This window comes from Anaerolineae bacterium, from assembly GCA_013178165.1.
Classification (GTDB): Bacteria; Chloroflexota; Anaerolineae; order Aggregatilineales; family Ch27; genus Ch27.
Window position 1 is genome coordinate 115,344 of the sequence record JABLXG010000004.1, and the last position, 115,343, is coordinate 230,686.

Genomic DNA, 115,343 nt, shown 5'->3' on the forward strand with positions numbered 1-115,343 from the left:
TGGCGTCGAGCCGGAGCCGTTCGGCTCGCACCTGCACGTCTCTGTGCTGTATGTCCATGCAGACTACGCCGGGCAAGGGGTGGAACAGGCATTGCTGACTCACCTGATCGCGTTGGGTAAGGAGCGCAGCTGTGCACGGGTATGCCTGCCCGGCGCGGATGCCAGGGCGTTCTATGACGGTGAGGACTGGCGACGGTTGGTCCGCCGCCAGCGGGTCAGCTGGCCGGCGCGGAGCGGGCAGGTGTTCTACCAGGCCACGCCCCATCCTGACGACGACCCGGCTCAAATTCGCGGCTGGGCCATGCCGCTGGGCCGCGAGCAGAGCGCCCACTATGAATGGGTGACCCACTGGCCAACGCTCTGGATGGCGGTGCCGGAGTTGCGCGAGCAACGCGTCGAACGCTTCAAATTCCAGGTGGCGGGCGGGACATTCTTTGTGATGTACATCCAGTCGCGCTATGACCCGCGCTGGGCCACACTTTACGTCTGGTCAGGCACACCGTTGATCGGGCCAATGATGACCGCCATCAACGACAAGGCGCACAAGCTGGGCTTCCGCCGCCTGGAATCGATCGTGATCGGGGAGCCGTACGGTTTCCTTGGCCCGGAGGTGGAGCGCCTGGACGAGCCGCGCGACGTATTCAGCATCGAACTGTGAGCCTGCCGCGCTTCCGGTGGTTATGAGGTCGTCTGGATTCCCGGATAGGGCCGGGCCTCGTTTGTAGCGATGGCGTCCGGCGCTGTCTGGGTCATCGGCAGGACGTTATTCTGGGCCATCAGCCATAGCAGCGGCTCCAGCACACGGGCTGGTTGCAGGCTGCTGTAGTCGCCGGGGCGGATGATCCGCCCGGTGGACGAGCAGCTGAAGAAGCGCACCGCGTTGAACTGAGCGCGCAGGTTGCGCACAAAATTGCCTTCCCCATAAGAAAGCAGAAAATGCTCGACCAGGCCATTGATGGCGTCCGTTTCGCTGTGGACAAGCGCCGATTCGGCCAGCAGGCGGCGGGCAGCCGCCCCGCCAATACGCTCATCCAGGTCGAAGGCGTCCGCTTTGGTCAGCACAACGGCGATCGGGTGGGGAAAGCGTACGCCGCGCCGCAGGCTGTAGTGCACTTCCAGTGTCTCGATCATGCGTTCATAGATGCCTGAAAGCGGTTCCTGCGGGTTAACGGCCAGCGTTTCGCCTTCGGCCCGTAGCCGCGGTGCGTATTCTGCATAGACAGCGGGGACGGCGAACGGATCGACGATCAGGATCAGGCCGTTGACATAGCGGTAGTAGACCTGCTGCTGGGCGCTGTCCTGGCTGGTATAGTACTCCCCCGCGCCATCGTAGAGGTAGAGCAGGGTGGGGACGGGATGCCAGCGGCGCTTGATCTGCAGGTTAAAGGCGCGGGTGTTGCTATCCTGCTCGATCGGGGTCTTGCGCAGTTGCTGACCGCGCCGTAGCAGGCGCACGCTGGCTTCGTAATCGCGGCGGTGCTGGACGTCCGGCATGGTGATGGTCAGGTTATGGGCGGGGGCATAACGCTCGATTAGCTCGCGCACGGTGGCGACCAGGTAGTGCGTCTTGCCCGCTGACGGCCCACCGACGATCGGGATGTGCAGGTTGGTGGCGCGGCCAATGGCCTCGTTGAGGACGCTGTCACAGACCGGGCAGCGCTGCACCAGCCGGCGGCGGCCCAGCAGGTCCAGGGTGGGCAGGCGCTCGCCACAGTCGCAGGTGTGGTAGAAGACGCCGTAGACGCTCGGCCACAGGCGGGTGTGGCGGCGATCGCAGGCCGGGCAAATCACCACCGGGATGCGCATCTGGGCATGGCAGTTCGGGCAGCGGAAGTAGATGCGGTATAGCGCACCCTGCAGGCCGTTGAACGCGCCCAGGAGCAGCATCACCAGGCTGCTGACCAGCGCCCCCGCCACCAGGATCAGCGTCCCGGCGGCTGCCAGCAGCGCCCCGGTTGCCGCCGCCGTGCCGAAGTGCAGACCCGCGCCGATCCATTGTCCCGCCGCCGAACCGTACAGCCACACGCTGAAGATGTAGTCCCACAGGTTGACTTTTGACTCCCGCGCCAGCGCGGCGTAGGCACGGCTCTTGGCTGCCCAGGCATGGGCGCTCATCCTCACGGCGCGTCGCAAGCGACGCAGGACACGCCCGATCACGAACCACCCGCCCTCGGCCACGAGCATCAGACGGGCGGGCTGCGGCTCATAGAAGCGGTGAATCAGGGCCGGGCGTGGCTCCCGGCGCGGGCTGGCGGCGGCGTGCCAGGCGCTCAGTGTCAGGCGATAGACTCCCCATAGGCCTGCCAGCAAACCGGCTCCAGCCGCCAGCCCTGCCCAGACCAGCAGGGTCAGGCCGGTGATGAGCAGGTAAGCTGCCGCCAGAGGCGTCCCGACGATGATCGCGACGATCGGAGCGACGATGTAGAAGAGGATTTCGTCCAGGGCGGGTGCGTTCTGGCGCTTCACTGAGTCGCTCCTGCCTACCGCTCAAACAGCCCTTTGAGGAAGCCGCGCGAGCGACCCGCCTCAGGGAAGTGGCGTTCCACCAGCGGATACCAGGTCAGGTCGCGCAGCGCATCCTCCAGCTCGCGGGCGACGCGGGGATAGGCTTTGTCCGCTTTGAGGACGGCGATCCGTTCCGGCAGGGTCAGGAAGAACGCCGGCAGCAGCAGCGGATACGTAGCATGCAGGCGCTGGCTGTGCGCAAACCAGAAGTCCAGCGCCCGCAGGACGGCAGGCAGTTCCCCGGCCTCCAGCAATCGCCGTCGCAGTTCCGCCCAGTAAAGTTCCCAGAAGATGGCGCGATGTTCTTCAACGTAAAGTGCAGCGATGAGCAGGCCGTGATCGGCGGTTGAGCCACCCGCAGCAAAGAGTCTCCGCAACAGTCGCCCTGCCTCGGCGCGGTAGGTGGCCTCGTCCGCCGCGCTCAGGCGGCGGTTGAGCAGCGGCACAGTGTTCTCGTGCAGTTCACCGGCGGACAGCAGGACGACTCCTTCCAGCGCCGCGCGCGCCGCTGGCGTCAGAGGCGCGTCCTCGCGGCTCAGCAGCCGACGGTACAGCGCCAGCGCGGCTTTATCCGGTTCAGCGGCCTCAATGACCGGCAGGGCGGCTTCGACCAGGCGAGCCTGCCAGGCAATGTCCAGCGCGGCAGTGACTTCCGGACGAGCCAGCAGCGTGGCGGACAAGGCGGCGCGGTCGATCTCCGCCTGCTCCCAGCAGAAACGCAGGGCTTCCCCGGCCATGGCTTCGCGGTGCATGGGATGAAGGTGAGCCAGCCAGTCGCCGAGGATGGCGCCCAGATCGCTGGGGCTGACCAGGCGCTTGAACAGGTCGCGCTTGAGTTCGTAGGTGATGATGGTCGGATCGATGGCGCTGTACACCTCGCGGACAGCGGCGCGATCAGCCAGCGCCGCCCCTTCCACCCAGGCGTAATATACCCAGGCCAGGATCGGGCTGGTCGGGTAGCGCTGGTGGAAGTCGGTGACCAGGCGGGTGACATAGCCGATCGTCTTTTGCGTGCGCAGCATTGCCTTGAGCAGACGGTCGACTTCAGCCGGGATCAGCAGCGGATCGGGTGTTGCCTGGCGGTGGGCGGCGACCAGTGTCCGGGCGAAGACCGGGGCCAGCAGCCCCAGCGTCGCCTCGTCAAAGGTCAACAGCGGGCCGCAGCATTCCCAGAAGGCCAGCAGCCGGGCGGGGTCTTCGCCTACGCGCTCTACCAGCGGCCCCAGCAGATCAGGCCCGCGCATGGCTGCCTGCAGCGCTTCCAGCGGGTAGAGCGCGCTGAGCAGCCCGGCCAGCGGGCGAACCGGCGCGGCTGCTGGCCGATCCAGCAGGCGGGCCAGTACCTCACACGCCCGACGGCTGGTGCTGGCAAAGCCCGGATCGTCCTGGCGCAGACGCTCCAGCGCCAGCTGGAAGTCAGGCAGCAGTTCGGGCCGACCGCTTTCCGCCAGTTCTCCGGCCAGGATATCCCAGGCGGTGCGCAGGTCGCCTGCATCGGCAGGATCAAGGCGCGGCAGGGCGGCGACCTCGCGGATGATCGTACCGGCGATCGCCGCGACTTCTTCTGAGGGGAGCAGCGGGCTGTCCGGCAATCCCAGCTGGTAGAAGCGGGTCAGCAGGTCGAGTCGGGCCGGATCGGGGGAGGTGCTGGCCGGGTCGCGGCGCCTGAGGAGCACGAAGAAGTCCAGCACCGCGTTCTCGTAGCGATCTGGCGTCAGGTGGTCGCATACGAAGCGGGCAAACGCCGACTCCGGCGCGGCGCTGATCCGGCCTTCCGCCGTGTGGAGGACGAAGTAGGAGCGATACTCATCGGCGGTGAAGCGAAAGGTTGAGTCAGGTGTGGTGCCGGTGACCAGAAAAGGGACGCTGTACGGGTCGTGATGGTACGTAGCGAAGGTGAGCCAAGGCCGGTGCTGATAGGGCAGGGCCATCGTCAGCAGCGCGATCCAGGCCGCGACGCTGTCCGCATCGTCAACAATGATGATCCGGCGACCGGAACGCGGGTGATCGAGCACAGCGCACAGCAGGCGGTAAAGCCATTCGCGGCGCTGGCCGGTCAGGAAGGCCCACAGCCCGTCATAGTTGAAGGCTACCGGTGCCGCAGCGGCCAGGGAGCTTAGCTCCGGCAGGCGGCTCTTTCCGCCATTATCGCGTTGCACCCAGAAAGGACTGCGCCAGTAGAAAATGGGCGGCAGCGGATCGTTGAAAGCTTCCGGCGGCCCGACTAGACTGTGGGCGAAGAAGTTGCCGGGCCGCCCGAACTCATCCGGGCCGTTGGACTGGGCGCAGATCAGCAGCGCTTCGTCGCGGGCGGGGGTGTAGTAGCGCAGGCTGATCGGGTGCGTTTCCGGCGCCTGGGGGTCGGCGCTGGCCGGTGGGCGGTAAGCGATTAGGCGTTGCAGGGCTTGCTCCGCCCGGCGGGAGATGCCCGGCGTGACGGCCCTGACCTGAAAGCCGGTCTTGCCGGTTTCGGCGTTGCGGCAGGAGGTGTAGTACTGTTGACGGATGGTCATGGCAAAGCTCCTGCGTCTGAAGGACAGGCGACCCGCCGGATGGTCATGTCCGGCCCCGGATCAGGCCGAACTGGTAGAAGATCCACAAGATCGGGTCTTCCACCCGGACCGGGGCAAGGCCCTCCACTTTTTGCTGGCCGGGCATTCCGCGGGGCGGGCGGCCAAAGGATGATACGCCAAAATAGCGGGCGTTGGCGAAGTTCATTTGCACCAGAGTATTGAAGTGCGGCCCCATCCAGGCTTGCAAATAGGCCGAAATCTCGGCGTGGATCGACCGAACATCGGCCAGGTTCAATGTGCCGAAGTGCTCCCCGGTATGGAACAGCCCGGAGCCAGGATCGAGCAGGGGATAGAGCATGTCGATCTTGGAGAGGGTGAAGGCAACCGGCTTGGCGATGCGGTCGCGGCTGCGCAGCCCGAACTCTTGCTCGTATAGCTCGCGCAGCCGTCCGACGATGTACTCCGGTTCGGCGCCGGGATCGCTGGGCGGCAGGTCAGCAGCGGGCAGGCGGTGACGCACTGCCGGGATTTGCAACGGGTCCAGCAGGAAGATCAGGGCGTCAGCGTAAAGGATGTAACGCGCCTCGACGCTCATGGCATCCAGCGATTGCATGTCCTCGCCCGCTGTGTCAAAGAGCACCAGGTTGGCGGATCGCCCTCTGGCGAAGGTAATGCGGAAGACCAGCGGCGTCCGGGTGGCGGGGTCCACTCCGGCGGTGCGGGTGGGCGGGATCACCTGTCCCTGGCGGAACAGGGGGGTGTAGAAGTCGCGTTCGTAACGTTCGCGGGTGCGGTCGCCCAGGGCACGCACGGCGGCATCAAAGTGCGCACCGATGGTGTTCTCCAGGCGGTTGACGAGCAGGGCGATGTAGTTGCTCTTGCCCGTGCCGCGCCCGCCCAGCACGGCGATCATACGTTCTTCGGTTAGCCCGGCGTCATAGAGCAGTTCGTAGTGGCAGGTCGGACAGACGCGGCGGTGTGTGTCCACGCCGCAATCCGGACAGACGGCGCTGATCGGCGGGCGCAGCAGGTGCAGCCAGCCACCGCGCGGCGGCTCCGCCGGGAAGACCCTGCCCATAACCTCCGGGGTGACCAGGCCCTGATAGTCGGCGTAAACGGCGTCTTCAGCGCGACCGGGGCAGCGCGGATTGGCGCAGCGGAAGAGCGCCCCGCCGGGGGTGAAGCGGGTGAAGCAGAAGGGGCAGGTGATCGGGTGGCTACGCGCCATACATCAAAAGACCTTCAAATCGGCCTGATCAGGCCGGCGGATGCGCACATGACCGCCATGGTGCTCATACTGGTGGTCATCGGTCAGGAACAGGGCGGCATAACTATTCAGCTGTTCCACTGCTGCGTCAAGCGGGATACTGACGGTGGTGGTTGGTTCATCCAGGCGGCGGGCGGGCAGGTAGAGGATCGGCTCGCCGTCGGCGCGGCCTGTGGGCGGTGAGACCGGCTTGCGGACGAGCACCAGCTCCGGCAGTTCGCCCGCACCCTCTGCTCGCAGGATCAGATGCAGCCCGCCCCGGCCAAGCACCCGGCGCTGGCGGCGGATGGCGTAGGTGAGCGTGATCCGGCTGCCCAGGCTGATCCGGGCGCGACAGGTTGGCTCCGTCCCCGGTGCGATCAGACGCTGGCCATCCTGTACCAGAGCGGCGTAGACAACGATGAAATAATCCGTGCGGGTCGGGCGAGGGATCAGGAAGCGGCCTTCGCGGTCATATTCGGCGCGGGTCAGCTCGATACGGGCCGCCTGTGGATCGTCAGCGGTCGGGTAGTCATCGTGCCGGTAGACGACAAGCGTATGGTGGCAATTGGAGGGCCATTCCCAGGTGAGGGCCAGCGCGTCGCCGAGGTACTGGACGCGCAGATCGCGGATATCGTCCAGGGTGGTGTAACTCTGCGTGGGGCCGGGGTAGGCCATCTCCCCGAATAGCACGACCGGCGTCAGGTAGATCAGACCAGTGCCGGTAAGGGTGAGCGTCACCTGATGGTGGGGAGCGGGGATGATCTGCCCGTAATTGGCCAGGATCGCCTGCGGGATGGCCAGACCGGGGCGCAGGTGCGGCGGGACATCGCTGCGCAGCAATGCGGCCTCGCCCTTGCTTACCGGCGGCCAGGAGACGTGCAATTCACGCTCGCGGCCACTGCGCCGGGCGCTGATCGTCATTCCGGTGATGATCTCCGGTGGTGGTTGTGGGGTGGCGCTGATGCGAGCGCCGGCGCTGCACGCCTGGCGACCATCGCCTGCGTCGAAAAGGGCGAAGACGGTATAGTGGTAGACCTGTCCGTTGCGCAGACCGCTATCGGCGGCATCCGACAGGCCAAAGACACGCACCTGGACGCCATCTTCCGGCGTGGCGGGCGGGCTGGCTTCCCCGCGCCGGACGATCACGGTGGCGGCGTTGGGCGGCGGCTGCCAGCGCAGCCGCACCAGGCCATCATCTACCTGGGCGGCCAGCGCCTCCACGTCGGCGGTCAGCAACACCGGCTCCGGGGTGCGCGCGCCTTCCGCGGAGCGGACGCCCTCGCGGTCGCTGTAGACAGCGTAGAAGACGGGCAGGCCGATGGGCAGGCTGTCATCGTCGAAAGCGGTGCCGCTCAGGCTGGCCAGCATCTCGCCGTCGGTCGGGGCGATGGGTGGTGCGCCAATCCGGCGCACGACCACATAGCGCACACCACGCGCCGGACTGGGCGCCCATTGCAGGTGAGCCATGCGCTGGCCGGGCCGGACAGTCAGTGGGCCGGGTGGGGCGGGAGGGGTGCGGGCCAGCGCCTCCTGTGCGGGGCGGCAGTCGCGGCATTCCCACAGGATCGCCTGATACAGCTCAACGGCATCTTCGCCCTTCTGCTCGGCCTGGCGAGCGCGGCTCAGACTGGCCTCAGCGCGGGCAATGGCCATGTCAATCCGGGTACGCGCCTCGTCCAGCGGCAGGTCAGGGCGCGCGGCGGCGATGTGGCGCAGCAGTTCCCGCGCAGCATAGAAGCGCCGGGAGTCAATGTGTTGCGCCAGGCGGTTGAGGACATCGGCCTCGGCCTGCTGTTCCGCCCGGACACGAGCGAGGAGGTCCTCCAGCGCGGCGGTAAGGGGGTCGCGCAGTGGGCGCGGCGGGGCAGATGTCCACTGGCGGCGGGCATCCAACAGGACGGTTTCCGCCCCGGCGTAGTCCCGTGCGCTGAAACGGGCGTCCGCCTCGGCCAGCAATGCCTGCACATTGGCCAGATTGCCGATGGGGAAGCCGCAGGCGGTGCAGGCCCGGTACTCGGTGGGCATGGTCTGCCCGCAGCCGGGGCAGGGAAGCGTCAACGGCGTGCCACAGGCCGGGCAGTTGGCTGCAGTGGGGTCGGCCAGTGTCCCGCAGCGCGGGCAGCGCAGGCGGGTTTCGATCGGGGCAGGGTCGGCGATGACCAGGGCGACCTGTAACTCCTGCGCCCGGCGACGGATGTAGTGTTCGGCGCGGCGCAGGTCAAGGCCCTGGGCGCGAGCGCGCTCCAGCAGCCGGGCGAATTGGGCGGCGTGGATGGTGCGGCTACCCTGGGTGATGCGGGCCATGTCGTCGCCCAGCCGGGCGTAGGCCAGATCGTCCAGCGCGTTGTCGTAGCGACGGCGCGAATCGTCGTCATTGAAGATCGTCATGGCCTGGCCGGCCAGATCAGAGCGGGCGGTCACCAGCGCCGTCTTGGTGGCCTGCTTCTGATTTTCGGCGTAAAGCCGGGCGGCGCGCTCGTGAAGGTCGGCGGTGCGGCTGGCGCGGACCATGCCCAGGAAGTCGTACAGATCGGTGCTACCGACGATCTTAAGGTTGGCGGCGATGGCCTGCATGGTGCTGGGGTCGAGCGAGTCGCGCGGCTCGGGGGGCGCGTCATCGGCCCTGATCTCCAGTCCCAGCGCGTCGATGGCGGCCCGTACCACCGCCTGAGTGAGCGCAGGGCCGTAGTCGCGCAGCAGGGCGTCTACTTCGGCGCGGGTGAGGAAGCCTTTAGCAGCGCGCAGGTCAAGCTCTTCGCGGAAGAGGTTCCCGATCTGCTCTGCCTGCGCTGCGCGCAGGGTGCGGGCCGCCGCCCGTTCGGCCTCGCGGCGGACGGGATCGCTGAGCACCGCCTCGATGTCACCGGCCATGTCCAGGTAGCTCTTGTAGCGCAGGGCATGCTTGGGATGGTTACGCCCGCGCGTCCATTCCGCTTTTTTCTGGTCCAGCCGGGCGGCGAAGGCAGCATCCGACCAGGCCGCATCAGGGTCGAGTTCCAGCAGGAGAAAGTAATTGGGACGCTCAGGTGGGGTGGTGGCCATGGACTTCCGGACTTACACTACGCCTGTTAGCCAGAGTATAAACATCCCGCCTTCCCTGCGCTATAGAAGCATGAGTAAAACAAGGACCAGGAAGGGGCGCGCCATGCTGCGCCCAGGATGGGCGGCCTCAGGCTCTGACTTGCAGAATCGGCGCGGGGCTGTAAGCTAGGCGTAGCGCAGTCCGGATGGCTGGATGGAGGGACGGGGTGGAGGAAGAACAGCACACGGATTACACCGGAGAGCCGGCGGCAGGGCCGGACGAGCTGGCAAGCGGCCCGGTGGATGATGTCCTGGCCCGGCTGGACGGCTTACAGGAAGACCTCCGCCAGGGTCTGATCGCGCTCGGCCAGCGGCTGACGCGCCTGGAAAAACACTTTGAGACCAAGATTCTCTACGATCAGGCCAAAGATCAGACGATCGACGCGCTGCACCGCGAGTTGCAGGATTACCGGGACGGGCTGCAATTCCAGCATCTGCGCCCGCTGGTCGCCGACGTGCTGACCATCTATGACGATCTATCCGCCGTTCTCGAACGGTTCGCGGCGCAGGCTCCGGAGGCGGCGTCGGAAGCCGTTGCTGGATTGCTTGAGCAGTTGTTTGCCCTGCGTGATGACCTGGGCGGGGCGCTGGAGAAGCACGGCTTCGAGCTGTACGAGCATCCCGGTGAGGTGGTTGATCGTGCGTTTCAGCGCGTCCAGGCGACCATCCCGACAGACGACCCGGCGCAGGATCGCATGGTCGCCCGCCGGTTGCGGCGCGGCCTGCGCTATGGCGAGCGTGTCATCCGCCCGGAGATCATCGAGGTGTATCGTTACGAATCGGGCCGCTGAGGCCGGGTGTACAGGCGCGCGGCGATAGGCGGCCCTGATAGCGGAGCGGAAACGAGGGGAAATGAGCGAGAAACACACGCCGATCTTCGGCATTGACCTGGGCACGACCTATTCCTGTATTGCCTATGTGGACGAGTACAACCGGCCAACCGTGGTGCCCAACAGCGCCGGCGACCGCACCACGCCATCGGTCGTTCAGTTTGACGGTGATGAGCGGATCGTGGGCAAAGAGGCCAAGAACGCCAGCCTGCTATACCCCGACACGACTGTCGAACTGATCAAGCGGGAGATGGGCAGCAAGGACTACACGTTCTACTATCAGGGCGAGAAGTACACGCCGGAGGAGATTTCCTCATACATCATCCGCAAGCTGGTGCAGGACGCGGCGCAGTACACGGGCTACGACATCCGCGATGTGGTGATCACCTGTCCGGCCTACTTTGGCATTCCAGAACGAGAGGCGACCGCCCGCGCCGGGCAGATCGCCGGGCTGAACGTGCGCAGCATCATCAATGAGCCGACGGCGGCGGCCATCGCCTATGGCGTGCACGAACAGGCTGATCAGGTCGTGCTGGTTTACGATCTGGGCGGCGGCACATTCGACATCACCATGATCGAGATCAAGGGCGGCAACATCACCGTGATCTGCACCGATGGCGACCATTTTCTGGGCGGGCGCAACTGGGACGAGTTGATCGTGACCTACCTGGCCGAACAATGGCAGCGGGAGACCGGCTCCAGCGAGGACCCGCTTGATTCGCCGGAAACGCTGCAGGACCTCTACCTGCGAGCGGAGCAGGCCAAGTACACCCTCACCCAGCGCGACCGGACGGATGTCAGCGTGGCCCATGCCGGCCAGCGGGCGCGCATCACCCTGACGCGGGAGAAGTTCGACGAACTGACCGAGCCGCTGCTCAGCCGTACGGTGGCGCTGACCCGCCAGGCGCTGGCGGAGGCCGCCCGGCGTGGCTATACCGCCTTTGACCAGCTCCTGCTGGTTGGTGGTTCCTCGCGGATGCCACAGGTCAGCCGGCGACTGGCGGCGGAATTCGGCATCGAGCCAAAGCTCTTTGAGCCGGACGAGGCCGTGGCCAAGGGCGCAGCGATCTTCGGCCAGAAGCTACTGCTCGACCAGGAGATCCGTATCCGTGTGGCGGAGGCGACCGGCGTCGCCCCGGAGGAGGTCGATGTCCAGGCGGCGGCCCCGCCGGTCGTCGAGGCCGTGCAGGAGGAGATCGCCCGCGATTACGGCCTGCAAATCGGCTCGGTCAAAAAGCAGGCCGAAACGCAGATCGTCAACGTCACCAGCCGCAGTTTCGGCGTGGTGGCCTGGTCGACCCAGTTGCAGGCGGAAGTGGTTAGTAATCTGATCCGGCGCAACGACCCGTTGCCCGCTTCCGCCACGCAGCGCTTCGGCACCCGCGAACTGGGTCAGGCCACCGCCCTGATCCAGATCGTGGACAACCTTTCCACCAGCAGCCAGTACGAGCCGCCGCCGGCCAGCCGCCTGATCGCCGAAGCCGAGTTGCGCCTGCCGCCGGGCCTACCAGCCGGGTCGCCGGTGGAGATTACTTTTGACCTCAACGAGCAGGGTCGCCTGCACGCTCACGCCCGCGAATTGACCCATGGTCAGGCGGTCGAGGTGGAGATCGAGACCGAACTGGGCGCGACCGAGGAGGAGATCGCGGCGGCGGAGCGCCGGGCCAGGTCCATCGTCATCAGCTAGCGGACACTCTGATCACCTGGCAGAGGGCGTCCGGCAGGGCGCCCTTTATGATCGGCTGCCGGGCGGGTACAATCGCTCGCGGAGGGGAGAGGCTTATGGCGAAAGTGGTTGGCATTGACCTGGGGACGACATTTTCGGCGGTGGCGGCCATCGGCCCGGACGGGCGGCCGTTTGTGATTCCCAACGACGTCGGCGAGTTACTCACGCCGTCGGTGGTCGATCTGGGGGCTAACCCGCCACTGGTGGGCCGGGAAGCCAAACAGCGCCAGGAATTGGGCGATCCGGGCGTTTACGCTTTCTTCAAGCGGGATATGGGCGACCCTAACGCCCTCTATATCGCTGGAGGACGGCAGTACACACCTGTTGATCTCTCCGCGTTGGTGCTTGCCTACCTGAAGCGCTGTGCGGAGCGCTACCTGGGCGAGGCAGTGCGTGATGCAGTGGTCACCGTCCCGGCTTACTTCAACAATATGCAACGCCAGGCGACCATCGACGCTGGTCGGCAGGCTGGGTTGAATGTCCTGCGCATTATCTCCGAGCCGACCGCTGCTGCCCTGGCCTATGGCATCCGCCCCACGGCGGAAACTTCGACCGTGCTGGTCTATGACCTGGGCGGGGGGACGTTCGATATCTCGCTGGTGGAGATCGGGCCGGAAGCGCTACGGGTGATCGCCACAGCAGGCGATCATTATCTGGGTGGCAAGGACTGGGACGACCGTATCCTGCGCTATCTCTCCAGCCGCTTCGAGCAGCAATTCGGCGTGGAGCTGATCGGCGATGACTTCAACGAGTTGCTGGTCAAAGCGGAGCAGGTCAAGATCGCCCTGTCGACGCGGGCCGCCGTGCGGGTGACCGTGCATGGCTCCGGGCGTAGCGGCACATATGAGATCACCCGCGAGCAATTCGAAGGGCTAACCCACGACCTGCTGGCCCGCACCGAGCAGCTAGTCGAGCAGGTGCTGGATGACGCCGGGATGACCTGGGAGGCCATGGCTGGCGTGTTGCTGGTAGGCGGCTCGACGCGGATGCCAATGGTGCGCGACTATGTGACGCGCATGGCCGGGCGTCCGCCGATGGCCGGCGTTGACCCCGATCAGGCAGTGGCTCTGGGCGCAGCTATCCAGGCAGCCATGGATCTGGAGGAGCGCCAGGGCGCTACGCCGACGCTATTGCTGGCCGGGCGCAAGGCGACAGTGGATGTGATTAGCAACAGTCTGGGCATGATCGCCGAGAGCGCCGACCGCAGCTGTTACATCAACAGCATCATCATCCACAAGAATCAGCCGATCCCCTGCCAGCAGACGCGCCCGTACCGTCTGCGCGTCGGGAGGGCGGGAAAGGGCCGGCTGGAAGTGTACATGACCCAGGGCGAGGTCACCGATCCACAAGGCTGCGCTTACCTGGGTAAGTATGTCTTCTCCGGTTTCCCACGCCTGGCTTCTGATCACGCTGTGATCGACGTGACCTATGCTTACGATCGCAATGGTGTGGTGCAGGTCTCAGCGGTGGAGCGCAGCACCGGCCAGCCGCTGACGCTGGTCGTCGAGCCGCTGCCGCCCGATGTGCCCGCCCGCTTCCTGCGCCCGCCGGAGGATATGGTTGCGCCGGAGCACCTGACGCTGTACATGGCCTTTGATCTCTCCGGGAGTATGCTGGGGCGTCCGCTGCGTGAGGCCAAGAAAGCCGCCTACGGCTTCCTCAGCCAGATCGATCTGGCGTCGGCCTCGATCGGGTTGATCGAGTTCTCTGAGACGGTGCGGGTGAGCGTCCAGGCCAGCCAGAACGCTGCTGTGATCAGCAAGGGCATCGAGCGCATGAGTATCGGACGTACCGGCTGGAGTAATTTCGCCCACCCCTTTGATACGATCTATAACCTGCTGGCGGAGGTCGACGGCAACCGCGCCGCGCTGGTGCTGGCGGACGGCGTGTGGATGCGGCAGGGGCAGGCGATCAAAGCGGCGCAACGTTGCCACGCGGCAGGCATCACGATCATCGCCGTGGGCTTTGGCGAGGCGGATCGGGAATTTCTGCGGGCCGTGTCTTCCAGCGACGCGCTGAGCTTCTTCACCGATCTGACCACCCTGACGCATACGTTCAGCACCATCGCCCAGGAGATCACCGAACGTGGCGGGCTGATCGATCCGGAGAGCATGCGGCTGCGCCGCGATCGATTGAATCTGGTCGATTGAGAGCGGGTGGGATCAGGGCCGGGCGACGGCCAGGACGGCTGTGGCAGCAGCAGTTTCGGGCGTTTGCTCCCGGCGGAGGACAGCTTCCAGGGCATCCTGCAGAGCGCTGGCGACGCTGCTGCTGACTTCCTCCGGCAGGATTGGCGTCGGGGCGCTGAGCAGGCGATCGACCAGGTCTACGTAATCATCGTCGCTCCACAGGCGCAGGGCAGCGCGCTGAGAGGGCAGGCGTCCCAGCGCCTGGCTGAGCGCGCCCTGCTGATCGGGTTGCATGATCCAGGTCAGGAATTCCTGCGCCGCGGCCTGGCGGTCGGAATCCGGTGTGGCGAGCGCCCACAACCAGCCGTGCAGGGTGGTCTGGGTGGGGCTTTCCGCGCTGACCAGTGACGCGGCGACCGCCTCCGGTACGTTTGCCCGCTGGGCGAGATAGGTCGTCGAATCGATGCCGATCAGAGCCAGCCCGCCACTTTGAAAGCGGCCCCAGTAGTTGCTGGCCTGCAGAGCGTCCAGGATATCCGGCGGCAGCAGGCCGTCGTCCAGAGCGGCGCGGTACTGGGTCAGCAGGCGGCGGAGCGGTTCTTCGTCCAGCACCGGGCGGCCCTGATCGTCGGCCAGGCGACCGCCTTCGGCAACGTACTGGATCAGCAGGGTATCACTGACATTGGTCTGGCGTCCGATGACCAGGGCAAAAGGCCGCCGGGCGCCCACCAGGTCGGCCAGATCATCCGGCGCAGTGGGATAGGCGGCAGGCCGGTATACGACATGCTGCGCTTCCAGCAGGAAAGGCAGACCGAAAAGCGTGCCGGAAACCGTGCCCAGATCGCGCGCTGCGGGGTACAGGCCGTCGATCAGCGTGGCGGGCAGGTGCCCCTCCAGAGGAAAGATCAACCCGGTCTGGGCGGCGGTGACCATCTCCTCGCGGGGCAGGAGCACCAGGTCGGGCAGGGCCAGGGGGGCTACACTGCTGGCGTTGCGCAGCGTGGACATGATCCCGCCGACGCCTTCCAGGCGTTTGACGCGCAGTAGCAGCGAGCGATTGTAGCTGGCCCGGAATGCATCAAGCTGGCTGAGCAGTGCTTCTTCCGCCGGGGAACCGGCAGCCGGGTAGAGCGTCACCGGCCACCACAGCACGATCTCCGGGCGGGTCAGGGCAGGAGCGGGCGTACTTGCTGGCGTCGCCGGGATCGGCGTTGCGGTCGGTGTGGGGGCGGTTTGCCCAGCCGCCAGTTGCGCGCCTGGCTGAGGCGTCTGCGGCGCTGCGGCAAAAGCGGTGATCCCGGCCAGGATCACCAGCGCCAGCAGGATGCGGGTCATCATGGACATCAGGGTATATTCTCCTCCTGTGTCGGGCAATTATACTGGCTGGCGCCGGGCTGTCCAGGCAATGTGGTTGCGCCCAGCCTGTAAAACACACTGCCACGGGCGGCCCCGTGGCAGTGTCTTCTCTGGCGGAGAGGGTGGGATTCGAACCCACGGTGGCCATAAAGGCCACACCTGTTTTCGAGACAGGCCCGATCGGCCACTCCGGCACCTCTCCAGGTCTTGTTATGGGGGGCGTTTTCAGCGCCCGTTTTTGCCCTGCGCCCGCAACGAACGGAAGAATTCGCGGATGAGTTCGGCGGCTTCTTCCGCCAGCGGGCCTTCCAGCACGGTCACCGCGACCCGATGGTTGAGCAGGGGGTGGGCCAGCACGTCCAGGATACTGCCCGCCGCGCCGGCCTTCGGGTCAGGTGTGGCGTAGACCAGCCGGGGCAAGCGGGCCAGCACCATCGCCCCGGCGCACATAGTGCACGGTTCCAGCGTGCAGTACAGCGTCACGCCGTCCAGCCGCCAGCGCCCGGTGTGCGCCGCCGCCTGCCGGATGGCGATCATCTCGGCGTGGGCGGTGGGGTCCTGGTCGGCTTCGCGGCGGTTGCGCCCGATTCCGATTACCTGCCCCTCCAGCACCGCTACCGCGCCGATGGGCACGTCCGCGTGGGCCAGCGCCTGGCGCGCCTCATCAAGAGCCAGGCGCATCCATTGGGCGTCAGCACGGGCGGTCTCATCCATAGCGGGCGTCATTATAGCACAGCGTTTGCCGCGCTGATAGGGTTTCCAGCTGGGCGATTGACCCGCGCGGACGGACAACGTTACCATTAACCATAACCAGAGGGAAGAAAAGGGCAAACTTGATGAGAGCCACAGGCAGGGCATGGTGGGAAAATCTGCTGCTGGCGCTGATCCTGCTACTGGGGGCGGGGTTGCGTGTGAGCGGTCTGGCGCCGATGAGCGATATGCTCCACTACGACGAAGCCTACAACGGCCTGGACGCCCTGAGCCTGCTGGCCAGGCCTCGCCTGCAGGTCTTCTTTCCCGGTAACTATGGGCGGGAAGGCCTGTGGATTTATGCGCTAACACCCGGCCTGGCGATTTTCGGGTCAACGCCGTTTGCCCTGCGCTTGACGGCGATCTTCACTGGTATTCTGTGTGTGGCGGCAGTGGGCGCGTTGGCGCGCCGCTTGCTGGGACGGGCTGCCGTTCTGTGGACGGCAGGAGCGCTGGCCGGGCTGTACTGGCATGTCCATGCCAGTCATCTGGCTCTGCGAGCATCCCTGTATCTCCTGGTGGGGGCACTGGCATTGACTCTGTTGCTGCGAGCAGCTCATCTGGATCGTCGTCGCGCCTGGCTACTGGCTGGGGTTGCGCTGGGCCTACTGGTTTACACGTATTTTGCGGCCTGGCTCTGGCTGGCCTGTTGCGTTCTGACGGCCCTGATCTGGGCGAGTCGGCATCCGGCGCAGCGGGCCGGGCTGGTCGCAGCAGGAGGTGCTGCCGGGCTGGTTGCTTTGCCGCTGGGTCTGACCATTCTGCGTCAGCCGGGAGCTTTTATTCACCGCGCGGGTGATGTAGCCCAGCTTGATCTGGCCGGGATCGCCGCCAATGCTCTGGCCTGGTTACGCGCCTGGCTGGCCCAGGGCGATACCAATGCCCTGTTCAACCTGCCGGGCCGCCCTATTCTGGATACGGCGGGCCTGGCGCTGACGTTAATCGGGCTGGGCGCGCTGCTGATCCCCCCGGCGCGGAGGCCGGTCGGGTTATGGCTCTTCGCTCTTGTGGCAGCCTCCATCGCACCGTCGCTCTTCAGCCTCTATGCACCGCACTTCTTACGGGCGCTGGGGACGGTGATCCCACTGGCGCTGGTTATGGGCGCGGGCGGGGCGGCCTTAGCCTGCTGGAGTAGAGCGGGCCGAATGATCAGGCTGCTACCGGTAGGTCTGCTCGTGGTGATGGCGACGCGGACGGCGGCGGATTTTCAAACCTGGCTGGCTCGACCGGAGACATTCATCTTCATGGAGCAGCCAATCGCCCGTAGTGCGGCGGTTATCGCAGCGGCAGCAGCTCCGGAGATGCCAGTATATTTCTCGCCGCTGGCGGACGATCATCCGGTATTGCGCTTCCGGGCGGCGCAGCTGTTGGATCCGCGCCCGGTCAGCGGCTTTAACAGCCATGCCTGCCTGGTGTTGGCCGATGTGCCAGCCGTCTATGCGTCCCTGACATTATATGAGCCAGAATTCGCTGCCCGGCTGGGGCGCTGGATGCAGGTTGAGCCTCTGGCGGTCGACGCTGGGGCGGAGCCGCCACGCTATACTGTCTTCCAGGTCACGCCGGAAGGTGATCCACTGCCGGACGGCGCGCCGATCTTTGGCGGCGCGGTTGTGCTGGCCTCCGTCGGGCCATTGCCAAGCCACATGTTGCCAGGCGAGACGCTGCCGGTGTCGCTGGCTCTGCGCGCTTTGCGGCCGTTGGAGGAGCCGTATCGCGTTTTTGTACATCTGTACGGCGATCCCACGCCTTATGAGGGTGGGCGGCTGTGGGCACAGCAGGACACGCTGCCCTGCGGCAAGGCTTACCCGCCCATGCGCTGGCGCGTGGGCGAGACCATCATCCAGTCCTTTACCCTGGACATCCCGGCGGATACCCCGCCCGGCGTATACACGGTGGCCGTCGGGGTATACGGTGGGCCAGAGGATGCCCGCCTGCCACTTGATGACAGGAGCGGGAACTGGGCCACAGTGGGGACGCTGCATGTTGGCAGCGGGGATAAACCGTCGCTCAGTCCTGTTCCAGGATGACTCTGGCCAGGGCGAGCGAGCCGATCGTGATCAGAATCGGGAGCAGTACTGGCAATACCGATTCGATCACCAGCCGCTCCGGCCAGGTCAGTATCGCCAGGCGCGGCAGGTTGATCATGACGAAATAGGCCACACCAAGCAGAATCGTCCAGGTAATGGCGGACACACGCAGACCGGCCACCGCCCCGGCCAGGACGCCCAGTGCGCCCATCATCAGCGGTTCGACAAAGACCCGCAGCAGAGAGGCGATCAGACCAGCGATGATCAGGGCGCGGGAGGGCAACAGAAATTTCTCCGGCGGGTAGAGGCTGGCCTGCTGGATGGTGATGACCGGCAGGCTCAGCACCGCCGTGATCAGGATGACCACCTCCATATTGATGGCCTGCGTCCACAGGCTGGCAGCGATCTTGCTGAGCAGGATCGAGCGCAGCGTCAGAGGGGTTGTCCGCAGGGTATCCAATCCGCGGCCCTCCAGCTCGTCCATCATGGCGTTAGCCGCTGAGCGCCCGATGCCAAACAGGGCGACTGCGTAGGAGTACAGGGCAACGGGTAGGGCGATGATCGCCACTAGCGCCAGCAACGCCATCAGTTCCAGGATGGCGGGAATCAGCAGGGAGAGCAGGACCAGGACGATCTGCCACAGCAGCAGCCGCCCCAGGATATCCAGTTGGGGCAGCGGCGCAGCCAGGAAGCCGCCCAGGTGCCGCCGTACGATCGGGTTGGAACGCCGCGCCCAGCGGGGCAGGTTGCGGTCCAGTTCCCAGAACCCTTCGTCGGTTGTGCTGCGCCTGAAGATGAAGGGCCGGATATCGGCCTCACCATTGCGATCGCGGTCGCCTGTCATCCGCCGCCCCTCCCGGCGATGGCTGCTGCGGGTTATTCCAGGCCGGGCAGCTCCTCCGGCGCGGCGTCAGTATCGCGCATTCGGGCGTGGATGGCCATCTCGTTGATCTCGGCCTCGCTGAAACCCACACTGAGCAGGATATTGCGCAGGGTGGGTTCGGTCACGGTGTCGCGGGTGCGGATCACGTGGATGTAATGAGCGCGCAGGCAGGCCCGCCAGTCTTCGTAAAAGATGCTCTTGTTGCCCATCGATAGTTAGACCTCAAACACCTGCTGCGGGGCAGGGATGTCGATCCGGTCGAAGCCGACTTTCTGGCGCAGCGCGGCGGCCAGGGCTTCCGAGGCTTCTGGTTCGCCGTGAACCAGAAATGTGCGCGCCGGGCGGCGCTGCATGGCGCGCGCCCAGTCCAGCAGCTCTTGATGATCGGCATGGCCGCTGAAACCCTCCAGCACCTCGACGCGCGCCCGGAGATGGTGCGGTTCCCCAAAGATATTCACGATCGGCTGGCGCTCCATAATCCGGCGGCCCAGCGTATCCGGCGCCTGCCAGCCGACGATCAGGATAGTGGTACGCGGGTCTTCAATGCGGTTGTGCAGGTGGTGCAGCACGCGCCCGGCTTCCATCATACCGCTGGCGCTGATGATGATCATCGGCTCGTCAAGATCGTTGAGGCGCTTGGACTCATCGACCGACCGGGTGTACTGGAGCAGATTGAAGCCGAAGGGGTTTCCGTCATCATCGCGCTGCAGGAATTCGCGGGTTTCGCGGTCATAGACTTCGGGGTGCAGGCGGTAAACTTCCGTGACATTGGTCGCGAGCGGGCTGTCAACGTAGATGGGCATGCGGGGCAATTCACCATTGGTATATAGCTGGTGCAGCAGGTAGACGATCTGCTGTGTGCGGCCAACGGCGAAGGCCGGGATGATGATCACGCCGCGTCGCTCCCAGGTCTCGAGCACAATGCGCTTGAAGGCGGCTTCAGTGTCGCCGGCAGCCTCATGCCGGCGGCCACCATAGGTGCTTTCCATGATCAGGATATCGGCGCCGGAGGTGATCGGCACCGGATCGCGAATGATCGGGATGCCGGGTCGTCCGATGTCGCCACTGAAGACCAGCCGCAGCTTTCGCCCGTTGCCGTGCTCTTCGATGTCCAGGATAACACTGGCGCTGCCCAGCATGTGCCCGGCATCGACCAGTGTCATCGTCACGCCGGGAGCGACAGCATAGGCCCGGTTGTAGGCGCAGCCGGTGAAGTGCCCCATTGCCTCGGCCACATCATCCGGCGTGTATAGCGGTTCAAAGGGGTTCTTGCCCTGGCGCAGCCGCTTACGATTAACATACTCGACATCGCGCTCCTGGATGGTGGCGCTATCCATCAGCATGGCGGCGCACAGGTCGCGGGTGGCGGCGGTGCACAGGATCTGCCCGTCAAAACCGCGTCGGGCCAGCGTGGGGATGTTGCCTGAATGGTCGATGTGAGCGTGGGAGAGGATGATTGTGTCGATTGTGCGGGCGTCATAGGGTGTCTGGCGGTTATGTTCAAAGGCTTCCTTGCGCTTACCCTGGAATAGACCGCAGTCCAGCAGGATGCGGTGGCCATTGACTTCAAGTAGATGCTGCGAGCCGGTGACCGTCCCCGCTGCGCCGTGGAATGTGATTCGCATGGCTTTCCCCCTTAATTTAGCGTTTTGACAGGGCCGGGTGTTGAGCGGCTCCCGACGTTATGACCGGCCGTTGCCCTGGCCAACACGCGCCAGCACCTGCAGGATTTCCTCCCCGTATACCTGCGACTTAAACGCCCCCAGTTCCGGAATCTGGGCCATCTCCGCCACCGTGCGCGGAGCCAGGCGGGCCAGCGCCCATAGCGCATCCCGCGAGATGATGACATCCGATTCGACGCCGCGCTGCTGAGCGCGCGCCTTGCGCCAGTCGTGCAGTGCCTCAAAGCGGGCTACCACCATATCGGATGGGCGAGGCGGGGCAGGCGGGCGGCGGGGCGGCTCTTTCTTCTGGCTGCGCCGGATGGTAGCCAGGATGACCGGACCATAGCGCCGCACCTGGCCATCGGTCATGCCGGAGACGCCGTGCAGGTCCTGAAGACGCTGGGCGTCGCTCTGGGCCAGCTCCAGCAGAGTTTTGTCGCTCATGATCTTGAACGGCGGACAATCACGCTGGCGGGCGGTTTCCTCCCGCCACAGGTACAATTCGCGCAGGGCGGCGATCTGACGGGGCGGCAGGGTAAAGGCGCCGTTGAGCCGCCAGTAGCCTTCCGGATCAAACTCGCTCTGGGCGGGCGGGATATCACACAGTCTGGCGAAGCTCTCGCTGGCTTCTTCCCACCGGCCTTCCTGAACGAGGCGCGCCTGCCAGTAATCATGTAATTGCGGCAGAAAGTGGGTGTCCAGCTGGGCGTACTGCAGCATCTCTGGTGTTAGCGGGCGTTCACCCCAGTTGGCGCGCTGGTATTTCTTGTTGGCCTGGATGCCAAAGTGCTCTTCCAGCATGCTGGCCAGGCCCAGGCGCTTGACCCCGCAAATACGCGCCGCCAGCATCGTGTCAAACAGCCGGGCGAAGCTGAAGCCAAAGTCGCGCTTGAGGCACATGATGTCGTATTCGGCGGCATGAAAGACGATCTCGATCGCCGGGTCGGCCAGCAGGCGGCCCAGTGCATCCAGGTTTTCGATGCGCAACGGGTCAATGATGAAATCGGCCTGGCGCGTGGAGACCTGGATCAGGCAGACCTGCTCGTGATAGGCGTGCAGGCTGTTGGATTCGGTGTCTATGGCCAGGAGCGATTCGCCCGCCCAGCGGTCAACATGGGCGACCAGGCTGGCCGTGCTGGTGATCATTGTAGCCGGAGGGAGTTGGTTCATAACCACTTCTTGCGTTTGAAAAAGGTCAACATCGCCACCATGATCAACCCCATCAGGAGGATGATTTCGATGAAGGCGTACGGATTTTCGTCGTGAGGCAGGTCAACGTTCATCCCATACACGCTGCTGATCAGGGTCAGCGGCAGCATGATCACAGAGATGACCGTCAGAATGCGGATGACTTCGTTGATGCGATGGCTGGCCAGCGTGTCAGCGCTGTTGGCCAGGACGGCAATCACCTCGTCGTGGTCGGCCAGCAGGTCGGAGGCCTTTTGCAGATGGTCGACAATGTCGCCAAAATAGACATCCAGCTCTTCGTGGATAAAAGCGCGGTCGACCTTTTCCAGGTTGGCGACGATGGCGATCTGCGGGCGGATGATACGGCGCAGGGCGATGATGTCGCGCCGTAGCAGGGTGATATCCTCGATCACCTGGCGGAGATTTTCCGTGAAAAGATTCTCCTCTACCGCGCGGATGTTGGCGTCAACCTTGTAGAGGATGGGCAGGATATAGTCCACCAGCGAGTCGATCACGGCGTAGAACAGACGGCTGGCGCCCCTGCCCATCAGTTTCTGGCGCAGGCTGGGGTCGTTCTGGCACTGGGCAAAGAGCGTATTTAGCGGTTTGAGCACGCCTTCATGGACGGTGACCAGGAAGCCTTCCCCGATGAACAGGTCGACTTCCGCTGCCCGGCTGACACGGTGAGCAGGGTCCCAGACCGGGAACTGCATCACAACAAACAGGTAATCGTCATATTCGTCGATCTTGGGACGCTCAATCCGGCTGAGCAGGTCTTCCAGGTCGAGGGGGTGGAAATTGGGATGCTGGGCGCGCAGGAGTTTGATGTCCTGTTCGTTGACAGCAGTGATGTTTGTCCAGGTGACCCGGCCGTGAGTGAGCGTGCTGGTTGCCATGCCGCCAATTATGGCGCGCCGCAAGGGGGGCGGCAAGTAGCAGGGATTAGCGGACGGGTTTGCGGCGCGGAACAGGCAGGTCGTGTATACTCCCTGTTTAACGACTATCCCTATCCGCTTTGCGCTGATTCGGCAGTGTGTTATAATTCACAATTTAGACCAATAGGCGCGCGATCGCATTTGTGGAGGCCACTTTGACGATGACCACTGAGACCGTGGAAAAGCCGGCTGCCCGTGCCGCACGGGCGCAGAAAGTGGAAGAAGCGGTCGACAGCAGCGGGATCAACCGCCGCGAGTTTTTGTTCTATATCTGGGGCGCGTCCATGGTGATGCTGATGGGCGGCTCCGCCGGTATGTTGCTCTGGTACCTGCTGCCACGCTTCCGCGCCGGTGAGTTTGGGGGTGATTTTCTTGTGCCGGGGGCGCAAATGCCGCCCCTGGGCAGCGCGCCGCAGGATAATCCCCAGGGGCGCTTCTGGTTCACCCACACTGAGAATGGCATCGCGGCGCTCTATAAAGTCTGCACCCACCTGGGTTGTCTGTTCAAATGGGTGGGGACGAACGACCGGTTTGAGTGCCCGTGCCATGGCTCCAAGTTTGAGGCCAGCGGCCTCTATATCGAGGGTCCCGCCCCGCGCAGCCTGGATCGCTTTGAGATCACCGTGGTGATGCAGGATGGCTCCACGGTGGAAAGTGATGCCAACGGCCTGGTTAAGCTGGAAAACCCGGCCCAGGTGCGGGAGTTCATTGTGCATACGGGACGCCGCATTCAGGGGCTGCCAGCCGGGCAGGAGTATGCCTAGACGGGCGGCGCTGTTTACCAGGCAGGATGTTCGCGCTTAGCTGGTTTTTATGAGGAGCGCTACTTATGTCTGTTTTGCCGTTTCCCTCGTTTCTGGATGACATCAAAGAAAAAGGCGCGCGCACAGCAGTTTCTGATTTAATTGATGAAACCGTCACGCGGGTGACCGCCGGCCTGAATGTCCGCGACATCCGCGAATTGCTGCGTGGGGAGCCGCCCAGCCGCCGCCCCAACCCGCGCCTGACCCCTCACGCCGATGCCTTCTGGATGCACATGCGGCCCAGCTACTACCATGCTGCGGTGACCGGTGTGTATCCCACTTTGCGGCTGGGCTGGCTGACCACCTATTTCTTTGCGGTGGAGATCATCACCGGCATGTTCCTGATGGTCTTCTACACACCCTCGCCGCTCTCCGCCTACGACAACATGCTCAACCTGTTGAGCAACGTGCCGTTTGGCCAGTTCATGCGGGATTTGCACCGCCTGGGCGCGGAAGGCATGGTCATGCTGGTGATGCTGCACATGCTGCGTACGTACATCACCGGCAGCTATAAGCGACCGCGCCAGTTCACCTGGGCGACCGGCGTGATCCTGCTGCTGACGACGCTGATCCTGAGCTTTTCCGGCTACCTGCTGCCCTGGGATCAACTGGCTTTCTGGGCGGTGACAATTGGCACCAGCATGGCCGAGGCGGCGCCGCCAGAGATCGTGGGCAAGAACGTCAACCTGCTGTTGCGCGGCGCGCCGGATATTGGTGCGGGTGGCTTGCTGCGTTTCTATCTGCTGCATGTTTTTGCTCTGCCGCTGGCAACAATCATCTTCCTGGGGGTGCACTACTACAAGGTTGTCCTGCACGGCCACAGCCTGCCACCGGGCGAGGACGAGATCGGGACGGACACCGCCAAGCGTGTACCGCTGGAGCGGCGGGTGTACTTCCTGCCGGATATTCTCTCTAACGAATTGATGTGGGTCGGAGCGGCTACCTTCATCCTGGTTGTACTGGTTGTGTGGTTCTACCATGCGCCGCTGGAGAGCCACGCCGATCCGCAGGTGACGCCGTTGCACACCACCGCGCCCTGGTACTTCCTGTGGCTACAGGGGCTGCTCAAACTGGGCGACAAGGTGTTCTTTGGCCTGGTGATCCCCACGCTGTTGTTCCTTTTCCTGCTGGTGATGCCATACATTGACGTTGGCAAGAGCCGCCGCTACGCGCACCGGCGGCTGGGGCTGTCCCTTTCCATGCTGGCGGTGGCCGGGTTCGTGATCCTGAGCTGGATGGGGTCCCCGGAATACGGGGTTGAGACTTCCGGTGACCAGGAGATCGCCCAGATACTGGCGCCGATGGAAGGCGTTGGCCCGTTGCGTTCGGTTCCCTTCGACGAACTGATCCCCGGTACGTATCACACTTTGGCGCTGGATGATGCCGCGGCGGCGGCCAGCCTGACGACCCGGTTTGAGGCTGAGGGCCGCAACATGGAGATGTTCACCATCTCTGCCGTGCCGGAAGACGCCCCCCATCTGCTGAGCGTGTTGGAATCGTTTGACAGGATGTTTGATACGCTGGGCCGCGACCTGCCCAACGCCTGGGGGGTGCTCTACATACAGGACTGGCAGACAGATTTGAAGCGTATCGAAATCTATATCGAGTGGGATACGCCACTGCTTACGCAGAACGGCGAAATTGCGCGGGACGCCCAGGGCAATATCCTGCTTGAGCTTGACGAGAACGGCAACCCGATCCGCGCCAGCTCCGGCAAGGCGATCTACGTGCATGCCCGGTCGAATTACTTTGGCGGTGGTCACTGAAGGGGTAGGCACCCACTATGAAAATTGAGACACGAATTGTCCTGGGAACGGCGTTCTTTTTGGGCCTGCTCCTGATCGTGGGCTGGGTTGCCCTGAACGAGGAAGGTCGCATGGCAGAGTTTACCGTCCAGTACGAGGCGCGCTCGCTGGAACGTGGTGCGACGATCTACGAGTCAAACTGCTCTGCCTGCCACGGGGCTTTTGGACAGGGCAGCGGTCGCGCCCCGGCCCTCAATAACCCGCGCCTGTTCAACGGTGAGCGCCTGCAGGAGATGAAGTGGGCCGGCGGCCTGTACGCCTATGTAGAAAATGCCATCTCTGCCGGTCGGCCTGCCAGCGTGGCCTACTGGCCGGAAGCGATGCCAACCTGGGGCCAGCAGTATGGCGGCCCGCTGCGCACTGACCAGATCCGCGATGTCACCCGCTTTGTGCTGAACTGGGAATCTTCGGCGCTGGATGAGCAGAATCCCCCTGAAGTCTTGCAGGACTTCATCCTGCCCGGCATCCGTGAGGAAGGCGACCTGCAGATCATGGCCTCTGGGCAGCCGGTAGGAACTGACCTGGCCGCGCTGGAATTGCCGGTCGGCGATCCGGTTCGTGGGGAGAGACTCTACAACTCCAACGAACTGGGTTGTTCCAGCTGTCACATGGGTGGCGTGATTGCACCGTCGACCGAAGGCACGGTGACCCGCGCTGAACAGCGGATTGCCACCGTGGCGGCGCTGGCGAACTATACGGTTGAGCAATACCTGATCGAGAGCATCCTGGTGCCGAACGCTTATCTGGTGCCCAATGAGGGTAGCAAGGTCTATGCGACTGGCGGCATCAGCATCATGCAGCAGAACTATAGCGATCGGATTGATGCTCAGGACCTGGCTGATCTGGTGGCCTATTTGCTGACGCAGGGCTGAGGCCAGGGGCCGATCGACAGATGGGATGATGAGGCGCTCCCTTTGCTGGCTGGCGGCTGGTGAAGGGGGTGCCTTTTCCTGCCGGGCAGGAGGCTGCAGGGTGGTAATTTCGTCTCAAAACAGGCAAAATAGCCGGCTACCGCCCGGTGCAGCGCCCGGCAGGGGTGATCGCTCCGGTCACCGGCCAGGTAGCTCTGGCTGGGGGACAAAGGCTACGTCTGGCAAGGGCGTATGTCCCTTGGTGTACCTTGCTGCTGAGATATCTGGGATAGCACAAGGAAGGTGACTATGGCGAAACGTGCGCTGATCACGGTGCTTGTGGCGCTGGTAGTGCTGGGCGGGACGGTAGTGCTGGCTCATGGCGACGGCGACCCGGCGCACGGGGCGGCCCTCTATGCGGAGAATTGCCTGGCCTGTCACGGTCCCGACGGCCAGGGCCGGGGAACGCATGAGGCCTTCAGCGCTGCCATTCAATATGACTCTGACTTCGAAACGGTGGTGGCTCGTGGTGTGGCTGGCAGCCGGTACATGTTTGCCTGGGGACAGGAGTACGGTGGCCCGCTGAGCGCCGAAGACATCCTTGATCTGCGCGCCTATGTCCAGACATGGCAGGAGGGCGCGCCAGAACCGCTGCCTGAGCCGGGAGAGTCCGCCGATCCGGGGGCGGCGCTGTATGCCGCCAACTGCGCTGCCTGTCATGGGCCGCAGGGGCAGGGGCGTTCGCTGACGGGGTTCCCGGCAATCGGCCAGTACGCAGATGTGTTGACAATTGCCCGGCGCGGTAAGTCCAGCTCAGCGATGCCGCCGTTTGCCGAAGCCTATGGCGGCCCGCTTTCCGAGGCCGACCTGAGCGCGATTGCCGCTTACAGCCGGACATGGGAACGGCCCGCGCCGATGATCGTGGCGGCGGAGAACAGCCCGCAGGGCGCCGGGATGCTGATCCTGTTGATCGGCCTGGGATCGATCGGTATCGTGGGGCTGTGGGCGCTGACGGCCAGGCCTAACGACTGAGGGGTAAGTCAGACGCAATAGCATCTTTCACCTTTTTCTCACCTGATTCTCACCCAAGCGGGGTATCTTTGTCCTGAGGCATTCGCTCGAGTTGAAAAGGGGCATCGCAACGTGGCGCAGACGACAACATCCTGGGAGAAGACCGGCGGCACGACCGCAGCTGTTCAGACCGGCCGCAATGGGCGCTTTCTGATCGGGGGCGTGCTTATCCTGGTGGCCATCGCGTTCCTGATCGGCTATGGTACGTTGAACAATGCCCAGTACTTCATCACGGTGGACGAATTGCTGACCCGCCCCGAACTGGTCGGGAAGACGGTGCGCGTCTCCGGGGCTGTGATCGGCGACACGATCAGCTACGAAGCCAGCACGCTGACCATCCGCTTCACGATTGTGCATATACCCGCGCAGACGGATAACTTGGCTCTGACGCTGCATGAGGCAGTCAATAACCCGGCGGCCAGCCGGTTGAATGTAGTTGTGGAAAACGAGCCGATGCCGGACCTGCTGCAGAATGAAGCGCAGGCGATTCTGACCGGTCGGCTGGGCGAGGACGGCGTCTTCTACGCCGATGAGTTGCTGCTCAAATGCCCGACCCGCTATGAAGAAGCCCTGCCGGAACAGGTTCAGGAAGCCAGCGCCAACTAACGCCAGCCCTGCCATAACTGATCTTGTTTGGCGGGCCGGGTTTACCCGGCGAAGGAGGCAGCAGGCGAAGGTTCGTTCGGTAGCGTCTGCTGTCTGCTTCTGTGGCCCGTGCAGGCGAATCGGCGCCTGCAGACCAGCGTCCCAGCCCGTCATTGTTGCATGGTCATGAGGAGTCGGTATGCTTGCTGAACTGGGGATCATCACTACTGCCGTTGCGCTGTTGCTGGCCTGGTACGCGGTGTTGGCCAGCGTCTGGGGGGCACAATCGGGTAGCGAGCGCTGGGTCTACAGCGCCCGCAATGCGGCCCTGCTGACCTGGCCGCTGCTGACCACCGCCTGCGCCGCCATGATCATCAGCCAGGTCAACGGCGACTTTCACATTGAATATGTGTGGGCCACCACTGAGCGTTCCTCCGACCTCTTCTTTAAGCTGACGGCACTGTGGGGTGGGCAGGCCGGATCATTGCTGTTCTGGTCATGGGTACTCAGCACCTTTTCTGGGGCGGCGCTCCTGTGGAACTGGCGCAGTGAACGGCGGCTGATGCCCTATGTGATCGCTTTCACGATGGGCACGCTGGGCTTTTTCCTGATCCTGAACGTGATTATCGAAAATCCCTTCACCCGTCTGTGGCAGTATCCTAACGGCCAGGTGGAAACGGCGCTCTTCCAGCCGGCGGGAGCGATGCCGGCCATCCCGCGCGATGGGCGCGGCCTTAACCCGTTATTGCGTCACCCCGGCATGGTCTTTCACCCGCCGACGTTGTATCTGGGCTACGTGGGCATGGTGATCCCGTGGGCGTTTGCCATGGCTGCGCTGGCTTCTGGCGAACTGAGCACCCACTGGATCCGGGCGACGCGACGGTGGATCTTGGTTGCCTGGCTGTTTCTGAGCCTGGGGCTGATCCTGGGTGGACGCTGGGCGTACGACGTGCTAGGCTGGGGCGGCTACTGGGGCTGGGACCCGGTGGAAAACGCGGCCCTGCTGCCCTGGCTGACCGGCACGGCCTTCCTCCATAGCGTGATGATCCAGGAGAAGCGGGGGATGCTCAAGGTCTGGAACATGGCCCTGATCATCCTGACCTTCCTGCTGGTCATCCTGGGGACATTCAGCACGCGCAGCGGCATTGTGAGTAGCGTGCACAGCTTCGCCCAATCCCCGATCGGCCCGCCGATGTTCGCTTTCCTGGCGATCAGCGCGCTGCTGAGCATCGGCCTGTGGCTGTATCGCTGGCAGCGCGGCGAACTGGCCGCCGAGCATCATCTGGAGAGCTGGCTGAGTCGCGAGTCGCTGTTCATCCTCAACAACCTGCTCTTTGTGGCGATCACGGTGGCGGTCTTCTGGGGCAGCTACGCCCCGATCTTCACCGAGCTGTTCACTGGCGAGAAGATCACGCTAGGGCCACCTTACTTCAACAGCGTGACCGCGCCGCTGTTCGCTGCGCTATATGTGCTGATGGGGATCGCGCCGCTTTCTGCCTGGGGCCGGACTTCCACCAAGCGCCTGGGCAGCGCCATGTTGATCCCGCTGCTGCTGACCGCTGCGCTGGTTATCCTGCTGGTTGTCTTTGGGATGCGCAACTGGATGGCGATCCTGGCTTATGCGCTGGTAGGCTTTGCCGGGTTTGTGACCCTGTATGAGATCTGGCGCGGGGTGAAGGCGCGCGCCCAGCGCGAATCCTGGCTGGTGGCGGCCTACAGGCTGTTTGGCCGCAACCGTCGCCGTTACGGCGGGTATGTCATCCACCTGGGCGTGGTGGTGATCGGTCTGGGGGTGATCGGCAGCACGATCTTCCAGCAGGAAACGCAGCGCACCCTGGCCGAAGGCGAGGCGTTGACGCTGGGCCGTTACACGATGGTCTACGACCAGTTGACGCGGGCTGTTGCCGCGGATGGGCGGGTGATGACCATTGCCGAAGTCGAAGTCTACGATGGCAACCAGCTGGTTGCCACGCTGCGCCCCCGCCAGGATTTCTTCCCGAACACCGAAGGCATGAACACGATGACCATCGCCGGTTCCTACAGCACGCTGGAGAGCGACTTCTACGTGCTGCTGGTGGCCTGGGAGGAAATCAGCCAGGCCGGGGCAACGTTCAAGGTATACCTCAACCCACTGGTTAACCTGGTCTGGTGGGGTGGGATCATCCTGATTGTGGGGATTATGGTTGCGGCCTGGCCGGAACCGGATCGGCTGCGTGCTGTGCGGGAGATGAGCACGGTGGGGTCAGGGACGACCTCGTTGCGGGTTTAGCTACTGGCAGGTGGCTCTCAGGGGTGAGGGATACAAGTGAGATGGGCAGACGTATGACAACAGGTCGGGTAGTGTCCCATGTGATCCTGACGATGATGGCCGTCCTGCTGCTGGGCGCGCCGCTGCTGGTCTACGCGCAGGGCGGCGGGCAGGACGCTACGCCCGTGCGGGAAGTGACCGCGGATGAGGTCAACCGCGTCAGCCGCAAGCTGTACTGCCCGGTGTGCGAGAACATCCCGCTGGATGTCTGCGGCACGGCAGCCTGCGCTCGCTGGCGCGCCCAGGTGCGCACCCTGCTGGAGCAGGGCAAAACCGAGGACGAGGTGATCAGCTACTTTGTGGAGCAATTCGGCCAGCGCGTGGTCGGCACGCCACAGGACCCCATACTCAATTTTCTGTCCTGGGCGGTGCCGCTGGCCTCGGTGGTTATCGGCGTGGTGGTGGCGGGATACGCGCTGGTGCGCTGGCGTCGCTTGAGCGCACCGACGCATTCAGCAGCCGCAGACGACGCCGCAGACCTGGGTATTGATGACGATTATCGGAAGCGTCTGGAACGCGAATTGAGGAACCTGGAATGAGCGATGTGAGCGCCCCTGATGGCAACCTGTCGATTCCCTCCGAACCGGCGGCCCGTCCACGGCGGTTGTCGCCCTTTGCCGTGGTCATCCTGCTGCTGGTGGTCGCGCTGCTGGGGGTGCTGGGGCTGCGCCTGATTGACGCCAACAAGACCCAGCCCAATCATGGCCCCGCGCCCGACTTCACCCTCCAGATCTTCGATGAGCTGGGTGGCGGAGAGCTGCGGTTGAGCGAACAGCGGGGCAAGGTGGTCGTTGTCAACTTCTGGGCCAGCTGGTGCGGCCCCTGCCGGGTAGAAGCGCCGGATCTACAGGCGGTGTGGGAAGCCTACCGCGACCGCGGGGATGTCCTGATCGTAGGCGTGGATTACGTGGACAACACCGCCGATGCCCTGGCCTACATCGAAGAATTCGGGATCACCTATCCCAATGGCCCTGACCTGGGCACCAAAATCTCCACGGCTTACCGCATCCAGGGCGTGCCGGAGACCTTCGTGATCGGCAAGGATGGCAACATCTTTCAGTTCATTTTTGCGGGCGTGACCGCCCGTGACCTGTCTAATATCATCGACCGCGCCCTGGCTCAGTGAGCCAGATTGACCGCGCCGGTCTACGCAAGCGGAATGACGGACGGACGCATGGAATCGGAATCCTTGATCCTGGGCATCATCATTGTGGCGCTGTGCCTGCTGGTTGTGCTCTGGCCCTTTCTGAGCGCCCGGCGCGAATCCGTGGTGCGGAATGGGCACCTGAACGGCGAAATGGAGCGCCTGATCGCCCAGCGCGATGCGATCTACGCTACCATCCGTGACCTGGACTTTGACTACCAGACGGGCAAGCTGACGGACGAAGACTACCGCACCCAGCGGGAAGCCTGGGTAGCGCGCGGGATAGACGTGCTCAAGGCGCTGGATACCCTGCAACAGGTTGCTGAAGCTGCTCCAGCAGCGAATGACGCTACCGCCGGGCCGGTGCTGGAAGTTGACCTGCTGGATTATGATGCGCAGATTGAGTCCGCCGTGGCTGCCCGGCGGCGCTCTAGCTGATAAGAACCCTCTTATGATCAAGACCAGAGTGTGGACTGTCCTCAGCATTATGCTGGCGGTTATGCTGGCGGGGTGTGGCCTGGCCAGCGAGCCGGAGATCGTGCAGGAAATCCCGTTGCCAACCCCGGCGCCGACTATCGTCAGCCCAGAAACGCCGCCTGACCTGGCGGCGGGTGCCGCTTTCTATGCTGCACACTGTGCTGTGTGTCATGGCGCTGGTGGGCGGGGCGATGGCCAAATGGTGCGCGATGGGCGGCTGCAGACCCCACCGCCCAGTTTTGCCGACCTGGCAACCAGCGGCGGTCAGACGCCACTGGATTACATGACCGTGATCACTGACGGCAATATGCTGGCCGGGATGCCGCCGTTCTCCAGCTACAACGTCCAGGATCGCTGGAATGTGGCAGCTTATGTCTTTTCCGGCTGGATGACAGCTGAGCAGATCGCGCAGGGCGGGGTGGTTTACGAGGCGAATTGTGCCTCCTGCCATGGCGACGGCACGGGCAACGGCCCACAAGCGCCGGAGATCATGCCCGATCTGACCGCGCCGGATTACTGGGCGGCGGTCAGCAATGAGACGCTCCTGCAGGCTATCAGCGCCGGGATCAGCCCGGAGATGCCCGGCTTTGCCGATACCCTCAGCGAGGCCGAGATTCTGGCCGTCACCGCCTATGTGCGCGCGCTGGCAGTCAGGGGGACGCCGGGTTTCCCCGCCGGCGGGGAAACCGTGATGGCCGAAGCACAGGCAACCGCAACCGCGACCCTGGCGGCGGCCAATGGGGAGGGCGCAGGCGGCGCTGGCGAAGTGGCGGAGGCAGCCAGCGGCGCGGAGCCGGAGCAGATCAGCCTGACCGGGATGGTGATCAACCGGTCAGCGGGCGGGACCGTACCGATCGGAGCGCCGATCACGTTGCACATGTTCGATCCGCCCGACTTTGCCGAGACGATCCTTGAAGGTGAGATTGGCCCGGATGGCACTTATCGCTTTGAGAATGTGCCGCACGTGGCCGACCGGGTCTACCTGCTCTCGCTGCAATATCAGGATGTCTTCTTCAGTAGCACTATCTACCAGCTGGAAGACGCCAGCAGTGCCGCTATCGAGACCACCGTTGAGATCTTCGAGACGACCAATGATCCGGCGGCGTTGCGCTTTACGTCCGGGGTGATGCGCGTCACCTTCTCGCAGTTTGGCATGGAAGTGGCCGAGGTGCTCAGCATCACTAACGACTCGGATCGGCTCTTCCTGACGGACGAAACTATTAGCGACAACCAGCGGGTTGCGCTGCGTATTCCTTTGCCGCCCGGCGCTGGCGGAGTAGGCTTTGAGCCGGGGATGCAGGGCACGCGCTTCCTGATGAACGAGGATGAAACGGTCATCCTGGATACACAGCCGGTGCGGCCCGGACGGGACGACATCTTCTTCAGCTACTTCATCCCCTATGAAGACGGCGCGATCATCGAGCAGGAGGTGGCTTACCCCTTTAGCGGGCCGTTCCACCTGCTGATCGAGGCCGGGCAGGTGACGGTAAGCGGGACGGGCTTCGAGGGCAGCAGCCAGCCGGTTGACATGGGTGGGCGCACCTTCGACGCCTACGTGGCCCGGCTGGAGGTCCCGGCGGGCGGCGCGATCAGCTTCACCCTCTCCGGGCGGCCACAGGCGGCCAGCGCCGGGAGCACTGCTCAGGCAGGTAGCGGGCTGTCTCCGCTGGTTATCGGCCTGATCGTGGCCGGTGTGCTGCTGATCGGCGTGGGTGGGTTCCTGTTCCTGCTGCGGCAGGGCGTCCGCGATACGCGACAGGCTGCTATCGACGATCTGCTGGAGCAGATCGCTGCCCTGGATGACCGCCATGACCGGGGCGAGATCGCCGACAGCGAATACCAGCAGGTGCGCACACGGTTGAAGGCGCGGCTGGCTCGCCTGATGCGCGAGCAGGAAGCAGGGCCGGGCGAAGGCGGGGCGGCATGATTGAAGTGCGCGGGTTGGTCAAAGCGTTCGGTCTGTTGCCGGTGTTGCGCGGTCTGAACCTATCGGTGGAGCGCGGGGCGTTTGTGGCTCTGCTGGGGCCGAATGGTTCCGGCAAGACGACGCTGATGCGCATCCTGGCTGCGCTGAGCAAGCCGACCGCCGGGACGGTGACGATCGGCGGCTGGCGATTGCCGGAGGAAGCAGCGGCGGTGCGCGCCCAGCTTGGCGTGGTGGCCCACCAGCCGCTGCTCTATGACGGCCTGACAGCGCGGGAAAACCTGGAATTCTATGCCGGGCTATATAGCCTGCCGCGGGAGGATCGCGCTGGCCGGGTGAACGAAGTGCTGGCGCGGGTTGGGCTGTCGGCCCGCGCTGATGATCTGGTGCGCACCTTCTCGCGTGGGATGCAGCAGCGGCTGGCCATCGCCCGCGCTATCCTGCATCGCCCGCACGTCCTGCTCTTTGACGAGCCATATACCGGCCTGGATCAGGACGCGGCGGCCATGCTGGATGCACTGCTGGGTGATATCGCCCGCGACGGCCATACCATCGTGATGACCTCGCATGATCTGTTCCGGGCGCGGGCGCTGAGCACCCATGTGGCAATCCTCAGCCGAGGCCAGATCGGCTATTATGAGCGTTCGGCAGCGATTCAGCCGCAGGAACTGCCGTCACTGTACGCGGAAGTGACCGGAGCGGCTTCGGTGAGATGACGATGACGGAAACAGTGCAGTCGACCTCTCAGCAGACCGCTGCACCGCGCGCGCTGAAGACGCCTTTCTGGCGGGCGATGATCGCCCTGGCGGCCAAAGACCTGCGCATCGAGGTGCGCGGGCGCGAACTGATCAACGCCATGCTGCTGTTTGCGACGCTGTCGGTGCTGATCTTCAGTTTCGCCCTGGAGCTTGACCGCACCGCGCGGGAGACTTCCATCGCCGGGGTACTGTGGGTGACGGTGGTTTTCGCCGGGATGCTGGGGCTGGGGCGTAGCCTGGCGGCGGAAAAGGATCGCGGCAATCTGGATGCATTGCTGCTGGCCCCGGTAGACCGGGCGGCGCTCTTCTTCGGCAAGATGCTCAGCAATCTGCTGTTTATGCTGGTGGTGGCGTTGTTGCTGGTCGTGCTGAGCACGGTGCTCTTCAACATCTCGCTGTTCAAGCCCTGGCTGGGGCTGATCATTGTGCTGGGGACGGTCGGCTTTGCGACGGTGGGCACGCTGCTTTCCAGCATGGCGGTGCACACCCGCGCGCGGGAAACCATGCTGCCGATCCTGTTACTGCCGGTCAGCCTGCCGATCATTCTCAGCGCTGTGCGGGCCAGCACGGCGATCCTGACCGGTGCGCCGCAGGAAGACTGGATCGCCTGGCCGCAACTGCTCTTTGCCGCCGATCTGATCCTGCTGGCGCTCGCCTATGTGCTGTTTGACTTTGTGGTGGAAGAATAATGAGTGGCGGACTGAAAGGAACCATCCATGACCCCCGTTGACTCACCTGCTCGACCGAGCCGCCTGTTGACCGGGATGACCATCCTGGCTGTGTTGATGTTCGTTACGGCCACACTGATGGCGCTTTTCTACGCGCCGACCGATCAGCAGGGCCATGTCCAGCGCATTTTCTATATGCACCTGGGCGCTTTCATGGGCGGCGCGCTGGCCTTTCTGATCGGCGCGGTGGCCAGCGCCCTGTACCTGGCCCGCCGCCAGAAGCGCTGGGACACCCTGGCGCTTTCCGCCATCGAGATCGGGCTGGTGCTCAGCGGTTTCAACATCGTCAGCGGCGCGGTATGGGCACGGCCGATCTGGAATACCTGGTGGACCTGGGACCCGCGCCTGACCTCCGCAGCGGTGATGTGGCTGACTTATGCGGCCTATATGATGTTGCGCAACGGCATCGAAGACCCGGATCGTCGCGCCCGCTTTGGTGGTGTGTACGGAATCGTGGCCTTTACCAGCGTGATCTTCACTACGGTGATCACCCGCGTCCGGCCCGATACCATCCATCCGGTGGTGGTTGGCCCCAGCCCGCAGAACGCGCAGGGCAGCTTTGAGATCAATAGTAGCGCAATGACAGTCACGCTGGTCTTTAACATCCTCACCTACATTGTTCTGGCGCTCACGTTGATCTGGCATCGTGTCCGGCTGGAGGAACTGGCGGATCGTGTCCAGCAGCTCAAGGTGCGGATGTTCAGCCGCTAGCAGACCTGACTACGAATGGGAAGGATAATCGCTCATGGCTCTTCAACAGGCAGGCATCCCGGACAATGTGGCGTATCTGGTGCTGGGGGTGATCATCCTGGCGCTGTTCCTGGGCGGATGGCTGGCCAGTTTTCTGTGGCGGCTGCGCAATCTGCGCCGGGAGATGGCGCTTTTACAGCGGCTTGAAGCGGAGGATATTGCTGCGCCAGGCCAGCTGAGCACTGCTGAGACTCCGTCTCGCCACGCCCGCCCTACCTGATCCCGGCGTGCCGGACACGGCATATGGCGGCGATCTTCGCGCCCGTGGAGCGTTTGCCTTCCTCCGCGGGCGCAGTGATTCCCTGCCTTTGTTCCATCTGTTCAATTATTACTCCCGGCCTATTGGTTTCTGCTTGGGGGAGCAGGTAAGATAGGCATAAGCATCAAACAGGCGTATGCAGCTGGAAGGAGCCTGATCATGCGCAGGTGGGTGATGGCTGTCCTGGCTGTGGGGTTGCTGGCGTCTCCGGTAGCGGCTCAGTACCCTGTTGCCGGGGAGGCGCAGGTGCGCGTTGGCCACTTTTCGCCCGGCATGGGGGATATTGACCTCTATATCGATCGGGCGCTTAGTGAAGCGCATGGCCTGAGTTTCGCCACAGTGACCCCCTGGTTTACGCTGCCGGCGGGGAGCTATCGCCTGAATATCACCCTGGCGGGCGCGCCGCTCCAGGAGAGCCTGCTGGATGTACGCCTGGCATTGTTGCCTGGCCAGCGCGTCACGCTGGCCGTCATCGGCGAGCGGGTGCGCGGCACGGCAACCCTCTACCCGCTGGTGGAGGATTACTCCCCGATCCCGACCGGGCAGGCGCGGGTGGCCTTCTTCCATGCTATTCCTGACCTGGGGTCGGTCGCCGTGCAGTACCCCGATGGTACACCGCTGTTCGAAGGGCTGACCTATCCTGACGCCCGCGCCGGCGGCGATGCCGCTGGCGGATACCTCACCCGCGATCTGGTGGCCGGCTGGCGACAGTTTCAGGTCATCCCTGCGGATAGCCCCGGCATGCTGCTGGTGCAGACGCCGGAGATGATGCTGGAGGAGGGGACGAACACGCTGATCGTGCTGGCCGGTTTGCGGGCCGGGGCGATCACCGTGGCGGTGACCACAGTTCCGGGCACGGAGGTGGTGACGGTCAATGAGCAGGTGATCAGCGTAGGCGGCGGCACGGCTCATCTCCGCCTGGCTCACCTTGCTACCGGTGCGGGACTGCTGACGCTCTCCGTCGCAGGCGAGGCTGCCGGGCAGGAAGCGACGCTTGACTTCGGCGGCTTCACGGATTGGGTCGAAGTCCCCGCCGCGTTCTATACCACCAGGGCGGTGGCTGCCGCCGATGGCGCAACCGTGCTGTTTCAACTACCGGAGGTGCCGCTGGTGACCGGCAGCTGGGTAACGCTGGCCGCGATCGGGTTGCCTGAGGTAGGCGGAGGGCTGCTCTATCCGATCGTGGAGGATCACCGCCCGATTAATCCCGGTGAAGCGCGGCTGACCTTCTTCCACGCAATGGTTGATCTGGGGCCGGTCGATGTGCGGCTGGAGGAAGGCACGATGCTGTTTGTGGCCCTGGAGTACCCCGGCATCGACGGCAATGCGCTGCAGAGCGTCGACCTGGTGGCTGGCCCGCGGCGGCTGGAAGTCCTGCCGTATGGTGATAGCGAGACGGTGCTGTTCAGCCTGCCGGAACTGACCCTGCTCCCCGGTAGCAACAACCTGGTCGTTCTGACTGGCCTGCAGGCGGCTCCGGCTACCTTCCTGCTAACGACAGCGCCCGGCCAGTAGACTCTGACGGATTGCTTCCCTGTGGTTGGCGCGGCTGGCCCGGCCTGTTATACTGCGGGGCATGATACGCCTGTTTTTCCTTGCTCTGCTGCCTGTAATCCTGCTGGGATTGACCGCCTGTGGCGGTGCGCCGCCGGTCAGCGAGGCTGTGCTGGTTGCTGAGTCGCCGACGGTCACCCCCGGTGGGATGATCCTCATGGTTTTGCCCACACCTACGCCAGTTACGCCGACGCCGCCGCCCGGCCCGGCTCCGCAGGCCGCGCCCGGTTACGTGCTGACTGTCGTGGCGGGGAGCCAGACGGCCATCTGCCCCCGGCCCGGCAATCCGCGCCCGCCAGCAGCGCCGGCTGCCTATAACCTGTATACCACAGCGATCACCCAGTACCTGTCAGCGGGCGGCACTGTGCCGATGCTGGGGGCGCTTCTGACGGAGTGGGGTGCGCTGGACGAAGGCATCGGGCTGGTGAGCGACGCCTACGACCTGACCGGCGACGGCGTCTATGAGGTGCTGGTCATCCTGGCCGATCCGTTCAATGCCGGGATCGCGCCCCGACCGGGCCAGATTCTGGTTTTCGGCTGCCACCAGGAAGATTACCGCCTGCTCTACGGCTCGGAATATGGCCCCGGCTTTGGCATCCCGACGTTGCTGTACGTAGGCGACATGAACGCCAATGCCGGCACCGAACTGGTTTATGTCCAGCAGCGCTGCCAGAGCGGATCGTGTGTGCAGGCGGCGCAGGTGCTTTCGTGGAGCGCCCCCAATGACGGCTTCATCGCCCTCAATGTGGATACCGTTGGCTCCGCCGATGGCCGCTTTTCTATCGCCGATCTTGACAACGATCGGGTACAGGAGATCATGATCCAGGGTGGGGGCATCTCCAGCGCAATGAGCGCCGGGCCGCCGCGCAGCTCGACCACGATCTGGGACTGGAACGGCCTCAATTACGTCCGCGCGCTGACGCGCCTTGACCCGCCGCTGTACCGCATCCATGTCATCCACGACGCCGACCGGGCACTGGAATCCGGCGACGGCGAGGAAGCCATCCGGCTCTACCGCGAGGCGCTGGACAACCCCCGTCTGGGCACCTGGCAGGTGCCCAACGAGCAATTCATGCTGCGCGGCTACGCCCAGTTCAAGCTGATCGTGGCTTACGCTTACCTGGAGGATGATCTGGCCGCGCTGGATGCGCATAGCGTGCTGATGGCGGAGCATACGCCGGGGCTGCCCAGCTATGTTTACGCTCTGGTTGGCGATGCCTTCTGGTCGGCGTACCAGGCCACCCACAACCTGCATACCGCCTGCGTGGCGGCGGCGACGGCAGCCTCCCAGAATCCGCAAGCAGTGCTCTTCCTCAACAGTTACGGCCCGGCCAACCGCGCCTACCAGGTACCGGACATCTGCACGTTTTGAGGCGAGTGGCTACCGCTGGCAGGGGCGCCGCACCACCGGAATGGTGCGGCGCCGATGTTGAATCGGGCTGGATGCGCTACAATCCGCCGCCAGCCGGTTCCGGGCGGGCCGGTGGTGTGGCAGGGTATACGCTCTGTGGCGGGGATGTCCGCCGTCGGGAGGAAAGGATCGGGCATGAGCGATCTGCTGACGTACTGCCGCGATCACACCGGGGAGATGCTGGATTTGCTCCAGACGTTGATCGCGTACGAATCGTTTACCGCTGAGAAGGCGGCGGTAGACCGGCTGGCGACCTACCTGGCCGGGCAACTGGAGGACCTGGGCGCGGCGGTGGAGCGCATCCCGCGTGCAGAGGTGGGTGATATCCTGTTGGCCAGATGGAACACCGACGCGCCCGGCAAACCGATCACCTTCATCGGGCACATGGATACTGTCTGGCCGCTAGGTATGCTGGCCGAACGCCCGATCCGCATCGAGGACGGGCGGCTGTACGGCCCCGGCGCGATTGACATGAAGGCCGGGCTGGCGGTGATGCTCAGCGCGATCCGCGTTTTGCGCGAACGCGGCGAATTCCCGGAGCGACCGATCTGGGCGCTACTGACCTCCGACGAAGAGATCGGCAGCGTTCATTCCCGCGAGATCATCCTGGATGTAGCCCGGCAATCCGGCCTGTGCCTGATCATCGAACCGGCAACGCCGCAGGGCGCGCTCAAGACCTGGCGCAAAGGGGTGGCTGACTTCCAGGTGAAGGTCCACGGACGGGCGTCCCATGCTGGCGGCGCGCCGGAAGCGGGCATTAACGCCGTGGTGGAACTGGCCCACCAGATTCTGCGCCTGAATGCGCTCAACGACCTACCCAACGGCACCTCCGTTTCAGTGACGGTCGTTCGCGGCGGGCACGCCACTAACGTGATCCCCGATTACGCCGAAGCGTACGCTGATGTGCGCTTTCTGACCCACGCGGAGGCGGAGCGTGTCCAGCGGGCGGTGAGCGAACTGCATCCTATCCTGCCCGGCGCGCAACTGGAGATCATCGCCGGGGACAGGCGCCCACCACTGGAACGCGACGAGCGGATGCGGGCCGCCTTCGCCCAGGCGCAGCGCATCGGCGCTGGGCTGGGCCTGAGCATCATCGAGGAAGGCAGCGGCGGTGGCTCCGACGGCAACTTTACCGCTTCGGTGGGCACCCCCACGCTGGATGGCATGGGGCCGACGGGCGATGGGTTGCACGCTGTCCACGAGAACGTGCTCATCAGCAGCATCCCGGAAAAGACGGCCCTGCTGGCGGCCATCCTGCAGCAGTGGCAGATGTAAACCCTCAAAACGGCAGCGAATCAGGCGGGGACGGTCTGCGGGTCGTCCCCGCGCTCTGGTTGAGGAATTGCCCGCGCCTCAGGGAGCGCGTGCGTTAACCGCGGCCAGCAATGCCTCGCGGGTGGTGATGCCCCGGATGGTGACCAGAAAGCGAGCGACAGAGCCGCTCTTCGCCCGCAGGGCGGCGATGGCCGGGCCGATCAGGTCTTCCCCGGCGGTTCCGAAGTTGCTGGCGCCCTGGTAGCCGCCATAGAAGGCGAAGTAAGCCTGGTTGATCTTGCGGATGGGGTAGCCATTGGCATGGAAGAACGCCCGCCGTTCAGCCATGTAAGCCTCGGCTTCCGCGATCCGGTCTTCCGCCAGCAGGGCGTCAACGGTCACGCGGGTCCTGTGCATCTCGGCGGCAAAGTCGAAGGTGGCGGGGTCGGGCGTGGGCGTCGGAGCAGGCGTGGCGGCGTCCGGCGGCAGCAAATCCGGGTAGTAACGGGCCAGCACCAGCCGCCCGATCTCTTTGCCGAGCACCTCAGCGGTGGTTTCGTTGATGATGCGCGTCTCCGGGTTGCCGCCGTCGAAGTATTGCCAGCCCAGCGGGAAAAAGAACAGGTAATGGTGCACCCATTCGTGAGCAATAGTCTCGATCACCCAGGCCAGGGCGTCGGTCTCGCCGACCATGCTGGGGTAGAGGGCCATGCCGCCGATATCCACAACCAGCGAGGATACATCCAGATCGGCGTCGATTGCCGCTTCCAGGGCGTCCCGCTGGTCGACGCTCAGCCCGTCCAGGCTGAGCGAAGCATCCACGCGGATGGCGTCCCGCGGGGAGATGATCAGCACGTCCGGCAGAGGGCTGAAACGGATGGCAACCGGCGGCAGCACCTGGCCCAGCACGGCCAGCCCCTCCTCTACCAGCACGGCAGAGACCTGCTCCTCCAGGATACTCTCGATCATATCCTGCCGGTTGCGCAGATCGGCGCGGCGGGCGTCACGTTCGGCGCGCCGATCTGCGCTGGCTGCGGCAGGATCAACGGTAGCCGGATCGCTGTAGATGGCTGCGATTTGCGCCTCAAGCCTGAGCACGGCACTCAGGTCGACCATGTAGGCGCGGACGAGTTCGGCTCTCCGGACTTCGTCCAGATAGTCCTGCACGCCGAACAGACTGGCGAACGCTTTGGCCGCCAGCGCGTCAGCTTCCCAGGCTACGTAGTTGAACAGACTGTCACGGGCGTGAGCGGCAGCCCCGACGATCAGATCGCCGGGCGGGGGGGTGCTGGTCTGCAGAACGATCAGCAACGCCGCGCACAGGAGCATAACACGCACCAACGCCCGGACTCGCCGCCAGGGGATGGGCCGCAGACGGTTCCTGAACTGTCCTGTTGTCGCCACTCGCTGCTCCTGCTGCCGGAATCAGCCAAAAATGCGGGGTCCCCGCGTATTGTACCAGCTTCGGGCGGCAGATCAGCCCATTCTCAAGGCCTGCTCATGCCCGGTGGTGCGGAAATTGGTACGCCCCGGCGGGGACGGTACAATTGGCGGGCGAGATTGCGCCTGAGCAGGATGAACGTCATGCCAGAAACAACACTCACGTACATTGAGCAGGAACTGACCATGGATGGCGTGTCGCTGGCAGAGATCGCACGCTCGGTTGGCACGCCGGTGTACATCTATAGCCTGCGGCGGATCCTGGCCCAGCTCGAGCGCCTGCGGGCAGCTTTTGCGCTCCTGCAGCCGACCTTCCACTATAGCCTGAAGGCCAACGGCAATAGCGCCATCATCCGGGCGTTGGTCGGCGCAGGTTGTGGCTGCGATGCAGTCAGCGCGGGCGAGATCTTCCTGGCACGGCGGGCTGGCTGTCCGCCGGAACGGATCGTGTTCGCCGGTGTGGGCAAGACCCGTGCCGAGATTCGCTATGCGCTGGAGACAGGCATTGGCTGGCTCAACGTGGAGAATGCCGCTGAACTACGCCGTCTGGAAGCGCTGGCGTCGGAGCTGGGTCGCCGCCCGCGGGCGGCGCTGCGGATCAACCCGGCGCTGCACGCGGAGACGCATCGCCACATTGCGACCGGCCATGCCGGGGCCAAGTTCGGCATCCCCCTGGTCGAAGCGCGCATGCTACTGGAGCATCAGGCGGACTATCCCCATGTCGAGATCGCTGGGCTGCACATCCACATTGGCTCGCAGCTGGGGCGCCCGGATGAAAGCGCGGCGGCGGCGCGGCTGGCTATGGAACTGACCCGCGAGTTTAAGCTGAAGCATCTGAACCTGGGGGGCGGCTTTCCGGTGGCCTACGAAGGCGGGCATGCCGTGCCGGTGGAGGATTTCGCGGCGGCGCTGGTGCCGGTTCTGGCCAAGCAGGGGGTGAAAGTCGCCTTTGAACCGGGGCGCTTTCTGGTAGCGGAGGCCGGGGTTCTGGTGGCGGAGGTGCAGTATGTCAAGCGGGGAGGACGCACGGTCGTGCTGGACACCGGGATGAACGACCTGCTGCGCCCGGCGCTATATGAGGCGCGCCATCCGTTGCTGCCGTTACGGGCTGGCGTGGCCGCCCCCTGGCCTGTGCAGGTGGTCGGCCCGATCTGCGAGAGCGCCGATGTCATCCACCCGGCGGCGACCCTTCCGCCGCTGGCTGAAGGCGATTTGGTGGCGATCGGTGTCGCCGGGGCCTATGGTATGAGCATGGCCTCCAACTACAATGCCCGGCCTCGCCCGGTGGAAGTACTGGTCGAGGGCGGCGCCTGGCGTGTGATCCGCGCCCGTGAGACGTTCGAAGATTTCATCCGCCATGAGCCAAAGAGACCCTGAAGGACATCTAATAGGATATACTGAGCGTGGATTTACCACTATAGTGGCGCAATATACCAGAAAGGTGTGATCATGAGAATCGCATTCGTGGCGGATGACGCGCAGACGATCAGCGCCCATTTTGGCCGGGCGCCGTATGTGGTGGTTGTTACGCTGGAAAACGGGCAGGAGATCTCCCGTGAGGTGCGCGAAAAAGAGGCCCATGGCAGCCATGAGCACGAGCACGGCCATGCGCACGAGCATGAACATGCCCATCATCACCGTGACCACAGCAGCAAATTTGCGGCGATGGAGGATTGCGATGTGATGATCGTGCGGGGCATCGGCAGCCCGGCGCTTGCCCACGCGCAAACCCTGGGGTTGGAGGTCTTCCTGACGCAGGAAAACAACATCGATGCGGCGCTGGCGGCTTACCTGGCTGGCCAGCTGGATAACGATCCGCACCGCATTCACCACCACTAGAGGCGTCAACGGGCGTCGCGGTCAGCCACGACGCCCGTTTTCTATTTCCTCAGGGTTTGATCTCAATGTACTTCTTCCACGTATCTGGCCCGTGACTCATGGTGATGACGATGTAGCTGGTGCGCGGGGTCTTTGGCTCCCAGCGCAGGCGCATCCCGGCCTCGCGATCAGTGCGGTCGCCTTTGCGGTGGTTACAGGCATAACACGCGCAGGCCGTGTTGGTCCACGTATCCTTGCCGCCGCGGGAGCGGGGCACGATGTGATCGACGGTGAAATCCTGTTTGCTCAGCAGCTTGCCACGGGGGGCATCGCCGGGCCGCGCCCCGCAGTAAATGCAGGTGTAATCGTCCCGCGCCAGTACCCCGCGCCGACTCCATGCCGCATGACGGCGCGGCACATTGATGTATTGCTTGAGAGCGATGACGGATGGAACCGGAAACTCGCTGCGAACGCTGCGCAAAAAGCGCCCCGTCGCCTCGACCATCACGGCTTTATTGGCGATGAGCAGGTTGATCGCACGCGGCACGCTGATCACGCACAGCGGCTCCCACGTGTTTCCGTTCAACAGCAGTACCTGCCCGTACAACGATCACTCCTTCTCCCTCTCGCAAACTCCACGTTTTACTATACATCCATTTTGTTCCAGCTGGCACAAGTGCGTCGGAATCGGGATCAGCGCCGGCGGCCTTTCTTGCCCTGTTTGCCCGCCCGGCCCCCGCGCCGGCTCTTGTCCGGCGCCATCTTGACGATGCGTGGCTGGAATTCCGCCAGTGGTTCCACCAGATCGGCCTGGGCTTCCATCACGCGGTGGATGTCCTTGTAGGCGTAGGGCACTTCGTCCAGCCCGGCGGAGATCAGGTCGATCCGTTCCTGATCCAGCTTGCGGTCAACCTCCTCCCAGCTAAAGCGGCGAATCGCCTCGCCCCGGCTCATCTGACGGCCGGCGCCATGGGCGGCGGAGTTGATGGCCTCTATGCTGCCCTTGCCGCGCACGATGTAGCCCGGTGCGCTCATGCTGCCGGGGATCACCCCCAGTGCCCCCGGCCCGGCAGGAGTCGCCCCCTTGCGGTGGACGATGGCTTCCATGCCATCGACCGTCTCTTTCCAGGCGAAGTTGTGGTGGTTTTCCACACTGCCCAGCACTTCAAAGCGCAGGGCGTCAGCGATGCGGCGGTGGATCACGGCGTGGTTGGCGCTGGCGTAGCGCCCGGCCAGTTCCATGATCGCCCAGTATTCATCGCCCTCGCGACCCAGCTCCAGCCAGGCCAAATTGAGGTAGTCCTTGGGCAGGCGGCCTTCGTGCAGGCGTTTGGCGATCTGGGTGAAGTGGTTGGCTGCCTCAAAGCCAAAGCGCCGGCTGCCGCTGTGGGAGAGCAGGGCCAGATAGTTACCAGGCGGGATACGGTCGATCTTCTGCCAGACGGTCAGCGCCCCAAACTCGACGAAGTGGTTGCCCGCCCCGCTGGTACCCAGTTGCCGCCAGGCCAGGTCGCGACGCTCGCGGGCGAAAGGCAAATCGCGCCAGGCGGGATCGTCCATGACTTCGTGGTGCTGGGGTGTTTCCCAGGTGGCGCCTTCGCCAAAGCGGGTATTGTCCTCAATGGCCTGGCGCAGCCGTTCGCGCTGTTCATCGATAACGCGCGGGCTGGCATTGAAGATCGTCATACGCACGCGGCAGGCGATATCCACGCCGACGGCGTAGGGAATGACGGCGTTGGCGGTCGCCAGTACGCCGCCGATGGGCAGACCGTAACCGACGTGCGCGTCAGCCATCAGCGCCCCGCGCAGGGCAATGGGCAGCCGGACGGCCCGCTCCATCTGCTGGATGGTCTCCGCGTCGATCTGGTCGCGGCCCCAGATTTTGTAAGGGACGGCGGTCTGCAGGTCATAAGGTTCGCTCATGTTGTCCTCCTGCGCTGAACGCCGGTGAAAGGTGAATTTCGGCCCAGAAAGGAGCCAACACTCTTAAGTGGCCGGGCATCTGCCTCACCCGCATACTTTCTGGGCCGCTGGCAGTCCGATTCAGTTTGCACGGTAAAGTGCGTTTTCTCCGTATGTTTCCATGTTTCCCGTGTGCGTGTGCCTTCTACCGGTAAGCCTGTGCCGCTAAAACGTGCCTCAGCAATGCGGTCAGATCCTCTTCGGTTGGGGTGGCCTGAGGTGCGCTCAAGTTGGTGCACCGTGATGGCGCAGGTGTAGCCCGGCCCGGCCACCCCAACCGAAATATACAATTAGCGCTGGGATGGCAGCCCGGATAACAGATATGGTGCTCGCCGGCTGGCGTTGGCCAGGGTGTGGCGGGCAGTGAGCCAGGATGATGCCGCCACGGGTTTGTTTCTCCTCTATTGGCCCCGGTACAGGGGCCGCAAAAGCGCAGGGGCGTGAGCACCGGCTACCTCACGCCCCTGCAGAATCATCCGTAGGAAGTTGGCCCTCAGGTTCCGCCGCCAGGCGGCGGGAAGCGCCTCAGGGACACAAGGGCGTAAGCCGGGTGCTGCCGGGCTGCCAGGCTGCCGGATAGCGTCCGGTTCAGCCTGCGAACAATCTGCCAGGCCAGTTCCTGCACATGGCGCAGGATGGCAGGCAAAGGATGATGTGTCCCGCGAACCGTTGACCGGTTCATGACACCCGCTCCACTTCGGTCGCGTCGAGCATGGCCAGGATGCTTTCCCCTTTGATGAAGATGCGGCGCATGCCAGGTGGCCTGCTCACTCTCAGATAGCCATTATTGATCAGTTTCTTGAGGGTGCTCAGGCTGATGCCCAGCAACCGGGCTGCTTCCTGCCGGGAATAGATGGCATTGGGATCGATGCCGGCGCGTTCCAGAGCCATGAACCCCTCCCTTGATCACTGGCATTTTCAGCGTAGCACGGGTTGTAGAATGGTGTCAAGAGGTGAAAATGAGGTATTGACGGATATCAACGGGTGCCTATGGATATAGAGGAAAATGACGGGTGTAGCCGGCGAAGGGTGAGAGCCAAGGAAAGCGTCAAGCAGGCGACGAGCTGCCTGCTACGCGGTGAGACGGCGCCGCCAGTGACATTATTGACAGCGTTGCGCTCCTCCGGCATAATGTGACCAGCATCATGACACCTGCATAACATGCCAAAGGCGTTGACGGAGACAAGTAAGCGAGTCTCGCACCGCACAGGGAGTCCGGGCCTGAGACTGCAAGCCCGGGCCGGTTGCCCTCGTTGAAATTCCCTCCTGAGCTGACAGGTGAAGGGCCAGCGGTGATGTTGGCCTGGGTAGTCTGCTCCGCAGGCCCAGCGTTAACGGGGCGGCCGGTCTCGCAGCCGGATGATGGTTGCGCCGCCGGTGATTTGAGTGGCTGCCTGCCGGAAAGCCGGGACGCAGCAAACAGGGTGGTACCGCGCGAGTTCGACCCGCGTCCCTGAGGGGACGCGGGTTTTTTGTTTATGGCGAGGGATGTGATGACGATGCTAGACAGGCTGGAAACACTGTACCAACAGGCCTCCACTGAGCTGGCGCAGATCGCTTCCTCCGAAGCGCTGGCCGACTGGGAGCGACGGATAATCGGGCGTAAAGGCGAGGTCACGCTGCTGCTGCGCCAGACCGGCCAGTTGCCGCCGGAAGAGCGGGCGGCGTTTGGTAAGCGGGCCAACGAGATCAAGGCGCTGCTCAGCGAGGCATTTGCCCGCCGGGAGGAGGAAATCCGCGAGCAGGAACTGGCCCGCAGTATGGAGGAGGGTCAGGTCGACGTGACCCTGCCGGGGCGGAAGGTGGCCCGCGGGCGGTTACACCCGGCCACGCAGACGCTGCGGGAAGTGTACGCCATCTGGGCAGAAATGGGCTTTCAGGTCTATCGCAGCCGCGATGTGGAGACCGACGAGGTCAACTTCGGGCTGCTCAACATGCCTCCTTACCACCCGGCCCGCGATATGTGGGATACATTCTACACAACCGAGCCGGGCGTGATCCTGCGTACGCACACTTCACCGGGGCAGATCCACGCCATGCGCGAGTATGGCGAGAACGGCACGAAGCCAATCCGGGTGATCCTGCCGGGCATGTGCTACCGCTACGAGCAGATCACCGCCCGCAGCGAGGTGCAGTTTCACCAGGTGGAAGGGCTGGCCATTGGCCGTGGCATCCGCATGACCGACCTCAAAGGCACGCTGACCGAATTTGCGCGGCGCATGTATGGCGCTGAGCGCCGTCTGCGCTTCCGCGCCTCGCACTTCCCGTTCACCGAGCCGAGTGCCGAGGTGGATGTTGACTGCATCCTGTGCGGTGGGGCGGGCTGCAACGTGTGCAAGTATTCAGGCTGGCTGGAGATCGCCGGCTGTGGCATGGTGCATCCGGTTGTGTTGCGCAATGGCGGCTATGACCCGACGGTCTGGAGTGGCTTCGCTTTCGGCATGGGGCCGGAGCGGATCACCATGCTCAAGCATGGCATCCGCGACATCCGCTACTTCTGGGGCAACGACCTGCGGTTCTTGAACCAGTTCTGAGTAGAGGCCAGAGACAAAACAGGTGCAAGACAAGCGCTAGGAAACTGGGGGAGGCGGTAGCACAGCTGGCTGACTTCCGTGGCATGTTGGCCTGGCAGAAGGCGGATGATCTGGTTGTCAGAGACTATCAGCTACCCTGTGATTTTCCGCCTGAAGAACGCTATGGTCTGACAAGTCAGTTTAGATGGGCAGCGATGAGCGTTGCCGCCAATATCACCAAAGGTTCTGGCAGGCAAACCCTGAAGGATTTTCGCCAGTTTCTATTTGCCGCACAGGGTTCGCTGAATGAGGTTCAATTACATTCACCTGAGCTGTAGGCTGAACTTCCTGGCTGAGGAGTCGACCAGGTGGCTCGAACAGGATCGGCAAGAGGTAGGAATGACGTTGCAGGGACTGATCAAATGGACGGCCAAGGAAATTGAAAATGGTCGGACGGCGCTGTAAGCCGGTTTTCTCTTGTCACCTGGCTCTTGCCTCTTGTCTTCGTAAAGAGGAGTAACCATATAACATGCTCATCCCGATCAGTTGGCTGAAGGACTATGTGGATATCCCGGCGGATCTGCCGGTCGAGTTGCTGGCCGAGCGCCTGACGCTGGCCGGGCTGGAAGTCGGGAAGATTAAGTACATCGGCGTGCCCCAGAACCGGGTACCTGGCGTGACCGTCCCACCGTCTGATCATCTGGTCTGGGATCGCCAGAAGATCGTCCTGGGCAAGATCGTTGAGGTCAAATCCCATCCCAACGCTGACCGCCTGGTCATCGCTGTGGTGGATTACGGCGGCGCGGCCCTGGAGGAATGCGTCACCGGGGCGCCGAATCTGTTCCAGTATAAGGATACCGGCCCGCTGGCCACGCCACTGTGGTCGCCGTTTGCCATGGAAGGCGCCGAAATCTGGGACGGCCACAGCGACGAACCAAAGCGGATGATCCTCAAGGGTCGCCCGCTGCGCGGCATTTATAACAAGGCGATGGTCTGCTCGGAAAAAGAGCTGGGTCTCAGCGATGATCACGAAGGGATCATGCTGCTGGAAGATGAACTGGTGGCCGGGCATGCGCCGGGCACGCCATTGCAGGATGTGCTGGGAGATGTCGTGCTGGATATCGAATTAACGCCCAACCTGGCCCGCGCCTGGAGCGTCGTCGGCGTGGCGCGGGAGATCGCCGCCATGCTTGGTCTGGAGCTGCGGCTCCCGCCGACTGACGTGCTGATGAGCGGCCCGTCCATTGCCGGGCGGGTGGGCATCACCATCACTAACCCCGAACTCAACCCGCGCTTCACCCTGACGCTGATCGAAGGGGTGACCATTCGGTCTTCGCCGCAGTGGATGCAGCTTCGCCTGCGCAAGGCTGGGATGCGTCCGATCAACAATATCGTTGACATCACCAACTACGTCATGCTGGAAACTGGCCAGCCGCTCCACGCTTTTGACTGGGATATCATCCAGCGCCGCGCAGCCGAATCCGGCGCAGCCATCCCGACGATCATCACCCGCCTGCCTGAGCCGGGAGAATCGCTAACGTTGCTCGATGGCTCTGTCCACCAGCTTGATGCGCACAATTTGCTGGTGGCGGATACTGCCGGGGCGCTCAGCCTGGCCGGTATCATGGGCGGGTTGGAGAGCGAGGTTCAGCCGGATAGCCGTAACATCCTGCTGGAGGCGGCGAACTGGAACTTCATCAACATCCGGCGCACCATGCAATCGCGCAAGATCAGCTCGGAGGCAGGCCAGCGCTTCAGCCGGGGCGTTCATCCGGCTCAGGCGGAAGTTGGCCTGCGCCGCGCCACAGAACTGATGCGCCTCCTGGGCGGCGGAACGGTTGCCAGCGGCATCGTGGACAATTACCCGCTCAAGCCGGAAACGGTCGTTGTTGACCTTCCGGTGAGTGAGGTCAGGCGGATCACGGGGATGGACTTCACGGCAGCGGAGATCGCGGCCATTCTACGCCGCCTGCAGTTTGGGGTGGAGGAACGCGCTGACGGTCTGCGCGTGACCGTCCCTGATCACCGGCTGGACATCGGTACGGGTGTGATCGGTCAGGCTGATCTGATTGAGGAGATCACACGCATCTACGGCTATGACCGCATCCCTGACACTGTAATGGATGATCTGCTGCCACCCCAGCGTAGCAATATGGCGCTCCAGCGGGAGGAATGGGCGCGTGACCTGCTGGTTGGCGCCGGACTGAACGAAGTGATCAATTACCGCCTGACCACGCCAGAGCGCGAGGCGCTGCTCACGCCACCCGGCGTGGCTTCCAGCCTGCCGGCGGTCGGCTATGTCACGCTGGCCAACCCGATCTCCCAGGATAAGACGGTTATGCGCCACACGCTGCTGGCTGGTCTGCTGGAGGTGGCCGCCCGCAACCTGCGCCATACCGACCGCCTGCGCCTGTTCGAGATCGGCAGCGTCTACCTGCCTGTCAATGGGCAGGTGCTACCCGCTGAACCGCGGCGGCTGGGCCTGTTGCTGGCTGGCCCGCGCGATGTTGCCAGCTGGGACCTGCCCCCGCGGGAAGGCGTGCAGGATTTCTTTGACCTCAAAGGGGTGGTGGAGACTCTGCTGGAAGGCTTGCACATTCGACGGGTCGCCTTCGCGCCGACGACGCATGGCACGTTCTTCCCTGGCCGGACCGCCGAACTGACGGTGAATGGCCGCTCTGCCGGCGTGCTGGGGGAGGCGCATCCCAAAGTATTGCGTGCCTTCGACCTGCCGGAAGGGCTGCCGGTCATGCTGGCCGAGCTGGACCTGGACGTGATCCTCGACCATGCGGATGAATTGCATGTAGTCCAGCCGGTGCCCACGCAGCCAGCGGTTTACCAAGACCTCGCCCTGGTGGTTAACCGGGAGGTTCCTGCCGCTGAGGTGGAGGCGGTGATCCGCGCCGCTGGTGGCGAGTTGCTGGAAGACGTGCGCCTGTTCGACGTGTATAGCGGCGATCCAATCCCCGCCGGGCAGAAGAGCCTGGCCTACGCCCTGACCTTCCGCGCTCCCGATCGCACGCTGACCGAGGGGCCGGTCAACAAGCTACGCCAAAAAATCATCAAGGCGGCGCAGCAAAAGCTGGGGGCGAAGCTGCGGGAATAGGAGAACGGAGGCCGGGAGACCAGAGTTCGGTAAGTCAGGAAAACTTGGGGGGCGGGGAGCATTGGCAGGAGATGGCTCATCCCACCACCTGCTCTCCCGGCCTCCCGACATCCCGGTCTCTCGGCCTCATCTTTAGACATCAGCCTTGTCAGGGGGCATTTCCTGTGGTCAAATAGCGCCGGTTTGCCGCCGGTGCTGATGGAGTGACTAACCTGATGGATGTCGCCGTGATCCAGCCCAAGAAACGAAACCCGCTTGATGCCCTGATCTGGTGGATTGCCAGCCATTTTGGTGGGCGGGCGCGGGAAGTTGACCGCTTCCTCAAATTTGCCATTGTTGGCACCGTCGGCGCCGTGGTGGACTTTTCCGTGCTCAACGTGCTGGAACGCACCGTGCTTGTGCCCAGGCCGCCGGATGCCGACTTCAAGGTGGCGCTGGCGACCGGCATCGCCTTTTGCACAGCAGTGCTCAGCAACTACCTGTGGAACCGCTACTGGACTTTTCCCGATTCGCGTTCGCGTAGCGCTGGCCAGCAACTGGTGCAGTTCTTCATTGTCAGTATCGTCGGTCTGGGCTTCCGGCTGGTGTTCGTTGGAACACTGTACGGCTTCTTCGGGCGGCTGGGTGATTCGATCCTGCCCGGTGTGATGGATACGACAGCCATTAACCAGCTTGGCAGCAATATCGCCCAGGCTATCTCCATCGGCATTGTGATGTTCTGGAACTACTTCGCCAACCGCTACTGGACGTACAACGACGTGCAGTAGCAACGCCTGGCCGCCGGATGTCTGCGCTGTCCGTGGCGCTGCCCCCACGCTATAATTAAACACCTGTTCGATGCGGTGTTGACTGGCGAGGGTGAGGGGGCATGGCCGATCTGTTTGACTTCGCACGGGAGCAGCGCACCGAGCGCAACGCGCCCCTGGCAGCGCGGATGCGCCCGCGCACGCTGGAGGAATTCGTCGGGCAGGAAGACATCGTCGGGCGCGGGCGGCTGCTGCGGCGGGCCATCGAGGCCGACCGCCTGACCTCGATCATCCTCTGGGGGCCGCCGGGCGTGGGCAAGACCGCTCTGGCGAATGTCATCGCCAATACCACCCAGCGGCACTTCACCACCCTCAATGCCGTTACTTCCGGCATCCAGGATTTGCGCCGGGTCATCGACGAGGCCAAAGAGCGCCTGGGCATGTACAACCAGCGCACGGTTCTCTTTGTCGATGAAATTCACCGCTGGAACAAGGCCCAGCAAGACGCGCTCTTGCCCCACGTTGAGAACAACACGGTCGTGCTGATCGGCGCGACCACAGAAAACCCGTTCTTCAGCCTGGTCGGGCCGCTGCTCTCCCGCAGCCGGGTCTTCCGGCTCTCGCCCCTCAGCGATGATCATGTCAAACTGCTGGTTCGCCGCGCCCTGACCGATTCGGAACGCGGGTATGGCGACCGCAAAATCCTGCTCGATGACGATGCCCTGGATCATCTGGTGCGTGTGGCCGGCGGGGACGCCCGCAGCGCCCTTAACGCGCTGGAACTGGCCGTGGAGACCACCGATCCCGACGAACACGGGATCATCCGCATCACGCTGGAGGTGGCGCAGGAGAGCATCCAGAAGCGGGCCGTGCGCTACGACCGGGGCGGCGACGAGCACTACGACACGATCAGCGCCTTCATCAAATCAGTGCGCGGTTCTGACCCCGATGCCGCGTTGTACTGGATGGCCAAGATGATCCACGCCGGGGAGGATCCGCGTTTCATCCTGCGGCGGATGATGATCCTGGCCAGCGAGGATATCGGCCTGGCCGATCCGCAGGCGCTGGTGGTCGTTGCGGCGGCGGCCCAGGCCTTTGAATGGGTGGGGATGCCGGAGGGCACCTACTTCCTCTCGGAAGCGTGCCTGTACCTGGCAACCGCGCCCAAGAGCAACAGTGCGGGGGCGATCTGGTCCGCCCTGGCCCACGTGGAGCAGCACGGCACGGGAGAAGTGCCGCCTTACCTGCGCGACAAATCCGATACATTCCACGGCACGACGCACGAGCGCTACAAAGAGACGATGGGCGATATGGGCGCGTACAAATACCCGCATGACTATCCCGGCGGGTGGGTGGAGCAACGCTACCTGCCATTCGACATGGAACCGCCGGGCTGGTACCAGCCCAAAGACATTGGCTACGAGCGTGACATCCTGCGCCGCCTGACTGAGCGGCGCAAGACGGGACGTGGGTGAGTCGGAGGGGGTGATTCCGGGCAGCCTGCTTTGATCCGGCGCCGGGGACGATCTTCTATGAAAGCAGTATCCTGAGTTCCATTTTCGAGAAAGCGGATTATAATACGATTCAGAGTGGCCTTAGACGAAAGGAAAGACCATGGAACTCAGTGCTCCCAAGCAGGTTACGTTCTGGATTGCGGTCATCCTTGCCGTCCTTGCCGTATTGACTGTGCTCATTCCGGGCCTGGTGTTCTTCGATCTACAGGCGTTCGTGCTCGCGCTGGCGGCTTTCGTTGTCCTTGGGCTGGGTGTCTTGCTCAAGGATCTGTAGGGTTGGCGGCTGCCGGTTGCTCATCCGGCAGGTCGGTCGCTAGATGCAGGGGCGTGCGCTGAGCCGCCCCTGTTGTTTTTCAGCGGCCTGCTATGTGCAGATGACTGGTCTGATTCCATCGAGGCGCTCGATGGCCGCCAGCGGCAGGGCCACCAGCCGCGCCTCGGCGTGGTAGTCCAGCGCCAGTGTGGTCAGCGGCGGGACGCGCGGCCAGCCGCTCAACAGGCGCAGCGGTGGCGCAGTGGCGACCATCAGCACGATCGCCTCCATCACCTGCCAGTCGGCGATCCCGGTGTAGGGCGCGGCCAGGACGATCTGGCCGCCATTGCGGTGCGTTCCAGGTGCAGTGCGGTCAGCAATCTGCTTCCAGCGCCCCCAGGAGAGCCGTTGCCTGGCTTCGTCCCGGGCTGCCTCCGGCAGCATTGCCAGCCGCAGGGCCAGGGCGTCCAGGTAGTCGGCGGCGTCAAGGACGGTGATCTCCGCGCGGCGGATGCCCCGCCGGCCTGTTTCATCCTTCTGGTTGGTTACGATCACATCGGCCAGCGCTGCCTGGCGCCCATCCTCCAGCGGGAAGCCTTTGAGCGCCCGCGCACCGGGATAGTGGCGCCAGCCGGTACCGCGCGGCAGGGCATTCTGCCAGATGATCTTGAGCACCGCCGCATCCAGGCCGTCCACCTGCGTGGTGAAAGCGTAGCCGGGGTGCGGACCGTCTAGGACGTATTCCAGGATCAGGCGGGTCATGTGCTGGCGGGCGGGGTAGCCGCTGGCTGGCGACGCGGGCGGGGACGGATGCCGTTGAAGAACTGGGTGAGGGTGCTGGTGACGCCCGCGCCGGTGATCAGGCTGGCGCTGGCGATGGCGTAGCGGTAGCCCAGACGCTCCGCCTGCGACTTGAGCCGTCGCGTCTCGTTGCGGTAATCGCCGAGCAACTCATCCAGCGTGCGGCTGCCGCTCCACAGGTCAGATTTGTTCACCAGTAGCATGAACATCCGCAGGCTCTTGCGGGCGGCTGGTTCGTCGTCAATCATCTGCAGGACGAAGTTGAGCGCGTCCTTGTGCTGGTGAACGTTGGTATGGTCGATCAAGAAGAGAATGCCGCGCGGTTTGGCCTCTCGGAACAGGTCCACCCAGTCGGTTTCCCACATGGCGTATTCCCCGCCGACATCGCGGCGTGGCCTGACGCGCAGGGTCTCGTCGCCGATCTGCGCTCCAAACGCGCCGACTGCCTGGCCGCCGGCTGCCGTCGGCTCGGGGTCGAAGTCGCCCAGGTAAGCCGTGTCGCGGCGCAGCCATTCCAGCAGGGTGGTCTTGCCGGTCTGGCGGTAGCCGAGCACGATGAAGGGTAGCCCCAGCACGCGGACATAGGCGAAGTCGATCACGCCCCCTACAGCGTTGCTGATCCCGCTGGGGACCAGACTGCCCAGCGTGCCAGTGATAATTGAAAGGATGCGGTCGCCCACGGTTTTCTGGCTCATGTCTGCCTGCTTCCCGGTAAATCCGTGACTCGTACGGTGCTGTTTGATTCTACGCACAGCGTGCAACCCGGTTGCAGGATGGCAAATTACACGGCATCCGGCAGCGGGAGCGCAGATGCCGTGTACTGGTATGCAGGTGATGAGTGGAACTGTTCGCCGGTCGCGTTACCCGCCAAAGAACTGCCGCAGTACATTGCTGGCTAGCAGGCCGATGGTCATCAGTACCCCGGCTACCAGATGCAGCCGGATTGTGGCGGCGTTGGCCTGCACCAGGCTGCGATCAGCGTAGTGGCGCAGGGCAATGCGTACGGCCCGCACGGCCAGCGGCAACCCGCCGAGGATCAGCGCCGCGCCCACCGGAAAGACGCCGCTGATCGTCCAGTAGAGGGTCAGGATGAAGGCGCCTGCCAGCAGCAGCAAATAACCCCACCGGGCGCGCTCCTTGCCGAGGACGACGACCAGGTTGTGCTTGCCGGCTGCCCGGTCGCTCTCTTCATCCGGGAACTGGTTGATCCACAAAATGGCGATGACCAGCAGACCGATCGGGACCCCGATCAGAAAGTCGACTGCCGCCGCCTGGCCGGTCAGGGCGTAAACTGTCCCGGCGGTGGCCAGCGGGCCGAAGTTAAGGCCGACCAACAACTCGCCCAGACCGCGCCGCGCAGCCAGCCGCAGGGGCGGCGCTGTGTAGAAGTAGGCGGAAAGCGCCCCGATCAGCCCGAAGAGCAGGATACCGGGGCCGCTGAGAGCCGTCAGCACCAAGCCGATCAGCGCCGACCCGCCCAGGGCGGCGAAGGCCAGGCGGCGCAGTGCCCCTTCGCTGATCAGACCCAGTTCGATGGACCGGCTGCCGCCGGAGTAGGGCAGGAAGTAGTTGTTGTTGATCGGGTCGGTGCCGCTGGTCCAGTCGAAATAGTCGTTGAAGGTATTGGCGGCGACGTGCAGCAACATGCCGGCCAGCAGCGCCAGGACGAAACGCCCCCAGGCGAACGGCCCCCCCTGCACCGCCACCCATGCCGCGCCGATCAACACCGGCACGATCATGGCCGTCAGGAACGGGGCGCGGGTGATGACCAGCCAGCGGAAGAGCCGCGTGGCCGGGCTGATGCGGGGCATGGCCTGCGCCGGGTCGATCTCCTCCAGTACTTCGGTCACACCGCAATAGCCGATCTGCTGGCCGTGTTTGTAGGTCGGCGTGATGCGGATGCGGGCGGCGAACGGCGTGCCGTCGCGACGCACAAAGACGGTCTCCCCGCGGAATTCACCCTGCTCGCGGGCGATCTTGAGCCAGGTCGGGACGTGCTCCAGGACTACTTCGCCTGGCGAGAACAGCGAGACCCGCTTCTTGCCGATGATGTCTTCCTGCGTGTAGCCGAAGATCTCCGCCGCAGCGGCATTGAATGTTTCGATGCGGCCTTCCAGGTCACAGGTGATCACACTTTTCTTTGAGCTGCTGCTCATAACATTGCCCTCCTGAGGTGAGTGACGAACGGGATGTGCGCCCCCCGGCAGGGTGATGGGCGCGGAGTAGGAAGCAGACGGCTAAATGATAGCAGCAATGCAGATCATCAGCAGCACCAGCGCCAGGTAGATATTGGAAGCCTTGAATAACGTCATGGCCTGGCGGCCTTCTTCCCCTTCGCTGCCCTGCTGGTGGGCGTGCAGCAGGCCGATCGAGTCGCGGCCCAGCCACAGTGTGGCAGCCAGCATCGGGGCAAAGTAAGCCCAGCCCAGCGCAGGATGCACCGCCAGCAGCAGGCCGATGGCTGCGGTGACGGCCATGTGGACAAGCGTCCACAGCACCGCCCGCCGCCGTTCCATCACCACCGGCAGCATGGGGAAGTTGGCGCTGGCGTAGTCTTTGCGGTAGACCAGCGCCAGGCTCCAGAAGTGGCTGGGACTCCAGGTGAAGAGCAACGCCGCCAGCAGCAGCGCGCCCGAATCGGCCCAGTTACCCACAGCAGCCGAGCCGCTCAGGACAGCAGCGCTGCCCGCCGCCCCGCCGATCACGACATTAAGCAGCGTGCGCGGCTTGAGCCACAGGGTGTAGACGCCAATGTAGATGAACGCCCCCAGCGCCAGGAAGAAAGCCAGCGCCAGGTTACCGGCCAGCAGGGCCAGCCCCACCGCGGCGACAACGCTGCCCGTGCCGCCGATCAGCGCCCAGATCGGGCGGATCTGGCCGGTGGCCAGCGGGCGGCGGCGGGTGCGCTTCATGCGGGCGTCCTGATCGCGTTCAAGGTACTGGTTGATTGCGCCGGAGCCGCCGGCGGCCAGTGTCCCGGTGATGGTCAGCAGCAGCAGATCGGCAGCCGCCGGGCGCCCGCCGCTGGCCAGCATTGCGCCGCCCCAGGCCGCCGCCAGCAGCAGCGTGACAATCCGCAGCTTGGCCAGCACAACGATCAGCGCCAGGTTCTGGCGCACGGAAAAGCTCCGGGCGGGGACAACGGGCGGTACGATCACATCTTCAGTTCGGATAGTCATCAGTAAGTTTTCCTGCGGTAGGCAAAAATCTTATTGTCAGGCACGCCCCGGAGCAACGTGGAATGCTGAGACGGCAAGAGCAGACGTGGCGTAATCAGGTAAATCAGGGCGATTATATCATGTTTTGTCTGGCTCGCCAGACCTGTGGATTAGCGGGGCACGGCTGTTGCAAAGTTGTCAGGGAGGAGCCAGAAGCAGGTCAAGCGCCAGGTCGAGCCGAGCATTGAAGAAGCGGCGTGCTTGGGGAATGAAGTCGAACTTCAACAACCGGATGAGCCCCAGGGTCAGATTGTTGAGGATCGCCATGACATGAGCGGCGCAGCCCGTCTTTAAGCGACAGCGGTCTTCCTTGAAGGTCACATCACGGGAGTAATGAGCCTCGTTTTCGATTCCCCAATGACGACGGACCAGGTGAAGGAGGCGGTTCGGCGAGGCCTGGGCGCGAGAGAGACTGGTTACGCCGTAGACGACTTCATAGGTGAGGTGGCCACTGCGGAGGGTGAGGGTTTGCCGTTCAAGCTGGAACACCTGAGCCAGATGGGGCCACTGGCTGTAGCCCTGGAGCAGGCTGCTGGCCGTCAGAGTACGCCGTTCCAGCCGCCCATGCGCTTTGTCCAGGGTGCTGGCACGGGCGAAATCGACGGGCAGCGGGCCATGGCCTGGCAAGCAGCTTTCGGGGGCAAACAGGCGCTCGAGGTCCGCCAGCAAATGCGGCTGGTTGTCCTTGACGATCTACAGATAGTTTCCCCCTGCCGCCACTATCTGGCTCGATAAGCTCCGCTGAGCCAACAGGGCATCCCCACTCACCACGGCATCGTGCAAGTCCAGACTGGCCAACAGCGCAGGGGCAACCACAATTTCGTTTTCCTTGCTGGCCACTGCACTTTGTCCCACCACGACCCCCACCGCTGGCAGATAGGCAGCCAGCAGATGCACCCCTTGGGTGTGTCCTGGCTCGATCGTCCCCCGCATGGCTTTGCCGTCCAGCGCAATGTGAGCCTCGGCCGGCTGGTGGCGGCTGAAGTATTCCCGTACCACCGCCTCGAACTGCTCCACCTCCACCGCCTGCCCTATAATCCGACTGTAGGTCGTGTGATGGGGCATGCTCTCCCGTTTGAGCCCCAGCGCCTTCGCCAAGAGCTTGGCCCGCCACTTCGCCCACTCCGCTATCCCCCGCGCTTCATCTTCTCCCGAAAGCTTGGCTAACACCATGATCATCAGCACCGCCGCCAACGGATAGCGTACCCCGCGCCGGTCCCGCCGATCCTTTAACTCCTTCAGTCGCTCATAGAGCCCGCCTACCTCCCCGCAAAGTGCCTCTATCTGTCCGCTTCCGGCTATGGTATAGTCCATGTTGACCTTTCCTGGTGCAGGGTTCGTGGCGCACAACACTACCTTAACCAGGAAAGGCCTTTTTGTCTTGGAACTTTGGGTACTGTATCCTTTTCGGTTGAAATTCGTGGAATGGTTTTCATGTTCCTGCAACAGAATGAAGTCGCGTGTCATTTTGAGAGAAAATACACATGCGATTTGGTGCTTAGATGGGCAACCTTCAACCGGCATCTGAATTTCAACCGCGAAAGATACACTACCGGACTTTGCAACAGCCGTGATTAGCGGGGAGTGTCTAATTTCAAGGATACACGAAATCTTTCAGGTGAGCCGGGTAAGCCGGGAACTGGCGTTTGAATAACTGGCGGCGATTCCAGGCAAACACAAACAACTTGATGGAACGCCAGAGGGCGTGAATGCACCGAGAAAAGCAACGCGACTTACGCGCCAGTCGCGCCAGATAGTGACGGAGTTCAGCATTGTCCGCTTCAACGGAATAGGTCTGGCTCTTGTCGGTCAGGGCCTGATGACGACCGGGATAGTACACCAGTGTGTGATAGGTTGAGAAGTCGTCCGAATAATACCGCCGGGCCTGAGGATTACGGTCGAGCATGGCTTGCAGCGCCTCTGTGCTCCTTTCCCAGACCACATCCCAGCCGACAATGCAGCGACTGGCTCGGTCGACCTGGGTGATCACGTAGACGACGTTTTTTTACGCTCAACGAAGGTGAACAACTCATCGAGTTCTTCCACCTCAATGGGCTCGGCAGGAGCCGGCGGCGGATCGGGCAATTGATCAGCGTGGGCTTTGACCCAGTTGGCGACCGTTTGATGGTTGACTTTTAGCAGGCGCGCAATACGCCGAAAGTTCAGCCCATCAACATACATCTCCAGCGCCTGGCGCCGTATTTCAGCTGGATACCCGATGTCATTCGGCTGGGGCGTGTACTTGCGGCGGCACGCTTACACAGATAGCGCTGGCTGCCTGAGGCATTCAGACCCGCTTTGACCTGCTGTTCGGTTCGGTGACAGTATGGACATTGGCTCATACCCCCATTTTACCCATATCTTTACCTTTAGACACTCCCGATTAGCGTCTGATCAGAGAAAGCGCCTGCCCGGCGGAGGAGCGACGCCGGGCAGGGAAAGCCCTGCTGTAGACAAGACAGCACGGGGATGGAATCAGGGACGACCGGGCACGCCCAGCGCGTCGATCACTTCGGCGACCAGCTCATAGTGGCCGAAGGCCGGGATGAGGTACGCGCCCTGAACCATGCCCCGGATCGCCAGCAGCAACTCGCGGGCGATCCGCACGCCTTCCGCCGGAGCGTCGTCTGCCGTTTCGATCCGGCGCAGGATAGCCTCCGGGATGGTGATACCGGGGATTTCGTTGTGCAGAAAGTGAGCGTGTCGCGCGCCATACAGAGGCAGCACGCCCATCAGTACCGGCAGGGTGAAGTCTTCGCCGGTGAGTTCGCGGTAGCGGCGGTGGAAGTGCTCGATGTCGCCGGGATCGAAGATCGGCTGCCCCAGGGCGAAGTCTGCCCCGGCTTCGATCTTGCGCCGGGTTATCTTGATCTCGTGGTCAAGGTCCTGTGCGCCCATGTTCAGGGCGCAGCCGACGGTGAACGTGGTTGGCTGGCCGATGGAATTGCCCGCCTGGTCAACGCCCCGGTTCATTTGCTGCTTGATCAGCTTGATCAGACCGGAGGGTGTGACATCGTAGTTATCCATGGCGTTCGGGTAGTCGCCGATGTGGGTTGGATCGCCCATGACCACGAACAGGTTGCGCAGGCCCAGGGCGTGGGCGGCCAGCAGATCGCCCTGGATGCGCAGCAGGTTGCGGCCACGGGTGGGGAAGTGCAGCACCGTCTCGATGCCCAGTCGGGTGTGCAGCAGGTGGCAGACGGCCCAGGGACTCATCCGCATACGGGCGGTGGGGCTGTCGGCGACATCGACCAGATCGGCCCCCGCTGATTGCAGCAGTTCGGCGGCGGCCAGCAGCTTCTGGGCGGTATAGCTGCGCGGCGGGTGCATCTCTACGGTGACGACGAACTGGCCGCTGGCCAGCTTGCGGGTCAGTTCGGTGGGTTGCTCCTGGGCAATGAGCAGTTCGTCGTTGACGGGTTCGGTGATGCTCAGGTCAGGCAGGGGGTTGGCGGCGCTATCCATCGCCCGGCGCATGGCGGCGATATGCTCCGGCGTTGTCCCACAGCAACCGCCGATGATCCGCGCGCCCCTGGCCTGGAAGGTGCGGGCGTAGTCGGCGAAGTAGGCGGCGGTGGCCGGGTACATCATCCGCCCGCCGACGGCTTCCGGGAAACCGGCGTTGGGCACGGCAGCGCAGGCGGCTTCCGGCACAGCTTGGCGCATGGCAGCCAGGATACGGGCGATCTGGGCCGGGCCACCGCCACAGTTGACACCGATCACGTCCGCGCCGGCGGCGTGCAGATCGCGGGCGACGCGCACCGGCAGGTCGCCGAGCAATGTCCGATCGTCTTCGGCAAAGGTCATGTTGGCGATGACCGGCAAATCTGGCGCGGCCTCGCGGGCGGCGGCCAGCGCCTCCAGAATTTCCAGGCGGTCGGTGAAGGTCTCCAGCAGGATGGCGTCTACACCGGCCCCGGCCAGAGCCGCGATCTGCTCACGAAAGGCGGCGCGGGCATCTTCCGGGCTGACGCGCCCGTAGGGTCGCAGACGCACGCCCAGAGGCCCGACCGAACCGGCGATGTAGGTCTCCGGGTGGCTGGCTTCCGCGGCGGCCTGCCGGGCCAGGGCGACTCCTGCAGCGTTGATAGCGCTAACCTGTGCCTCCAGGCCAAAGCGGGCCAGCTTGTAGCGGTTGGCGCCAAAGGTATTGGTCTTGAGCAGTTCCGCCCCGGCCTCCAGAAAGCTCACATGAATCGCTCTGATCAGCTCCGGGCGGCTCAGGTTCAACTCATCGAAGCAGGCGTCGATCGGGATGCCGTGCTGGTGCAGGGTAGTGCCCATTGCGCCGTCGGTCAGGATAGGCGTGTCGGCGGCAAGACGTTCACGAAAAGGTCTGGCAGGCATGGAGTCTGTCCTCCGGGTTACGGTGATGTGGCGGCGAAGCAACAGGGGGCGGACAGGCGCACCCTTACTGCATGCAGGTGCCGTGCAGGATGATCTGGCTGCCTGATCCTTCCTGCGCGGGGTCGACGACCCACTCGCCACGTCCCCACTGGAAGAGCGGGTTGTTGACGTTGGCGCGGAGAGTCTCGCCGGTGTGCCGGGCGTACCACTCCCGCACGGTCTCCGGCGGGTCGGGAGCGGTCAGCATCATAACTGTCTCGCCCATGCCGAACGGTGTCAGGAGGTTGTGGCGCTCCCAGGCGATGGTTGCGCCGGGATACTGCGGCAGGCGCAGGGTCAGGTTGGCCACGCAAATGCGGTCGACGGTCAGTGCCAGCCCGCCCAGGCAGGTCATCATCAGCGCGATCATCAGCACAGTGCTCAGGAGGGCGCGCCGGGAACATCCGACGGTTTCACGATCCATATCCGGAATCCTTACTAAGCCAGCCGGTACAGTGCAAACTGGCCGAAGAAAGCTTCACGCCTTGTCTCCTGGTCACAGTATAGTCCGGTCAGCGTCGATCAGGCAGGGCGAATCCGAGCGTCAGACGATGGCCAGGCCTCTTTTCCCCCCAGAATCTCCTTCACCCGGTCGATCTCGACGCTGTAGTATTTAGCCTCCGGATGGTGGAGGACGATGGCGGCGGTGCTCTGCTCCGGCACGAGCTGGTAGGCCGGGGTGAGCGTCATGCCTAGCTCGTGCGTCACAGCGGGCAGCAGAGCGAAGACCAGCGCATGATCAGCCAGATCGGGGCAGGCCGGGTAGCCCCAGCTATAGCGCTTGCCCTGCGTCTCTGCCAGCCGTAACTCTCGTCGGACGTGCTCGTGCACGAAATTGGCGGTAGCCTCAGCGGTCTGGACGGCCAGGCCATGGAAGAAATAGGCTTCGCTGTAGTTGTCGGCGGCCTGCAGGCGCTCGAATTCGGCGCTGGCCTCCCGGCCAACGGTGACCACCTGCAGCGCGGCCACGTCCACCTGCTCACCCGTCACCGGGGCGAAATAATCGCTCAGGCAAAGGAATTCGCCTTTGTTCTGGCGGGGGAAGCGGAAGCGGCCCGCCTCCACCCGCTGGCCGTTCGTGGTGAGGCGCTCCCAGTCCCACACGATCAGATCGTCGCCGTCACTGTTGACGGGGAAGTAGCCGTAGACCGCCTGCGGGACAAGTGTGCGCCGGGCCAGGGCGTCCTTTTGCATCCGGGCCAGCCGCGTCTCAAATTGTGCCTGCAGCGCCTCCCATTCTTCGCCGTGGGCGTTCCTGGCCCCCCAGGACAGGCGGAACAGTTCCGGCCTGTGCAGGTGTTGGAAGACGATCTCCAGCGGCATCTGGCGGATGGTCTTCGGCCCCCAGAAGGGCGGGACGGGGATGGTCTCAGCGGGCTTGACGGCGCTGCGGCGCGCGCTCCCGGTGACGGTCGGGCGCGGCTTCTGGCCGATCTCGGCGTAGCCCTCGGCCACGATCTGACTCAGCAGTTTGGGGCGGCGAGCCGGGTCAACCAGGTGATCCATCACGGCCAGGCCCTCAAAGGCGTCCTTGCAGTAGAACACCCCACCCGGATACGGCTCCCCGCTATCCTCCAGGAACAGGATACGCCGCCCGAAGCGGCGGTTGATCGCCGCCCCGCCGACCAGTACCGGAATATCCAGGCCCCGGCGCCCCAGTTCGTTGACGATCAGCGGCATCTGCTTCGACGTGCTGACCAGCAGAGCGCTGAGGCCGATGGCATCGGCGCGCTGCTCGATCGCCATGTCGATGATCGTGTTGGCGGGCACCTGCTTGCCAAGGTCGTGGACGGTATAACCGTTGTTGCTGAGGATGGTCTTGACCAGATTCTTGCCGATGTCGTGGACATCGCCGTAGACAGTGGCGAGCACGACCGTGCCTTTGCTGGTGCCTTCCACCTTCTCCATGAACTGCTCCAGGTAGCCGACGGCTTTCTTCATCACTTCGGCGCTCTGCAGCACGAAGGGTAGGATTAACTCGCCCGCGCCGAATTTATCGCCGACCTCCTTCATGGCGGGTAGCAGGACGTTGTTCAACACACCGATGGCATCCTGGCGGGTCAGGCAGGAGTCGATCAGGGCTTCCACGCCGTCTTTCTTGCGGTGGACGATCTGCCAGTGTAGCGCTTCCTCGGCGCTCATGGCGGCAGTGGGATCGGTGGCTTCCGCCGTGCCGGTCTGTACTTCGTGCTCGGCGAAGTACTGGATGAAGCGCGGCAGAGCGTCGGCGTCGGTATTGAAGATTAGATCTTCGGCCAGCTTACGTTGCTCCGGTGGAATCTCGGCGTAGGGCGTGATATGGGCCGGGTTGACGATGGCCATATCCAGCCCGGCCTGGACAGCGTGGTAGAGGAAAACACTGTTTAGCACACCGCGCGCGGCGGGCTGCACGCCGAAGCTGACGTTGCTCACGCCCAGGCAGGTGTAGACGCCCGGCAGGTTTTCCTTGATCAGGCGGATGGCGGCCAGAGTCTCTTTGGCGTCATTACGCAATTCAGCCTGCCCGGTGGTCAGGGGGAAGGTGAGCGTATCGAAGATCAGGTCCTCGCGGGCCAGGCCGTATTCCTCGGTGGCGATACGGGTGATCCGCTCCGCGATCTCGAACTTTTTCTCCCGGTCGTGGGCCATGCCGTCCTCGTCGATGGTCATGGAGAGCACCGCCGCGCCGTGCTTGCGGGCTACCGGCAGGATGCGGTCGATGCGCTCCCGGCCGTTTTCCAGGTTGTTGCCATTGATGATCGCCCGTCCGGGATAGGCGGCCAGCGCGGCCTCGGCCACGTCAGCCTCGGTTGTATCGATGATCAGCGGTACATCAACGGCCATCGCCAGCTTTCTGACCAGCGTGACCATCTGTTCGCGCTCGTCGTCGCGCTCGGTGAGGGCGACGCACACATCGAGCATATGCGCGCCGCTGGCCACCTGCTCAACCGCGATCTGGACGATGCTGTCGTAGTCTTCCTCCAGCAGCAGGCGCTTGACCTTGCGGCTGCCCTGGCTGTTGATCCGCTCGCCGATCAGGGTCGGACCGGGGTTTTGCAGCAGAGCAGTCGCCTTCATGTTGCTGCTGACCTGGGGAATGTGCTCCGGGCGGCGCAGGACCGGGGCGCGCCGCTGCCGCGTTTGCAGGACGATATCGACCGGGTGGCCGTGCACAGCTTCGTACAGGCGGGCGATATGCTCTGGGCGCGTGCCACAGCACCCCCCAACCACGCTGACGCCCCACTCGGCGAACTCAGCGACCATGCGGCTGAACGGGTCCGGCTCCAGCGGGTAGACGGCCTCCCCATCGACGTTGATCGGCAGGCCAGCATTGGGCAGGACGCTGACCGGTAGCGTGCTGTGCTCGACCAGGTAGCGGATCGGCGCGCGCATGTGCTCCGGCCCGGTGGAGCAGTTGAGGCCGATCACGTCGATGGGCAGCGCCTCCAACGTAGCCAGGGCGGCGTCGATCTCCGTCCCGAAGAGCATCCGGCCCGACACATCCAGCGTGACCTGCACCTGCAGTGGGATGCGTACGCCGGCGTCGGCAAAGTAGCGGTTGATACCGACGACGGCCGCCTTGACTTCCAGAATATCCTGGCTGGTTTCCACCAGCAGCAGGTCAGCGCCGCCTTCCACCAGGCCCTGCGCCTGCTCGTAGAAAAGATCGGCCAGCGCGTCGAAGGTGATGTTGCTCAGGTCGGGATCGTTGCCGCTAGGCAGCTTACCGGAGGGGCCGATGCTGCCAGCCACAAAGCGCGGGATGCCGGTCTCGGCAGTGAAGCGATCGCAAACCCGGCGGGCGATCTGGGCGGCAGCGCGGTTGATCTCCAGCACGCGCTCAGCCAGGCCGTATTCGCCCAGCGTCAGGCGGTTGGCGCGGAAGGTGTTGGTCTCCACTGCTTCTGCGCCGGCTGCCAGAAACGAAGCGTGAATAGCCTCAATCACATCCGGGCGGGTGATTGACAGGTAGTCGTTGCAGCCGTTGTACTGCTCCCCGCCGAAGTCGGCGGCGGTGAGGCCGCGCTGTTGGATGCTGGTACCCATTGCGCCATCAAAGATCACGACATGGTCGGCGATGGCGTCCAGATAACGGCGATTGGTGTAGGTCAGGGTGTGGCGGTGGGTCATAAACAATCTGTCTTCCTGTCAAGCCCTGGCGTAAGGGCGGTAGGCTCTGGTCGATTCTCACGGTTTTCGCGTTTATGGGTGCAGATCGTGATGAAGTCTGCCCCGTTCTGTGTGTAGTCGCACTGCGCCAGTCTGATTAAGCGTCGCCGATCGAGCAACGTATCCCTCTCCTGATTGCCCAAACACCGGCTCTGCCCTGAGTTCCTGTTACCCTATAGCCGCAGAGCAGCTTCCACCGCCAGCCAGAACAGCTTCTCACGGATGGTGGCGCGGTTGTTCCAGCGGCGCGAATCCCATTCCGCACCGCTGACGTCATCCCCGCCATACAGAATTTGCCCGAACTCAACACCCCGGAACCGGGCCACGGCAAAGAACGCCGCCGCTTCCATTTCTACGGTCAGGCAGCCCTCAGCCCGGCGGCGGGCGACCTTATCCGGTGTCTCACGGTAGATGGCGTCGGTCGTCCAGGTCTTGCCCTTCGTATAGTCTGCCCCTGCTGCATTCAATGCGGCTTCGATGGCGGCCACCGCCGCCGGGGAAGGGCTGACCTCACGACCCGGTGGCAGGTAGTGGTAGGACGTGCCCTCATCGCGGACTGCGCTGACCGGCACAACGAGGTGACCGACAACCAGGTCGCGCCGCAGCACACCCGCGCCGCCACAGGCAATGAACTTACTGACGCCCAGGGCGATCAGTTCCTCAAGGAAGCCCGCCGCCAGCGGCGCGCCCACACCGGGGTGGCACACGGCCAGCCGCTGCCCGTCGATAGTGATCTCGTAAAGTGGGTTGGGGCCGATTTCGCTGCGCAGGTTACGCAGGAGCCGGGTCTTTCCATCCCCACAGATGGCGGTGATCACCTCGTTAAAGAAGCATAGCACCCCCCGCTCCGGAACATCTATGCGCGCAATCAGCTTGCCCGGCTCCAGGATGGCCTGCGGGGTCGGATCGAACTCCAGGATCGGGTAGGGTTGTTCCACTGCTTTTGCCACCTTCCTGCTGCGTACTCTGCAACAAAAACGCTTCTCCGGGTCAGGGGAGAAGCGCGTACGTGACGGTGTGCGCGGTCTCATCTGCCCAGTTGCCTGGCCGGACTTGGCACCTACCCGGCGCTCCGGGGGTTGCCGCGGGTTCACAGGGCCGTTCCCTCCCCCGCTCGTGATGAGGCGTAATGCCACTCTATAGGGTTGTGCGGAGCATCGTAGCATATCTGAGCGAAGGCGTCAAGTTTTTTGTGCCCGGTCGGGCGCAGGCAACCGCACTTGAAGCATCGGGCGCTTTGCGCCTATAGTGTATCCAGACCGGGAACGGGGCGAAGGGTGGGGGGGATGCGGTCTGTGACAGAGGCAAGCAAGACCCGGGCGCGGCTCCGGTGGCTGGCGCTCACAGTGTGTCTGGCCGGGTTGACGCTGCCTGCGCTGGCCCAGGGGGGCGGGACGCCGTCCGCGCAGGGGATGCGCGTGGTAGGCGGGATGGGCGGCGTCACGCGGGCGATGGTCACGCTGCCGGATGGTGTGCTGCTGGCAGAGGGTGACGCGCTCCTGCAGCTCGACGAGACAGGCCGGACGTTACGGCGTGTGTTGCCGGGACGGGGGCAGGTGCAGGACCTGATCGTGCGCAGTGGGATGGTTTACCTGCTGACCGAACAGGGTCTGGCGCTGCTGGAGATGGCCGATCTGGTGGAACGCGGCTTCCTCCCCGGCGGCGGGCAGGCGCTGGCTGTCGCCGACTCTGCCGTCTATGTGGCGGCGCGGCAGGCCGGAATTCGGGTCGCTGTGTTCGACCGCCGCGATGGTCTGCGCGGACCGTGGCGCGAGATCGTCACCCCTGCTGCTGCCCGCGATCTGGCGGTTGATCCAGCCGGGCGGGTACTTTTCGTGGCGCTGGGCGAAGCTGGTGTGGCTCTCTACGATCTGGCTGACCCCGCACAGCCACAACTGGCGGCTCAACTGGCCGATGCTGTACCGGCCAGCACAGTGACTATTGAGGCCGGTCGACTCCTGGTCGGCTGCGACTACCGCCTCTTGATCTACAGTCTGGTCGATCCGCTCACGCCGCGCCTGCTGAGCATATACGACCCGCTGCATGATGGCGTTGATATTCTCCTCCGTCGGGAATGGGCCTATATTGCTGATCGCGCTGGAGGGCTGAAGCGCTACAACATCGCCGATCTGCGGGTACCGCGTTGGGAGGATGTGGTCTGGCCGGGAACGGTATACGCCCTGGCTGATGACGAGCGATATGTATACGCGGCAGCGGGGTGGGAGGGTGTGCTGGCCTTTGATGCCGGGCGGTTGGATGCACTGTCCCTGCGAGCACGGGCGCTCATCCCCGGTCAAGCTACCGCGATCGCCCTCGGCGGCGATCGGGCCGGGCGCTGGGCAGTGGCTGGGATGGCGGAAGTCGGTCTGGCCGTGATCGACTGGCGAGATATGGATCGTCCAGTCGTGCTGGCAACGCTCGATCTGGGTGGGACGGTGCGCGATCTCGCTGTGCGCGGCACGATCGGCCTGGCAGCGCTGGAAGAGGGCGAGATCGTTCTGGTCAGCCTGACCCGGCTGGAGTCGCCGCGGATTGTCGCCCGTCTGTCGCTTGGCGGGACGCCACAGGCGATTGCCCTTGACGGCACGCTGGCTTATGTCGCCGCCGGGGAAGCCGGACTGTATGTGCTGGGTACGACTCGCCCTCTGTCTCCGGTCGTACTCGGCCATTTCCCGCCACCGCAGGAAGCTCTCCCTGTCACCGGTGTGACGCTGGAAGGCGGCAAGCGCCTTTACCTGAGCGCGGGCGCGGCGCTGGTTATTGTTGATGTGGGCGCACCGGATGATCCGCAACTGCTGGCTACTCTGCCGATTCCGGCGAAGGCGACGGCGGCCCGCAACTTCATCGCCTACGCGGTGGGCGGCCCGGCCCTGACCACGGTCAATGTGTCTTCCAGCAACGCGCCGGAAGTGCTGGGGCGTTACATCGCTGTCGATACGATTCGCGCCGTTGCCGGGCGCGGCGATCGTGCCTGGGTGGCCGGGGAGGGCACCGGCGCGGCAGCGCTAGGGCTGGCGCTGGATGCTGCTGGCAGGCCGCAGGAGTTACTGGCGGCAAGCCGGGAAGGCCAGGGGGTGGCGCTGGATTGGATGGCCGATGGCACGCTGTTGTTGGCGCAGGCCGATGGCACGCTGTTGCGGCTGGACGAAGCAGGGCCGGTGACGCTGCGGGTCGGGCTGCCGACGGGGCTGGCTCTGAACCGCGCCGGGGACGGGCTGCTGGCGCTCGGCGGGCAGGGCTGGGCCGTGCTGGATGTGGCCGATCCCCAGCGCCCGGTTATCCTGCAAACGGGCGATGCGCCAGGGATGATCGAGAGCCTGGTCAGCGTCGGGCCGACGACCTGGCTGGCGCTGGGGGAGCAGGGCATCCGGGCAGTCGGGGCGCGGGCAGGGCGCTGGCAACCCGATACTACCGCCGGGGCCACGCGTCAACTGGTGGTCGAAGGCGGTTTCCTCTACGCGGCGGAAGATGGGCCGGGGCAGGCGGGCAGCCTGCGTATTCTGACGACGGATCCGCTGGGGACGGTGACGGCAGTGCCATTGCCGGGGCCGGCGCAAAGCGTCGCCAGCAGGGAGGGGCAAGTCTATACAGGATATCGGGATGGCGAGAATGGCGCAGGCGGGCTGGCCGTGATTGATGTGAGCACGCCGATGGCTGGCCTGGAGGTGGCCGGGCAGATCGCGGCGCCAGCGGACGATCTGGCGGTGTTGCCGGGTGGCCGTATCGTTTACAGTGTGCGTGGCACCACCTTAAGCGTGTTTGACACGGCTGCATGGCCGACGCTGCGGATCGCCAGCGCCGTCACACTGCCGGTTCCGGCGTCCCGGCTGGCCCTGCTGGATACCCGCTATCTGGCCGCCCTGCAACCTGGCCAGAGCGGTTTGTTGCTGGACCTGCGCGATCCCTGGCGACCGGTTCCGGTTGCAGCGCTGCCGGTCGGCGTCCTGGACGCTGCCGGAGGATCGGCGGCGCTGTACCTGGCCGCTGGTAGCAGCGGTCTGCAGGTAGTATCCCTGGCGACGCTGGCCGATCTCGCGATGCGCTTGGTCTCTGTCGATCCGACTCCTGCAACGGCGTTGTGGACCGGCGGAGGCTGGCTTTACGCTGCCGGCGGCGGGAAGCTACGGCTGTATAATCTGGCCGATTCGCTGTCCCCGGTGCTGATGGCATCCGTGGACCTGCCGGGCACAGTAACGGACCGGCTGGTCGTACACGAGACGCGCCGGGATGGTCGCTGGCTGTACCTGGGCGCGACGGACGGCGTCCAGGTTATTCACCATGCGGCGGATGGTTCCTTGATCGGGCCGTTGCCGCTGGCCGACAGGAGTAGCGTACCGCTGGCAGCCGCGGGGTCCTGGCTGTACCTGGGTGGCGCGGAACGGGCACTGCACGCTGCCATGCTGGCGGATCCGGCGGCTATCGACTGGCAGATCGCTTACCCGCTGGCGACAGGGCGTCCGCTGGCGGTGGCGGCCTGGGATAACCGCGCTCTGGTGGCGTCTGGGGAGGGCGGCATCATCGCGCTGGCGTGGACAACAACCACCGCTAGGCCGCCGACTTTGCTAAGCCTGCTGGAAGGGTTGCCTGCTGCGCCGCAGAATCTGGTCAGCGGGGAGGATCGCCTGTGGATGGCGGGCGAAGGTTTGCTCTGGCAGGTCGATGTCCATGACCCTGCCGCGCCAGCCCTGGCCTGGGCCTTGAGTCTGCCCGGCGCGGGTGGCGGCCTGGCAGCGCTGCCGGAGACCGGCCACTTGGCGGTAGCTGCCGGGCGGTGCGGTCTGTGGCTGCTGGAGGTGAGTGGGGAGTCGCCGCGCATCGCTGGCTGGTGGCGTGGCGGAACTGTCGAGGGGGTGGCAGCCGTTGGCCAGACCCTGGCGGCGCTGGAGGAAGGCCGCCTGACGCTGCTGCAGGTCGAACCGGGCACCTCCGCGACTCTGCCACTGGCTTCGGCACCCTGGCCGCCGGATGGGGCGGTCGGGATCGCTGAGGAGGCGCTGACCCTGCGCTGGGAACCGCCGCCTGAGCCATGCGACGCCTGGCGCTATGAGGTCTGGCTGGCCGCTGGCGACGGCTCACTCGCCCGGCTGGCAGCCGTCGAGGGCGCGCGGGCTACTGCCCCGGCCCTCCCCCCTGGCGTGGAAGTCACCTGGCGGGTCGATACGATCGCGGCATCGGGAGAAGTGCGGATGGGGTCGCTATGGCACTTTCAGACCGGCCCGCTGGCCACCGGGGAATCCAGCGGCGTGCTGGCCCTGCCGATTCCGGAAGCGGCGCAGGAGACGGAACCCGTTCCCGGCGGTGCTCCAGCGGTGACGGGGCTGGATGCGCGGCAGCTGCTCCCGGCGCTGGTTGGCGGTATCCTGCTGGAAGTGGCATTGGTGGGAGGGCTGCTGTTGTGGTGGCGACGCCAGGGGCGCTGAGGGACAATAAAACACCCGCCGCGGCGGGTGCTGGTAGCTCCACAGGTAGGACTCGAACCTACAACCCATCGGTTAACAGCCGATTGCTCTGCCGATTGAGCTACTGTGGAAGATTGTGCCAGCATAATACCAATCGGCCTGGTCGTTGTCAAGCATGAATCGGCTCCACAGGCCGGGTTTGTTGCCGCATTTTCGGGGGAAAGAAACGTTCTCATGGGGTTGGGAAAAACGCCTGTTTCGCGTAGAATATAGGGGTCAGGTCTGGGAGTGTCGGGGTAGCTCATCCCCCTGCCGGGGGAGAGCAGGAAGCGCCCGACCTCCAGGCAGGCCAGAACCGACTCCGGTTGCAGGCTGGCATGGCAGTGAGTCAAGAAGCCAGCGCCGGGGAATTCGGAATTGACTGCCCTGCCTGACTATGATACACTTTGGCGCTGAGGCGCCGTTTATCCGGCCCTTTATTAGTTAGCGAGGGAATAAAGCAATAGGCGCGACACAATACCGCATTAATCAGGAAATTCGGGCTCGCGAGGTGCGCCTGATCACGGAGGACAACGAGAATATCGGTGTCGTGCCCACCCGTGATGCCCTGGAACGGGCCATCCGCGTCGGCCTCGACCTGGTCGAGGTGGCTCCGAACGCGGAGCCGCCGGTTTGCCGGATCATGGATTTTGGCAAGTTCCAGTACGCCCGCGCTAAAAAGGAACGCGAAGCCCGCCGGCAGCAAAAGCAGATCGAGGTTAAGGAGATTCGGCTCCGCCCTAAGACCTCTGACCATCACCTGGAAATCAAGGTGCGCAGTGCACGCCGCTGGTTGAGTGAAGGCATGAAGGTCAAGGTCCGCATCCAGTTCCGCGCTCGCGAGATCACCTACCCGGAGATCGGGCGCGAAATCCTGGATCAGATCGCCGGGGCGGTGGACGACATCGCCATTGTGGAGCAGCAACCCAGCATGGAAGGGGCAACCATGTTGATGGTGCTGGCTCCGTCACCGGACAAGAAAAAGAAGTAATCACCACGCAAGCAGGGGAGCACTTCGTGACCAAGAAGACCAAGAAGTTCAAACTGAAGACGTACAAGGCAGCCTCCAAGCGCTTTCGCGTCACGGGCACCGGCAAGATCATGCGCACCAAGGGCGGCAAGAGTCACCTGCGCCGTCGCCGTTCCAAGCGCACCAAGCAGGCGCTGGACCGTATGCTGGAAGTGACGACGACTGGTGAGCGCCGTCGCATCAGCCGGCTGGCCCCGTACATGACTAAATTCCGGGCTAACCCGCCCGCCTGATCGGGCTGGGAGCCGCGACCATCGAACGACCTTGATCATTAGACCCGCGCCGCTGGGCCGGGTCATGTTTTGCAGGAGATAAGACCGTGCGCGTAAAGAGAGGCTACACTTCCCGCCAGCGCCACAAGAAGATACTCAAGCGGACTGAAGGGCAGTGGGGGACCAAGCATCGCCTGTTCCGCCGGGCCAATGAGGCCATGATGAAGAGCCTGTGGTACAGCTACCGCGACCGCCGCAACCGCCGGCGCGACCTGCGGAGCCTGTGGATCACCCGCATCAATGCCGCGGCTCGCCTCAATGGTCTGAGCTATAGCCGGCTGATGCATGGTCTCCGCCAGGCGCAGATTGACCTGGACCGCAAGGTATTGGCCGACATCGCTGTGCGCGATCCGCAGACCTTCACCCACATTGTGAAAGCTGCCCGCGGTTAGGCGGACTGCGCCAGCGCGGCGCCCTGCGCCAACGAGACGAGGTTCCGCCGACGGGCCTCGTTTTGTTTTCCAGGCCCGGTGCAGGATAGCCAAGGACAGGAAGGCCGATGACTGATATCGCCAGCCCGCGTAACGAGCGGGTCAAACTGGTCAAGGCGTTGCAGAGCCGCGCCCGTCAGCGCCGCCGCGAGGGCAAGATCGTCCTTGAAGGGGTGCGGCTGATCGCCGACGCCCTCGCCTGTGGCCTGACGCCGGAATTCGTGCTCTATACGGTGGATGAAGTCACCCTGGGCCGTCCGGCGTACCGCCTGTTTCAACAACTGGCGGAATTGCGCATTCCCCTGTTGTCGGTCAGCCAGGGGATTATGGAGCAGGTCAGCGACACGGAAACCCCCCCAGGGTTGCTGGCGGTTGTGCCGCTGCCACAGGTGACCGTCCCGGAAGTCGTCAGTCTGGCGCTGGTGCTGGACGCCATGAACAATCCGGGCAATCTGGGCAGTGCGCTGCGCACCGCCGCTGCTGCTGGAGTCGACGTGGTCATCCTGACCCCGAACACGGTTGATCCCTACAACCCCAAGGCGCTGCGCGGCGGCATGGGGGCGCAGTTCCGCCTGCCCATTCTGGAACTGGACTGGACGGATATTGCGCTGCGCTTTGGCCACCTGAACGCTTATCTGGCGGCAGCGGATGGGGCGTTGCCTTATTACGCAGTGGACTGGCTGCGTCCCTCGTTGGTTATCATCGGCGGGGAGGCGCACGGGCCGACCGCACCCGCCCGCGCTCTGGCTGCCGCAACAATCGCGATCCCGATGGCCGGTCAGACCGAGTCGCTGAATGCGGCTGTGGCGACAGGCGTGATCCTCTATGAAGCCCGGCGGCAGCGCGCGCTTTCCACACAGAAAGGCGTCTGAGGATGAAGATCCGTTCTGTGACGGCGTTTGTCAACCTCGCGCTGACGGAGCCGGAACTGGGCCTGGCGCAGGCCGCTAACTTCCTGCACAACGCTGTCCCGGCTTTTGAGAAGGCGGGCTTTGCCGTACAAACGCGGCGCGTGGCGTCTCAGCCTTTCCCACGCATTCTGGCGCCCATCGGGCCGCTGGCCGCCGTCCCTTACGCTGTACGGGTCGCCGAACTGGCCCAGAGCTACGGGATCGACTATGTCGCGCTCGGCCCCGTCCACGCCAGCGATGATCCGAAATATCTGGATATTATCCCGGAGATGATCGGGGCGACCGGATCGCTGTTCTTTGCCGTCAGTCTGGGCGATCCGGTGCACGGCGCTGATCTGGCCCTGGCCCGGCGGACAGCGGCGGCGATCCAGCGGGTTAGCCAGTTGAGCGAAGACGGGTTGCGCAATCTCCACCTGGCGGCAATCGCCAATTGCGGCCCCGGTGCGCCATTCTTCCCGGCGGCTTACCACGCCGATGGCGAGCCAATGAGCTTCGCCCTGGCGATTCAGGCCGCTGACCTGGCGGTGCAGGCGTTTTCCGAAGCCGGGTCGCTGGTGGACGCGGAAGATCGGCTGATGCAGCTGGTGATGGCCGCGGCGGGCGACCTCATGGCGGTGAGCGAGGCCCTGGCCGCTGATTTTGACATCGTACCGGGCGGGATCGACTTTTCGCTGGCGCCCTTCCCGGAGGATGCGATCAGCCTGGGTGGGGCAATGGAGCGCCTGGGGATGACCCTTGGCGGCAGTGGCGGAGCGGCGGCCGCTGCCGTGATCATGAGCGCGCTTGACCGCGTCCCGTTCAAGCGAGCAGGCTTCAACGGCCTGATGCTGCCGGTGCTGGAGGATAGCGTCCTGGCCCGGCGGGCGGCTTCCGGCCAGCTCAGCACCACCGATCTATTGCTCTACAGCGCGATCTGTGGCACCGGCCTGGACACCATCCCGCTGCCCGGCGATACCCCGGTTGAAGCGCTCACCGGCCTGTTGCTGGATGTTGCTGCGCTAGCCCTGCGGCTGGATAAGCCGCTCACGGCGCGGCTGATGCCGCTGCCCGGTAAGGTTGCCGGAGACCCGACCGGTCTGGAACACTTCGAGTACTTCGCACCGGGGCGGGTGATGGCCGCGCCGACGGGGCTGACACCTGGCGGGTTGCTGCTAGGCAAGGATGTGCTGCGTGTGCGGCCACGGCTGCGGCATGCCTGAGGATGGGTTGGAGCTTTGACACCCGGCTGCTATACTGTCTGGCGCAGGAGCAAGGACATGGCAAACGCTTTGACGATGGTCTGGTACGCTCATCACGCCCGGCGACGATAGTCTTGACCCGCCCGTTGCACCGGTTCACTCAGGCGCAGACGCGGGTCTGCGCCTTTTGGTTGCCTGTAACAGTGCGATGGTGTGTTGGCCCAGGAGGAACCCCGATGGCCCAGGTGATGCAACCCCGCCCCCCGAAGGGGATGCGCGACTTCCTGCCGGATGACCTGATCCGGCGGCAGTATGTCTTCAATACTGTGATTGAGGTCTTTGAGACCTTTGGCTTTGAGCCATTGCAAACGCCAGCGCTGGAACTCCGCCAGACGTTGCATGGCAACCTGGGTGAGGAGGCGGAGAAGCAAATCTTCTACGCCCAGCATCCCCAGGGCAAGGAGGAACTGGCCCTGCGCTATGACCTGACCGTGCCGCTGGCGCGGGTGGTGGCCCAGTACGAGGGGCAACTCAGCTTCCCGTTCAAGCGTTATCACATCGCCCCGGTCTGGCGCTCCGAGCGGCCTCAGCGCGGGCGCTACCGCGAATTCTACCAGTGCGACGCTGACATCGTCGGGGTAGCGGGGATGACCGCCGACGCGGAGATCATCAGTCTGGTGGTCACGGCGTTGCGGCGGCTGGGCTTCCGGGACTTTGAGGTGCAGATCAACAACCGCAAGATTCTGACCGGCATCGCCGAGTATGTGGGCGTCCCGGCGGAGCAGCGCGGCGGGCTGTACCGCAGTATCGACAAGCTGGACAAGATCGGCCCTGATGGCGTGCGCCAGGAGCTGGCCGAAAACGGCCTGGCGCCGGAGCCGATCGCCCGCCTGATGGCCCTGCTCGACCTGCGCGGGGCCGGGCTGGAAGGGCTGACTCATCTGCGCGACGCGCTGCGCGATATCCCTACCGTGCAGGAAGGCGTCCGCGAGTTGTTCGAGCTGGCCGAGCACCTGGAAGCTTTCGGCGTCCCGGCGTCGAATTACGCTTTTGACCTGGCCATGGTGCGCGGCTTGGGCTACTACACTGGGCCGGTCTTTGAGACGATCATTACCGAGCCGAATCTGGGCAGCGTGACCGGCGGCGGGCGCTACGACGGCCTGATCGGGATGTTCCGCAAGGAAAGCCTGCCAACCACCGGCTCCTCACTGGGCATCGAGCGGATCATTGATCTAATGGACGAACTGAACCTGTACCCGCCGGGGCTGGGCCGTACGGTGGTGCAGGTGTTGGTCACGGTGTTTGATGAAAGTACGCGGGCTGCCTCTGAACGGCTGGCCAGCCAGTTGCGTGAGCAGGGGGTGCGCACGGAGGTCGTGCTGGAAGATCGCAAGATCGGGCGGCAGGCCGCTTACGCCGACCGCAAGGGCATCCCGATCGCGGCCTTCCTGGGGCCGGATGAGATCGCGGCAGGGGAGGTGACGCTCAAGCGGCTGGCTGACGGGGAAACGCGCCGCGTGCCCCAGTCGGAAGCCGCGGTGGCAATCCGGTCGCTCCTGCCCTGATCGGATACAGGCTGAATCGCTTCAGGGTCACCCTGTGACGGGCGGCCCTGTTGTTTTCTGACTCACGCTCCGCGGGACACACGCAACGGCGTCTGAGCGACGTGATGATCGGGGATAGAGGCTTCCAGGATGTAAAGGCCATGCTGGGCCAGGCGCATGCGCAGCTGCAGCACAAAGTCGAGGTTCTTGCCCTCATGCAGGGTAAAGGCGCGGGCAGGCAGGCTTTGCAGGGAATCTTCGGGGTCTGCAAGGTGGTACAGCCGCAGGTCGAGCGTATAGCGGCCCGGCGGCCCCATGATCTGGGCGAAGACCGTGATGGCGACATCGACCGGCAGGCGCGGCGTGGCGATCTCGCTGATAGGCTGGATCACCCAGCGTCCGGATTGCTCGTCTGCATGGGCGGCGGCGCATAGCAGCAGGCTGTAGATGCGCGGCTTGAGCTGAAAGTCCATGTTTGCTCCCCCGCCTCATCTCATTCGAACGGGCACAGGTCTTCGACGGTGTAATCGTTCAGGACAACGCCGAAGTAGGTCGGATCGCCCAGAAACTCATAGGTGCGCGGAGCCTGCACCTGGGCATCCTGCCGGACACGCTCGCAGGCAACGCGCAGGGCATTCTCGGCGCTGTTGGCGCTGCTGACGGCGACAAAGGTCTGGTAGAAACTGGTAGCCAGCAGGGTGTAGTGCGAGGGCAGGTCAGTCATTTGCCAGGGGCGCTCCTGCTGCATGGCGGTCAGCATCTGGCGGGCCAGATCGCTGCGCAGGGCAGTGTAGGCCAGCACCAACCGGTAGCGGGCGTAAGCGTCCAGCATGGCCTTCTCCAGCGCCCGGTTGGCGTCGGAGTCGGCTACGCCGCCCCACAGCGTCCCGCGTTGCATGGCTTCCTGGTAGAGGGTGATGGCGTCATCCAGATCGTTGACGCGCAGGGCCTGGTCAGCGCGGCGTAGCATGTGGATGTACAGGTTAGCGTAAGGATGGTCCAGCAGCGGATCGGCGGCAGTGTAGACGTACTGGAAGCCGTTCCAGGTCCAGGTGTGGCGGGTGGGCAGGAACGGCCCGAATTCGCGCTGCGGGGCGTTTTGGGCCACCCCACTGTTGTAGAGGTCGCCTTCCTCGATGACCAGTTCGGGCGGTCGGGCGTCGCTGAAGGCCACCAGGGTAATCCCGGCGTTGGGCAGGCCGCGCACCGGCCGGCGCAGGTCGTCGGTGTAGCGGTACATCACAGCGAAGGGGTCGCTGAGCGTGTGGAAGCGGGCGGCAGCCCGATCCCAGGTGAGGATGATCGGTTCGCGGAAGCAGGCCAGGCGCGTGCATTGTTCCACCCAGAAGATGATCTCCGGCAGGCCATCCAGGGTGATGTCGCGGATGCTGTCTGATGTTTGTTCTTTGACGCCGGAGGCGGTGGCCTGCTCAATCCGGTAGCTGATCTGGGGCATGCTTTGTGCGCTGCCGGGGGCGCTGGCGTAGCCGTAAAGTACCTGGTAAGGCTGGCCGGGCACCTGGCAGCCGAAGATCAGGAGCATGCCGGGCGGCTGTGGCGCGGCAGCTGTGACCGGGTAGTGTAGCGTGATCAGCACATCCAGCAGGCGATCGCCGTTGAGATCATGGCCGTAATCGACCCGCCCACCCAGATGGTCGTCGATCACCCCCCAGGCGCGCAGCATCCCCTCCAGGTCGGCGGGGGAACCGCCCCGGTTGAGAAAATCACGGATGACCGCTTGGTAGCTGGCCGGATCGTCGGGACGGGCAGCCTGCGGGCGGATGCCGCTGAAAGGCAGGCAGTACTGTGGCTGGGGCGTGGCGGTAGGCTGGGGAGTGGGCTGGGGCTGCATGTTGCAGGCCAGGCTCACGCTGACCAGCAGGCCGATCAACCACATCAGCCATCCGCCGGGGTGTCGCCATAGAGGTCGCATCTGTGCTGCCCACTCCTGCCTGTTATACCCGCGGCTGTGCCGGGCTGATCCTATTATGCGCCTGGCCTCCACGGGCGGCAACCGGTGCCGCCGGGTGACCGGTTTAGCCAGCCATGGTGGCATGAGAAGAGCCGGTTATGGCCGCCTGATCATCGCCTGGCGGACAGGGATCGGGCAGACGCTCTTCCGGCCCGGCTGGTAGCATGACCAGGCCGGAGATCATCTTGGGGTAGAAGTCTGTGCTCTTCTGAGGCATTTTCTCCCCGTGGGCGGCCACCGCCTTGATCTGAGCCATGGTGGTTGGGCTGAGGAAGATGGCGAACTCCCCCCGGCCAGCGTTGATGTTGTCCACCGGGCGCTGCGGATCGCGGTGATAGCGGATCAGAGACTTGTCCTCGATGCCCGCTGGCGGGACACCGGCGGCCTGCTCCAGCAGCAGGCGGTGGGCGATGGTCACGGCCAGCGAGCGCCACGCCTGTGAGCGATCGGGCGCCAGGGTATCGAGGATGGCTTCGTCGCGCAGGGTCAGGACGTAGAAGCCGACCTCTGGCCCGCCATAGAAGCCGAAGGCATGGCCACGCGGGTGGGCATTGACGGCGGCCAGCATCGCTTCCAGATCGGCGGCCGGCGCGATGGCGAAGTGCGCCGCAGCGCGGGCCAGCACCTCAGCCGGGCTGACCGCACCGAAATCGTGAATCTCGCGGTGGGTGGGCAGGATGATCAGTCCCGGATCGTCCATACTGACCAGCGTTGCGCTGATGAAATTGACGGCGGCGTCCGGGGGCAGCGCCTGCTGTTCCTGGCGGTAGGCCAGGGCGGTCTCGTAGCGGTGATGCCCGTCGGCGATAATCAAGCCCTGCAGCGGGGCGAGAATGCTCCCCACAGCGTGGATGATCTCCGGATCGGTGATGACCCAGACGCGCTGGCGGACCTGGTTCTCGAACAGTTCGGTCGCGTCAATGGCCGGAGTGCGATCGGCGATGGCGGCGCGGAGCAGGGTGTTAACGCGATTCTCCCGATCAGGGTAGAGGACAAAGATCTGCTCTGGCTGCACCTGCAGGGCGTGCAGCAAGCGCAGGCGATCGGCTCTGGGACCGCGATGGGTACGCTCGTGGGGCAGGATGACGCCTTCCTCAAACTCATGCAGACCCAGCGCAGCGATCAGGCCCAGCCGCACGTGTGTTCGGCCAGCAATGGGGAAGGTTTGCTCGTAAACGTACAGGGCCGGGCGATCTTCGCGGATCAGGATTCCTTCAGCCAGCCAGTTCTCATACCGCTGGCGAGCGCAGCGATAATTGCCGTTGGTGGCGCAGGGGCCGGGCAGGCCGGTGTCTTCATTGTGGCCGAGGATAATCCCGGTGATGTTGTAGGGACTGAGTTGCCGGTAGCGGGCTGCCAGATCGGGGCCGATCCGGTCGTAGGGCTGGCTGAGCACGTCATCCAGCCGGGGGATGCGGGCAGGGTTGTAGCGAACCCCACGGAACGGTTTGATCACCGCCATAGCCAATCCCTTTCACAGCAGGTCGCCCCGGAGCAGGGGCGGGTGTGGCGTGAAAGCTCCGCCGATCGCAGGCCGCGCATCGGCGGAGCACAGGTGTAGCAAGGCAGGGCATGATCCGCGCCCTAGATCTGGATCGCCTGTCCCTCCAGGCCGAGGGCGGCTTCCATCAGGGCCTCGGACATTGTCGGATGGGCATGCACGTTACGCCCGATCTCGGCAGGTGTCAGTTCGGCCATCTGGGCCAGCGTCAGTTCCGGCAGTAATTCGGTCACGCCGTGGCCGATCAGGTGGCCTCCCAGCAACTCGCCGTACTTCTTGTCGCTGATCAGTTTGACGAAGCCCTCTTTTTCCCCCAGGCCCAGCGCCTTGCCATTGGCCTGCCAGGGGAAGCGGCTGACGTTGATCTCGTAACCGGCGTCGAGGGCCTGCTGCTCCGTGTAACCGAAGGAGGCGATCTGCGGCTGGCAGTATGTGGCGCGGGGCATCATCCGGTAATCGAGTGTGATCGTGTCATGCCCGGCGATGGCTTCCGCGGCCACAACGCCCATGGCTGAGGCAACATGGGCCAGCATGAGCTTGCCGGTTACGTCGCCGATGGCGTACACGCCGGGGACGTTGGTCGCCATGCGCTCATCGATGGCGATAAAGCCCCGTTCGTCAAGCGCCACGCCGGTATTTTCCAGCCCGTAGCCTTCCGTGCGCGGTTTGAAGCCGATGGCCTGCATCAGCTTCTCGGCTTCCAGAACTTCCTGCTTGCCATCCGGCGTCGTGACGCTGACCCGGACCCCGCTGGCGGTCTCCTCCACGCCGTCAACGCGCGTGCCGGTCATGAATTTGACTCCCAGGCGCTTGTAAGCCTTCTCCAGTTCTCTGGAGATTTCCTCGTCCTCCAGCGGCGCCAGGTGCGGCAGGTATTCGACCAGTGTCACATCCACGCCATAGTTGTGCAGGACATAGGTGAATTCCAGCCCGATCGCCCCCGCGCCAGCGATGATGATGCTCTTCGGCAGCGTTTCGCTCAGAATCATCTCCAGGTAGGTGATCACGCGCTCACTGAGCCTGGTGCCGGGCAGCAGGCGGGTGGTCGCCCCGGTGGCGATAATCACATTCCTGGCGGAAAGGGTCTCCGTGCCGCCCGCTTCCAGGGCGACCTCGATCGTCTTGGCGTCTTTGAAGGTTCCCCAACCGTCGTAGGTATCGATCTGGTTCTTCTTCATCAGGAACTGGACGCCCTTGACCAGCCGCCCGGAAACCTGGCGGCTGCGCTTGAAGGCGGTCGGATAGTCCAGCTGCAAATTGTCAAAGCTGAAGCCGAACTCTTTGGCGCGGTGCTGGAGGATATGCGCCAGTTCAGCGTTATGTAGCAAGGCTTTGGACGGGATACAGCCGACGTTCAGGCAGACACCGCCCCACCACTGCTTTTCCACGATCGCGGTCTTGAGTCCCAGTTGTGCGGCGCGGATGGCGGCCACATAGCCGCCCGGCCCGGCGCCGAGGACAACAACATCGTATTCTCTGGCCATGTGCTGCTCCATCGCTGGGGCGGGCAGGAAGCCCGCCGGCCTGTCAGATGCGCCGAGTCTAGCGCCTTTTGGGGCCAGACTCAACCGGACAAGAGAACCCCATGATTGGCGTGTTCAGTATCCCTATGGCTGCCCGCCCTCCGCCGCCGGGACCCATACTGCAAAGTCGTCGACCGTGAACGTCGCCGGCGTTTCCCCGGCGGAAAAGGCGATCCCACCCGGCGGCAGCGGGCCATCCGGCGCGGTATCTGCCAGCGAGAACATCTCTTCGCCGTCTACATCGACCACCAGCTGATTCCCGAAGGCGCCGAAGCGGATAGTGTGCCAGGCCGGGCCACTGATCACGGCGTCGGCGTATTCCTCGCCCAGGATGGTTTCGCCGCGGTAAAGGCGGACGCGCCCGGTAGGGCCAAGTCCGACGGCATAACTGCCTGCTTCCCCGGCGCGGATATTGAGCCGCCCTTCGCCTTCCTCTACCCACAGCCGCACCTGCACCACCACATCGCCGAAGATGTGATCGCCGTAGCGGGTTGGCTCCGGGCGGCCGCTGGCGACCAGGGCGGGCGTCATCCCCGGCCCGCCTGCTGCGCGATGCTCCCAGCCGTGGCCGAGTTGCCAGTCCAGCTGGAAGGTTTCGAAGTCGTCCACTGCGGCGGCGGTGAGCGGTGGTTCTTCAAAGCCGCTCAGACTGATGAAACGGCTGAAGATCACATAGCCCGCCGCGATGACCAGCACCGGGATGACCAGTGTGCCAACAACGATCGCGGTGGTGCGGTTGATTCCCATGGCAGACTCCTTACGGCGAGAGGCGCCCGGCGACCAGTTCAGCGATATCGTTTACCCTGACGGATGCATCGCCGTCTGGCACAGGCTTTCCGGTTGAATCAACGGCGCTGTGCAGCATGATGGCGCAGAACGGACAGGCCGTGACGACCGTCTGCGCGCCAGTGGCGGCGGCTTCTGCCAGGCGCATGGCATTGATCGGGCGCTCCTGGCGGGTTTCCATCCAAACCTGAGCGCCACCCCCGCCGCAACACAGGCTTCGCTGGCGGTGACGTGGCATTTCCGCCAGGGTGACGCTTTCCAGCGCCAGCAGAGTCTCGCGGGGGGCGTCATATTCGCCATTGTAGCGGCCCAGGAAGCATGGGTCGTGGTAGGTGATCACCCCCTTCCGGCGGCGGCGATCCCATTTTTGTAGCGAAAGCCGGCCCGCCCTCAGCAGGCCAGCGATGTAGGCGCTGTGGTGTATGACGGCGTAATGGCCACCGAAATCGGGATACTCGTTGCGGAAGGTGTGGTAGCAGTGCGGGCACTGGGTGACGATCAGGTTGAACGTGTAGCGGTTGAAGGTATCGATCAGCGCGGCAGTGGCCTGCTGATAGAGCGCCTCCTGGCCGCTGCGGCGCGCCCATTCGCAGGTGCAGCGTTCTTCCTCGCCCAGCACGGCGAAGTCCACGCCTGCGGCGCGGAAAATCTGGATCATCGCCCGGCTGACGCGCTGGCCTGCCGGGTCGTACGCCCCGGCGCAGCCGACCCAGTAGAGCACGTCAACACTGTGCCGGTCGGCCAGCAACGGCACGTCCAGCCCGGCGGCCCAGTCCAGGCGCGTCCCGCGCGGATGGCCCCAGGGATCGCCGGCGCGTTCGGCGCGAGTTAAGGCCCCAACTAGGCGATCGGGCGGTCGTCCTTCCATCAGGACCAGGTGCTGGCGCATGGCCAGGATGTCGGCCAGCGGCTCGTTGCCCACCGGGCAGATCTCCACGCAGGCGGCACAGGCGGTGCAGGCCCAGACCCCTTCAGGGGGCAGGGCGCTCTCAAATAGCGTGACGGGCGACTCCTTGCCAGCGGCCAGGAGTGCGCCGTGTTCCCTCAGAAAATAGCGCTTGTTGACCTCCAGCGCGGCGGGCGAAAGCGGTGTCCCGGCAGCATAGGCCGGGCAAACATCCTGGCAACGGTTGCACATGATGCAGGCGTAAGCATCGACGATCTGCGTACGGCTGAGGTGTTCGATGCGTTCCGCCCCGAAGCTCTCGATTGTCTCATCATCAAGGGGCAGGGGGGGCATGGCGCCGGGGCTGCGCCGTTCCGGGCGGGTCAGGTAGTTGACGGGGGCGAGCAGCAGGTGAAAGTGCTTGGTACGCGGGAACCAGGGCACGAAGACCAGGATCAGGCCGATGGCCAGCCAGAACATGACATGCTCGCCGACCTCCAGTAGCGCCGGATTGCCCCCGCTGAACAGGCCGCTGATCGCGCTGGCAAAAGGTTGGAAGGCATCCGGACCGTGCCGGGCTACCGTCAGCGCCTGCCCCAGGAAGCGTGCGCCAACGTGCCCCAGGATAAACGCGCCGACGATGGCCGAGTCGCGGCGGATGCCCCCGGCAGCAATGTCCGGATGGAGCAGGATGTCCGGGCGGAAGGTCAGGCGAGGGTCTCCGGCGATGAAGCGGCGGACGAGGAAGTAGAGCATGCTGAGGATCACGGCGACGCTGAGTACGTCAGCCAGCAGGCGGTAGGCGTCGGCCAGACCGTTCGTCCCTGGAAAGGCGTAATCCGCCAGGAAGCCTTCCAACACATCGCCCAGGTTGACCAGGAGATAGAACAGGAAGCCCCAGGCGATGGTGGCGTGCAGGATACTGGTGAACGGGCGGGCGTTCAGCACCGTACGCTGCGTGATCGTGACCTCAAGCGCCTGAAGTATCCGCCGGGCCAACCCGTTCAGGTGCAACGCGCCGTTGCCCCGCCGGATCACGGCGGCGACCTGCCCGAAGCTATGCCAGGTCAGGTACAGGGAGATGATGGCCAGGATGACAAACACGACTTTCTCAGGGAGGGAAAGCACCGTCTGCCTCCTTGATCGGGTAATGGGCGCGGAGCGCAAGGGACTGGTTTCAGTCTACACAGAGAGGCGGAGCGGTACAAACGGGCGACGGGAGGCAGACGTCAGAAGGCAGGCGGTTGAGAGACCAGGCAGCCGGGAGCGCGGGAAAGATCGGCGGACGCCTCAGGTCCGGGCAGGGGTATCGGTCGAGTCCGGCTCATCGGTGGGAGGCGTTTGTGGGGCCGGGGGCGCCGGTTTCTCCCCGAAGTCAGGGCCGAGCACCATCAATACGGTATCGTCGACCAGCCGCTCGATCTCGCTTTCCGGCAAAGGCTGGGTGTGCTCGTCGGCCCCGCCAGCGGAGCGCGAATAGGCGATCAGCAATTCCTCGGTATCCTGGATCGTGATCGGTGGTGGCTCACTGACCTGTGTTTCCCTGGCCGGATCGGGTGGGCGCTGACCCTGGGCGTAGACGAAGAAAGCCAGTTCCGTCATCTGCTCGGTACTCTGGACATGCAAGCGGCTACCGCTGAGGGTGACGAAATCGGCAGCCAGCTTTAGCTCAAGGGCGGTGTCTTCCAGCCGCCAGTTGCCCTGTAACCGCGCCAGTATCTCCTCCAGACTGCGCGGGCCAGGTCGGTCGCCGGTATGGCCAAAGCGAACGCGAAACCACATTCCGTTGGCCAGACTCTGCACTACCAGATGTACATTGGGGCCAAGCGTGAAAGCTGCTGAATAAAGCAGCAGCAGGGCTTCCTGCAGGGCCTCCCGGTTGCTTTCCAGAGTCAGGTTTTCTTCGGCGTGCAGCGGCGTGACCAGCTCAAGCTGCCCGCTCAGCCAGTCCAGCAGGTCCTGCACCGGGAACGGGCGGATGTGCTGGCGCGGCAGTAGTTCACCGAGTTTGTAACGAATCAGGGCCTGCCAGGCATTGAGCAGGTTGAGTACACCCAGCACCTCGCTGGTGGCGCGGGCCTGCCAGTAGGCGCGGGGTTTGCCTGCCGCGGTAGGCAGGTGCACCAGGCTGATAGCCGCCAGACCGGAGTTCAATGGCTCGATCAGGCGGCGCATCAGCAAGAATTGCAGTTGTCCCAGGGATTCCCAGTCGGGTTCGCGGGACATAGACGATCCCCCTGTCGGGATGGCTGGCATTGATTCCGGATCAGGCTGCTTCGCCGATCTCGGCGTATTCCGGCGTTTCAGTCGTCTCGGTCAGCGGCTGCCTGTCGGCCAGCCGTTCACGGAGGTCGCTGAGTGCCTGCTCGTAGATACGGGTCAGGTCGCGGTCCGGCCCCTTGTAGCGGCGCAGAGTCTGGATGGCGCAGGCAGCGCAGCCGCGCATGGCCCGGTAGCTGTCGGTCTCGCAGGCCAGGCAGCCATTGAGGCGGATCATCATCAGGCAAAAACCCAGTACCTCTTCGTGCGCTTCGGGGAGCTGCAGGACACGGTCGACCAGGGCGCGCCATTCGCTGCCGCGCAGGTCACGCAACTGGCGGGTCACATAGTGCGGGTATAGCAGTTCATTCTGCGTATACATACGTCATAAATCCTTGAAAATTCAGCAGATTACGCGGTTCCCGGCCGGCGGCGCGATTCCGCGATTTCCGGCTCCGGGGCATCCGCATCCTCGAAACTATAAATGTGCAAGTATGGTACTGTCGCATTCGTTTCTAGCATAGGAGGGCTTGGGGCAGGCATGATATAGGGCATGGGTACTAATCGGTGGTTTGCCAGTCTCCTGGCCTGCTGGTCTTTGCTTCTGGCGGCGCCCTCTGGCGACAGGCGTGCTTGGTGGCAGAGCGGGGAATGGTATACTGGCAGGCAGGCGCCGATTGGCGCAAGTGCTGCTGGTTGCAGGCGGAATACCGGGAGAACGCATGTGAGAAGGATGCTGTGGGTGGGGCTGCTGTTGATCCTGACTGGCTGTGCGGCGCTGGAGGGGCCTCCCGCACCCGCTATGCCCGATCTCAACCGGACATACACCCACCCCGGCGGCGTGTTCTCGCTGGCCCTGCCGCCATCGTGGATCGCGGGCGACCTTAGCAGCGGCGAGACCTTGCTGATGACCTTTGCCCCCCCGGAAGTGACACGCCCGCCGCTGACCGTCTATGTGGTGCGGCTGGCAAGCCCCTTGGATGGCACGGCTTTTGGCGCAGCGATGGGATCGTACCTGCGCTCGCCGCAGAACTGGACGCTGGATGTGGTCGACCAGCAGGCGATGGGTGACGGGAGCTGGCGTGTGGCTGGCATCCGCCAGGTGCGCGGGCAGGCATTGCCGGTGAACCTCTTTATGCTGCGGGAAGGGGCGTTCTTTTCCGCCCTGGAAGTTGTCGTACCGTCCGCTGATCCCTTTCTGGCTTCGCTGCTGACCATGATGGTCAATACGTACCGGATCAACCCGGAAGCTGCCTGGCCGGTCGGGACGGCGGGCGATTTCCCGCCGTTGGATGAGAACCTGTTGGTGGCGGGCGGAAATCTCTCCTTCAGTGCGCTGGCAGCGTGGGATGACAGCGAAGGTGGTTTTCACCTCAGCGGGCAGGTCGCCAACCGCGCCCCGTACCCGGTGGAAGCGGTGACGATCCAGGCTGTCCTGCTGGATGCCGCCGGGAATACCCTGGCTGAAGGGAGCGCCGCAATGCCGCTGTTTGTGTTGCCGTATGGCGAACTGGGGCCATTTGACGTACGTTTTCCGGGCGGACGGCCTCGTGGTGTGGCCCGCTATCGGCTGGAGGCGCGGGCGCAACATGCTGCGCAGCCAGAGGTGCTGCTTGGCGCGGGGGCGTTTGACTGGGAAGATCGCGCTGAATACGACGACAGTGGCCAGTTACACATCCGGGGGACACTCTGGCATATCAGCGACGCGCCGGCCTATGATCCTCAGGCAGTGATCACTCTGCTTGACAGCGCCGAACGGGTAATCGGGGTGACAGCAGCGAGCATCGGTGACGGCCCCATTCCGCCCGGCGGATCGTTACGCTTTGATGTGGCCGTTCCGCCCGGCGGCGCGGAAGCGGTGCACTATCAGCTGACCATCCAGGCCCGTCGCCAGCCTTGAGGGCGGGGCCTGGTGGCAGGCGAAGGCAGGAAGCAGGCTAAGATGATTGTCACGATCCTGGGATCGGGGGGCGGTACGGGCATCCCTAACCCGTTTTGTCAGTGCCCGACGTGTGAGACGGCGCGGCGGTATGGCGGCAGGGACCGCCGCAATGCGCCGGCGGTACTGATCAATGACGATTTGTTGATCGACTGCGGCCCCGACGTGATCAACAGTGCCCGGCAACTGGGGGTGTCGCTGGCTTCCCTGCAGGCGCTGGTGATCACGCACCGGCACAGCGATCATCTCGATCCCTGGTTTTTTCGTTCCCGGCGAAGCGTCAAAAATACTGAATTGCCGTTGCTGACTGTCTACGGCCCGCGCGACGCGCTTGATTCCGTTTTTGACTTTTATGCGCGGACGTTTGGCTGGAACCGGCCCATGCTGGAACAGGAGACACGCACCATCTGGCACCCGGTGGAAAGCGGCAGCCGCAAGCTGATCGGGCGCTACCGGCTACAGTTTTTCCCCGCCACCCATGGCAATGCGATGCTCCAGGCGGTGCTGGTCGGCGTACGAGATGCGCAGGCGGGTTATTTTCATTGCTACGATAGCGGCCCGCTGACAGAGGAAGCGTGGACGCTGCTGGGCGATCAGCGTTTTGATGCAGCGGCTATCGACGCCACGATCGGGCGGCAGAGCGATTTTTCCAGCGCCGAGCACATGACTGCTACCCAGGCGATCGAGACAGCCCATCGTCTGCGCGAGATGGGTATCCTGGCTCCTGAAGGGTACGCGCTGGCGACGCATTTCGTCCATCAGGATGCGGGCAGCCACGAGGATAAGGCGGCTTTCTACGCGCCCCAGGGCATGACACCGGCATATGATGGTCTGCAGCTGGTGCTGGGTGAAGCAGCGGAGACTCCGCCGGTGGAGATTGACTCGGCTGAGGATTGGGAAACATCCGGGTTGCAGGAATGACGCTGGCGATCGGTGTAATTGCAGTGAACAGGGGAGAGCCATGATCGAGATCGACATTCCCGGTAAAGAGACGTTGCGGCTGGAACACGCCGTTTTTGATGTCAACGGCACGCTGGCGCTGGATGGCGAACTGCTGGCCGGCGTGGCGGAGCGAATGGCCGCGCTGGGCGAGCGCCTGACGCTGCACATGCTTACTGCCGATACGCATGGCCGTCAGGCGGCGATTGACGCAGCACTGGGCTTCCAGGCCACGATTGTTTCCCGCGGTTCGGTGGAGAAGGCGGCTTATGTGCTCTCGCTGGGCGGGCAGGGGGTGGTGGCCATTGGCAACGGAGCCAATGATACCCACATGCTGCAGGCCGCCGCGCTGAGCATCGCCGTCCTCGGCCCGGAAGGGTTGGCCTTTGAGGCGATCAAGAGCGCGGATGTGGTGACTGGCTCGATCCTGGACGCGCTGGATCTGCTGCTGAAGCCGGATCGCTTGCGGGCAACGCTGCGCCGTTAGTATCCACTGACGCCGGTGGTATGCCAGCCCAAACCATGGAAGACCGGGGGTGGGGTTGCCCCCGGTGTTCCTGTTGCCGTCAAGCTTTTTTTCTTTCCTTGTGCTCACCGGGAGGATCTTGTGGCGCTCTTTCTGATCAAGTTCTTTCACAGCGCCGTCTTTGTCGTCGAAAGCGCCGCGATTCTCTATATTCTCTACAGTGGCCTGTTCAACATACGCAGCCCCTGGCTGGGGGTGGCCGTTGTGCTGGTGCTGGCCGAGGTAGTGGTGTACGTCGGCAATGGCACGCGCTGCCCCCTGACCAACCTGGCCCGCCAGATGGGCGATAAGACCGGTGATGACTTCATTGCCGACCTCTTCCTGCCCGCCTGGTTCACACCGCTGATCCCGCGTATCTGCGGTTCCCTGGCCGCAGTCGGCATGGTGCTGGTCGTAATACGCCTGCTGATCGGGTGATCGCACTGGCGGGACCGCGGCTGGTGCCCCGGTTGACGCCGTCATGGGGCGGTTTATAATCAAATCGTTGTTTGATTATCGCCAGCTGGAGCGTAAGACGATGGCACGCAGACCTGCCAGCCAGACCGTCAGCCGCCGGGCCATTCTGGACGCCGCGGCGCGCGTTTTTCATGAGCGCGGCTATCACGGGGCTACGATGCAGGACATCAGCGCCGCTGTTGGCCTGACGGCTGGCAGCCTGTACCACCATTTCAGCGGCGGCAAAGAAGCAATTTTCCTGGCGGTGCTGGAAGCCGGGCTGGCCCAGGTGACTGCTGATCTCAAGGCCATTGTGGCGTTGCCGCTGCCGCCGGATGAGAAGTTGCGCCGCGCCATTTGCGCCCATGTCCTCAGCGTGACCGAACACGTGGCGGTCGCTGCACTGATGGTCTTTGAGATGCGTACGGCGCTCAGCCTGCCGGAGGCGCCAGCTCGTTACCTGGCCGCCCGCGACGCCTTCGAAGGGCTGTACCGCCAGATGATCGCCGAGGGCATTGCTGCGGGGGTGTTCCGCCCGGTGGATGTCGGCGTGTTCACCCGCACCCTGCTGGGTGCGGCCAACTGGGTGAGCGTGTGGTATCGCCCGGAAGGGCGGCTGACCGGCGTTGACATCGCCGGGCAGATCGCCGATATTTTTCTCAACGCATTGCGGGCAGGGTAAGCCTGTTAACCGTTGGACTGGAGGGGAAGTCGTGTCACCATCATCACTGCGTACATCACTGCTTATGGTGGATCGGGACAGGTGCGGCATCTGCGGGTGCTGCGTGCCGGTATGCGCCACAATTGCCCTGGTGCTGCACGACGCGTATCTGGAAGTCATCAACGATCGCTGTACCTCCTGCCAGAAGTGCATTGTGGTCTGTCCCACTCATGCGCTTTCGGAAGTTGCGCTATCGGCAGTGGCGGCGCAGGGAGGGGAGCGGTGAAACTGCGGGAAGCTTACGATGTCATCGTAATCGGGGGTGGCCCGGGCGGCGCAGCAGCGGCGATCACAGCAGCCCGGCGCGGGTTGAGCGTCCTCCTGATTGAAAAGCGGCAGGAGATTGGCACGCCCGTTCGTTGTGCGGAAGCGATTGGCCGCGACCAGGTGGCGCCGTTCATCGCCCTGAACCCGGCCTGGATCGCCGCCGAGATCGACGCCTTTCGCATCTTCGGGCCGTCCGGCCAGTCGGTGCGTGTGCCGCCGACATCCCCCACGATCGTGGTTGAGCGCAAGCTTTTCGACCGTGAGCTGGTCAATGCGGCGGTGCAAGCCGGGGCGACAGCACGGGCCATGACGCGGGCAACCGGCCTGATCATCGAAGATGGCTTTGTGCGCGGCGTGAAGATGATCAGCCTGAGCCGGGAGGAAACAGTGCGGGCCAGAGTCGTCATCGGCGCGGACGGGCCGGAATCGCAGGTGGGGCTATGGGCTGGGCTGAGTACCATGCCACGCATGGCCGATTACTACACGGGATTTGAATACCTGCTGGCTGGTATCCCGCTCGACGATCCCCGCGAATGCCAGTACCACATCGGCAACGATCTCGCGCCAGGCGGGTATGCCTGGGTCTTCCCCAAAGGGCCGGATAAAGCCAATGTCGGCCTGGTGATCACAGCCACCCATGAGAAGAACGGCCGGAGCGCCCAGGATTATCTGGATGCTTTTGTCGAGCGGCGCTTCCCTGGCGCGTCTGTGCTTGCTGTGATGCTGGGCGGCATTCCGGTCGGCGGCACGGTCAAGGAGCTGGTCGGGAATGGGGTGATGCTGGTTGGCGATGCAGCCCACCAGGCCGAGCCGATCACCGGCGGTGGGATCAACCTGGCGATGTTCGCCGGGGAAATGGCCGCCAACGTTGCCGCCGATGCCATCGCCGCCGGGGACTGGTCAAAGAAGGCGCTGGAAGCTTATCCAAGGCGCTGGCATCAGGAGCACGGGCGCGCCATCAAGAGCATGGCTGCGCTGCGCCACAGCGTGCTGAAGTTTTCCGACGAGCGCTATGACCGGCTGGTAGCCCTGGCGGCGGAACTGCCGCTGGCGGAGATGAGCGCGTTTGACATCATCCTCCGCGTGCTGCGCCATGATCCTGCTCTGTTGCTGGCAGCGCGGGAGTTCCTCATCCCGACCTGAGTGTTTGCCGGGTGGGGGGCCTGTTCGGCAGGGCAGGCCCCCCATGGACTGTGCGGATTACCCGGCGGCTTTCCTGCCGGAAGAGACGCGGAGAAGGAGCAGCCCGGTATGGTGTCGTTTACCCCCACCGAAGAACAGCAGATGTTGATCGAGACGATTCACCGCTACGCCGAGGCGGAGGTGCGACCAATCGCCCACGAGGCGGACGAAACGGGCGAAATCCCCGCCGGGGTGTTGCGGGCCGGCTGGGAGATCGGCCTGATCCCGGCGGCGCTGCCGGAGGCGTACGGCGGTCTTGGCGAGCACGAGGCGCTGACTGGTGTCCTGGCGGCGGAGGAACTGGCCTGGGGTGACCTGGCCGTGGCGCTCAAGGTGCTGGCTCCTGCTCTGTTGGCCTACCCGGTGCTGATAGCCGGGACGGAGGCGCAACAGGCTGAACTGCTGCCGCTTTTCGCCGGTGATTATGTCCCCATGACCGCTGCGCTGGCCGAGCCAGGGCTGTTCTTTGATCCTCGCGCCCTGGCGACAACGGCTACCGCCCAGGATGGCGGCTATGTTCTCAATGGCGTCAAGAGCAATGTCCCCCTGGCGGCGGAAGCGCACAAGCTGCTTATCTATGCTCGCGAGGACAGTGGGGCGGTCGGCGCGTACATCGTCGATGCCGGGGCGGACGGGCTGACGATAGGCGAGCGGGAGAAGCTGATGGGCATCCGCGGCCTGCCAACGTATCCGGTCACGCTCTCCGGCGTGCGCGTCGATGCGGTGCGGCGACTGGGCGGGGAAGCCCCCCTGCCGTATGAGGCGATTCTCAACCGCCAGCGGGTGGCCCTGGCGGCGCTGGCGGTCGGTGTGGCACGGGCGGCTTTTGAGTACGCACGCGACTATGCCAAAGGGCGCGTCCAGTTCGGTGTGCCAATCGCCACCAAACAGGCCATTGCTTTCATGCTGGCCGAGATGGCGATTGAGGTCGATGCAGCGCGGCTGATGACCTGGGAAGCGGCCTGGAAGCTTGACCAGGGGCAGGATGCCACGCGGGAGGCGTACCTGGCGAGCCGTTACGCCGCCGATACGGTCGTCTTCGTGGCGGATAGCGCCGTGCAGACGCTGGGCGGTTACGGCTTCATCCGCGAATACCCGGTGGAGCGCTGGCTGCGGGATGGGCGGGGATTTGCCATGTTCTGTGGCCTGGCAACCGTCTGAGTGGTGCATTTCGGGTCTTGAATTGGGCAGGGAGCGCGGACTATGGCAATCAGCTTTGCAATGCCTGAGCGTGTGGAGCGCGAACGGATGATGGCCCAGGCGCTGGCCGAAGGGATCATGCGCCCGGTTTCCCGCCAGCTGGACGAAAACGAGCATGAGCGTCCGGTCGATTTCATCAAGCTGATCTGGCCGGTGATGCGCGATCAACAAGCCCGCGCTCTTGACCGGCTCAAAGCGCCGCCGGACCAGGAGAAGGAGAAAAAGCCACGCAGTCCATACCTGGCCATGATGGTGCAGATCGAGGCGCTCTCCTGGGGCGATGCCGGGCAGTACCTGTGTATCCCATCGCCGCTGCTGGCCGGGGCGGCCATTGAAGCGGTTGGCACGCCGGAGCAGAAGGAGCGCTTCCTGCGGCGTTTCGCCGAGGGCGATGCCCCTAGGTGGGGCGCGATGGCCATGACCGAGCCAAACGCCGGTTCCGATACCAAAGCGATCGAAACGACGGCGGTGCTCGACCCGGAGACCCACGAGTGGATCCTCAATGGCGAAAAGATCTTCATCACCAGCGGCGGCCTGGCGCTCAGGGAATCGGATGGCATCGTTGTTGTCTGGGCGACGATCGACCGTTCGGCTGGCCGGGCCGGGATGCGCCCGTTCGTTGTGGAAGCCGGGACGCCCGGCGTAACCGTATCCAAGCCAGAGATCAAGCATGGCATCCGCGCCAGCGACACGGTTTCAATCAAGTTCGAGAACTGCCGTATCCCATACGATAACTTGCTGGGTGATCCGGAAGTCCGGCGGGAGGGTAGCCGTGAGGGCTTCCGGGGGGCTATGGCAACATTCGACGCCTCCCGCCCGCTGGTGGCCGCCAGTGCGCTGGGCGTGGGCCGCGCCGCGCTGGAGTTCGTCAAAGAGACGCTTCACCAGCACGGCATCGATATCCCCTATGATCAGCCCTACCACAAGCTAAGCGCCATCCAGCGCGATGTGCTGGAGATGGAGGCACAACTCAAAGCGGCCTATCTGCTCACCCTGCGGGCCACCGCCATGCTGGACGAAGGGCTGCGCAACAGCCTGGAAGCGTCGATGGCCAAGGCCAAAGCTGGTAAGGCGGTTACGAAGGTGACGCAAAAGGCCGTCGAACTGCTGGGTATGATGGGCTACAGCCGCGAGTGGCTGGTGGAGAAGTGGATGCGCGACGCCCGGATCAACGACATCTATGAGGGCACCGGGCAGATCAATCTGCTGATTGTGGCCCGCCGCATCCTGGGGTATAGCAGCAGCGAACTGAGCTGATCTACGCTGGAGCGCCGGGCTGTAGACCACGTACTCTAACGTCTTTCAGGGGGAGGAAAGTCGATGGGCTATGCGATTCGCCGGGCAGCGGTGATCGGCTCCGGCACCATGGGCAGCGGCATCGCCGCCCTGCTGGCGGGTATGGGCATCCCGGTATTGTTACTGGACATCCCTGCACCGGGGACGCAGCCCGGCGATCCGCCGGAGGCACGGAATGCCATCGTACAGAGAAGCCTGGAGGCGCTCGGCAAGAGTCGCCCGGCCCAGCTTTTCGCCGCGGAAGACGCCGATCTGATTATCCCCGGCAACGTGGACGATGACCTGGCCCGCCTGGCGGACGCCGACTGGATCATCGAGGCCATCGTTGAGCGGCTGGAGACCAAGCAGGAACTGATGGCGCGCCTCGCTGCCGTCCGGCGACCGGATGCGATCGTCAGCACCAACACCTCCGGCCTGAGCATCAATGCCATCGCCGCCAGGCAGGAGGCCGGCTTCCGGCGGCACTTCCTGGGCACGCATTTCTTCAACCCGCCGCGCTACCTGCAGCTGCTGGAGATCATCCCCGGTGCGGAAACCGACCCGGCGCTGGTGGCGTTCATGGCTGCGTTCGGGCGCGATGTGCTGGGCAAGGGCGTGGTGATCGGCAGGGACACACCCAACTTCATTGCCAACCGGATGTTGAACCTGGTCGGTGCCTTTACGGTAGCTTATGCCGTTCAGCACGGCTTTACCGTGGGGGAGATTGATGCCCTGACCGGCCCCCTGATCGGGCGTCCCAAGACAGCGACCTTCCGGTTGCTCGATCTGGTGGGCATTGACGTGCTGGCGCATGTCAGCCGCAACCTGTACGAGGCCATCCCGGATGATCCGGCCCGTGAGGTGCTGGTGGATGCCGGGCTAACCCGCGTCCTGGATCGGATGGTGGCCGAAGGCTGGCTGGGCGGCAAGGCCGACCAGGGCTTTTACAGAAAGGTCTTTGTCGACGGCGAGCGCCAGTTCTGGGAGTTGAACCTGGAGACGTTCGAGTACGTGCCGCCCGCAAGTGTCCGCTTTGAGAGTGTGGGCAAGCACCGCAAGATCGAGGATACCGGGGCGCGTATCCGGGCGTTGATCGCGGAGGAAGATCGCGCCGGGCTGTTCCTGTGGGCGCTGCACGCCTTCTATCTGACGTATGCGGCGCAGATGGCCGGTGTGATCGCCGATGACCTGCCCAGCCTGGATCGCGCGGCGCGATGGGGTTTCGGGCATGAGCTTGGTCCGTTCGAAATCTGGGATGCCATTGGCGTGGCTGAGTCCGTTCCGCGCCTGGAAGCGGATGGCTACGCCGTGCCCGCCTGGGTGAAGGAGATGCTGGCTGGCGGCGGCGCTACGTTCTACCGCCGCGATGGGCACGGGATCGTGACCGGCGTTTACGACCCGGTGGCGAAGCGGTACCGCGATCTGGCCCCTGACCGGCAGGTGGTGGTCATCGCCGATCTAAAGGCGGCGGGCAGGATCGTGGAGGAGAACGCCGGGGCCAGCCTGATTGACATGGGCGATGGGGCGTTGCTGGTGGAGTTTCACACCAAAGCCAACGCCTTTGACGCCGATATCCTGGCCATGCTGCAGCGCGGACTGGCCCGGCTGGAAGATGACTTTGATGCGCTGGTGATCGGCAACCAGGGCCAGCACTTCTCACTGGGAGCCAACATCATGCTCATTGCGATGATGGCTCAGTCCGGGCAGTGGGACGAACTGGATCGGGTGATTCGCGAGGGGCAGGCGATCATGGAGGCGCTGCGCCACGCTCCCAGGCCGGTCGTGACTGCGCCCTTCGGCATGGCGCTGGGCGCGGGCGCAGAAGTCACGATGGCCTGTACAGCCTGCGTAGCCCACGCCGAGCTGTACATTGGCCTGGTGGAGTTCGGGCTGGGCCTGATCGCGGCCTGGACGGGCACTAAGGAGATGCTGCGGCGGGTGGTTAGCCCGGTCATGCGCACGCCCGGCGCCGATGTGCTGCCACACCTGCAGCAGGTCTTTGAGCAGATCGCGCTAGCCAAAGTCAGTGAAAGCGCCAAACAGGCGCGGGCAATGGGCTTCCTCAGCCCGGCGGACCGGATCGTCATGAGCCGCGACCAGCATCTGGCGGAAGCCAAACGTACAGCCCTGGCGCTGGCGCCCGGTTACCGCCCGGCTCTGCCGGGCAAGGTCTGGGCGGCGGGGCGGGATGCACTGGCGGCGCTCAAGCTGGCTGTGTGGCAAATGGTGCAAAGCGGTTACGCCAGTGAGCATGACGCCAAGGTTGCGGGCAAGCTGGCTTATGTCCTGACTGGCGGCGATCTAAGTGCGCCAGGCTGGGTGGATGAGCAGGTCATTCTTGACCTGGAACGAGAGGCGTTCCTGAGCCTGGCCGGGGAGCCAAAAACACAGGAGCGCCTGTGGTATATGCTCCAGTACAACAAGCCGCTACGCAACTAGCAGCGAGTGTGGCAGGTTTCTGTCGTAGGATACAGTGCGTAACCGAAATTGATGGGCAGCATGTATACGGCTGGATACTCCCCTGTCGTCGTTGTCGGTGTGGCGCTGCGGAGCACATCATGAGCGAGCGTTTTGACCAGTTCATCGCGCATCTGGCGGAGGCGGAAGTCGCCGCGGATGCCTGTAACCAGTACGCCTATGCTGACGGCTTCAACGCTGTCCGCCGGGAGAACCTACGCCTGTACCTGCACCAGATGGCGGCCCGCGATCCGAAGGTACTGCTGGTGGGGGAGGCGCCCGGCTACCAGGGTTGCCGTCGCTCCGGCCTGAATTTCACCAGCGACCATCTGATGCTTAACCCACCGCCTGGCGTGCCGATCCTGGGCGCGGCGGCGGGTTACCGCATGTCGCCAGAATATGACCGCCCGCGCAAAGAGCCGAGCGCGGCGATCGTCTGGGAGGCTATCGCCCGCACCGGCCTCCTGCCCGTGATCTTCGCCGCGTATCCGTTTCATCCCTTTCAGGCGGGCAAGCCGCTTTCCAACCGTGCCCCACGCGCGGATGAACTGGCGCAGGGACGTATCTTTCTGGCGGAGATGCTGGGCCTATTCGATTTCACGATAGTGCTGGCGGTGGGCAATATAGCCGAGCGATCGCTTTCCGCGCTGGGCGTGGACTTCATCAAGCTGCGCCACCCGTCGCATGGCGGCAAGGCGGCGTTTATGGCTGGCTTTGCGGCGGTGGCCCGGCAGGTGGGTAAGGAGCATGACCGATGAGAGATGCGGTGATTGTGGCGCTGACACGGACGGCGGTAGGCCGCGCCAGGAAGGGCGCAACCCGCAACACCCGTCCCGATGATCTGGCGGCGGCGGTGATCCGCGAACTGCTGCGCCAGACGGAAGGGCGGCTTGACCCGGCGCTGATCGATGATCTGGTACTGGGCTGCGCCTTCCCGGAAGGTCCGCAAGGGCTGAACATTGCTCGCGTGGTGGGCATCCTGGTCGGGTTGCCGGTGAGCGTCCCGGCGCAGACGATCAACCGCTTCTGCGCCAGTGGTCTGCAGGCCATCGCCAGCGCGGCGGAGCGGATCATCACCGGCGGCGCGGATGTGATCGTTGCCGGTGGGGTGGAATCGATGAGCGCGGTACCGATGGCCGGTTTTAGGCCCAGCCCTCACCTGAAGCTGGTGGAGGAGCACCCGGAAGCCTACATCAGCATGGGCCTGACAGCGGAGCGCGTGGCCGAGGAATACCGCGTGACCCGCGAGGAGCAGGATGCGTTTGCCTACGACAGCCACCGCAAGGCAGTCGCCGCCCAGGCAGCCGGCAAATTCGCGGCGGAGATCGTGCCCATCGAACTTGAGGAAGTCACCGTCGGGCCGGACGGCCGTTTGCAACGCCAGCGGATGGTCTTTGACCGCGACGAGCATCCCCGCCCGGATACCTCTCTGGAAGCTCTGGCGGCGCTCAAGCCGGTCTTCAGGGAGGGGGGCACGGTCACGGCGGGCAATTCGTCGCCGCTGAGCGATGGCGCAGCGGGGGTGATCATCATGGAGGCCGGGATGGCCGCCCGGCTGGGCCTGACGCCGCTGGCGCGCTTCGTGGCCTTCGATGTGATCGGGGTGCGTCCGGAGGTGATGGGCATCGGGCCGGTGGAAGCGGCGCCGCGCGCCCTCAGGCGAGCCGGGCTGACCCTGGCTGACCTCGACCTGATCGAGCTAAACGAAGCCTTTGCCGCGCAGAGTGTGGCCGTCATCCGCGAGCTGGGGCTGGACCCGGCAATCGTCAATGTCAACGGCGGCGCAATTGCCCTGGGGCATCCGCTGGGCGCAACCGGGGCCAAGCTGACGGTTCAACTGCTGCATGAACTGCGACGGCGCGGCGGCAGGTACGGCCTGGTCACCATGTGTATCGGCGGCGGGATGGGTGCTGCGGGTATCTTTGAGTGCCTGAACTGATGCAGCTCTGAAACCGCAACTTCATCAGCAGCAGGTGCGTATTATTATAAGGGCGGATGCAGGTTCAGAAAATATGACGGGCGGTGCGCTGCTTGCCGCCCTCGTGTGCTGTTTTGCCATGGAAAAGGACACTGCGATGCGCGACCGCGACCGATTGTGGATCACGCTGGCGATCTGGGTGATCTTTGGCGCCATCACGATCATGTTCTTCGCTATTGCCCTTGGCCCGGCTTCGAAGCCGCTTGGCCAGGATACGATCTTTGCCATTGTTGCCGCCCTGGCAGCGGCGGCAACGCTTTCCACAGCGGCGGTCTGGGGGCGGCTGGGGAACACTGGCGAAGGGAGCCGGGAAACGCAGGACAGCGGCAAGCTGAAGCGGCCTGACCCGGCACGCCTTGCCCGGCTGATCGAGAGCCTGGACGATGATGAGATTGCTGAGCTGGAAACGTTGCTTAAGATGCAGGAACGCTAGTGCGGTCATGTTCTCTGAAGCTTGGTGGCAGGGCCACGGGAGAAAATAATGGATGACCGATATCGGTTCTTATCGACGGGTGTTGTGTGGACTGCCTACGCTACCGTCTTGATCACCCTGTTCATCGCTCTGGTGGCCGGGCAGCCGCCCGTAAATGAGACGTTGATGATCATGCTGGGGGTGTTTGTGCTGTTTCTGACATCTGTCGCCGGGATGGCGACAGCGACTATCTGGCGCGCTGGCGGGCGGCGAGCGGCTGCCAGTCCCTATGTACAGCAGGAAGCGGGCAAGGCCAAGCGCGATGTCTCCGACCGGATCGGGCGGCTGATTGAAGCGCTTGACGAGGACGAGATCATCGAGTTAGAAACGCTGCTGGCGGTTCGGCACGATGAACGACGTTGAGCGGAGACAGGTCAGGAGGTAGCCCATGCGCGACGTGCTGCGCACGGGGGTGACGGCAGTGATCTGGGTGGTTTTTACCATGTTCATGATCGCCCAGTTCGCCATGGCTAGCGAGACACCAGTCCCGCTCTACTACTTCGTGGCCATGGCGACGACGGGCGCGCTGGCGATTCTGGCTTTCATGCTGACGGTTCGCGTCTGGCGGCGGGAGGAACCAGAAACCCGGCGGCTGGCAACTACTAAAGCCAAGCGGGGCAATCTGGCCGTCCGCCTGGAGCGGCTGGCTGAGGAACTGGACGAGGACGACCTGATCGAGCTGGAGACGCTGATCCGGATGCGCGGGCAGGAACATTCCGGTTAGCGATGCATCGTTGCGGCAGGGAGTGACAGCTATTCTGACTGGCAGCGGGGAGCTATGAGCGATCAGCGCACATTCTGGACGGCCATCGTGACCATGGTGATCTGGGTTGCGATGACGGTAATCTCGATCATCTTCATGACGCTTGAGGATGTTACCGCGCTCGGCGCGGCGGCGTTTGTGATTATTATGGCCGGGGTGGCTATCGGCGGTACTATTGCCATCTGGACGGGCGAGACCGAATCCGCACGGCAGCCCGGCGGGATGCGCGGTGATACCCGCAAGACCAAGCGCGGCGACCCGGAGCGTATTGCCCGCCTGATCGAGCAACTGGACGGCGACCAGATGGTGGAACTGGAGACCCTGTTGATGGCCCGGCGGGATGATGCGCTGGACGACCGGTAGCCCGGCCAGGGAAATTCTCTGCCTGGACGACTGTGATCTGACCCTGCGAACTCAAATACTCAGAGAGGCGACATGAGCAAGACGTTGCTTGAACAGGAGATACACGAGCAGCCAGAGGCGCTGGCCCGCCTGCTGGCCGCTGAAAGCGATCACATTGCCCATCTTGCCGGTGTCATCCGGCAGGCCCAGCCACCGTTTGTGCTGATCGTGGCGCGTGGATCATCGGATAACGCGGCGGTTTACGGCAAGTACGCGCTGGGAATCTTCGCCGGGTTGCCGGTGGCCCTGGCCGCGCCGTCGATCACGACCTACTATGGCCGGATGCCTCGTGTCCGCGGCGCGCTGGTGATCGGCGTATCCCAGAGCGGGCAGGGCGAAGACGTGCGCATGGTTGTCGACCAGGCGCGGGCGCAGGGCGCCCTGACGCTGGCGGTGACCAACGATCCCGAATCGCCGCTGGCGAAGACCGCTGAGCATTGCATCGGCCTGCATGTCGGCCCGGAAAAGAGCGTGGCGGCTACCAAGACGTACACCGCTCAACTGACGGTCATGGCGATGCTGGCCTCCCATATCGCCGATGACGCCGGGCTGAAGCATGACCTGGCCGGATTGCCGGCATGGGTCAGCCAGACGCTTCTGCTGGCGCAGGACGCCCCGGCGCGGGCGGAGCGTTACCGCTACATGACGCGCTGTGTCACCCTGGGGCGTGGCTTCAACTACGCGACCGCGTTTGAATTGGCGCTTAAGATCAAGGAACTGACGTACATCGGGACTACGCCATACAGCCCGGCGGATTTCCGCCATGGCCCGATGGCTCAGGTGGATGAGGGCTTTCCGGTGCTGGCGATCGCCCCGGATGGCGCGGTGCTGGGCGATGTGCTGGATTTGATACGCGAGCTACGGGAGCGCCAGGCCGAACTGATCGTGATCTCCAACCGGGAGGAAGCGCTGGCCCTGGCGCAGACTCCGCTGCCGATTCCGGCTATCCCGGAGTGGCTCTCCCCCATCGTAGCGACCATTCCGGGGCAGTTACTGGCCTTTGGCCTCAGCCGGGCCAAAGGCTACGATGTCGACCACCCGCGTCTGTTGCGCAAGGTGACCAGCACCCGCTGAACACCGATCCGGACGATAGCGCCCCGCTTGCATTGGCGGGGCGTTTTGATGCGGCGGCCCTACAGATCGCGCACGATGGCAGCAACCTCGCGGGCGATGGCCCGGATTTCCTCCAGCGGGCGGCGGCCATCGCCGGCCAGCCCGTCGCCGGCCAGGCCGCAGGCTGTTGCCCCGGCCCGCAGAAAGTCGGCGATGTTGCCAACATGCATGTAGCCGTTACAGGTGAAATCCAGGTGGTTGAGCGGGCCGCGCATAGCCTTGAAGTAGTTGATGCCCAGCGCCCCGGCGGGGAAGAACTTGATCAGCTTGCAGCCGTGGTTAGCGGCGTTGACGGCCTCGCTGGGGGTGGCCACGCCGGGGGCGATGAGCAGGCCGGCGGCGTGGGCGGTGGAGACGACGGCGGGGTCAAAGGCGGGCGAGACCAGGAATTGCGCGCCCAGCTCCAGCGCCTGGCCGACCTGTGCCGGTTGCAGGATGGTGCCCATCCCGGCCAGCAAATCCGCGCCAAAAGCCTGCCGCACGGCTGGCAACGCTTCCTGCCATTCTGGCGAATTGGTCGTCAGTTCGACGATGTCGAGGCCGTTTTCCAGCAGTACTTCGCAGACGGCAATGGCTTTGGCCGGCGGAAAATCCCCGCGCAGCACGACGATGATGCGGGTCTGGCGGATGCGGGCCAGGGCGGATGCGGCGTCCATCACAGGGTGCCTCCTTTGGTGGCAGGTGCAGCAAGAGCACGGCTATCCGGCGTTGCCATTATTGGCAACCAGGCGGTGGAGCGCCTGTACAGCGCGCCGGGCATCTTTGGAGTCAACAGCCAGCGAGATGTTGGCATCGGACGATCCCTGGGCGATCACAATGACGTTGATCTGCTCCTCGGCCAGCACGCCAAAGATGCGCGCCGCCACGCCGGGCGTCTCCCGCATCCCGGCGCCGACGATCGTGATCACCTCGATGTTCTCCTGCGCCCAGACACGGTCGACGTCCTGGCGGCTGATCTCGGCAGCCAGTTCGGCTTTGATGGCGGCCACCGCTCGCGCCGAGTCAGTGTCGCGCACAATGAAGCAAAAGCTTTGCTCAGACGACGACTGTGAGATCACCAGCAGATTGACTTCTTCCCGCGCCACCGCGCTGAAGGTGCGCCCGGCAATGCCCGGCACGCCGATCATACCGCGCCCGGCGACGGTGATCAGGTGAACGTCAGGGATGATGGTGATCGCCTTGGCGATGAAAGGCGTCATTTCCGGCTCAGGGCGGATCAGCGTTCCCGGATGAGTCGGGTTGAACGTATTGCGCACGCGGATGGGCATGCCGCGATCCATGACCGGCAGGATTGTCTTGGGGTGGAGCACCTTGGCGCCAAAGAAAGCCAGTTCGCCGACCTCCCGGTACGAGAGAATCGGGATAACATGGGCGCTGGGCACCAGGCGTGGGTCAGCGGTCATCACGCCATCGACATCGGTCCAGATCCATAGCTCATCGGCGTCGATGCAGGCGGCCAGGATACCGCCGCTGTAATCGCTGCCGCCGCGTCCCAGGGTCGTCGTGATGCCTGTCTCGGTCGCGCCAATGTAGCCGGTGACGATCGGCAACACACCCGCTTTGAGCAGGGGGACAAGGTGCTGCTGAACGCGCGCACGCGTTTTGTCCATCAGCGGCGTGGCGTTCTGAAAGGCGGCGGTGGTCACGATCAGGCGGGTGGCGTCGATAGGGAGCGCCGCCGCCCCGCGATCCTGCAGGTGAGCGGCCAGCAGCCGGGCGCTAAGACGTTCTCCGATAGAGACGATTGCATCCAGACCGCGGTTGGTCAATTCGCCCAGGATGGCGACGCTGCGGCATAGATCCTGGAATTCGTCGACCAGGCGGTGCAGCTCCGCCAGCAGGGCTTCCTGAGCCTCCGGCGTGCGGACCAGTTCGCGAGCAGCTTCGTGATGGCGGTCGCGCAGATCGGCAGTGGTTTTCAGGTAGACGGCGGTGTGGCCTTCGGCGGCGGCGCGGGCGGAGTCCAGCAGCTGGTTGGTGACGCCGGACATTGCCGAGACGACCGTGAGCACCTGATGCCCCTGTTCCACGGCATCAAGGATGATCTGGCCGACAGAGGCGATGATCGCCGCGTTGCCCATCGACGTGCCACCAAATTTGAAGGTCAGGGTCGCCATGCCGGGTGCTCCTTGTTGTGTCATCGTGCTGCCAGCCCGGCGGGGATCAAAAACGCCCTCGCGGTGACGAGAGCGCGTGGGGCACGGGGTGTGCTGCCAGGGCCGCTCTCATCTGCCAGATCAGAGTCTGTCGGAATTGGCACCTTCTTCGCGCTGGCCAAACCGGGGCCAGGACGAAGGGTTGCCGCGGTTTCGCAGGGCCGATCCCTCCACCGCTCTGGATAAGAGTGTGCTGGATGCTATACCAATTGGTAAACTGGCGGGGAATGGTAGCATGGTGGCCAGGGCATGTCAAGCAGTACGATTCAGTTCAATCGCCAGCGGGAAGAGAGGGCGGAAATCATGCGTATTCTTGTCGCCCCCAATGCGTTCAAGGGTGCGCTATCTGCGCCGGAGGCCGCCGCGTGCATCGCGCGCGGGCTGGAGCGCTCTGGCCTGGACTGCGCCGTCGAGTTGATGCCCATCGCCGATGGCGGCGATGACACGATGGAGGTGTTGGCCGGGCAGGGTGGGACGATCTACCCGGTCATGGTCGACGATCCGCTGGGGCGACCGGTGCAGGCCGCCTGGGGGATGCTGGCTGATGGCGAAACCGCTGTGGTGGAGATGGCCCGCGCTTCCGGCCTCAAGTTGCTCCGCCCAGAGGAGCGCGATCCGTTGCGGGCTTCCACCTATGGCACCGGACAACTGATCGCCGCAGCGATTGCAGGCGGGGCGCGGCGGATCATCGTCGGCGTGGGTGGCAGCGCCACTGTTGACGGCGGCGCGGGCTGTATGCAGGCGCTGGGTGTCCGCCTGCTGGATGCTGATGGTCGTGAGGTGCCGCGTGGCGGCGGCTTGCTGAGCCGGGTGGCCCGCATCGACACGAGCAATATGCTGGCTCCCCTGCGTGAGCGGCGCGTGCAGGTGATGGTTGCCTGTGATGTGGATAACCCGACACTGGGACCGAACGGCGCGGCGGCTGTCTTTGGCCCGCAAAAAGGAGCAACGCCGGAGCAGGTGGCCCTGCTGGAGGCGGGGCTGAGCCATTTCTTCACGCTGGTGGCGGAACAGGTTGGAGTCGATGTGCGGGCGCTGCGAGGCGGCGGGGCAGCAGGAGCGCTCTCTGCCGGGTTGGCAGCCTTCCTTGGTGCAGAGTTGCGCCGGGGGATTGACCTGGTGCTGGAGGCGTTGCATTTTGAGGAACGGCTGGCCGGAATTGATCTGGTCATCACCGGCGAAGGGCGCATGGATTCGCAGACGTTGGGTGGCAAGGGGCCGTTCGGTGTGGCCGTGGCCGCCAGGGTGCACGGCGTCCCCAGCGTGGCCCTGGTGGGTGGCGTCGGCGACGGCGAAGATGCGCTGCTGGACGCCGGCCTGACGGCGATCGTGCCGATTGCGCCGGGACCGATCGCGCTGGAGGAGGCGCTGGCCAAGGCAGGCGCCCTGCTGGAGCGGGCCGCCATCCGCCTTGGACGGCTGATCGCGCTGGGCCGCGCCTTACCCGGTAGGAGGTCTGAGCTATGAGCGGCTTGCTATCCCTGTCGCGGCGGCGAGCTATCCTACGCCGGACGATGCACGCGCTGCAGGGCGTTTTCGCCCGCGCCGAGGTGCGCGGGGTGGAGAACATTCCCCCGCGTGGCCCGCTGCTGATCCTGTTCAACCACCTTTCCACGCTCGACGGGCCGTTGGTGATGGCGAACATGCCGGGCGAGATTGAACTGGTCGGGCCGGGCGACTTCCCCATGACCGCGGCGGGGCAACTGGTGATCCGCGCTTACGGGATCACGTTGATCAACCGGGGACGCGCCGATCGGGGTAGCCTGCGGGCTGTGATCGATCACCTGCGGGCCGGTCGTATGGTGGCCATGGCTCCTGATGGTGGGACGTGGGAGAAGGGGATCACGGATGTCAAGGATGGCGCAGCGTACCTCTCCCAGCTCACCCAGACGCCGATACTGCCGGTGGGACTGGGCGGCCTGTATCGCGTGCCGGTGCCCGGTTTGGCAGCGTTGCTGAGCCGCCCGCGGATCACGATCACCTTCGGGGAGGTCATGCCGCCGGTGCCGCCCAGCGCTGACCGCCGCCACCGTGAAGCCGATCTCCGGGCCGCGTCGCTGGCGATCATGCAGCGCATCTACGATCTCCTGCCACCGGAAGATCGCGCCCGTTATGACGCCTGGGGACAAGCCATCTACGACCTGCGTCTGGAATTTGTCGCTGAAAATGGGGCGCCGATCGTGTACAATGGCCCGCCGTTACCCGACCTGAACGCGCTGGGTGAATTCCTGGCCAAGCCGAATCTCTTCCGTCCCATGTGGCAGAATGCCCGTCTGGTGGTCGACCCCTTCCGGGAGTCCCGCTTCTTCCCGGCGATGGAGGTGCGGCTGGCCGCCCGTGACCTGTACAGGACACTGACGACCGGGACTTTTGACGTTTACCTGCAGTATCGGCTGGGGAACGAGCGGGCAACGGCGGCGCTGGCGGGCCTGCAGGCCGTACGTGATGAAGTCTGTGAATGGGCGCTGCAGCGCGGGGCGCGGCTGCGTCTGACGCCGGTGATCCGCCTGCCGGAAGAGCACAATGTGCAGCCTAACCTGCATCCTTCCGGCGTCGGGGGTGTTGTAGAGGGGTAGGGATCGGTACAGGACGAGGAAACCCCGATAGGTCTGGCTGCATCTAAGACCTGCCGCTGTGGATGGTAGTAAGCCGGTGGGTCAGGCTGTCGGGGATAGCCTGTCGGCAAGAGGGAGAACGGATTTTGGCGGATTCACCACTGGTTACGTCGATCTTCGACTACAGAACGGAACTCATCGATCTTGGCACGCTGGGCAAAGTGCGCGTCCGGCTGCCGATGGTCAATCCGTTACGCCTGCGTCGTCGTATTCTGCATGGTCTGGCGCATACCTTTCATGACCTGATGACCCGCACCGAGGTCTACGGGCAGGAGAACATCCCGGCCCGCGGCCCGGTGCTGATTCTGCCCAACCACCTCTCCAACCTGGATGGCATGCTGGTACTGGCCTACTACCCGCGCCAGATCGAGATGGTCGGCCCCGGCGACTTCAAGATGATTACGCTCAAAGACTGGTTGCTGCGCGCCTATGGCGTGACGCCGATCAATCGCGGGCGAGCGGACGCAGCCAGCCTGCGCAATCTGGTCACCCATCTGCGTTCCGGGCGCGACCTGCTCATGTTCCCCGATGGTGGGATGTGGGAGAAGCGGCGTTTTGTGGCCAAAGAAGGGGCCGCCTACCTCTCCCAGCTCACCGGCGCACCGATCCTGCCTGTTGGCCTCAGCGGGACATACCTCAAGACAATCGATGCCTTCACCGGGCGTATGCCGCGCCTGACGTTGCGCTTCGGGGAGTTGATGCCGCCCGTGCCGCCCAGCCGGGATCGCCGCATGCGCAACAGTGACCTGGATGCTGCTTCCGCTGAGATTATGGCCCGTATCTGGGACCTGCTGGAGCCGGAAGAGCAGGCCCGTTACCGGCGCTGGGCGCGGGAAGTCTACCGCCTGCAGATCGACTTCCGTTGGGCCGCGACTGATGAATTGCTGCCTTATGACGGTCCGGCGTTGCCGGATATGAGCGCGCTGGCGGAGTTTATGGCCAAGCCCAATCTCTTCCGCCCGATGTGGGAGAATGCCCGGCTGAATATCGATCCGTTCCGGCAGGCGCGTTTCTTTGGCCCGCTGGAGTTGCGTTTTGCTGCTCGCGACCTGGGTGCATTGCTGCAGGGTGAGTACGACCGCTACCTGCCATACCGCCTGGGCGACGAGGCCGCGCTGCAGGTCAATGCGGCGCTGGAGGCCCTGCGGACAACAGTTAGCGAGTGGGCGATGGCGCATGACGCACTGGTACGCCTGGCACCGATATGCAGCGATCCGGAGGAGCAGGGCTGAACCCGGCAGGATGATAGCTGTTCCGGCTGGTGAGCCGTGAACTATATCTGACAGTGACAGAACAACACAGGGCTGCGCCGGAAGAAGGCGCAGCCCTGCTGTTTCAAGTTAAGTGGTGAACAGCGCGTTTATCGCTTCTTCCGGGGAAACCAGGGGAAGAAGGCCGGCGTAGTTTCCATGTACTCGCGGTAGGCAGGCCGGGTTTCCTTAAGGGATTTCTCCAGCAGGGCCACGCCGGAGACACGCACGAGCAGGAAGGTCATGATCAGCGGGCTGTAGACCGTCCACCAGCCGCCCGCTGCCGCTGCGATCAGCCAGAACCCCCACCACTGCGTGGCATCACCGAAGTAATTGGGATGGCGGGTGTAGCGCCAGAAGCCGGTATTGAGCACCTTGCCTTTGTTGGCCGGGTTGCGCTTGAACTGCATGAGCTGCCAGTCGCCGCCGGCCTCAAAGGCGAAACCGATGATCCACACGATCACGCCAAGATAGTCGATGAAGGTCAGGTTGGCAGGGGTGGCGCTCCATTGCGCGGCCAGTAGCGGGATCGAGACGACCCACAGGATCACGCCCTGCAGCAGGAAGACACGGAAGAAGCTCATCCACCACCAGCTGGCGCCGTGCTCCTGGCGCCATTTGGCGTAGCGGAAGTCTTCCCCTTTGCCGATGTTGCGGTAGCCGATGTGCAGGGAAAGCCGCAGGCCCCAGATGGCGACCAGCGCCAGCAGGAGCAGCTTGCGCGTTCCAAAGCCGTCCGGCGTGAGGGCGAAGTACGTGGCGCCAACGACGACGAAACCGAACCCCCAGAAAATGTCAACGATGCTGGAGTCTTTGATGGCCAGGCTAATCAGCCACAGGATGGTCATCAGGACCGTGGCTGCCAGCAGGCCGGTGAGATAGACCTCAAGAAAAGTCATGCTGGATCGCTCCCCCAGGACAACAAGACATATGTTACGATACTATGTATAGCATATGTCGAATTATTGTTCAAGTTTGTGTCGGGGAGTCTGAGCAAACGCTCATGTTACGGTGGACGGGAACGCTAGAGATGCTCCTTGATCACCTGCGCCAGTTCCAGGCCGATGCCCGGCACAGCGGCGATCTCTTCGACGGTGGCCTCGCGCAGCTTCTTGATCGATCTGCCGAAGGCATCCAGCAGCAGCTTGCGTCGCCGGGGGCCGATGCCGGGGATGGCTTCCAGCTGGGAGGCCAGGCTCTCCTTAGCACGGCGCTGGCGATGGCTGGTGATGGCGAAGCGGTGGGCCTCATCCCGTACCCGCTGCACCAGGAACAGCGCCGGCGACCGGCGGTTGAGCAGGATGGACTCAGTCCGGCCCGGAACGAAAAGTTCCTCGTTTTGCTTGGCCAGGCCGACAACCGGCACCTGTTCCAGCAGGCCAAAGTCGCCCAGCACTTCTACGGCTACGTTAAGCTGGCCCTTGCCACCGTCGACGATCAACAGATCGGGCAGCAGCCGCCAGGTTTCATCCTGATCCTTCTGGCCGGGGCGGGTCACGGATGGCGTCTCCTGCGCTTCGCGGTAGCGCCGGAAACGGCGGGTCAGCGCCTCCCGCATGGACTGGTAATCGTCCGAACCTTTATGAGCGACCGAGTTGATGTTGAAGCGGCGGTATTCGCCTTTACGCGGCACGCCCTTGACGAACACGACCCGGCTGGCGACGATAGCCGTGCCCTGGGTGGTGCTGATGTCATAGCATTCGATACGGTTGGGAATCTGCGGCAGGCCCAGCGCCTCCTGCAGTTCGCGAAGTGCTCCTTCCTGGCGAACCGTATCGGCCTGCCATTGCACCTTGAGGATGCCCAGCGCTTCGGCGGCGTTGGCGTTGGCCATCTCCACCAGTTCGCGTTTCTGGCCGCGCCTGGGGACGCGCAGGCAGGCGCGCTTGCCCCCGCGCAATCCCTTCAGCCAGCGCTCTAGGACGGCATGACCTTCGATCTCGGTCGGCAGCATGATCTCCGGCGGAACAAAAGCGGCGCGATCGTAGAACTGCTGGACGAAGCTCTCGATCACAGCAGCCATATCTTCTTCCAGCACGTTTTCCATCGGGAAGCTCTCCCGCCCGATCAGTTTGCCCTGGCGGATGAAAAAGACCTGCACCAGGGCGTCGCCGTTGGAGGAGGCAAAACCGATCACATCCTGGTCAGGACCGCCGACGTTGATCACCTTGCGGCTTTCGATCAGGCTGCTGATCGCCCGGATCTGGTCGCGGTAGCGGGCGGCGCGTTCGAACTGCAGTGCTTCCGCCGCGCTGTGCATCCGTTGTTCCAGATCGCGCAGCACTTCATCCGAGTGGCCTTCCAGAAAGTGCATGAGTTGCCCGATCATGGCCCGGTACTCTTCCTGGTTGACCGCGCCGATGCACGGGCCGGTACACAGCTTGATGTCGTAGTACAGGCAGGCACGCGGATCTTTGCCGGTGATCTCCCGGTCACAGGTCAGGTAGGGGAAGATGCGACGCAACACGTCCAGCGTCTCGCGGATGCTCCGGGCGTTGAACGGCCCAAAGTAACGCGAACCATCCTGCACCATGCGCCGGGTGAATTCGACCGTAGGGAAGGGGGCGGCCCAGGTGACCTTGATGTAGGGATACTGCTTGTCGTCCTTGAGGGCAATGTTGTAGTGGGGCCGGTAACGCTTGATCAGCGTGTTTTCCAGCCGCAGGGCCTCCAGTTCGCCCTCCTCGTCAAGGGGATCATCGCCGGTGACGATGAATTCGATGTCGGCGACCTGGTCGCGCAGGCGGCGGGTTTTCTCGTCAGTGACGCTGCGGTGGAAGTAGCTGCGTACCCGGTTGTACAGCTCTTTGGACTTGCCGACATAAACAACCGTCCCGCTGGCATCTTTCATCAGGTAGACGCCAGGCTTGTGCGGCAGGTTATCCAGGATGCGCTGCAGGTAAGCGGAAATCTCCATAGGCATCACCCGGCATCAGCCGTGGTGTTGATCAGCGAGTTGCATTAACCAGGCGCGAGTCTGAGCCGGGGAGTGCAGCCGCGCCACGTGCAGGTGGGCGTGCTCCGGCTGTTCGAACAGGATCGGGTACTGCCTGCGGCGGCGATGGTAGGTCTTGAGCATCCACAGGATGATCGAGTCGCGGCTGAACAGGGTGCGCAGCGATTCGCGGTTGGTCCCCCACAATACTTCACGGGTGGCGATGCGCCGCAGCGTGCGCCGCAGCAACTGGCGGAAAATGGTGAGGAACGGATAGTCCAGCCAGATAATTGTGTCCGCCTGCCGCCAGAGCAGGTCACAGACCTCGCTGTAGTTGCCGTCGGCCACCCAGCGATCAGCTGCAATTGCCCCGGCCAGCCGGGTGCGGAAAGTCTCCAGAGGGACTTCCTGCCAGCCCGGCGCCCAGTGCAGTGCGTCTAGCTCAATATGGGGGCAGCCGAGCCGAGCGGCCAGCTCTGCCGCTATCGTGGTTTTGCCGCTGCCTGTGGTGCCGACGACAACGATCCGCTGCATGGCGTAAGCCCCAAATAGCGCACCGTACCCCGGTGCGGCTATTGTAACGTACGCGGGCGAGCGGCTCAATTGTTCGGTGGGCGTTCAGCCACAGTAGTTACAGGGCCGGTAATCAGGATCGAGGGCGTAGATGGTCAGCCGCGGGCGGCCAGAGGCGTGGCGGATCGTCGCGCTGATGACCCCCGGTGTGTGATCGGGGGCGTAAGGCAGATCTTCCAGCACGACGAACACACCCGGCGCACGGCTGGACTCCATGAGCGCCTGCAGCGCCGGGATATCCTCGCCGTTGGGGTTGACGCGCGGACACTCGACTGGGAAGTCGTCCAGGCTCAGGTAGCGCAACCCCTGGCAATTGGCCATGATGCCGATTACGCGGGTAGCGCCATGCGCCAGCAGCGCCCAGCGGGCTTCCGCCAGGCCGAAGCCAGAGCCATCGCCGCTGATGTATTCACCGGCGGTGGCCGGGTGGAGCGGCAGGCGGTCAGGCTGGCGGGCTGCTGTGACGGCGAAAGGCAGCCAGACCATCAGGCCCCAGGCCACGATTCCTGCAGCGATCAGCAGGGCTATGCTCCGGGACCTGCCCCGAATGATGTCCGCCAGACCGACTGCACCGATCAGCAGCAGAAGGGTTACTGGCGTTTCGTAAAAACGTGTGCTTTGCCGGGCGCTCAGGGCGATGATCATGGCTGGTACTACCAGGCATAGGGGCAGGAAGAACTTGCGTCGGATGAGTAGGTAGAGCAGGCCCAACCCGCATACGGCAACCACCCCCGGACTGAGGAAGATGGCGGCGGTGTCGGTCATCAGACTCAGGTTGGCGACCAGAGTTGGTAGCAGGCCAGAGAGTGGATCGGGGTTGTGATGGCCAAACAGGCCGAAGTAGTCGTAGCCCAGGGCGCGCAGGCCCAACCCGAAGGCAGCAGTCAGACCCAACAGTGTGCCGAGCGCGATCAGCAGCCAGCGCGCCCGCGCCTGCCTGCTGTGGCGGCCCCGGCCGAGTGTCAGGACGGCGGCCAGCGGGATGCCATAGTAGGGCAGGGCGGTTACTTTGAATCCCAGCGCAGTGAAGAGCGCCAGCCCACTCAGGATGGCATCGCCGGTGGCTGCTCGTCGCACCAGCCGGAAGGCGAAGTACAGGCCGATAGCCACTGTCGAAGCTGCCAGGGTATCGGCCATGGCCATCCGGTTGAAAAAGTGATGGTAGGGGCTGAACAGGAGCAGTAATCCGGCGAAGAGCGCGCCGTGTCTACCTGCTGCCAGGCGGGCGCTGCTAATGATGGCCGCATAGCCGGGTAGCAGCGCCAGAAGGGTCATCACCCGCGCTAGCCAGAGTCCGCCGCTACGTTCCGGCTGGACCAGCGCATAAAGGCCGGTTGTCAGCAGACGGCCCTCGTCAGCGTGGATGAATGGCGAGATCACCCGCTGCTCCTCGGCATAGTGCAGATGTACACCTTCATCAATGAAGGGTGGGAAGGCGCCTAGCACGATCAGACGTGCAGCCCATAAGGCCAGAACAAGCAGGGCAGCCAGCGTAGCGGTTTGCTTGCGGAGTGGCGCGAGCATGGGCATTCCCCTCTAGCACGTGGACAAGGATCGCTATGTCTATTGTATCCGGTCTGGTGGGATGTGCTGTCTGGAGGCGGGGTGGTATGATTGACGGTTGGAGAGGATGGGATTTGTGGAACGGAACGAAAGAGCCGAGGCACACGTTCCGGTGCTGCTGGAGGCTGTTCTGGCGATGCTGGCCGTCCCGCCTGGCGCAACGATCATCGACGCCACGGTGGGTGCGGGTGGCCATGCGGTGGCTTTGCTGGAGGCCGCCGGGCCAGCTGGCCGGCTGCTGGGCATCGACCGCGATCAGGCAGCCCTGGCGCTGGCCGCCAGGCGGCTGGCCCCTTTCGCCGGGCAGGTGACGCTCGCCCATGCGCCGTTCGATACGCTGGCGCAACAGGCCACCACTGCGGGAATCACCGCCGCCGATGCTATCCTGTTCGATGTGGGTGTGTCGTCGATGCATCTGGACGATCCGGCGCGTGGTTTTTCGTTCGCTCAGGATGGGCCGCTGGATATGCGCATGGATCCGAGCGACGATGGGCCAACCGCCGCTGAGATCGTCAACATGCTGGATGAGGGCGAGCTGGCCGATTTGATCTGGCGCTATGGGGAAGATCGGCTGGCCCGCCAGATCGCAAGGGCAATTGTGCGCAGCCGGCCGCTGACGCGTACGGCTGAACTGGCCGCTGTGGTGGCGGCTGTCTATCCAAAACACCGCCGGGAGAAGATTCATCCGGCGACGCGCACCTTTCAGGCGCTGCGCATTGCTGTCAATGACGAACTTGGGATGCTGGAACGGGCACTGCCGCAGGCCGTTGCCCTGCTGCGACCGGGCGGGCGGCTGGCGGTGATCAGCTTTCACAGCCTGGAAGATCGGATTGTCAAGCAGTATTTCCGGCGGGCGGCGGCGGATTGCGTCTGCCCGCCGGGGCAACCAGTCTGCACGTGCCGCCACCGGGCAGAAGTGCGGGAAATCACGCGCAGGCCAGTGACTGCCGATGCGGCAGAAGTGGCCCGCAACCCGCGCAGCCGCAGTGCCCGCTTGCGCGTGGTGGAAAAGTTGTGAAGCAGTGGGGCGCGTGCTACCCGCCTGGTATCGGCTGGTGCAGCCGGCCTATGTGGTGGAGCGGGATTATGCATTATAGTAATGAGCGGTGTGGATTGTGAGCCAGTGTTGACCCGGAACGATGAGCCAGAATAACCTCTCCAACCGTATTCAGCATACTTTGCGCAGCGCGCCCTGGCGTCGCCAGTCGCAACTGGCGGCGATCATCGCTCTGGCCCTGATCGTGGCGATCATCATTGGCGCTTTGTATCTGGCCCAGGTCACTACGATCTCGACTACCGGCCGCCAGAATGAGGAACTCCGCGCCTACCGCGATCGGCTGGTGCGCGAGAACGAGCAACTGCGGGCCGAGATCGCCGAACTGCGCAGCGTCCCGCGTCTTTTGCAGCGGGCGCAGGAGATGGGCTTCACGTATGCCGGCAGCGAAGAGATCGAGTACCTGATTGTGGCGGGGTATATGCCACAGCAACCGGCCAGCGTTGCGCCGCTACAGGCGCAGGAAGCGCCATTGCCGGTCTACGACGAAACGTTTTCCGGCTGGCTGGAACAGCAATGGGCGGAGCTGGTGGCGCAGTTCGAAGCGTGGGCCAGGGCCAGCCGCGGCCCCGCTGCCCAGACGGGGGAGTAGGCGATGAACCATCCGGAGATATTCCGGCGCCGTCTGCAAGTCGTGGCTGCAGCGTTGGTTGTTGTTAGCGTCTTTCTGGTGGTGCGGCTGGCGACCATTCAGTTCCAGCTGGACCCGGAGGCGCTGGCCTACTTTCAGGGGCAGACTCGCCAGTACCGGCGACTGGTTGAATACCTGCCGACCCGCGGGCAAATCTACGATCGCGACGGTGAGCTATTCGCCGTCAATCAACTGCAGTACGCCATCGGAGCTAACCCACCGCTGATCACTGATAAGGTGGGCGCGGCGCGGCAACTGGCGGTGGCGCTCAACGGCGACGAACTGGCGATTTACGAAGCGCTGACCTCTGACCGGCCCTGGGTGCAGATCGCCCGGCCGGTCAGCGCGGCGGTCGGCCAGGCGGTGCAGGACCTGGGCATCTTTGGCGTCGAGATTTCGCCCATCCCTTCCCGCGCCTATCCGCAGGGTATGCTGGGCGCACAGGTGATCGGGTTTGTGGGCGGCGATCAGCGCGGCAATTTCGGCGTGGAAGGCGCGTACCAGCGCGAACTGGCCGGTGAGAGCCTGGTCGAAGAAGAGAGCGCCATCCCGTTCGAGGTTTCCGCGCTGGTGACTCCCCGGCACGGGCGCGACCTGGTGCTGACCCTGGATCGGGATGTCCAGTTCCTGGCGGAAGCGGAGTTGATGCGTGCCATCGACGTGACCGGGGCGGAGCGTGGTACGATCCTGATCATGAACCCGCGCACCGGGGCCATTCTGGCGATGGCCAACTTTCCTTCGT

At 64.2% G+C, this 115,343-nt stretch carries 102 protein-coding genes, 2 tRNA genes and 2 riboswitches (2 of these 106 cut by a window edge); of the genes, 60 read left to right on the forward strand and 44 right to left on the reverse strand.

The features are described 5' to 3' along the window. On the forward strand, positions 1 to 658 hold the 3' portion of the coding sequence (locus HPY64_03560; protein NPV66203.1) for a GNAT family N-acetyltransferase. 281 nt of this gene lie to the left of the window's left edge; the window shows 658 of its 939 coding nt (coding positions 282-939); the start codon falls outside the window, past its left edge; it ends in the stop codon at positions 656 to 658. Between the two features lie 20 nt (positions 659 to 678). Here HPY64_03560 and HPY64_03565 read toward each other — a convergent pair whose 3' ends face one another. From HPY64_03565 to HPY64_03580, 4 genes are read right to left on the reverse strand one after another with little or no spacing between them, the layout of a single operon-like run. Further along, the gene (locus HPY64_03565) at positions 679 to 2,466 is read right to left on the reverse strand and encodes a hypothetical protein (GenBank protein NPV66204.1); all 1,788 of its coding nucleotides are present in this window, start codon (positions 2,464 to 2,466) and stop codon (positions 679 to 681) included. Positions 2,467 to 2,480: 14 nt separating this feature from the next. Then, entirely contained in the window at positions 2,481 to 5,018 is a 2,538-nt protein-coding gene (locus HPY64_03570; protein ID NPV66205.1) for a hypothetical protein, read from the reverse strand. Between the two features lie 43 nt (positions 5,019 to 5,061). Next, a complete protein-coding gene (locus HPY64_03575) occupies positions 5,062 to 6,246 on the reverse strand; it encodes a hypothetical protein (protein ID NPV66206.1) in 1,185 nt (394 codons plus the stop codon). Between the two features lie 3 nt (positions 6,247 to 6,249). Next, a complete protein-coding gene (locus HPY64_03580; protein ID NPV66207.1) occupies positions 6,250 to 9,309 on the reverse strand; it encodes a zinc ribbon domain-containing protein in 3,060 nt (1,019 codons plus the stop codon). 206 nt (positions 9,310 to 9,515) lie between these two features. On the opposite strand from HPY64_03580, the gene grpE reads away from it, so the two are divergent. The 3 genes from grpE to HPY64_03595 all read left to right on the forward strand — a co-directional run bounded on the left by grpE (position 9,516) and on the right by HPY64_03595 (position 14,054). Next, complete coding sequence (grpE, locus tag HPY64_03585; GenBank protein ID NPV66208.1) at positions 9,516 to 10,139, forward strand: nucleotide exchange factor GrpE; 624 nt, start codon at positions 9,516 to 9,518, stop codon at positions 10,137 to 10,139. A gap of 61 nt (positions 10,140 to 10,200) precedes the next feature. Continuing rightward, the gene (locus tag HPY64_03590) at positions 10,201 to 11,865 is read left to right on the forward strand and encodes an Hsp70 family protein (GenBank protein ID NPV66209.1); all 1,665 of its coding nucleotides are present in this window, start codon (positions 10,201 to 10,203) and stop codon (positions 11,863 to 11,865) included. Between the two features lie 95 nt (positions 11,866 to 11,960). Continuing rightward, the gene (locus tag HPY64_03595) at positions 11,961 to 14,054 is read left to right on the forward strand and encodes an Hsp70 family protein (protein NPV66210.1); all 2,094 of its coding nucleotides are present in this window, start codon (positions 11,961 to 11,963) and stop codon (positions 14,052 to 14,054) included. A gap of 12 nt (positions 14,055 to 14,066) precedes the next feature. Here the strand turns inward: HPY64_03595 and HPY64_03600 are convergent, their stop codons facing one another. From HPY64_03600 to HPY64_03610, 3 genes are all read right to left on the reverse strand, one after another. Continuing rightward, positions 14,067 to 15,377, reverse strand: a complete 1,311-nt coding sequence (locus tag HPY64_03600) for an extracellular solute-binding protein (protein ID NPV66211.1) — start codon at positions 15,375 to 15,377, stop codon at positions 14,067 to 14,069. A gap of 123 nt (positions 15,378 to 15,500) precedes the next feature. Continuing rightward, positions 15,501 to 15,591, reverse strand: a tRNA-Ser gene (locus HPY64_03605). Positions 15,592 to 15,614: 23 nt separating this feature from the next. Beyond that, positions 15,615 to 16,070, reverse strand: a complete 456-nt coding sequence (locus HPY64_03610) for a nucleoside deaminase (GenBank protein ID NPV66212.1) — start codon at positions 16,068 to 16,070, stop codon at positions 15,615 to 15,617. A 155-nt stretch (positions 16,071 to 16,225) separates the two neighbouring features. Here HPY64_03610 and HPY64_03615 point away from each other — a divergent pair, with 155 nt between their 5' ends. Further along, positions 16,226 to 18,166: a hypothetical protein gene (locus HPY64_03615; GenBank protein NPV66213.1), complete on the forward strand. Its 1,941-nt coding sequence runs from the start codon at positions 16,226 to 16,228 to the stop codon at positions 18,164 to 18,166. Here the strand turns inward: HPY64_03615 and HPY64_03620 are convergent. The 5 genes from HPY64_03620 to HPY64_03640 are packed head-to-tail and all read right to left on the reverse strand — an operon-like array spanning position 18,147 to position 22,797. Next, positions 18,147 to 19,010: a hypothetical protein gene (locus tag HPY64_03620; protein ID NPV66214.1), complete on the reverse strand. Its 864-nt coding sequence runs from the start codon at positions 19,008 to 19,010 to the stop codon at positions 18,147 to 18,149. The genes HPY64_03615 and HPY64_03620 overlap by 20 nt on opposite strands. Positions 19,011 to 19,042: 32 nt before the next feature. After that, entirely contained in the window at positions 19,043 to 19,258 is a 216-nt protein-coding gene (locus tag HPY64_03625; GenBank protein NPV66215.1) for a hypothetical protein, read from the reverse strand. A gap of 6 nt (positions 19,259 to 19,264) precedes the next feature. Next, positions 19,265 to 20,674: an MBL fold metallo-hydrolase gene (locus HPY64_03630; GenBank protein ID NPV66216.1), complete on the reverse strand. Its 1,410-nt coding sequence runs from the start codon at positions 20,672 to 20,674 to the stop codon at positions 19,265 to 19,267. Between the two features lie 57 nt (positions 20,675 to 20,731). After that, positions 20,732 to 21,883: a ribonuclease D gene (locus HPY64_03635; protein NPV66217.1), complete on the reverse strand. Its 1,152-nt coding sequence runs from the start codon at positions 21,881 to 21,883 to the stop codon at positions 20,732 to 20,734. Then, the gene (locus HPY64_03640; GenBank protein NPV66218.1) at positions 21,880 to 22,797 is read right to left on the reverse strand and encodes a magnesium transporter CorA family protein; all 918 of its coding nucleotides are present in this window, start codon (positions 22,795 to 22,797) and stop codon (positions 21,880 to 21,882) included. The genes HPY64_03635 and HPY64_03640 overlap by 4 nt, the downstream gene beginning before the upstream one ends. A 200-nt stretch (positions 22,798 to 22,997) precedes the next feature. On the opposite strand from HPY64_03640, the gene HPY64_03645 reads away from it, so the two are divergent. The 17 genes from HPY64_03645 to HPY64_03725 all read left to right on the forward strand — a co-directional run bounded on the left by HPY64_03645 (position 22,998) and on the right by HPY64_03725 (position 40,539). Beyond that, entirely contained in the window at positions 22,998 to 23,600 is a 603-nt protein-coding gene (locus tag HPY64_03645) for a Rieske 2Fe-2S domain-containing protein (protein NPV66219.1), read from the forward strand. A 65-nt stretch (positions 23,601 to 23,665) separates the two neighbouring features. After that, positions 23,666 to 25,405 (forward strand): cytochrome bc complex cytochrome b subunit, encoded by a 1,740-nt coding sequence (locus HPY64_03650; GenBank protein ID NPV66220.1) that lies wholly within the window; start codon positions 23,666 to 23,668, stop codon positions 25,403 to 25,405. 17 nt (positions 25,406 to 25,422) lie between these two features. Next, positions 25,423 to 26,316, forward strand: coding sequence for a cytochrome c (locus HPY64_03655; protein NPV66221.1), 894 nt, complete (start codon positions 25,423 to 25,425; stop codon positions 26,314 to 26,316). Between the two features lie 288 nt (positions 26,317 to 26,604). Next, the gene (locus HPY64_03660) at positions 26,605 to 27,327 is read left to right on the forward strand and encodes a c-type cytochrome (GenBank protein NPV66222.1); all 723 of its coding nucleotides are present in this window, start codon (positions 26,605 to 26,607) and stop codon (positions 27,325 to 27,327) included. A gap of 111 nt (positions 27,328 to 27,438) precedes the next feature. Beyond that, entirely contained in the window at positions 27,439 to 27,972 is a 534-nt protein-coding gene (locus HPY64_03665) for a cytochrome c maturation protein CcmE (protein NPV66223.1), read from the forward strand. Positions 27,973 to 28,150: 178 nt separating this feature from the next. Further along, positions 28,151 to 30,220, forward strand: a complete 2,070-nt coding sequence (locus tag HPY64_03670; protein ID NPV66224.1) for a heme lyase CcmF/NrfE family subunit — start codon at positions 28,151 to 28,153, stop codon at positions 30,218 to 30,220. Between the two features lie 41 nt (positions 30,221 to 30,261). Further along, positions 30,262 to 30,798 (forward strand): hypothetical protein, encoded by a 537-nt coding sequence (locus tag HPY64_03675; protein NPV66225.1) that lies wholly within the window; start codon positions 30,262 to 30,264, stop codon positions 30,796 to 30,798. Beyond that, complete coding sequence (locus HPY64_03680) at positions 30,795 to 31,385, forward strand: TlpA family protein disulfide reductase (protein NPV66226.1); 591 nt, start codon at positions 30,795 to 30,797, stop codon at positions 31,383 to 31,385. The genes HPY64_03675 and HPY64_03680 overlap by 4 nt, the downstream gene beginning before the upstream one ends. Positions 31,386 to 31,433: 48 nt before the next feature. Beyond that, positions 31,434 to 31,841, forward strand: coding sequence for a hypothetical protein (locus HPY64_03685; GenBank protein ID NPV66227.1), 408 nt, complete (start codon positions 31,434 to 31,436; stop codon positions 31,839 to 31,841). 13 nt (positions 31,842 to 31,854) lie between these two features. Next, entirely contained in the window at positions 31,855 to 33,807 is a 1,953-nt protein-coding gene (locus HPY64_03690; protein ID NPV66228.1) for a c-type cytochrome, read from the forward strand. Beyond that, positions 33,804 to 34,520: a heme ABC exporter ATP-binding protein CcmA gene (ccmA, locus tag HPY64_03695; protein ID NPV66229.1), complete on the forward strand. Its 717-nt coding sequence runs from the start codon at positions 33,804 to 33,806 to the stop codon at positions 34,518 to 34,520. Before HPY64_03690 ends, ccmA begins: the two co-directional genes overlap by 4 nt. 77 nt (positions 34,521 to 34,597) lie before the next feature. Then, on the forward strand, positions 34,598 to 35,251 hold the full coding sequence (locus HPY64_03700; GenBank protein ID NPV66230.1) for an ABC transporter permease: 654 nt from the start codon (positions 34,598 to 34,600) through the stop codon (positions 35,249 to 35,251). 27 nt (positions 35,252 to 35,278) lie between these two features. Then, the gene (ccsA, locus tag HPY64_03705; protein ID NPV66231.1) at positions 35,279 to 36,001 is read left to right on the forward strand and encodes a cytochrome c biogenesis protein CcsA; all 723 of its coding nucleotides are present in this window, start codon (positions 35,279 to 35,281) and stop codon (positions 35,999 to 36,001) included. Between the two features lie 34 nt (positions 36,002 to 36,035). Beyond that, the gene (locus HPY64_03710) at positions 36,036 to 36,260 is read left to right on the forward strand and encodes a hypothetical protein (GenBank protein NPV66232.1); all 225 of its coding nucleotides are present in this window, start codon (positions 36,036 to 36,038) and stop codon (positions 36,258 to 36,260) included. A gap of 198 nt (positions 36,261 to 36,458) precedes the next feature. Then, positions 36,459 to 37,814 (forward strand): DUF4397 domain-containing protein, encoded by a 1,356-nt coding sequence (locus HPY64_03715; GenBank protein ID NPV66233.1) that lies wholly within the window; start codon positions 36,459 to 36,461, stop codon positions 37,812 to 37,814. Positions 37,815 to 37,875: 61 nt separating this feature from the next. After that, on the forward strand, positions 37,876 to 39,225 hold the full coding sequence (locus HPY64_03720; GenBank protein NPV66234.1) for a hypothetical protein: 1,350 nt from the start codon (positions 37,876 to 37,878) through the stop codon (positions 39,223 to 39,225). Between the two features lie 174 nt (positions 39,226 to 39,399). Further along, complete coding sequence (locus tag HPY64_03725; protein ID NPV66235.1) at positions 39,400 to 40,539, forward strand: M20 family metallopeptidase; 1,140 nt, start codon at positions 39,400 to 39,402, stop codon at positions 40,537 to 40,539. Positions 40,540 to 40,617: 78 nt separating this feature from the next. Here the strand turns inward: HPY64_03725 and HPY64_03730 are convergent, their stop codons facing one another. Beyond that, positions 40,618 to 41,922 (reverse strand): hypothetical protein, encoded by a 1,305-nt coding sequence (locus tag HPY64_03730; GenBank protein ID NPV66236.1) that lies wholly within the window; start codon positions 41,920 to 41,922, stop codon positions 40,618 to 40,620. 180 nt (positions 41,923 to 42,102) lie between these two features. On the opposite strand from HPY64_03730, the gene lysA reads away from it, so the two are divergent. Together lysA and HPY64_03740 are read left to right on the forward strand one after the other, a co-directional pair. After that, positions 42,103 to 43,335 carry a diaminopimelate decarboxylase gene (gene lysA, locus HPY64_03735; GenBank protein NPV66237.1) on the forward strand — a complete coding sequence of 411 codons (1,233 nt, stop codon included), beginning with the start codon at positions 42,103 to 42,105 and terminating at the stop codon, positions 43,333 to 43,335. Between the two features lie 72 nt (positions 43,336 to 43,407). Next, entirely contained in the window at positions 43,408 to 43,797 is a 390-nt protein-coding gene (locus tag HPY64_03740; protein NPV66238.1) for a hypothetical protein, read from the forward strand. Between the two features lie 49 nt (positions 43,798 to 43,846). Here the strand turns inward: HPY64_03740 and HPY64_03745 are convergent, their stop codons facing one another. From HPY64_03745 to HPY64_03760, 4 genes are all read right to left on the reverse strand, one after another. Further along, entirely contained in the window at positions 43,847 to 44,281 is a 435-nt protein-coding gene (locus tag HPY64_03745) for an HNH endonuclease (GenBank protein NPV66239.1), read from the reverse strand. A 188-nt stretch (positions 44,282 to 44,469) separates the two neighbouring features. After that, the gene (locus HPY64_03750; GenBank protein ID NPV66240.1) at positions 44,470 to 45,699 is read right to left on the reverse strand and encodes an RtcB family protein; all 1,230 of its coding nucleotides are present in this window, start codon (positions 45,697 to 45,699) and stop codon (positions 44,470 to 44,472) included. Positions 45,700 to 46,231: 532 nt separating this feature from the next. Next, positions 46,232 to 46,420, reverse strand: coding sequence for a hypothetical protein (locus HPY64_03755; protein ID NPV66241.1), 189 nt, complete (start codon positions 46,418 to 46,420; stop codon positions 46,232 to 46,234). Next, positions 46,417 to 46,629 (reverse strand): helix-turn-helix domain-containing protein, encoded by a 213-nt coding sequence (locus HPY64_03760; GenBank protein ID NPV66242.1) that lies wholly within the window; start codon positions 46,627 to 46,629, stop codon positions 46,417 to 46,419. Before HPY64_03760 ends, HPY64_03755 begins: the two co-directional genes overlap by 4 nt. Positions 46,630 to 47,231: 602 nt before the next feature. Here HPY64_03760 and pheS point away from each other — a divergent pair. From pheS to HPY64_03790, 6 genes are all read left to right on the forward strand, one after another. Beyond that, on the forward strand, positions 47,232 to 48,272 hold the full coding sequence (gene pheS, locus HPY64_03765; protein NPV66243.1) for a phenylalanine--tRNA ligase subunit alpha: 1,041 nt from the start codon (positions 47,232 to 47,234) through the stop codon (positions 48,270 to 48,272). Between the two features lie 83 nt (positions 48,273 to 48,355). Beyond that, a complete protein-coding gene (locus HPY64_03770; protein NPV66244.1) occupies positions 48,356 to 48,589 on the forward strand; it encodes a four helix bundle protein in 234 nt (77 codons plus the stop codon). Between the two features lie 191 nt (positions 48,590 to 48,780). After that, on the forward strand, positions 48,781 to 51,357 hold the full coding sequence (locus HPY64_03775) for a phenylalanine--tRNA ligase subunit beta (protein NPV66245.1): 2,577 nt from the start codon (positions 48,781 to 48,783) through the stop codon (positions 51,355 to 51,357). 203 nt (positions 51,358 to 51,560) lie between these two features. Continuing rightward, a complete protein-coding gene (locus HPY64_03780) occupies positions 51,561 to 52,124 on the forward strand; it encodes a GtrA family protein (GenBank protein ID NPV66246.1) in 564 nt (187 codons plus the stop codon). 101 nt (positions 52,125 to 52,225) lie between these two features. Continuing rightward, positions 52,226 to 53,578 carry an AAA family ATPase gene (locus HPY64_03785; protein ID NPV66247.1) on the forward strand — a complete coding sequence of 451 codons (1,353 nt, stop codon included), beginning with the start codon at positions 52,226 to 52,228 and terminating at the stop codon, positions 53,576 to 53,578. A gap of 139 nt (positions 53,579 to 53,717) precedes the next feature. Next, positions 53,718 to 53,891 carry a hypothetical protein gene (locus HPY64_03790; GenBank protein ID NPV66248.1) on the forward strand — a complete coding sequence of 58 codons (174 nt, stop codon included), beginning with the start codon at positions 53,718 to 53,720 and terminating at the stop codon, positions 53,889 to 53,891. A gap of 90 nt (positions 53,892 to 53,981) precedes the next feature. Here HPY64_03790 and HPY64_03795 read toward each other — a convergent pair whose 3' ends face one another. The 12 genes from HPY64_03795 to HPY64_03850 form a co-directional block, all read right to left on the reverse strand. Then, positions 53,982 to 54,632 carry a hypothetical protein gene (locus HPY64_03795; protein ID NPV66249.1) on the reverse strand — a complete coding sequence of 217 codons (651 nt, stop codon included), beginning with the start codon at positions 54,630 to 54,632 and terminating at the stop codon, positions 53,982 to 53,984. Further along, a complete protein-coding gene (locus tag HPY64_03800; protein ID NPV66250.1) occupies positions 54,629 to 55,366 on the reverse strand; it encodes a hypothetical protein in 738 nt (245 codons plus the stop codon). The genes HPY64_03795 and HPY64_03800 overlap by 4 nt, the downstream gene beginning before the upstream one ends. A 165-nt stretch (positions 55,367 to 55,531) precedes the next feature. Continuing rightward, positions 55,532 to 56,827, reverse strand: coding sequence for a UbiA family prenyltransferase (locus HPY64_03805; GenBank protein ID NPV66251.1), 1,296 nt, complete (start codon positions 56,825 to 56,827; stop codon positions 55,532 to 55,534). A gap of 81 nt (positions 56,828 to 56,908) precedes the next feature. Next, on the reverse strand, positions 56,909 to 57,850 hold the full coding sequence (gene cyoE, locus HPY64_03810) for a protoheme IX farnesyltransferase (protein NPV66252.1): 942 nt from the start codon (positions 57,848 to 57,850) through the stop codon (positions 56,909 to 56,911). 177 nt (positions 57,851 to 58,027) lie between these two features. Further along, a complete protein-coding gene (locus HPY64_03815; GenBank protein ID NPV66253.1) occupies positions 58,028 to 58,558 on the reverse strand; it encodes an ISAs1 family transposase in 531 nt (176 codons plus the stop codon). Positions 58,559 to 58,582: 24 nt separating this feature from the next. After that, complete coding sequence (locus tag HPY64_03820) at positions 58,583 to 59,203, reverse strand: ISAs1 family transposase (protein NPV66254.1); 621 nt, start codon at positions 59,201 to 59,203, stop codon at positions 58,583 to 58,585. A gap of 280 nt (positions 59,204 to 59,483) precedes the next feature. Further along, positions 59,484 to 59,831 (reverse strand): IS1 family transposase, encoded by a 348-nt coding sequence (locus HPY64_03825; GenBank protein NPV66255.1) that lies wholly within the window; start codon positions 59,829 to 59,831, stop codon positions 59,484 to 59,486. Between the two features lie 44 nt (positions 59,832 to 59,875). Then, the gene (locus HPY64_03830; GenBank protein ID NPV66256.1) at positions 59,876 to 60,070 is read right to left on the reverse strand and encodes a hypothetical protein; all 195 of its coding nucleotides are present in this window, start codon (positions 60,068 to 60,070) and stop codon (positions 59,876 to 59,878) included. A 294-nt stretch (positions 60,071 to 60,364) separates the two neighbouring features. Then, complete coding sequence (locus HPY64_03835) at positions 60,365 to 62,236, reverse strand: bifunctional homocysteine S-methyltransferase/methylenetetrahydrofolate reductase (GenBank protein ID NPV66257.1); 1,872 nt, start codon at positions 62,234 to 62,236, stop codon at positions 60,365 to 60,367. A 64-nt stretch (positions 62,237 to 62,300) separates the two neighbouring features. Then, positions 62,301 to 62,699 carry a hypothetical protein gene (locus tag HPY64_03840; protein ID NPV66258.1) on the reverse strand — a complete coding sequence of 133 codons (399 nt, stop codon included), beginning with the start codon at positions 62,697 to 62,699 and terminating at the stop codon, positions 62,301 to 62,303. 98 nt (positions 62,700 to 62,797) lie between these two features. After that, on the reverse strand, positions 62,798 to 66,385 hold the full coding sequence (gene metH, locus HPY64_03845; GenBank protein ID NPV66259.1) for a methionine synthase: 3,588 nt from the start codon (positions 66,383 to 66,385) through the stop codon (positions 62,798 to 62,800). 212 nt (positions 66,386 to 66,597) lie between these two features. Then, complete coding sequence (locus tag HPY64_03850; protein ID NPV66260.1) at positions 66,598 to 67,455, reverse strand: nucleoside phosphorylase; 858 nt, start codon at positions 67,453 to 67,455, stop codon at positions 66,598 to 66,600. Continuing rightward, a riboswitch (SAM riboswitch) is annotated at positions 67,449 to 67,550 on the reverse strand. (Overlaps the previous gene by 7 nt.) 160 nt (positions 67,551 to 67,710) lie before the next feature. Between HPY64_03850 and HPY64_03855 the strand changes: the two genes are divergently transcribed. Next, complete coding sequence (locus HPY64_03855; protein ID NPV66261.1) at positions 67,711 to 71,844, forward strand: hypothetical protein; 4,134 nt, start codon at positions 67,711 to 67,713, stop codon at positions 71,842 to 71,844. 37 nt (positions 71,845 to 71,881) lie between these two features. Here HPY64_03855 and HPY64_03860 read toward each other — a convergent pair. Continuing rightward, positions 71,882 to 71,954: transfer RNA gene (locus HPY64_03860), tRNA-Asn, on the reverse strand. A 371-nt stretch (positions 71,955 to 72,325) separates the two neighbouring features. Here HPY64_03860 and HPY64_03865 point away from each other — a divergent pair. The 6 genes from HPY64_03865 to hisS all read left to right on the forward strand — a co-directional run bounded on the left by HPY64_03865 (position 72,326) and on the right by hisS (position 77,249). After that, positions 72,326 to 72,853, forward strand: a complete 528-nt coding sequence (locus HPY64_03865; GenBank protein ID NPV66262.1) for a translation initiation factor IF-3 — start codon at positions 72,326 to 72,328, stop codon at positions 72,851 to 72,853. Between the two features lie 26 nt (positions 72,854 to 72,879). Further along, complete coding sequence (gene rpmI / locus HPY64_03870; GenBank protein ID NPV66263.1) at positions 72,880 to 73,125, forward strand: 50S ribosomal protein L35; 246 nt, start codon at positions 72,880 to 72,882, stop codon at positions 73,123 to 73,125. A gap of 86 nt (positions 73,126 to 73,211) precedes the next feature. Next, the gene (gene rplT, locus HPY64_03875; GenBank protein ID NPV66264.1) at positions 73,212 to 73,556 is read left to right on the forward strand and encodes a 50S ribosomal protein L20; all 345 of its coding nucleotides are present in this window, start codon (positions 73,212 to 73,214) and stop codon (positions 73,554 to 73,556) included. Positions 73,557 to 73,663: 107 nt separating this feature from the next. Beyond that, a complete protein-coding gene (locus HPY64_03880; GenBank protein ID NPV66265.1) occupies positions 73,664 to 74,467 on the forward strand; it encodes an RNA methyltransferase in 804 nt (267 codons plus the stop codon). Between the two features lie 2 nt (positions 74,468 to 74,469). Then, complete coding sequence (locus HPY64_03885; protein ID NPV66266.1) at positions 74,470 to 75,705, forward strand: DUF711 family protein; 1,236 nt, start codon at positions 74,470 to 74,472, stop codon at positions 75,703 to 75,705. A 215-nt stretch (positions 75,706 to 75,920) separates the two neighbouring features. After that, positions 75,921 to 77,249 (forward strand): histidine--tRNA ligase, encoded by a 1,329-nt coding sequence (gene hisS / locus HPY64_03890; GenBank protein ID NPV66267.1) that lies wholly within the window; start codon positions 75,921 to 75,923, stop codon positions 77,247 to 77,249. Between the two features lie 62 nt (positions 77,250 to 77,311). On the opposite strand, the gene HPY64_03895 is transcribed toward hisS, so the two are convergent. The 8 genes from HPY64_03895 to HPY64_03930 all read right to left on the reverse strand — a co-directional run bounded on the left by HPY64_03895 (position 77,312) and on the right by HPY64_03930 (position 86,537). Then, the gene (locus HPY64_03895; GenBank protein NPV66268.1) at positions 77,312 to 77,701 is read right to left on the reverse strand and encodes a hypothetical protein; all 390 of its coding nucleotides are present in this window, start codon (positions 77,699 to 77,701) and stop codon (positions 77,312 to 77,314) included. A 20-nt stretch (positions 77,702 to 77,721) separates the two neighbouring features. Continuing rightward, positions 77,722 to 79,161, reverse strand: coding sequence for a hypothetical protein (locus HPY64_03900; GenBank protein NPV66269.1), 1,440 nt, complete (start codon positions 79,159 to 79,161; stop codon positions 77,722 to 77,724). A 103-nt stretch (positions 79,162 to 79,264) separates the two neighbouring features. Then, positions 79,265 to 80,662, reverse strand: coding sequence for a DUF1015 domain-containing protein (locus HPY64_03905; GenBank protein NPV66270.1), 1,398 nt, complete (start codon positions 80,660 to 80,662; stop codon positions 79,265 to 79,267). A 122-nt stretch (positions 80,663 to 80,784) separates the two neighbouring features. Further along, positions 80,785 to 82,185, reverse strand: coding sequence for a dihydrolipoyl dehydrogenase (lpdA, locus tag HPY64_03910; GenBank protein ID NPV66271.1), 1,401 nt, complete (start codon positions 82,183 to 82,185; stop codon positions 80,785 to 80,787). Positions 82,186 to 82,308: 123 nt separating this feature from the next. Beyond that, positions 82,309 to 82,971, reverse strand: a complete 663-nt coding sequence (locus HPY64_03915; GenBank protein NPV66272.1) for a hypothetical protein — start codon at positions 82,969 to 82,971, stop codon at positions 82,309 to 82,311. 10 nt (positions 82,972 to 82,981) lie between these two features. After that, positions 82,982 to 85,024, reverse strand: coding sequence for a (Fe-S)-binding protein (locus tag HPY64_03920; protein NPV66273.1), 2,043 nt, complete (start codon positions 85,022 to 85,024; stop codon positions 82,982 to 82,984). Positions 85,025 to 85,186: 162 nt separating this feature from the next. After that, complete coding sequence (locus HPY64_03925; protein NPV66274.1) at positions 85,187 to 86,122, reverse strand: hypothetical protein; 936 nt, start codon at positions 86,120 to 86,122, stop codon at positions 85,187 to 85,189. A gap of 40 nt (positions 86,123 to 86,162) precedes the next feature. Continuing rightward, positions 86,163 to 86,537 carry a hypothetical protein gene (locus HPY64_03930; protein ID NPV66275.1) on the reverse strand — a complete coding sequence of 125 codons (375 nt, stop codon included), beginning with the start codon at positions 86,535 to 86,537 and terminating at the stop codon, positions 86,163 to 86,165. Between the two features lie 342 nt (positions 86,538 to 86,879). Here HPY64_03930 and HPY64_03935 point away from each other — a divergent pair, with 342 nt between their 5' ends. The 17 genes from HPY64_03935 (at position 86,880) to HPY64_04015 (ending at position 101,785) form a co-directional block, all read left to right on the forward strand. Then, the gene (locus HPY64_03935; GenBank protein NPV66276.1) at positions 86,880 to 88,055 is read left to right on the forward strand and encodes a hypothetical protein; all 1,176 of its coding nucleotides are present in this window, start codon (positions 86,880 to 86,882) and stop codon (positions 88,053 to 88,055) included. A 42-nt stretch (positions 88,056 to 88,097) separates the two neighbouring features. Then, positions 88,098 to 89,015, forward strand: a complete 918-nt coding sequence (locus HPY64_03940; protein ID NPV66277.1) for a hypothetical protein — start codon at positions 88,098 to 88,100, stop codon at positions 89,013 to 89,015. A 40-nt stretch (positions 89,016 to 89,055) separates the two neighbouring features. Continuing rightward, positions 89,056 to 89,520, forward strand: a complete 465-nt coding sequence (locus HPY64_03945) for an HAD hydrolase family protein (GenBank protein ID NPV66278.1) — start codon at positions 89,056 to 89,058, stop codon at positions 89,518 to 89,520. Positions 89,521 to 89,640: 120 nt separating this feature from the next. After that, positions 89,641 to 89,976 (forward strand): DUF2784 family protein, encoded by a 336-nt coding sequence (locus HPY64_03950; GenBank protein NPV66279.1) that lies wholly within the window; start codon positions 89,641 to 89,643, stop codon positions 89,974 to 89,976. Positions 89,977 to 90,076: 100 nt separating this feature from the next. After that, positions 90,077 to 90,676 (forward strand): TetR/AcrR family transcriptional regulator, encoded by a 600-nt coding sequence (locus HPY64_03955; GenBank protein ID NPV66280.1) that lies wholly within the window; start codon positions 90,077 to 90,079, stop codon positions 90,674 to 90,676. Between the two features lie 58 nt (positions 90,677 to 90,734). Then, entirely contained in the window at positions 90,735 to 90,941 is a 207-nt protein-coding gene (locus HPY64_03960; protein NPV66281.1) for a 4Fe-4S binding protein, read from the forward strand. Next, a complete protein-coding gene (locus HPY64_03965; GenBank protein ID NPV66282.1) occupies positions 90,938 to 92,125 on the forward strand; it encodes an NAD(P)/FAD-dependent oxidoreductase in 1,188 nt (395 codons plus the stop codon). Before HPY64_03960 ends, HPY64_03965 begins: the two co-directional genes overlap by 4 nt. Before the next feature lie 108 nt (positions 92,126 to 92,233). After that, positions 92,234 to 93,325 carry an acyl-CoA dehydrogenase gene (locus HPY64_03970; protein ID NPV66283.1) on the forward strand — a complete coding sequence of 364 codons (1,092 nt, stop codon included), beginning with the start codon at positions 92,234 to 92,236 and terminating at the stop codon, positions 93,323 to 93,325. Positions 93,326 to 93,367: 42 nt separating this feature from the next. Continuing rightward, positions 93,368 to 94,621, forward strand: coding sequence for an acyl-CoA dehydrogenase (locus HPY64_03975; protein ID NPV66284.1), 1,254 nt, complete (start codon positions 93,368 to 93,370; stop codon positions 94,619 to 94,621). A 63-nt stretch (positions 94,622 to 94,684) separates the two neighbouring features. After that, positions 94,685 to 97,078 (forward strand): 3-hydroxyacyl-CoA dehydrogenase/enoyl-CoA hydratase family protein, encoded by a 2,394-nt coding sequence (locus HPY64_03980; GenBank protein NPV66285.1) that lies wholly within the window; start codon positions 94,685 to 94,687, stop codon positions 97,076 to 97,078. Between the two features lie 119 nt (positions 97,079 to 97,197). Beyond that, the gene (locus HPY64_03985; protein ID NPV66286.1) at positions 97,198 to 97,854 is read left to right on the forward strand and encodes a uracil-DNA glycosylase; all 657 of its coding nucleotides are present in this window, start codon (positions 97,198 to 97,200) and stop codon (positions 97,852 to 97,854) included. Then, complete coding sequence (locus tag HPY64_03990) at positions 97,851 to 99,035, forward strand: acetyl-CoA C-acyltransferase (GenBank protein NPV66287.1); 1,185 nt, start codon at positions 97,851 to 97,853, stop codon at positions 99,033 to 99,035. The genes HPY64_03985 and HPY64_03990 overlap by 4 nt, the downstream gene beginning before the upstream one ends. Positions 99,036 to 99,171: 136 nt before the next feature. Beyond that, a complete protein-coding gene (locus tag HPY64_03995) occupies positions 99,172 to 99,507 on the forward strand; it encodes a hypothetical protein (GenBank protein NPV66288.1) in 336 nt (111 codons plus the stop codon). A 48-nt stretch (positions 99,508 to 99,555) separates the two neighbouring features. Next, entirely contained in the window at positions 99,556 to 99,909 is a 354-nt protein-coding gene (locus HPY64_04000) for a hypothetical protein (protein NPV66289.1), read from the forward strand. Between the two features lie 25 nt (positions 99,910 to 99,934). Next, positions 99,935 to 100,270 carry a hypothetical protein gene (locus tag HPY64_04005; GenBank protein NPV66290.1) on the forward strand — a complete coding sequence of 112 codons (336 nt, stop codon included), beginning with the start codon at positions 99,935 to 99,937 and terminating at the stop codon, positions 100,268 to 100,270. A 54-nt stretch (positions 100,271 to 100,324) separates the two neighbouring features. Then, complete coding sequence (locus HPY64_04010) at positions 100,325 to 100,672, forward strand: hypothetical protein (protein ID NPV66291.1); 348 nt, start codon at positions 100,325 to 100,327, stop codon at positions 100,670 to 100,672. Positions 100,673 to 100,744: 72 nt separating this feature from the next. Next, entirely contained in the window at positions 100,745 to 101,785 is a 1,041-nt protein-coding gene (locus HPY64_04015; protein ID NPV66292.1) for an SIS domain-containing protein, read from the forward strand. A gap of 59 nt (positions 101,786 to 101,844) precedes the next feature. Here HPY64_04015 and HPY64_04020 read toward each other — a convergent pair whose 3' ends face one another. Continuing rightward, on the reverse strand, positions 101,845 to 102,480 hold the full coding sequence (locus tag HPY64_04020; GenBank protein NPV66293.1) for a bifunctional 4-hydroxy-2-oxoglutarate aldolase/2-dehydro-3-deoxy-phosphogluconate aldolase: 636 nt from the start codon (positions 102,478 to 102,480) through the stop codon (positions 101,845 to 101,847). Between the two features lie 42 nt (positions 102,481 to 102,522). Then, positions 102,523 to 103,941: an aspartate kinase gene (locus HPY64_04025; protein NPV66294.1), complete on the reverse strand. Its 1,419-nt coding sequence runs from the start codon at positions 103,939 to 103,941 to the stop codon at positions 102,523 to 102,525. Positions 103,942 to 104,046: 105 nt separating this feature from the next. Continuing rightward, a riboswitch (SAM riboswitch) is annotated at positions 104,047 to 104,169 on the reverse strand. A gap of 114 nt (positions 104,170 to 104,283) precedes the next feature. On the opposite strand from HPY64_04025, the gene HPY64_04030 reads away from it, so the two are divergent. The 3 genes from HPY64_04030 to HPY64_04040 all read left to right on the forward strand — a co-directional run bounded on the left by HPY64_04030 (position 104,284) and on the right by HPY64_04040 (position 107,827). Further along, positions 104,284 to 105,447, forward strand: a complete 1,164-nt coding sequence (locus HPY64_04030; protein ID NPV66295.1) for a glycerate kinase — start codon at positions 104,284 to 104,286, stop codon at positions 105,445 to 105,447. Then, complete coding sequence (locus HPY64_04035) at positions 105,444 to 106,556, forward strand: 1-acyl-sn-glycerol-3-phosphate acyltransferase (GenBank protein NPV66296.1); 1,113 nt, start codon at positions 105,444 to 105,446, stop codon at positions 106,554 to 106,556. The genes HPY64_04030 and HPY64_04035 overlap by 4 nt, the downstream gene beginning before the upstream one ends. Positions 106,557 to 106,681: 125 nt before the next feature. Then, positions 106,682 to 107,827, forward strand: coding sequence for a 1-acyl-sn-glycerol-3-phosphate acyltransferase (locus HPY64_04040; GenBank protein ID NPV66297.1), 1,146 nt, complete (start codon positions 106,682 to 106,684; stop codon positions 107,825 to 107,827). Positions 107,828 to 107,955: 128 nt separating this feature from the next. Here the strand turns inward: HPY64_04040 and HPY64_04045 are convergent, their stop codons facing one another. The 4 genes from HPY64_04045 to HPY64_04060 form a co-directional block, all read right to left on the reverse strand. Next, on the reverse strand, positions 107,956 to 108,744 hold the full coding sequence (locus HPY64_04045) for a DUF1295 domain-containing protein (protein ID NPV66298.1): 789 nt from the start codon (positions 108,742 to 108,744) through the stop codon (positions 107,956 to 107,958). A gap of 125 nt (positions 108,745 to 108,869) precedes the next feature. Next, positions 108,870 to 110,762, reverse strand: coding sequence for an excinuclease ABC subunit UvrC (gene uvrC / locus HPY64_04050; GenBank protein ID NPV66299.1), 1,893 nt, complete (start codon positions 110,760 to 110,762; stop codon positions 108,870 to 108,872). A 15-nt stretch (positions 110,763 to 110,777) separates the two neighbouring features. Continuing rightward, positions 110,778 to 111,314 carry an AAA family ATPase gene (locus HPY64_04055; protein ID NPV66300.1) on the reverse strand — a complete coding sequence of 179 codons (537 nt, stop codon included), beginning with the start codon at positions 111,312 to 111,314 and terminating at the stop codon, positions 110,778 to 110,780. Between the two features lie 84 nt (positions 111,315 to 111,398). Further along, positions 111,399 to 112,877 (reverse strand): hypothetical protein, encoded by a 1,479-nt coding sequence (locus HPY64_04060; protein ID NPV66301.1) that lies wholly within the window; start codon positions 112,875 to 112,877, stop codon positions 111,399 to 111,401. 106 nt (positions 112,878 to 112,983) lie between these two features. On the opposite strand from HPY64_04060, the gene rsmH reads away from it, so the two are divergent. From rsmH to HPY64_04075, 3 genes are all read left to right on the forward strand, one after another. Further along, a complete protein-coding gene (gene rsmH / locus HPY64_04065) occupies positions 112,984 to 113,934 on the forward strand; it encodes a 16S rRNA (cytosine(1402)-N(4))-methyltransferase RsmH (GenBank protein ID NPV66302.1) in 951 nt (316 codons plus the stop codon). Positions 113,935 to 114,055: 121 nt separating this feature from the next. Next, positions 114,056 to 114,562 carry a hypothetical protein gene (locus HPY64_04070; protein ID NPV66303.1) on the forward strand — a complete coding sequence of 169 codons (507 nt, stop codon included), beginning with the start codon at positions 114,056 to 114,058 and terminating at the stop codon, positions 114,560 to 114,562. Between the two features lie 3 nt (positions 114,563 to 114,565). After that, positions 114,566 to 115,343, forward strand: the 5' portion of a protein-coding gene (locus HPY64_04075; protein NPV66304.1) for a penicillin-binding protein 2. It continues 947 nt past the right edge of the window; the window shows 778 of its 1,725 coding nt (coding positions 1-778); its start codon is at positions 114,566 to 114,568; its stop codon lies beyond the right edge, outside the window.

Bases quoted from the DNA above. Each gene is read 5' to 3' on its own strand.
- HPY64_03570 (NPV66205.1), bottom strand. From the start codon at position 5,018: ATGACCATCCGTCAACAGTACTACACCTCCTGCCGCAACGCCGAAACC.
- HPY64_03575 (NPV66206.1), bottom strand. From the start codon at position 6,246: ATGGCGCGTAGCCACCCGATCACCTGCCCCTTCTGCTTCACCCGCTTC.
- HPY64_03580 (NPV66207.1), bottom strand. From the start codon at position 9,309: ATGGCCACCACCCCACCTGAGCGTCCCAATTACTTTCTCCTGCTGGAA.
- HPY64_03590 (NPV66209.1), top strand. From the start codon at position 10,201: ATGAGCGAGAAACACACGCCGATCTTCGGCATTGACCTGGGCACGACC.
- HPY64_03595 (NPV66210.1), top strand. From the start codon at position 11,961: ATGGCGAAAGTGGTTGGCATTGACCTGGGGACGACATTTTCGGCGGTG.
- HPY64_03600 (NPV66211.1), bottom strand. From the start codon at position 15,377: ATGTCCATGATGACCCGCATCCTGCTGGCGCTGGTGATCCTGGCCGGG.
- HPY64_03610 (NPV66212.1), bottom strand. From the start codon at position 16,070: ATGCGCCTGGCTCTTGATGAGGCGCGCCAGGCGCTGGCCCACGCGGAC.
- HPY64_03615 (NPV66213.1), top strand. From the start codon at position 16,226: ATGAGAGCCACAGGCAGGGCATGGTGGGAAAATCTGCTGCTGGCGCTG.
- HPY64_03620 (NPV66214.1), bottom strand. From the start codon at position 19,010: ATGACAGGCGACCGCGATCGCAATGGTGAGGCCGATATCCGGCCCTTC.
- HPY64_03625 (NPV66215.1), bottom strand. From the start codon at position 19,258: ATGGGCAACAAGAGCATCTTTTACGAAGACTGGCGGGCCTGCCTGCGC.
- HPY64_03630 (NPV66216.1), bottom strand. From the start codon at position 20,674: ATGCGAATCACATTCCACGGCGCAGCGGGGACGGTCACCGGCTCGCAG.
- HPY64_03635 (NPV66217.1), bottom strand. From the start codon at position 21,883: ATGAACCAACTCCCTCCGGCTACAATGATCACCAGCACGGCCAGCCTG.
- HPY64_03640 (NPV66218.1), bottom strand. From the start codon at position 22,797: ATGGCAACCAGCACGCTCACTCACGGCCGGGTCACCTGGACAAACATC.
- HPY64_03645 (NPV66219.1), top strand. From the start codon at position 22,998: ATGACCACTGAGACCGTGGAAAAGCCGGCTGCCCGTGCCGCACGGGCG.
- HPY64_03650 (NPV66220.1), top strand. From the start codon at position 23,666: ATGTCTGTTTTGCCGTTTCCCTCGTTTCTGGATGACATCAAAGAAAAA.
- HPY64_03655 (NPV66221.1), top strand. From the start codon at position 25,423: ATGAAAATTGAGACACGAATTGTCCTGGGAACGGCGTTCTTTTTGGGC.
- HPY64_03660 (NPV66222.1), top strand. From the start codon at position 26,605: ATGGCGAAACGTGCGCTGATCACGGTGCTTGTGGCGCTGGTAGTGCTG.
- HPY64_03670 (NPV66224.1), top strand. From the start codon at position 28,151: ATGCTTGCTGAACTGGGGATCATCACTACTGCCGTTGCGCTGTTGCTG.
- HPY64_03675 (NPV66225.1), top strand. From the start codon at position 30,262: ATGGGCAGACGTATGACAACAGGTCGGGTAGTGTCCCATGTGATCCTG.
- HPY64_03680 (NPV66226.1), top strand. From the start codon at position 30,795: ATGAGCGATGTGAGCGCCCCTGATGGCAACCTGTCGATTCCCTCCGAA.
- HPY64_03685 (NPV66227.1), top strand. From the start codon at position 31,434: ATGGAATCGGAATCCTTGATCCTGGGCATCATCATTGTGGCGCTGTGC.
- HPY64_03690 (NPV66228.1), top strand. From the start codon at position 31,855: ATGATCAAGACCAGAGTGTGGACTGTCCTCAGCATTATGCTGGCGGTT.
- ccmA (NPV66229.1), top strand. From the start codon at position 33,804: ATGATTGAAGTGCGCGGGTTGGTCAAAGCGTTCGGTCTGTTGCCGGTG.
- HPY64_03700 (NPV66230.1), top strand. From the start codon at position 34,598: ATGATCGCCCTGGCGGCCAAAGACCTGCGCATCGAGGTGCGCGGGCGC.
- ccsA (NPV66231.1), top strand. From the start codon at position 35,279: ATGACCCCCGTTGACTCACCTGCTCGACCGAGCCGCCTGTTGACCGGG.
- HPY64_03710 (NPV66232.1), top strand. From the start codon at position 36,036: ATGGCTCTTCAACAGGCAGGCATCCCGGACAATGTGGCGTATCTGGTG.
- HPY64_03715 (NPV66233.1), top strand. From the start codon at position 36,459: ATGCGCAGGTGGGTGATGGCTGTCCTGGCTGTGGGGTTGCTGGCGTCT.
- HPY64_03720 (NPV66234.1), top strand. From the start codon at position 37,876: ATGATACGCCTGTTTTTCCTTGCTCTGCTGCCTGTAATCCTGCTGGGA.
- HPY64_03725 (NPV66235.1), top strand. From the start codon at position 39,400: ATGAGCGATCTGCTGACGTACTGCCGCGATCACACCGGGGAGATGCTG.
- lysA (NPV66237.1), top strand. From the start codon at position 42,103: ATGCCAGAAACAACACTCACGTACATTGAGCAGGAACTGACCATGGAT.
- HPY64_03740 (NPV66238.1), top strand. From the start codon at position 43,408: ATGAGAATCGCATTCGTGGCGGATGACGCGCAGACGATCAGCGCCCAT.
- HPY64_03745 (NPV66239.1), bottom strand. From the start codon at position 44,281: ATGGTCGAGGCGACGGGGCGCTTTTTGCGCAGCGTTCGCAGCGAGTTT.
- HPY64_03750 (NPV66240.1), bottom strand. From the start codon at position 45,699: ATGAGCGAACCTTATGACCTGCAGACCGCCGTCCCTTACAAAATCTGG.
- HPY64_03755 (NPV66241.1), bottom strand. From the start codon at position 46,420: ATGAACCGGTCAACGGTTCGCGGGACACATCATCCTTTGCCTGCCATC.
- HPY64_03760 (NPV66242.1), bottom strand. From the start codon at position 46,629: ATGGCTCTGGAACGCGCCGGCATCGATCCCAATGCCATCTATTCCCGG.
- pheS (NPV66243.1), top strand. From the start codon at position 47,232: ATGACGATGCTAGACAGGCTGGAAACACTGTACCAACAGGCCTCCACT.
- HPY64_03770 (NPV66244.1), top strand. From the start codon at position 48,356: ATGTTGGCCTGGCAGAAGGCGGATGATCTGGTTGTCAGAGACTATCAG.
- HPY64_03775 (NPV66245.1), top strand. From the start codon at position 48,781: ATGCTCATCCCGATCAGTTGGCTGAAGGACTATGTGGATATCCCGGCG.
- HPY64_03785 (NPV66247.1), top strand. From the start codon at position 52,226: ATGGCCGATCTGTTTGACTTCGCACGGGAGCAGCGCACCGAGCGCAAC.
- HPY64_03790 (NPV66248.1), top strand. From the start codon at position 53,718: ATGGAACTCAGTGCTCCCAAGCAGGTTACGTTCTGGATTGCGGTCATC.
- HPY64_03795 (NPV66249.1), bottom strand. From the start codon at position 54,632: ATGACCCGCCTGATCCTGGAATACGTCCTAGACGGTCCGCACCCCGGC.
- HPY64_03800 (NPV66250.1), bottom strand. From the start codon at position 55,366: ATGAGCCAGAAAACCGTGGGCGACCGCATCCTTTCAATTATCACTGGC.
- HPY64_03805 (NPV66251.1), bottom strand. From the start codon at position 56,827: ATGAGCAGCAGCTCAAAGAAAAGTGTGATCACCTGTGACCTGGAAGGC.
- cyoE (NPV66252.1), bottom strand. From the start codon at position 57,850: ATGACTATCCGAACTGAAGATGTGATCGTACCGCCCGTTGTCCCCGCC.
- HPY64_03820 (NPV66254.1), bottom strand. From the start codon at position 59,203: ATGGACTATACCATAGCCGGAAGCGGACAGATAGAGGCACTTTGCGGG.
- HPY64_03830 (NPV66256.1), bottom strand. From the start codon at position 60,070: ATGTATGTTGATGGGCTGAACTTTCGGCGTATTGCGCGCCTGCTAAAA.
- HPY64_03835 (NPV66257.1), bottom strand. From the start codon at position 62,236: ATGCCTGCCAGACCTTTTCGTGAACGTCTTGCCGCCGACACGCCTATC.
- HPY64_03840 (NPV66258.1), bottom strand. From the start codon at position 62,699: ATGGATCGTGAAACCGTCGGATGTTCCCGGCGCGCCCTCCTGAGCACT.
- metH (NPV66259.1), bottom strand. From the start codon at position 66,385: ATGACCCACCGCCACACCCTGACCTACACCAATCGCCGTTATCTGGAC.
- HPY64_03850 (NPV66260.1), bottom strand. From the start codon at position 67,455: ATGAGACCGCGCACACCGTCACGTACGCGCTTCTCCCCTGACCCGGAG.
- HPY64_03855 (NPV66261.1), top strand. From the start codon at position 67,711: ATGCGGTCTGTGACAGAGGCAAGCAAGACCCGGGCGCGGCTCCGGTGG.
- HPY64_03880 (NPV66265.1), top strand. From the start codon at position 73,664: ATGACTGATATCGCCAGCCCGCGTAACGAGCGGGTCAAACTGGTCAAG.
- HPY64_03885 (NPV66266.1), top strand. From the start codon at position 74,470: ATGAAGATCCGTTCTGTGACGGCGTTTGTCAACCTCGCGCTGACGGAG.
- hisS (NPV66267.1), top strand. From the start codon at position 75,921: ATGGCCCAGGTGATGCAACCCCGCCCCCCGAAGGGGATGCGCGACTTC.
- HPY64_03895 (NPV66268.1), bottom strand. From the start codon at position 77,701: ATGGACTTTCAGCTCAAGCCGCGCATCTACAGCCTGCTGCTATGCGCC.
- HPY64_03900 (NPV66269.1), bottom strand. From the start codon at position 79,161: ATGCGACCTCTATGGCGACACCCCGGCGGATGGCTGATGTGGTTGATC.
- HPY64_03905 (NPV66270.1), bottom strand. From the start codon at position 80,662: ATGGCGGTGATCAAACCGTTCCGTGGGGTTCGCTACAACCCTGCCCGC.
- lpdA (NPV66271.1), bottom strand. From the start codon at position 82,185: ATGGCCAGAGAATACGATGTTGTTGTCCTCGGCGCCGGGCCGGGCGGC.
- HPY64_03915 (NPV66272.1), bottom strand. From the start codon at position 82,971: ATGGGAATCAACCGCACCACCGCGATCGTTGTTGGCACACTGGTCATC.
- HPY64_03925 (NPV66274.1), bottom strand. From the start codon at position 86,122: ATGTCCCGCGAACCCGACTGGGAATCCCTGGGACAACTGCAATTCTTG.
- HPY64_03930 (NPV66275.1), bottom strand. From the start codon at position 86,537: ATGTATACGCAGAATGAACTGCTATACCCGCACTATGTGACCCGCCAG.
- HPY64_03940 (NPV66277.1), top strand. From the start codon at position 88,098: ATGATTGTCACGATCCTGGGATCGGGGGGCGGTACGGGCATCCCTAAC.
- HPY64_03945 (NPV66278.1), top strand. From the start codon at position 89,056: ATGATCGAGATCGACATTCCCGGTAAAGAGACGTTGCGGCTGGAACAC.
- HPY64_03955 (NPV66280.1), top strand. From the start codon at position 90,077: ATGGCACGCAGACCTGCCAGCCAGACCGTCAGCCGCCGGGCCATTCTG.
- HPY64_03970 (NPV66283.1), top strand. From the start codon at position 92,234: ATGGTGTCGTTTACCCCCACCGAAGAACAGCAGATGTTGATCGAGACG.
- HPY64_03975 (NPV66284.1), top strand. From the start codon at position 93,368: ATGGCAATCAGCTTTGCAATGCCTGAGCGTGTGGAGCGCGAACGGATG.
- HPY64_03980 (NPV66285.1), top strand. From the start codon at position 94,685: ATGGGCTATGCGATTCGCCGGGCAGCGGTGATCGGCTCCGGCACCATG.
- HPY64_03985 (NPV66286.1), top strand. From the start codon at position 97,198: ATGAGCGAGCGTTTTGACCAGTTCATCGCGCATCTGGCGGAGGCGGAA.
- HPY64_03990 (NPV66287.1), top strand. From the start codon at position 97,851: ATGAGAGATGCGGTGATTGTGGCGCTGACACGGACGGCGGTAGGCCGC.
- HPY64_03995 (NPV66288.1), top strand. From the start codon at position 99,172: ATGCGCGACCGCGACCGATTGTGGATCACGCTGGCGATCTGGGTGATC.
- HPY64_04000 (NPV66289.1), top strand. From the start codon at position 99,556: ATGGATGACCGATATCGGTTCTTATCGACGGGTGTTGTGTGGACTGCC.
- HPY64_04005 (NPV66290.1), top strand. From the start codon at position 99,935: ATGCGCGACGTGCTGCGCACGGGGGTGACGGCAGTGATCTGGGTGGTT.
- HPY64_04010 (NPV66291.1), top strand. From the start codon at position 100,325: ATGAGCGATCAGCGCACATTCTGGACGGCCATCGTGACCATGGTGATC.
- HPY64_04015 (NPV66292.1), top strand. From the start codon at position 100,745: ATGAGCAAGACGTTGCTTGAACAGGAGATACACGAGCAGCCAGAGGCG.
- HPY64_04020 (NPV66293.1), bottom strand. From the start codon at position 102,480: ATGGACGCCGCATCCGCCCTGGCCCGCATCCGCCAGACCCGCATCATC.
- HPY64_04025 (NPV66294.1), bottom strand. From the start codon at position 103,941: ATGGCGACCCTGACCTTCAAATTTGGTGGCACGTCGATGGGCAACGCG.
- HPY64_04030 (NPV66295.1), top strand. From the start codon at position 104,284: ATGCGTATTCTTGTCGCCCCCAATGCGTTCAAGGGTGCGCTATCTGCG.
- HPY64_04035 (NPV66296.1), top strand. From the start codon at position 105,444: ATGAGCGGCTTGCTATCCCTGTCGCGGCGGCGAGCTATCCTACGCCGG.
- HPY64_04045 (NPV66298.1), bottom strand. From the start codon at position 108,744: ATGACTTTTCTTGAGGTCTATCTCACCGGCCTGCTGGCAGCCACGGTC.
- uvrC (NPV66299.1), bottom strand. From the start codon at position 110,762: ATGGAGATTTCCGCTTACCTGCAGCGCATCCTGGATAACCTGCCGCAC.
- HPY64_04055 (NPV66300.1), bottom strand. From the start codon at position 111,314: ATGCAGCGGATCGTTGTCGTCGGCACCACAGGCAGCGGCAAAACCACG.
- HPY64_04060 (NPV66301.1), bottom strand. From the start codon at position 112,877: ATGCTCGCGCCACTCCGCAAGCAAACCGCTACGCTGGCTGCCCTGCTT.
- rsmH (NPV66302.1), top strand. From the start codon at position 112,984: ATGGGATTTGTGGAACGGAACGAAAGAGCCGAGGCACACGTTCCGGTG.
- HPY64_04070 (NPV66303.1), top strand. From the start codon at position 114,056: ATGAGCCAGAATAACCTCTCCAACCGTATTCAGCATACTTTGCGCAGC.